This is a genomic window from Lactobacillus sp. M44 (genome assembly GCF_058130005.1).
In genome coordinates, this window is sequence record NZ_CM176707.1 from 403,701 (window position 1) to 519,043 (window position 115,343).

General features: G+C 32.6%; 102 protein-coding genes, 1 riboswitch and 1 other annotated feature (2 of these 104 cut by a window edge). Of the genes, 55 read left to right on the forward strand and 47 right to left on the reverse strand.

Going from position 1 to position 115,343, the window contains the following annotated elements:
• The 5 genes from gyrB to dnaA all read right to left on the reverse strand — a co-directional run.
• On the reverse strand, positions 1-1,898 hold the 5' portion of the coding sequence (gene gyrB, locus AC38BG_RS02045; RefSeq protein WP_489937508.1) for a DNA topoisomerase (ATP-hydrolyzing) subunit B. 61 nt of this gene lie to the left of the window's left edge; the window shows 1,898 of its 1,959 coding nt (coding positions 1-1,898); its start codon is at positions 1,896-1,898; its stop codon lies off the left edge, out of view.
• A complete protein-coding gene (recF, locus tag AC38BG_RS02050; RefSeq protein WP_489937509.1) occupies positions 1,891-3,024 on the reverse strand; it encodes a DNA replication/repair protein RecF in 1,134 nt (377 codons plus the stop codon). Before recF ends, gyrB begins: the two co-directional genes overlap by 8 nt.
• Before the next feature lie 2 nt (positions 3,025-3,026).
• On the reverse strand, positions 3,027-3,245 hold the full coding sequence (gene yaaA / locus AC38BG_RS02055; RefSeq protein WP_489937510.1) for a S4 domain-containing protein YaaA: 219 nt from the start codon (positions 3,243-3,245) through the stop codon (positions 3,027-3,029).
• Positions 3,246-3,456: 211 nt separating this feature from the next.
• A complete protein-coding gene (dnaN, locus tag AC38BG_RS02060; RefSeq protein ID WP_489937511.1) occupies positions 3,457-4,587 on the reverse strand; it encodes a DNA polymerase III subunit beta in 1,131 nt (376 codons plus the stop codon).
• 167 nt (positions 4,588-4,754) lie between these two features.
• Positions 4,755-6,113, reverse strand: a complete 1,359-nt coding sequence (dnaA, locus tag AC38BG_RS02065) for a chromosomal replication initiator protein DnaA (protein WP_489937512.1) — start codon at positions 6,111-6,113, stop codon at positions 4,755-4,757.
• A gap of 458 nt (positions 6,114-6,571) precedes the next feature.
• Here dnaA and rpmH point away from each other — a divergent pair, with 458 nt between their 5' ends.
• The 5 genes from rpmH to mnmG all read left to right on the forward strand — a co-directional run bounded on the left by rpmH (position 6,572) and on the right by mnmG (position 11,374).
• On the forward strand, positions 6,572-6,712 hold the full coding sequence (rpmH, locus tag AC38BG_RS02070; RefSeq protein ID WP_004039891.1) for a 50S ribosomal protein L34: 141 nt from the start codon (positions 6,572-6,574) through the stop codon (positions 6,710-6,712).
• A 51-nt stretch (positions 6,713-6,763) separates the two neighbouring features.
• Positions 6,764-7,126: a ribonuclease P protein component gene (gene rnpA / locus AC38BG_RS02075; RefSeq protein WP_489937513.1), complete on the forward strand. Its 363-nt coding sequence runs from the start codon at positions 6,764-6,766 to the stop codon at positions 7,124-7,126.
• Position 7,127: 1 nt separating this feature from the next.
• The gene (yidC, locus tag AC38BG_RS02080) at positions 7,128-7,985 is read left to right on the forward strand and encodes a membrane protein insertase YidC (RefSeq protein ID WP_489937514.1); all 858 of its coding nucleotides are present in this window, start codon (positions 7,128-7,130) and stop codon (positions 7,983-7,985) included.
• 94 nt (positions 7,986-8,079) lie between these two features.
• Positions 8,080-9,465, forward strand: a complete 1,386-nt coding sequence (gene mnmE, locus AC38BG_RS02085; RefSeq protein ID WP_489937515.1) for a tRNA uridine-5-carboxymethylaminomethyl(34) synthesis GTPase MnmE — start codon at positions 8,080-8,082, stop codon at positions 9,463-9,465.
• A 16-nt stretch (positions 9,466-9,481) separates the two neighbouring features.
• Entirely contained in the window at positions 9,482-11,374 is a 1,893-nt protein-coding gene (mnmG, locus tag AC38BG_RS02090; protein WP_489937516.1) for a tRNA uridine-5-carboxymethylaminomethyl(34) synthesis enzyme MnmG, read from the forward strand.
• A gap of 65 nt (positions 11,375-11,439) precedes the next feature.
• On the opposite strand, the gene AC38BG_RS02095 is transcribed toward mnmG, so the two are convergent.
• Complete coding sequence (locus AC38BG_RS02095; RefSeq protein ID WP_489937517.1) at positions 11,440-14,154, reverse strand: ABC transporter permease; 2,715 nt, start codon at positions 14,152-14,154, stop codon at positions 11,440-11,442.
• Between the two features lie 11 nt (positions 14,155-14,165).
• The gene (locus AC38BG_RS02100) at positions 14,166-14,870 is read right to left on the reverse strand and encodes an ABC transporter ATP-binding protein (RefSeq protein WP_489937518.1); all 705 of its coding nucleotides are present in this window, start codon (positions 14,868-14,870) and stop codon (positions 14,166-14,168) included.
• Between the two features lie 135 nt (positions 14,871-15,005).
• On the opposite strand from AC38BG_RS02100, the gene AC38BG_RS02105 reads away from it, so the two are divergent.
• Positions 15,006-15,626 (forward strand): TetR/AcrR family transcriptional regulator, encoded by a 621-nt coding sequence (locus AC38BG_RS02105; protein WP_489937519.1) that lies wholly within the window; start codon positions 15,006-15,008, stop codon positions 15,624-15,626.
• Between the two features lie 23 nt (positions 15,627-15,649).
• Here the strand turns inward: AC38BG_RS02105 and AC38BG_RS02110 are convergent, their stop codons facing one another.
• A complete protein-coding gene (locus AC38BG_RS02110) occupies positions 15,650-17,926 on the reverse strand; it encodes an ATP-binding cassette domain-containing protein (RefSeq protein WP_489937520.1) in 2,277 nt (758 codons plus the stop codon).
• 306 nt (positions 17,927-18,232) lie between these two features.
• Between AC38BG_RS02110 and spxB the strand changes: the two genes are divergently transcribed.
• The 4 genes from spxB (at position 18,233) to AC38BG_RS02130 (ending at position 23,479) form a co-directional block, all read left to right on the forward strand.
• On the forward strand, positions 18,233-20,038 hold the full coding sequence (spxB, locus tag AC38BG_RS02115) for a pyruvate oxidase (protein ID WP_489937521.1): 1,806 nt from the start codon (positions 18,233-18,235) through the stop codon (positions 20,036-20,038).
• A 95-nt stretch (positions 20,039-20,133) separates the two neighbouring features.
• Positions 20,134-21,522 (forward strand): NADP-dependent phosphogluconate dehydrogenase, encoded by a 1,389-nt coding sequence (gene gndA / locus AC38BG_RS02120; RefSeq protein WP_489937522.1) that lies wholly within the window; start codon positions 20,134-20,136, stop codon positions 21,520-21,522.
• Positions 21,523-21,607: 85 nt separating this feature from the next.
• Positions 21,608-23,134, forward strand: a complete 1,527-nt coding sequence (locus tag AC38BG_RS02125) for a ClC family H(+)/Cl(-) exchange transporter (protein WP_489937523.1) — start codon at positions 21,608-21,610, stop codon at positions 23,132-23,134.
• A gap of 204 nt (positions 23,135-23,338) precedes the next feature.
• Positions 23,339-23,479 carry an ATP-binding cassette domain-containing protein gene (locus tag AC38BG_RS02130; RefSeq protein ID WP_489937826.1) on the forward strand — a complete coding sequence of 47 codons (141 nt, stop codon included), beginning with the start codon at positions 23,339-23,341 and terminating at the stop codon, positions 23,477-23,479.
• Between the two features lie 200 nt (positions 23,480-23,679).
• Here the strand turns inward: AC38BG_RS02130 and AC38BG_RS02135 are convergent, their stop codons facing one another.
• Both AC38BG_RS02135 and AC38BG_RS02140 read right to left on the reverse strand, forming a co-directional pair.
• Positions 23,680-24,990 carry an NCS2 family permease gene (locus AC38BG_RS02135; protein WP_489937524.1) on the reverse strand — a complete coding sequence of 437 codons (1,311 nt, stop codon included), beginning with the start codon at positions 24,988-24,990 and terminating at the stop codon, positions 23,680-23,682.
• 106 nt (positions 24,991-25,096) lie between these two features.
• Positions 25,097-26,404 (reverse strand): NCS2 family permease, encoded by a 1,308-nt coding sequence (locus tag AC38BG_RS02140; RefSeq protein ID WP_489937525.1) that lies wholly within the window; start codon positions 26,402-26,404, stop codon positions 25,097-25,099.
• A gap of 205 nt (positions 26,405-26,609) precedes the next feature.
• Here AC38BG_RS02140 and AC38BG_RS02145 point away from each other — a divergent pair, with 205 nt between their 5' ends.
• On the forward strand, positions 26,610-27,851 hold the full coding sequence (locus AC38BG_RS02145) for a lactate oxidase (protein ID WP_489937526.1): 1,242 nt from the start codon (positions 26,610-26,612) through the stop codon (positions 27,849-27,851).
• A gap of 43 nt (positions 27,852-27,894) precedes the next feature.
• Here AC38BG_RS02145 and AC38BG_RS02150 read toward each other — a convergent pair whose 3' ends face one another.
• From AC38BG_RS02150 to AC38BG_RS02210, 13 genes are all read right to left on the reverse strand, one after another.
• Complete coding sequence (locus tag AC38BG_RS02150; protein ID WP_489937527.1) at positions 27,895-28,581, reverse strand: deoxynucleoside kinase; 687 nt, start codon at positions 28,579-28,581, stop codon at positions 27,895-27,897.
• Positions 28,582-28,733: 152 nt separating this feature from the next.
• Positions 28,734-29,444, reverse strand: a complete 711-nt coding sequence (gene nagB / locus AC38BG_RS02155; RefSeq protein WP_489937528.1) for a glucosamine-6-phosphate deaminase — start codon at positions 29,442-29,444, stop codon at positions 28,734-28,736.
• A gap of 66 nt (positions 29,445-29,510) precedes the next feature.
• Positions 29,511-30,467, reverse strand: coding sequence for an ABC transporter permease (locus tag AC38BG_RS02160; RefSeq protein WP_489937529.1), 957 nt, complete (start codon positions 30,465-30,467; stop codon positions 29,511-29,513).
• A gap of 2 nt (positions 30,468-30,469) precedes the next feature.
• Positions 30,470-31,603: an ABC transporter permease gene (locus AC38BG_RS02165; protein WP_489937530.1), complete on the reverse strand. Its 1,134-nt coding sequence runs from the start codon at positions 31,601-31,603 to the stop codon at positions 30,470-30,472.
• Positions 31,600-33,135 carry an ABC transporter ATP-binding protein gene (locus AC38BG_RS02170; RefSeq protein ID WP_489937531.1) on the reverse strand — a complete coding sequence of 512 codons (1,536 nt, stop codon included), beginning with the start codon at positions 33,133-33,135 and terminating at the stop codon, positions 31,600-31,602. The genes AC38BG_RS02165 and AC38BG_RS02170 overlap by 4 nt, the downstream gene beginning before the upstream one ends.
• Positions 33,136-33,202: 67 nt before the next feature.
• On the reverse strand, positions 33,203-34,285 hold the full coding sequence (locus tag AC38BG_RS02175; RefSeq protein ID WP_489937827.1) for a BMP family lipoprotein: 1,083 nt from the start codon (positions 34,283-34,285) through the stop codon (positions 33,203-33,205).
• A gap of 272 nt (positions 34,286-34,557) precedes the next feature.
• Positions 34,558-35,469: a prenyltransferase gene (locus AC38BG_RS02180; RefSeq protein WP_489937532.1), complete on the reverse strand. Its 912-nt coding sequence runs from the start codon at positions 35,467-35,469 to the stop codon at positions 34,558-34,560.
• Between the two features lie 3 nt (positions 35,470-35,472).
• Positions 35,473-37,215: a thiol reductant ABC exporter subunit CydC gene (gene cydC, locus AC38BG_RS02185; RefSeq protein ID WP_489937828.1), complete on the reverse strand. Its 1,743-nt coding sequence runs from the start codon at positions 37,213-37,215 to the stop codon at positions 35,473-35,475.
• Positions 37,212-38,945, reverse strand: coding sequence for a thiol reductant ABC exporter subunit CydD (gene cydD / locus AC38BG_RS02190; protein ID WP_489937533.1), 1,734 nt, complete (start codon positions 38,943-38,945; stop codon positions 37,212-37,214). Before cydD ends, cydC begins: the two co-directional genes overlap by 4 nt.
• Before the next feature lie 23 nt (positions 38,946-38,968).
• Positions 38,969-39,976: a cytochrome d ubiquinol oxidase subunit II gene (cydB, locus tag AC38BG_RS02195; RefSeq protein ID WP_489937534.1), complete on the reverse strand. Its 1,008-nt coding sequence runs from the start codon at positions 39,974-39,976 to the stop codon at positions 38,969-38,971.
• Entirely contained in the window at positions 39,976-41,367 is a 1,392-nt protein-coding gene (locus tag AC38BG_RS02200) for a cytochrome ubiquinol oxidase subunit I (protein ID WP_489937535.1), read from the reverse strand. The genes cydB and AC38BG_RS02200 overlap by 1 nt, the downstream gene beginning before the upstream one ends.
• Positions 41,368-41,585: 218 nt before the next feature.
• Positions 41,586-43,919: an ABC transporter ATP-binding protein/permease gene (locus AC38BG_RS02205; RefSeq protein WP_489937536.1), complete on the reverse strand. Its 2,334-nt coding sequence runs from the start codon at positions 43,917-43,919 to the stop codon at positions 41,586-41,588.
• A gap of 16 nt (positions 43,920-43,935) precedes the next feature.
• Complete coding sequence (locus AC38BG_RS02210; RefSeq protein WP_489937537.1) at positions 43,936-45,036, reverse strand: YdcF family protein; 1,101 nt, start codon at positions 45,034-45,036, stop codon at positions 43,936-43,938.
• Positions 45,037-45,138: 102 nt separating this feature from the next.
• Here AC38BG_RS02210 and AC38BG_RS02215 point away from each other — a divergent pair, with 102 nt between their 5' ends.
• The 3 genes from AC38BG_RS02215 to AC38BG_RS02225 all read left to right on the forward strand — a co-directional run bounded on the left by AC38BG_RS02215 (position 45,139) and on the right by AC38BG_RS02225 (position 47,996).
• On the forward strand, positions 45,139-45,789 hold the full coding sequence (locus AC38BG_RS02215) for a CPBP family intramembrane glutamic endopeptidase (RefSeq protein ID WP_489937538.1): 651 nt from the start codon (positions 45,139-45,141) through the stop codon (positions 45,787-45,789).
• A gap of 9 nt (positions 45,790-45,798) precedes the next feature.
• Positions 45,799-46,980 carry a bifunctional phosphopantothenoylcysteine decarboxylase/phosphopantothenate--cysteine ligase CoaBC gene (gene coaBC / locus AC38BG_RS02220; RefSeq protein WP_489937539.1) on the forward strand — a complete coding sequence of 394 codons (1,182 nt, stop codon included), beginning with the start codon at positions 45,799-45,801 and terminating at the stop codon, positions 46,978-46,980.
• An 86-nt stretch (positions 46,981-47,066) separates the two neighbouring features.
• Positions 47,067-47,996 carry a prenyltransferase gene (locus AC38BG_RS02225; protein ID WP_489937540.1) on the forward strand — a complete coding sequence of 310 codons (930 nt, stop codon included), beginning with the start codon at positions 47,067-47,069 and terminating at the stop codon, positions 47,994-47,996.
• A gap of 54 nt (positions 47,997-48,050) precedes the next feature.
• On the opposite strand, the gene AC38BG_RS02230 is transcribed toward AC38BG_RS02225, so the two are convergent.
• Positions 48,051-48,803: an amino acid ABC transporter ATP-binding protein gene (locus AC38BG_RS02230; RefSeq protein ID WP_489937541.1), complete on the reverse strand. Its 753-nt coding sequence runs from the start codon at positions 48,801-48,803 to the stop codon at positions 48,051-48,053.
• Positions 48,796-50,385 carry an ABC transporter substrate-binding protein/permease gene (locus AC38BG_RS02235; RefSeq protein WP_489937542.1) on the reverse strand — a complete coding sequence of 530 codons (1,590 nt, stop codon included), beginning with the start codon at positions 50,383-50,385 and terminating at the stop codon, positions 48,796-48,798. Before AC38BG_RS02235 ends, AC38BG_RS02230 begins: the two co-directional genes overlap by 8 nt.
• A 109-nt stretch (positions 50,386-50,494) precedes the next feature.
• Positions 50,495-50,672: riboswitch (Lysine riboswitch) on the reverse strand.
• A 196-nt stretch (positions 50,673-50,868) separates the two neighbouring features.
• Between AC38BG_RS02235 and sufC the strand changes: the two genes are divergently transcribed.
• The 5 genes from sufC to sufB are packed head-to-tail and all read left to right on the forward strand — an operon-like array spanning position 50,869 to position 55,950.
• Entirely contained in the window at positions 50,869-51,648 is a 780-nt protein-coding gene (gene sufC / locus AC38BG_RS02240; RefSeq protein WP_489937543.1) for a Fe-S cluster assembly ATPase SufC, read from the forward strand.
• A gap of 13 nt (positions 51,649-51,661) precedes the next feature.
• The gene (sufD, locus tag AC38BG_RS02245) at positions 51,662-52,903 is read left to right on the forward strand and encodes a Fe-S cluster assembly protein SufD (RefSeq protein ID WP_489937544.1); all 1,242 of its coding nucleotides are present in this window, start codon (positions 51,662-51,664) and stop codon (positions 52,901-52,903) included.
• Positions 52,904-54,115 (forward strand): cysteine desulfurase, encoded by a 1,212-nt coding sequence (locus AC38BG_RS02250; RefSeq protein WP_489937545.1) that lies wholly within the window; start codon positions 52,904-52,906, stop codon positions 54,113-54,115. It abuts the gene before it with no gap.
• Positions 54,093-54,545, forward strand: coding sequence for a Fe-S cluster assembly sulfur transfer protein SufU (gene sufU / locus AC38BG_RS02255; RefSeq protein WP_489937546.1), 453 nt, complete (start codon positions 54,093-54,095; stop codon positions 54,543-54,545). The genes AC38BG_RS02250 and sufU overlap by 23 nt, the downstream gene beginning before the upstream one ends.
• Positions 54,538-55,950 carry a Fe-S cluster assembly protein SufB gene (sufB, locus tag AC38BG_RS02260; protein WP_489937547.1) on the forward strand — a complete coding sequence of 471 codons (1,413 nt, stop codon included), beginning with the start codon at positions 54,538-54,540 and terminating at the stop codon, positions 55,948-55,950. Before sufU ends, sufB begins: the two co-directional genes overlap by 8 nt.
• 29 nt (positions 55,951-55,979) lie before the next feature.
• Here sufB and AC38BG_RS02265 read toward each other — a convergent pair whose 3' ends face one another.
• From AC38BG_RS02265 to AC38BG_RS02280, 4 genes are all read right to left on the reverse strand, one after another.
• Positions 55,980-56,267 (reverse strand): DUF3884 family protein, encoded by a 288-nt coding sequence (locus AC38BG_RS02265; RefSeq protein ID WP_489937548.1) that lies wholly within the window; start codon positions 56,265-56,267, stop codon positions 55,980-55,982.
• 428 nt (positions 56,268-56,695) lie between these two features.
• Positions 56,696-56,875 carry a hypothetical protein gene (locus tag AC38BG_RS02270; RefSeq protein WP_489937549.1) on the reverse strand — a complete coding sequence of 60 codons (180 nt, stop codon included), beginning with the start codon at positions 56,873-56,875 and terminating at the stop codon, positions 56,696-56,698.
• A gap of 14 nt (positions 56,876-56,889) precedes the next feature.
• Positions 56,890-57,237, reverse strand: a complete 348-nt coding sequence (locus AC38BG_RS02275) for a hypothetical protein (RefSeq protein WP_489937550.1) — start codon at positions 57,235-57,237, stop codon at positions 56,890-56,892.
• Between the two features lie 203 nt (positions 57,238-57,440).
• A complete protein-coding gene (locus tag AC38BG_RS02280; RefSeq protein WP_489937551.1) occupies positions 57,441-57,659 on the reverse strand; it encodes a hypothetical protein in 219 nt (72 codons plus the stop codon).
• A gap of 392 nt (positions 57,660-58,051) precedes the next feature.
• Here AC38BG_RS02280 and AC38BG_RS02285 point away from each other — a divergent pair, with 392 nt between their 5' ends.
• Positions 58,052-66,406 carry an MBG domain-containing protein gene (locus AC38BG_RS02285; protein ID WP_489937552.1) on the forward strand — a complete coding sequence of 2,785 codons (8,355 nt, stop codon included), beginning with the start codon at positions 58,052-58,054 and terminating at the stop codon, positions 66,404-66,406.
• 96 nt (positions 66,407-66,502) lie between these two features.
• Here the strand turns inward: AC38BG_RS02285 and AC38BG_RS02290 are convergent, their stop codons facing one another.
• Complete coding sequence (locus tag AC38BG_RS02290; RefSeq protein ID WP_489937553.1) at positions 66,503-67,609, reverse strand: SLC13 family permease; 1,107 nt, start codon at positions 67,607-67,609, stop codon at positions 66,503-66,505.
• A gap of 256 nt (positions 67,610-67,865) precedes the next feature.
• Here AC38BG_RS02290 and AC38BG_RS02295 point away from each other — a divergent pair, with 256 nt between their 5' ends.
• The 4 genes from AC38BG_RS02295 to AC38BG_RS02310 all read left to right on the forward strand — a co-directional run bounded on the left by AC38BG_RS02295 (position 67,866) and on the right by AC38BG_RS02310 (position 70,164).
• Complete coding sequence (locus AC38BG_RS02295) at positions 67,866-68,264, forward strand: iron-sulfur cluster biosynthesis family protein (protein ID WP_489937554.1); 399 nt, start codon at positions 67,866-67,868, stop codon at positions 68,262-68,264.
• A 95-nt stretch (positions 68,265-68,359) separates the two neighbouring features.
• A complete protein-coding gene (locus AC38BG_RS02300) occupies positions 68,360-68,494 on the forward strand; it encodes a hypothetical protein (RefSeq protein WP_489937555.1) in 135 nt (44 codons plus the stop codon).
• 117 nt (positions 68,495-68,611) lie between these two features.
• Positions 68,612-69,250, forward strand: coding sequence for a YfbR-like 5'-deoxynucleotidase (locus AC38BG_RS02305; RefSeq protein WP_489937556.1), 639 nt, complete (start codon positions 68,612-68,614; stop codon positions 69,248-69,250).
• Positions 69,250-70,164 (forward strand): HNH endonuclease, encoded by a 915-nt coding sequence (locus tag AC38BG_RS02310; RefSeq protein ID WP_489937557.1) that lies wholly within the window; start codon positions 69,250-69,252, stop codon positions 70,162-70,164. The genes AC38BG_RS02305 and AC38BG_RS02310 overlap by 1 nt, the downstream gene beginning before the upstream one ends.
• Positions 70,165-70,205: 41 nt before the next feature.
• Here the strand turns inward: AC38BG_RS02310 and AC38BG_RS02315 are convergent, their stop codons facing one another.
• Positions 70,206-71,354, reverse strand: coding sequence for a cation:proton antiporter (locus AC38BG_RS02315; RefSeq protein WP_489937558.1), 1,149 nt, complete (start codon positions 71,352-71,354; stop codon positions 70,206-70,208).
• A 43-nt stretch (positions 71,355-71,397) separates the two neighbouring features.
• Positions 71,398-71,446 (reverse strand) — a sequence feature (sodium ion sensor (DUF1646 type); this cis-regulatory element may regulate processes involved in with the transportation of sodium ions).
• Positions 71,447-71,505: 59 nt separating this feature from the next.
• Entirely contained in the window at positions 71,506-72,132 is a 627-nt protein-coding gene (locus AC38BG_RS02320) for a DNA-3-methyladenine glycosylase (RefSeq protein WP_489937559.1), read from the reverse strand.
• Positions 72,133-72,183: 51 nt separating this feature from the next.
• Here AC38BG_RS02320 and AC38BG_RS02325 point away from each other — a divergent pair, with 51 nt between their 5' ends.
• On the forward strand, positions 72,184-72,540 hold the full coding sequence (locus AC38BG_RS02325; protein WP_489937560.1) for a DUF488 domain-containing protein: 357 nt from the start codon (positions 72,184-72,186) through the stop codon (positions 72,538-72,540).
• On the opposite strand, the gene AC38BG_RS02330 is transcribed toward AC38BG_RS02325, so the two are convergent.
• Genes AC38BG_RS02330 through AC38BG_RS02340 form a run of 3 tightly spaced genes read right to left on the reverse strand, consistent with a single transcriptional unit; the run spans position 72,541 to position 74,564 of the window.
• Positions 72,541-73,302: a TerC family protein gene (locus AC38BG_RS02330; protein ID WP_489937561.1), complete on the reverse strand. Its 762-nt coding sequence runs from the start codon at positions 73,300-73,302 to the stop codon at positions 72,541-72,543.
• A complete protein-coding gene (locus AC38BG_RS02335) occupies positions 73,289-73,822 on the reverse strand; it encodes a methylated-DNA--[protein]-cysteine S-methyltransferase (protein ID WP_489937829.1) in 534 nt (177 codons plus the stop codon). The genes AC38BG_RS02330 and AC38BG_RS02335 overlap by 14 nt, the downstream gene beginning before the upstream one ends.
• Positions 73,823-73,859: 37 nt before the next feature.
• Entirely contained in the window at positions 73,860-74,564 is a 705-nt protein-coding gene (locus tag AC38BG_RS02340; protein ID WP_489937562.1) for an NAD-dependent protein deacylase, read from the reverse strand.
• A gap of 89 nt (positions 74,565-74,653) precedes the next feature.
• Between AC38BG_RS02340 and AC38BG_RS02345 the strand changes: the two genes are divergently transcribed.
• The 5 genes from AC38BG_RS02345 to AC38BG_RS02365 all read left to right on the forward strand — a co-directional run bounded on the left by AC38BG_RS02345 (position 74,654) and on the right by AC38BG_RS02365 (position 79,346).
• Positions 74,654-75,136, forward strand: a complete 483-nt coding sequence (locus tag AC38BG_RS02345; protein WP_489937563.1) for a hypothetical protein — start codon at positions 74,654-74,656, stop codon at positions 75,134-75,136.
• A gap of 127 nt (positions 75,137-75,263) precedes the next feature.
• Positions 75,264-75,992 carry a gamma-glutamyl-gamma-aminobutyrate hydrolase family protein gene (locus AC38BG_RS02350; RefSeq protein WP_489937564.1) on the forward strand — a complete coding sequence of 243 codons (729 nt, stop codon included), beginning with the start codon at positions 75,264-75,266 and terminating at the stop codon, positions 75,990-75,992.
• Positions 75,993-76,002: 10 nt separating this feature from the next.
• Positions 76,003-77,400, forward strand: coding sequence for an APC family permease (locus AC38BG_RS02355; RefSeq protein ID WP_489937565.1), 1,398 nt, complete (start codon positions 76,003-76,005; stop codon positions 77,398-77,400).
• An 81-nt stretch (positions 77,401-77,481) separates the two neighbouring features.
• Positions 77,482-78,348, forward strand: a complete 867-nt coding sequence (locus AC38BG_RS02360) for an NAD(P)-dependent oxidoreductase (protein WP_489937566.1) — start codon at positions 77,482-77,484, stop codon at positions 78,346-78,348.
• 89 nt (positions 78,349-78,437) lie between these two features.
• On the forward strand, positions 78,438-79,346 hold the full coding sequence (locus AC38BG_RS02365) for a DMT family transporter (RefSeq protein ID WP_489937567.1): 909 nt from the start codon (positions 78,438-78,440) through the stop codon (positions 79,344-79,346).
• Between the two features lie 26 nt (positions 79,347-79,372).
• Here AC38BG_RS02365 and AC38BG_RS02370 read toward each other — a convergent pair whose 3' ends face one another.
• The 3 genes from AC38BG_RS02370 to thiD all read right to left on the reverse strand — a co-directional run bounded on the left by AC38BG_RS02370 (position 79,373) and on the right by thiD (position 81,705).
• A complete protein-coding gene (locus tag AC38BG_RS02370) occupies positions 79,373-80,056 on the reverse strand; it encodes a type 1 glutamine amidotransferase (protein ID WP_489937568.1) in 684 nt (227 codons plus the stop codon).
• 195 nt (positions 80,057-80,251) lie between these two features.
• A complete protein-coding gene (pcp, locus tag AC38BG_RS02375; protein WP_489937569.1) occupies positions 80,252-80,896 on the reverse strand; it encodes a pyroglutamyl-peptidase I in 645 nt (214 codons plus the stop codon).
• Positions 80,896-81,705: a bifunctional hydroxymethylpyrimidine kinase/phosphomethylpyrimidine kinase gene (thiD, locus tag AC38BG_RS02380; protein ID WP_489937570.1), complete on the reverse strand. Its 810-nt coding sequence runs from the start codon at positions 81,703-81,705 to the stop codon at positions 80,896-80,898. The genes pcp and thiD overlap by 1 nt, the downstream gene beginning before the upstream one ends.
• 147 nt (positions 81,706-81,852) lie before the next feature.
• Between thiD and glpK the strand changes: the two genes are divergently transcribed.
• Entirely contained in the window at positions 81,853-83,361 is a 1,509-nt protein-coding gene (glpK, locus tag AC38BG_RS02385; protein WP_489937571.1) for a glycerol kinase GlpK, read from the forward strand.
• A 54-nt stretch (positions 83,362-83,415) separates the two neighbouring features.
• Here glpK and AC38BG_RS02390 read toward each other — a convergent pair whose 3' ends face one another.
• A complete protein-coding gene (locus tag AC38BG_RS02390) occupies positions 83,416-85,242 on the reverse strand; it encodes a heavy metal translocating P-type ATPase (RefSeq protein ID WP_489937572.1) in 1,827 nt (608 codons plus the stop codon).
• A 96-nt stretch (positions 85,243-85,338) separates the two neighbouring features.
• A complete protein-coding gene (cbpB, locus tag AC38BG_RS02395) occupies positions 85,339-85,812 on the reverse strand; it encodes a cyclic-di-AMP-binding protein CbpB (RefSeq protein WP_489937573.1) in 474 nt (157 codons plus the stop codon).
• Positions 85,813-86,303: 491 nt separating this feature from the next.
• Here cbpB and AC38BG_RS02400 point away from each other — a divergent pair, with 491 nt between their 5' ends.
• The 10 genes from AC38BG_RS02400 (at position 86,304) to AC38BG_RS02445 (ending at position 94,637) form a co-directional block, all read left to right on the forward strand.
• Positions 86,304-87,266 (forward strand): ABC transporter substrate-binding protein, encoded by a 963-nt coding sequence (locus AC38BG_RS02400; RefSeq protein WP_489937574.1) that lies wholly within the window; start codon positions 86,304-86,306, stop codon positions 87,264-87,266.
• Positions 87,266-88,009, forward strand: a complete 744-nt coding sequence (locus AC38BG_RS02405; protein ID WP_489937575.1) for an ABC transporter ATP-binding protein — start codon at positions 87,266-87,268, stop codon at positions 88,007-88,009. Before AC38BG_RS02400 ends, AC38BG_RS02405 begins: the two co-directional genes overlap by 1 nt.
• Positions 87,994-88,737 carry an ABC transporter permease gene (locus AC38BG_RS02410; protein ID WP_489937576.1) on the forward strand — a complete coding sequence of 248 codons (744 nt, stop codon included), beginning with the start codon at positions 87,994-87,996 and terminating at the stop codon, positions 88,735-88,737. The genes AC38BG_RS02405 and AC38BG_RS02410 overlap by 16 nt, the downstream gene beginning before the upstream one ends.
• Positions 88,738-88,863: 126 nt before the next feature.
• On the forward strand, positions 88,864-89,163 hold the full coding sequence (locus AC38BG_RS02415) for a hypothetical protein (protein ID WP_489937577.1): 300 nt from the start codon (positions 88,864-88,866) through the stop codon (positions 89,161-89,163).
• A gap of 71 nt (positions 89,164-89,234) precedes the next feature.
• Complete coding sequence (locus tag AC38BG_RS02420) at positions 89,235-89,393, forward strand: teichoic acid D-Ala incorporation-associated protein DltX (protein ID WP_489937578.1); 159 nt, start codon at positions 89,235-89,237, stop codon at positions 89,391-89,393.
• An 18-nt stretch (positions 89,394-89,411) separates the two neighbouring features.
• A complete protein-coding gene (dltA, locus tag AC38BG_RS02425; protein ID WP_489937579.1) occupies positions 89,412-90,926 on the forward strand; it encodes a D-alanine--poly(phosphoribitol) ligase subunit DltA in 1,515 nt (504 codons plus the stop codon).
• The gene (dltB, locus tag AC38BG_RS02430) at positions 90,923-92,143 is read left to right on the forward strand and encodes a D-alanyl-lipoteichoic acid biosynthesis protein DltB (protein WP_489937580.1); all 1,221 of its coding nucleotides are present in this window, start codon (positions 90,923-90,925) and stop codon (positions 92,141-92,143) included. Before dltA ends, dltB begins: the two co-directional genes overlap by 4 nt.
• A gap of 25 nt (positions 92,144-92,168) precedes the next feature.
• Positions 92,169-92,408 carry a D-alanine--poly(phosphoribitol) ligase subunit DltC gene (gene dltC, locus AC38BG_RS02435; RefSeq protein ID WP_489937581.1) on the forward strand — a complete coding sequence of 80 codons (240 nt, stop codon included), beginning with the start codon at positions 92,169-92,171 and terminating at the stop codon, positions 92,406-92,408.
• Positions 92,401-93,702, forward strand: a complete 1,302-nt coding sequence (dltD, locus tag AC38BG_RS02440) for a D-alanyl-lipoteichoic acid biosynthesis protein DltD (RefSeq protein WP_489937582.1) — start codon at positions 92,401-92,403, stop codon at positions 93,700-93,702. The genes dltC and dltD overlap by 8 nt, the downstream gene beginning before the upstream one ends.
• On the forward strand, positions 93,702-94,637 hold the full coding sequence (locus tag AC38BG_RS02445; RefSeq protein WP_489937583.1) for a serine hydrolase domain-containing protein: 936 nt from the start codon (positions 93,702-93,704) through the stop codon (positions 94,635-94,637). The genes dltD and AC38BG_RS02445 overlap by 1 nt, the downstream gene beginning before the upstream one ends.
• Positions 94,638-94,918: 281 nt before the next feature.
• Here AC38BG_RS02445 and AC38BG_RS02450 read toward each other — a convergent pair whose 3' ends face one another.
• From AC38BG_RS02450 to AC38BG_RS02460, 3 genes are all read right to left on the reverse strand, one after another.
• On the reverse strand, positions 94,919-96,106 hold the full coding sequence (locus AC38BG_RS02450) for an MDR family MFS transporter (protein WP_489937584.1): 1,188 nt from the start codon (positions 96,104-96,106) through the stop codon (positions 94,919-94,921).
• A 51-nt stretch (positions 96,107-96,157) separates the two neighbouring features.
• Positions 96,158-96,385, reverse strand: coding sequence for a hypothetical protein (locus AC38BG_RS02455; RefSeq protein ID WP_489937585.1), 228 nt, complete (start codon positions 96,383-96,385; stop codon positions 96,158-96,160).
• Between the two features lie 65 nt (positions 96,386-96,450).
• Positions 96,451-98,829, reverse strand: coding sequence for an ABC transporter permease (locus AC38BG_RS02460; RefSeq protein WP_489937586.1), 2,379 nt, complete (start codon positions 98,827-98,829; stop codon positions 96,451-96,453).
• Between the two features lie 174 nt (positions 98,830-99,003).
• Here AC38BG_RS02460 and AC38BG_RS02465 point away from each other — a divergent pair, with 174 nt between their 5' ends.
• From AC38BG_RS02465 to AC38BG_RS02475, 3 genes are all read left to right on the forward strand, one after another.
• Complete coding sequence (locus AC38BG_RS02465; RefSeq protein WP_489937587.1) at positions 99,004-100,308, forward strand: PTS sugar transporter subunit IIC; 1,305 nt, start codon at positions 99,004-99,006, stop codon at positions 100,306-100,308.
• Positions 100,295-101,155: an alpha/beta hydrolase gene (locus tag AC38BG_RS02470; RefSeq protein ID WP_489937588.1), complete on the forward strand. Its 861-nt coding sequence runs from the start codon at positions 100,295-100,297 to the stop codon at positions 101,153-101,155. Before AC38BG_RS02465 ends, AC38BG_RS02470 begins: the two co-directional genes overlap by 14 nt.
• 153 nt (positions 101,156-101,308) lie before the next feature.
• Positions 101,309-103,399 carry an ATP-dependent Clp protease ATP-binding subunit gene (locus tag AC38BG_RS02475; protein WP_489937589.1) on the forward strand — a complete coding sequence of 697 codons (2,091 nt, stop codon included), beginning with the start codon at positions 101,309-101,311 and terminating at the stop codon, positions 103,397-103,399.
• Positions 103,400-103,469: 70 nt separating this feature from the next.
• Here AC38BG_RS02475 and AC38BG_RS02480 read toward each other — a convergent pair whose 3' ends face one another.
• The 4 genes from AC38BG_RS02480 to AC38BG_RS02495 all read right to left on the reverse strand — a co-directional run bounded on the left by AC38BG_RS02480 (position 103,470) and on the right by AC38BG_RS02495 (position 106,494).
• On the reverse strand, positions 103,470-104,435 hold the full coding sequence (locus AC38BG_RS02480) for a Gfo/Idh/MocA family protein (RefSeq protein WP_489937590.1): 966 nt from the start codon (positions 104,433-104,435) through the stop codon (positions 103,470-103,472).
• Positions 104,436-104,445: 10 nt separating this feature from the next.
• Positions 104,446-104,865, reverse strand: coding sequence for a PAS domain-containing protein (locus tag AC38BG_RS02485; RefSeq protein ID WP_489937591.1), 420 nt, complete (start codon positions 104,863-104,865; stop codon positions 104,446-104,448).
• A gap of 70 nt (positions 104,866-104,935) precedes the next feature.
• Complete coding sequence (locus AC38BG_RS02490) at positions 104,936-105,754, reverse strand: hypothetical protein (protein WP_489937592.1); 819 nt, start codon at positions 105,752-105,754, stop codon at positions 104,936-104,938.
• Between the two features lie 140 nt (positions 105,755-105,894).
• Complete coding sequence (locus AC38BG_RS02495) at positions 105,895-106,494, reverse strand: hydrolase (protein ID WP_489937593.1); 600 nt, start codon at positions 106,492-106,494, stop codon at positions 105,895-105,897.
• Positions 106,495-106,729: 235 nt separating this feature from the next.
• Between AC38BG_RS02495 and AC38BG_RS02500 the strand changes: the two genes are divergently transcribed.
• The 11 genes from AC38BG_RS02500 to AC38BG_RS02550 all read left to right on the forward strand — a co-directional run.
• Positions 106,730-107,089, forward strand: a complete 360-nt coding sequence (locus AC38BG_RS02500; RefSeq protein WP_489937594.1) for a hypothetical protein — start codon at positions 106,730-106,732, stop codon at positions 107,087-107,089.
• A 15-nt stretch (positions 107,090-107,104) separates the two neighbouring features.
• Complete coding sequence (locus tag AC38BG_RS02505; RefSeq protein ID WP_489937595.1) at positions 107,105-108,649, forward strand: ABC-F family ATP-binding cassette domain-containing protein; 1,545 nt, start codon at positions 107,105-107,107, stop codon at positions 108,647-108,649.
• A gap of 11 nt (positions 108,650-108,660) precedes the next feature.
• Positions 108,661-109,431: a threonine/serine exporter family protein gene (locus AC38BG_RS02510; protein ID WP_489937596.1), complete on the forward strand. Its 771-nt coding sequence runs from the start codon at positions 108,661-108,663 to the stop codon at positions 109,429-109,431.
• Position 109,432: 1 nt separating this feature from the next.
• Complete coding sequence (locus AC38BG_RS02515; RefSeq protein ID WP_489937597.1) at positions 109,433-109,891, forward strand: threonine/serine exporter family protein; 459 nt, start codon at positions 109,433-109,435, stop codon at positions 109,889-109,891.
• A gap of 268 nt (positions 109,892-110,159) precedes the next feature.
• Complete coding sequence (locus AC38BG_RS02520; protein WP_489937598.1) at positions 110,160-110,852, forward strand: 2,3-diphosphoglycerate-dependent phosphoglycerate mutase; 693 nt, start codon at positions 110,160-110,162, stop codon at positions 110,850-110,852.
• A gap of 238 nt (positions 110,853-111,090) precedes the next feature.
• On the forward strand, positions 111,091-111,972 hold the full coding sequence (locus AC38BG_RS02525) for an aldose 1-epimerase family protein (RefSeq protein WP_489937599.1): 882 nt from the start codon (positions 111,091-111,093) through the stop codon (positions 111,970-111,972).
• A 169-nt stretch (positions 111,973-112,141) separates the two neighbouring features.
• Complete coding sequence (locus AC38BG_RS02530) at positions 112,142-112,924, forward strand: DeoR/GlpR family DNA-binding transcription regulator (RefSeq protein ID WP_489937600.1); 783 nt, start codon at positions 112,142-112,144, stop codon at positions 112,922-112,924.
• Positions 112,921-113,349, forward strand: coding sequence for a galactose-6-phosphate isomerase subunit LacA (gene lacA, locus AC38BG_RS02535; RefSeq protein WP_489937601.1), 429 nt, complete (start codon positions 112,921-112,923; stop codon positions 113,347-113,349). The genes AC38BG_RS02530 and lacA overlap by 4 nt, the downstream gene beginning before the upstream one ends.
• Positions 113,350-113,364: 15 nt before the next feature.
• Positions 113,365-113,940 carry a galactose-6-phosphate isomerase subunit LacB gene (lacB, locus tag AC38BG_RS02540; RefSeq protein WP_489937602.1) on the forward strand — a complete coding sequence of 192 codons (576 nt, stop codon included), beginning with the start codon at positions 113,365-113,367 and terminating at the stop codon, positions 113,938-113,940.
• A 2-nt stretch (positions 113,941-113,942) separates the two neighbouring features.
• Positions 113,943-114,611 carry a DUF4867 family protein gene (locus tag AC38BG_RS02545; protein WP_489937603.1) on the forward strand — a complete coding sequence of 223 codons (669 nt, stop codon included), beginning with the start codon at positions 113,943-113,945 and terminating at the stop codon, positions 114,609-114,611.
• Positions 114,612-114,699: 88 nt separating this feature from the next.
• A protein-coding gene (locus AC38BG_RS02550) for an LCP family glycopolymer transferase (RefSeq protein ID WP_489937604.1) crosses the window boundary here: on the forward strand, positions 114,700-115,343 show its 5' portion. The gene runs 484 nt beyond the window's last position; only the first 644 of its 1,128 coding nucleotides appear in the window; its start codon is at positions 114,700-114,702; its stop codon lies beyond the right edge, outside the window.

Below are 115,343 nucleotides of genomic sequence, written 5' to 3' on the forward strand. Positions count from 1 at the left end.
ACATCATTTCCCATTAAGACTTCAAATACTTTATCTGCATCCGCAGCATATTCAGGACTAACTCTATCTAAGCGCCGATTTTCTGGATTCATGGTAGTCTCCCATAATTGTTCAGCATCCATCTCACCTAATCCTTTGTATCGTTGAACGATAGGTTTGGGACTTGGTTGCAGTGAACCCAAATAATCATGCAATTCTTCATCACTATCTAGATATTTAACAATTTTTCCTTGGCGCACTTGATATAGGGGTGGACGCGCAATATAGACATAGCCTGATTTAAGCATAGGTCTCATATAACGATAAAATAGTGTCAATAACAAAATTCTAATATGTGCTCCATCAACATCAGCATCAGTCATAATTATCAACTTATGATATCTTGCTTTATTAACATCAAAATCAGCTCCAAAACCTGTTCCCAAAGCTGTAAACAAAGTTCTAATTTCTTGATTTGCCAAAATTCGATCCATTGAAGCTTTTTCAACATTCAATATTTTACCTCTAATAGGCAATATAGCTTGAGTTAAGCGAGAACGACCTTGTTTTGCAGAACCTCCAGCTGAATCTCCTTCGACGATGAATAATTCAGATATTTTTGGATCTTTGCTAGTATTATCAGCTAATTTGCCTGGTAAATTAGAAATTTCTAATCCTGACTTTTTTCTAGTAACTTCTCGTGCACGTTTTGCAGCAATTCTTGCACGTTCTGCTAATTGACCTTTTTCAACAATCTTTCTTGCGACTTTTGGATTTTCTAATAAAAACTTGCTAAATGCTTCTGAAAAAGCACGATCTACAGCAGCTCTTGCATCAGAGTTACCAAGTTTTGTCTTAGTCTGGCCTTCAAATTGTGGATCTGGGTGTTTGATTGAAATGACCGCAGTCATTCCTTCACGGATATCTTCCCCAGATAGATTGCTATCGCTGTCTTTTAAGATTCCAGCTTTTCTTGCATAATCATTAATCACACGCGTTAAAGCTATCTTAAACCCAGCTTCATGGGTTCCACCTTCATAAGTATGAATATTGTTAGCAAATGTCATCAAAGTTGTCTTATATCCAGTTGTATATTGCAATGCAACTTCGACATTTATACCATCATAGTCGCCTTCAACATATATTGGCTCTTTGAATAAAACGTCAGCTTTTTTATCTAAAAATGCCACATACTCTTTAATCCCACCATCATAGTGGTATACATCTTTTTCTGCACTATCTTTACGCTTATCTATAAATGTTAAAGTTAGACCTTTATTCAAAAATGCTAATTCACGAATCCGATTTTTTAGTACTTTATCATCAAATACTATTGTTTCAGTAAATATATCCGGATCTGGATAAAAGTGTACTATCGTTCCATGTTCAGTTAATGGTACGCTCCCAATGACTGTCATTTCTTGAGTTACACGTCCATGATCAAAAGCAATATGATATTTTTTACCATCTCTCATAACAGTAACATCTAATTTAGTAGATAAAGCATTAACTACAGATGCGCCAACACCATGTAATCCTCCAGATACCTTGTATCCGCCACCGCCAAATTTACCTCCAGCGTGCAAGACAGTATAAACTGTTTCTAGTGCTGGTCGACCAGTCTTTTTTTGGATATCAACAGGGATACCACGTCCATTATCTTGAACTGTAACACTGCCATCTTCATTAACAGTTACTTCGATTTTGTCAGCAAATCCTGCTAATCGTTCATCAATACTATTATCAATAACTTCCCAAACTAAATGATGTAATCCTTGAGAACTAGTAGATCCAATGTACATACCAGGTCTTTTCCTAACAGCCTCTAGTCCGCCTAGAACCTGAATTTGGCTAGCATTATATTTATCAGCTTCTTGTTCAAATTTCTTTGCTTGTTTAATTTCTCTTTCTTCAGCCATTTGTATTCTCTTTCTTGTCTACTTGTCCTGCATTAATTGTAAATATTTTAGGACTCGCTATTATTTCCTGGGAAATACCTTCTAAATTAGTTGTAGTAATAAAAGTTTGGGTCTTGTCCTTGATATATTCAAGTAACGCTTCTTGTCTTTTACTATCTAGTTCACTCATCACATCATCTAACAACAAGATTGGATATTCGTGAGTTAATTCATGTACTAAATCAACTTGTGCTAATTTAAGACTCAAAGCAATCGTTCGCTGCTGGCCTTGTGATGCATATATATGGGCATCTCTTTTGTTTAATAAAAATTGCACATCATCTCTATGAGGTCCAGCCAGTGTAACCTGCATTTTAATTTCTTTATTTATACCAGCTTGGTAATTAGCCAAAATCTTTTTATATAAGGTCTCAACATTATCTTGTTCTTCTAAATTAGCAATAGATGGAACATATTTAACTGTCAGTTTTTCTTGTCCATTGCTTAAAGCTCGATATGCACGCGTCGCATATGCACTCAATTTAGATAAATATTCAAATCTACGTTTGACTACTTCAGCAGCTATTCCAGCTAATTGATCAGATAAAACTTCTAAAAATACCTCATCAATAGTTTTTTTAGATGCGAGTTTTTTTAAATAATTATTTTTTTGTTGGAGTACTTGTCGATACTGGCTCGTAAAATATAAATACTCATAATTTATCTGCCCAAATTCTAAATCCATGAAGCGTCTTCTTTTGGTTGGTGAGCCTTTAATTAAAAATAAATCTTCAGGTGAAAACAAAATCGTATTTAATTTTCCAATATAATTTGATAGCTTTTTTTGCTCTAGATTATTGATCCAAACTTTTTTACCTTTAGGCGTTATTCGAACTTTTAAGTCAATCTCGACTTGGCTTTTTTGAATATGACCTGATAACTCAGCATATTTTTGCCTGAATTTAATTAATTCTTTGTCATTATTTGACCGATGTGATCTTGTTAAGCCCAAAAAATTGATTGCTTCTAATAAATTAGTTTTTCCTTGAGCATTCCTGCCCAAAAAAATATTAACTTCAGGAGAAAAATCAATTTTTAAATTTTTAAAATTACGAAAATTTTTAAGTTCTAAATGAGTTAAATCCATTATTACTGTTCAAACTTATAGGTATCTTCATCAATTACTAATTCATCTCCAGGATGTATCTTTTTACCTCGGCGATTTTCTAGTTCTCCATTTAACTTAGCTGGTGATTTTTGTAAATACCATTTTGCCTGACCTCCAGAAGAAATATAATTTTCTTCTTTTAAAAATTGTCCCAGACTGATATATTCACCCTTTATTTTAAAAGTCTTTATTTTAACCACCTCAATAATCCTTATAATACCTATAATTATAAGCTTTAGGTAACTTTATAGCAAATTTTGCGAGCTATAATAGCCGATTTTAGCGCTTTATTTTTTAACTCGAATTCCTGTACTAAAGCACTAGTAAAATTCCTTATTGGCCCTAATTTTTGCATTATATGAATTTTGGGTAAAAAAATAGACTATCTTTTCAGATAATCTAATTCAATTTCTAAAATGTTCTTACAGGGGTAATCAGTTGAACAAAATTAATATTTTCTTTACCTGGAGTTACTGTAAACGGGCGTAAACTTTCCGTAAATTTCATCAAAATTGTATCAGTGATTGAGGCTCTGAGTGCAGCTTGTAAATAATCAGGATTAAATGAAATTTCTAAATTCTTTCCTGTTAATTTTTGTGTAGCAGGTTTTTCTTCAACATTACCTATTTCTGGAGAGTTACCTCGTAAAATAGTTTCTCCTTTTTCAACATCTAAAGTTAATTTAACAACATTATTTCGACCTTCATGAGTTAATAAACTAACTCGATCTAATGCTTGAGATAAATCATTACGATCAAATTCTACTTCAGTTGTACTTGAAGTTGGCAATAAACGATCGGTATCTGGATAAGTTCCCTCTAATAGTCTTGAATAAAATGACATATTTCCAATAATAAATAGCACTTGGCTTTCACCTGGGTTTACACTAACTTTTGGATCACTATCACCAATTATTCGTGACAATTCAATCAAACTCTTACCAGGAATTATTAAATCTGCCTTATTTTTAGGTCCTTTATCTAAAGATATTACACGCTGTGATAGTCGATGACTGTCTGTTGCAACTGCCTTTATTTCATTTGAAGTAAAAATAAAGTGTACTCCAGTTAAAATTGGTCGAGATTCTTGATTAGCAACTGCAAAATTAGTTTCATTAATAAGTTCATGGAAAGTCTTACCAGCAATCTCAAATGCAGCTTCATTATTGACTTCGGGTAAATGAGGATAATTATTGGCATCTAATCCATTAATTGTAAATTCACTATTTTCAGATTTTATTTGAGTTTGAAAACTCTCCTTTACTTCAAATGAAAAATCTTTTCCAGGTAGCTTTTTTACTATTTCACTAAAAAATCTTGCGGGTAAAACAATAGATCCTGTTGATTCAACAACTAAATCTTCACTTACTGGAATTTTTATTTCAATAGAAATATCTGTATCAGATCCTGTAAGAATTAATTGAGTTTGCGTTAAATTAAGTTTTATTCCACTAAGTATAGGAATAGTTGCTCTAGAAGAAATTGCTCGCATGACGTTATTTAGATTTTCTAAAAAAAGATTTCTGTTTATTGTAAATTTCATTTTAACTTCTCCTATTTTTAGATCAGATTCTTTATTATTATATATTATTATCTTAGTTGTAGTAGTAGGGGCTGTGAATTGTGTTGAAAAGTGATTACATACCCGAGAATAACGGAATTCATTCGGTTAGTAACTTGTGGAAAACTGAGCTAATTTTCCACAAGTTATCAACGATCTAGCATCTGTTTTAAATCATAGACTGCAGATTTTATTTCTGCATCAGTTTTAAGATCACGTTTTATTTTTTGATATGCGTGCATTACAGTAGTATGATCCTTGCCACCAAATTCTTGTCCAATTTTAGGCAAACTAGCATTTGTTAAATCTCTTGCAAGATACATTGCTATTTGGCGTGGAACCACAATTTGCCTTACTCGTTTTTTTCCTTTTAGTTCGACAACTGAAGTTTGAAAGTAGTTTGCGACCACTTCCTGAATTTTAGATATCTGTAATCCTCGATTTTTTTGAACTAGCTTTAAATCAGATAAAGCTTCTCTTGCAAGATTAATATTAATATCTTCTTTTTCAATTGTTGCATGTGCTTGAACTTTGACTAAAGCACCCTCTAATTCTCTAATATTAGTATCAACTTGTGATGCAATGTAATCTAGAGTGTCATCATCAATCCTTAATCCTTCAGCTTCGGCTTTTTTGCGTAAAATAGCAATTCTTGTTTCTAAATCTGGAGGTGTGATTTCAACTTGCAGCCCCCAAGCAAATCTTGATACTAAGCGCTCAGATAAATCAGGAATTTCTGTTGGTAAGCGGTCGCTTGTCATAACGATTTGTTTTTGATCGTTATATAAAGTTTCAAAGGTATGGAAGAATTCTTCTTGAATTCCCTCTTTTTTTGCGAAAAATTGAATATCATCAACTAATAACAAATCAGCTTTGCGATATTTTTCGCGAAAAGCATCTTGAGTTTTATTTTTTATTGAGTTAATAAAGTCATTTACAAAAGTTTCGCTTTGAATATAAACTACTTTGGCATGTGGCTTTTCAGCTAACATTTGATGGCCAATTGCTTGCATCAAATGGGTTTTACCAAGTCCAACTCCACCAAAAATAAATAATGGGTTGTAAAAACTACCTGGGTTGTCGGCAACTGCTAAAGCAGCCCCCGCAGCTAGTTTATTTCCTTCACCTTGCACAAATGTATCGAAAGTATAATTTTCATTCAGTTGTAAATCTTTTGTAAAAGCATTGGTTGAGCGAACAGGAATAGGTTCTTTTTTTGGAATTTGAGGTTCTACAAAGCGTTCAGGACTTTGTGTACCTTCAATTTCAAAAGTAGGCATAATCTCCATACCAGAATAACCATAGGCAGATTGAATTAATTTAGATGTTAAATTCTGTTCCCAATATCCTTTAGCAATAGGAGTTTGAACAGCAATTAATAATTCACCAGTATTTTTGTTAAATGATATTGGATGAGTATTTTTGAACCATGCATTGTAGGCAACCTCGCTATATTGGGATTTCATTTCATTATTAAAATGATCCCAAAAAGTTTGTAAATCAAACAAGATAAATCCTCCAATAATAATTTTTGCAAGACTTATTTTAGCATGTATTAAAAAAGTTTTCCACAAGTGAATAAAAGCAATTAACAATCCACAGACTGTGGAAAAGTAAAATAAAAATATCCACATTTAATATAACATTATTGAATTTTTCTCTTATTTACAGATTTAGTTGTTGAAAAATAATGCTGATATTTCAATATTTATAAGAATAAGTGACATTATATCCACAGGGTGTGAATAAAAATATCAACACCTTGTTAGTTGTGGATAACATTGAGAATTATTATGTGCAGAACTCTAATTTTTAGATATGTAATTTGAAAACTTTATCCACAATTATTTTATTTAATAGCTTTTCTTACAAACTTTTTAAAACTTTTACTTGGATTTTTGTAATAAAGATGGTATTATTAATAAGAAATTGTGCAGTTAGCACTCAAAAAATGGAGGTGCAAATAATGTCCACTAAGAGAACTTATCAACCAAAGAAACGTCATCGTTCACGCGTACACGGTTTTATGAAACGAATGAGCACATCAAATGGCCGCAAGGTTTTAGCTAGACGCCGTGCTAAAGGTAGAAAAGTCTTATCTGCTTAAACCACTGAAATCCAGTGGTTTTTTTAATTTATTGAGTGGAATGGCAATACTTTGAAAAAATCATACCGTGTAAAATCTGAAAAAGATTTTCAAACTGTCTTTAAAACAGGAAAATCTGTTGCAAATCGTGCATTTGTAATTTATGTATTGAAACGTAATGAAAATAAACATTTTCGTGTAGGAATTTCTGTCGGGAAAAAAGTCGGTCATACTGCTGTTTTACGCAATCAATTAAAACGATACATTAGGGCAGTATTAATAGAAATAAAGCCGCAGATACAATCAGATGTTGACTTTATCATAATAACTCGACCTTATGCTCGTGATTTTGATATGAAGCAAATTAAGAAAAATTTACTTCATGCAATGACATTAGCAAATTTGATAGAAGCAAAGAGAACTGAGGAAATGTAGAGTGAAGGATTTTTTGACTAAAAAAAATGTCAAACGTATTTTGGCTTTTTTGGCCGTTCTAACCCTTGCTGTTGTTTTGACAGGTTGTAGTTATACAACTGCACCTGTAAGTCAAAATAGTGGTAATTGGTGGGATCGTTACATTATATATAATTTCTCGCAATTTTTGTTATGGTTAGCAAGATTGCTTGGAAATAATTACGGCTGGACTATTGTGATATTCACAATATTAGTTCGAATTATTTTATTGCCACTAATGGCGATGTCAATTAAAAGTACAACTAAGCAACAAAAATTGCAGCCAGAAATTGATGCTTTGCGCAAAAAGTATCCTGGTAAAGATACAGAATCTCGTCAAAAGCTTGCAGAAGAAACAAATAAGTTATATAAAGAAGCCGGTATTAATCCTTACATGGGATGCCTACCAGTTGCACTGCAAATGCCGTTTATGTTAGCTTTGTATCAGGCAATTGTTAGGACTCCCCAATTGCAAAATGGACATTTCCTTTGGATGGATTTAGGTCATGCTGATCCATACTATGTAATGCCAATTTTAGCAGCAGTCTTTACATTCATGTCCTCATATGTTGCTCAGATGTCTACTCCTAAGTCCGCTCAAACTGGACTTACTAAATCAATGACTTATATTGCACCGTTGATGGTAGCTATTCCTGCTATTAGTTTTGCTTCAGCTATTACTTTATACTGGGTTGTTTCAAGTTTGTTCTCAGTTATACAAACATTTATTTTACAAAACCCATTTAAGTATCAAAGAGAACTAGAAGCTGAGAAAAAAGCTGAACGTGAACGAAAACATAGAATTCGTCGCGCATATAAGAAAATAGGACGTAAAAAATAATATCTAAGTTAATTAGATAAAGTAGTCAAAGTGCTTTATCCATCATTTTTGTGATGGAATTGCGCTTTTTTTGTTGGAAAAAAGGATGAATATCATGGCACAGACTTTAACGGAGTTTGATACTATTGCAGCAATTTCAACACCAATTGGAGAGGGTGGTATATCAATTATCCGCTTATCTGGAGAAGATAGTATTAAAATTGCAAATAAAGTTTTTAGAGGTAGCAATTTAGAAAAAGTTGCTAGTCATACAATTAATTATGGACATATCATTGATCCCAAAAAAGAACAGGATATCGATGAAGTGATGGTTAGTGTTTTACGTGCACCAAAAACTTTTACTAAAGAAGATATGATTGAAATCAACTGTCATGGCGGAATTGTTGTAACCAATCATATATTGCAACTAGTTTTAGCAAATGGTGCTAGAATGGCTGAACCTGGTGAATTTACTAAAAGAGCATTTGTTCATGGTCGAATTGATTTGACTCAAGCTGAATCAGTTATGGATATTGTTCGTGCAAAAACAGATAAAGCTCGACAAGTTGCAGTAAATCAACTAGCTGGTAGTTTATTAACTAAAATTAGACAAATGCGTCAGGAAATTCTTGATACGTTAGCTAATGTAGAAGTAAATATTGATTATCCTGAATATGATGCAGATCAAATTACTGCAGAACAGATGACTAACACATCAAAATCAGTTATCAAAAAAATTGATGAATTATTGAAAACATCCCAAGAAGGCAAAATAATGCGTAATGGGTTGGCAACAGCAATTGTTGGACGACCTAATGTAGGCAAATCTTCATTACTTAATTATTTAACTAAAGAAGATAAGGCAATCGTAACTGATGTCGCAGGAACTACTCGAGATACTCTAGAAGAATATGTCTCTATTAATGGAGTGCCTTTGCAGTTGATAGATACCGCAGGGATTCACCACACTGAAGATAAAGTAGAAAAAATTGGTGTTGAACGCTCAAAAGCAGCGATTAATAAAGCTGATTTAATTTTATTATTATTGAATGTTAGTGAAGAATTAACACCTGAAGATAAAAAGCTACTTGAATATACTAAAAATAAAAAGCGAATTATCATTCTAAATAAAGTAGATTTAGGATCTAAAGTTACTATAAGTGAAATAAAAGACATGGCTGATAGCCCAATCATCACAACTTCAATTTTGAAAAATAAAAATTTAGATCAATTAGAACAATTAATTAATAAATTATTCTTTGCAGGAATTGAAAATTCAAATGATCAAGTATTAGTAACTAATCAAAGGCAAATGAGCTTGTTAGAAAAAGCTAAAGTGCAACTGCAAGATGTAATTAATGCAGTGGGTGATAGTGTACCATTAGATATTGCGCAAATAGATTTCACTGGAGCATGGGACACATTAGGTGAAATTACAGGAGAGAGTGCTCCTGATGAATTGATCACACAATTGTTTAGCCAATTTTGTTTAGGTAAGTAGAGGTAGAAGAGATTTAATGAAATTATATGATTCAAATAATTATGATGTAATTGTTGTTGGAGCAGGACATTCTGGATGTGAAGCCGCACTTGCAGCTTCACATATGGGACAAAAAACTTTATTGTTAACAATTGGGTTAGATATGGTTGCTTTTATGCCTTGTAACCCATCTGTTGGAGGTCCTGCAAAAGGAACTGTAGTAAGAGAAATCGATGCATTAGGTGGCCAAATGGGTAAGAATATTGATGCCACATATATTCAAATGCGTATGCTTAATACAGGAAAAGGACCTGCAGTTAGAGCATTGCGTGCTCAGGCAGATAAAAATGCATATCATGAACATATGAAAAAAGTTATTGAACAAACACCTAATTTGACACTGCGCCAAGCAATTGTTGATGAATTATTAGTAAATGATGGAAAATGTGAAGGTGTTATTACTAATACAGGTGCTAGGTATCATGCAAAAAGTGTAGTGCTTACTACAGGAACTGCTGCCAGAGGTCGAATTATTATTGGTGAATTAATGTATTCATCAGGCCCTAATAACACATTGCCTTCAGTTAAATTACCAGAAAATTTGGAAAAATTAGGTTTTAAATTGCGTAGATTTAAAACAGGTACTCCACCAAGAGTTAATGGAAATACAGTTAACTATGAAGAAACTGAAGAAGAACCTGGAGATTTAGAGCCGAGACATTTTTCATATGAAACTGATGATAAAGATTATCTAAAAGATCAAATTTCTTGTTGGATGACTTATACAAATGGTAAAACTCACCAAATTATTAGAGATAATTTGGATCGAGCTCCTATGTTTTCTGGAGTAATTAAGGGAGTTGGCCCTCGTTATTGTCCTTCAATTGAAGATAAAATTGTGAGATTTGCTGATAAAAATCGTCACCAAATATTTTTGGAGCCAGAAGGGCGCAATACTGATGAAGTATATGTTGGAGATTTATCTACTTCAATGCCAGAAGAAATCCAGCAACAAATGGTTCATTCTATTAAAGGATTAGAAAATGCGGAATTAATGCGTCCTGGTTATGCAATTGAATATGATGTAATTGAGCCTTGGCAATTAAAACATACACTAGAAACTAAAAAGATTAAAAATTTGTTTACTGCGGGACAAATGAATGGAACATCAGGATATGAAGAGGCTGCAGGACAAGGAATTGTCGCTGGAATTAATGCCGCATTGCGCGCTCAAAATAAGCCTGGCTTTACTTTGCAGCGAGATGAAGCTTATATTGGAGTTTTGATTGATGATTTAGTAACTAAAGGCACTAATGAACCATACCGCCTATTAACAAGTAGAGCAGAATATAGATTGTTATTAAGAAATGATAATGCCGATTTACGATTGACTGAATATGGTCATGAATTAGGCTTGATATCAGATGATCGCTATGCAAAGTTTGAACAAAAAAAGCAGGCTATTAGGGATGCAATTAGTAAATTAGAAACTATAACAATTCACCCAAGTCCGGAAGTTCAAACACTTTTAGCAAATATTGGTCAAGCTACTATGAATGCCGGTGTTAAAGCATCTGAATTTTTGAAGAGACCTAAAGTTACTGTTGAAGATATTGAAAAATTATCTGGCATCGATATATCAAATGATCGGTATGTTAAAGAACAAGTTGAAATCAGCTTAAAATATGCAGGATATATCAAGAAAGAAAAAATCAAGATCGATCGTTTGCATCGCTTAGAATCTAAGAAAATTCCTGATAATATTGATTATGAAATGATTGATGGACTTGCTACAGAAGCAAGACAAAAGTTTGAAAAAATCAGACCTGAATCGATTGCTCAAGCAGAAAGAATCTCTGGTGTAAATCCAGCAGATATAGCAATTTTGACTGTGTATATTCAGCAAGGTAAGTATTCTAAAGTTAAATAAAACACAAAAACACACTAACTAGTAAAGGCACTACTTAGTGTGTTTTTAGTATCTATTAATATTAATTAATCAACTGATTGCAGTGCTTCTAGCATGTTAACATCTTGAATCTTTTTATTCATCATTGCCATGACAATTAATAAAAAGATAATTGTTAATCCAACTGATATTCCCATGTTAGCCCAAGTAATTCCTGGTGCAACCATTGCAGTTGATGGTGGCAAAATATCCATAATATAGGCATGGAAGGCATACCCAACGCCAATACCTACAATAATACCTCCACCTGTAAGACTATTTACTTCACGGAAGATATACATAAGAACTTCATTAGGATAAAATCCTAATACTTTTAGAGTAGATAATTCCCTAATTCGTTCAGAAACATTAATATTAGTCAAAGTGTATAATACAACCAATGATAAAAGCGTTGCAGCAAGCACAATTACGATAATTAAGTTATTTAGATTACTTAAAATATTTGTAATTGTCTTTTTGTTTTCATTAGATTGTACAGTTTGCAAAGCTGCTTGCTTATGATTAAAGTTTTCAGCAAAATTATTACTTGATTTTCCTTTTTTCAAGGTTATCAGATATGCATTATCTACAGGCCTTTTATTATAAACTTTGTCATAATAATTTTTATTCATATAGATAAAGTGTCCTGCATACATAGTAGTAATTGCACTAACTTTAATTTTATGTTTAACGCCAACTGAATCTTCAATCTTGAAAGTATCACCAACTTTAACACCTTGAATTTTGGCAAGTTTTTGAGAAATAACAGCTCCATTATTACTTAAATTTATTTTTTTGCCAGTTTTAGCATTACTTAATTCAATAAATTGACTAAGTTTATTTGTTTTATTTGGAACTATAAGTGAAATATTTTCACGAGTATTTGAGTTGCTGGTTGTTGAATAAACATTATTGAAGTAAATAGGGGTTTGATGATTAATAGAGTTTGAATCTGTAACAAGGTTCTTTATTTTGTTTACTTGATTTTTAGGAGCATTAGAATTATAAATTGTGATTAAATCATATTTATCAATATGTCCAAATTGTCTCTGGACTATAGTATTAAGTGAATCTCTAATCCCAAATCCTGTAATCATTAATGCAGTAGCTCCAGCTACTCCGATAATAGTCATAATCATACGACCTTTATAACGGAACAAATTACGAGCAGTTACTTTATGTGAAAAGTTCATATGTTGCCAAATAGGTTTTATTCGTTCTAGTAAAATTTTTGAACCTTTTGTTGGAGGCTTTGGCAACATCAGTTCTGCAGGGACTGTCTTTAATTCGGATCTGACTGCTAGCCAAGATGCTAACACTGTTGAAAATAGAGCTAATAAAAATCCTATTATGATATATACAGGGTGCAAAGATAATAATATACTACCTAAATCAAAGTTAGCTGTATAAGCTCTAAAAATAATGCGAGGTAATACAATTAAACCTAAAAGACTACCAATAATAGTACCAATAACAGCTTCTGAAAAACTATAAAGTAAGAATTCACGCATAGCTTCAAATTTTGTATAACCTAAAGCACGCAAAGTACCTAATTCGATACGCTCTTCTTCAACCATTCTTTGCATAGTTGTGAAACTTACTAAAATAGCAATTAAGAAGAAAAATAATGGGAAAGAAGTACCAATTGCATCGATTCGTGAAGAATCTTCACCATAATTGTTATAGCCATCATTGTAATTATTACGGCTTTCAACAGTTAAGTCAGCAGCAGTACTTAATGATTTTAGACTTGATTTTGCATTAGTGATAATAGTTTTAATATCTGAAATTGCAGTTTGTTGTTTTGCTAAATCAGTTTTTTTAGTATTTAAAGCCTCTTGTTGTTGCTTGATTTGTGCAATAGCAGGTGCATTATTAGCAGCTTGTGCTTGTTTTAAAGCCATATCTAAATTGCTTTGTGCACTATCTAATTGTTTTGAAGCGTCATTTAAAGAATTAGTACCTGCATTAATTTCATTTTGTCCATTAGTAATTTTGTCATCAAGATTTTTGCGTAAACGGTTATAACGCTTAGTATTATATTTATTTAAAGTCTTTTGCCATTTATCAGTTTCAACTTTTGCATAGTGTTCATAATCTTTTGAATAAGCTTTACCTTTATTTTTGGCAAATGATATTTTTGCAATATTTGGTTGATTAGAAGTAAAGGCGGACTTAGTAACATATGCAAATCCATCTAGTTCACCATTGCCTAGACTAGTTGTTCCAATATTATCTTTTTTAATAAATTCAGTTGATGATGCAAAACCTACGACTTTATAACTATGCTTCATCAATCCAGTAGAAGTATCAGTTTTGTCGGTCACTAGTGTGATTTTGTCACCAATTTTATAATCTTTTTTTAGACTAGAGCTTAAGACTATCTGGCTATCATTTTTTGCTCGATGTCCTTTTGTAAGTGTCATTTTTGACAATACATGAGGATTACTTTGAACTCGAATAGCTTTCTTTCCTTTTTTAATTAAGACATCTGTAGTATGTCCAAACTCTACATCTTTAGTATTAGAAAGTGATTTAATTTTGTTTTGGTCAGTTTTATCAAAAGAAATAGGGGATGTTACTATTGCATCTGCTAAATGTTCTGTAGTATAAGCTTTTTGTGCAGTATCTCGCATATCAGGACCAGTTACATTTAAACCAATTAATACAAAAATTGCTAGTGTTAATAATGCAGAAATTGAAATGAATCTAGGTAATGATGACTTAAACTCGCGAATAATATTTTTATTCAATAATTTCATTTTTACACTTCTTACCATTCAAGCTCGGATACAGGTGTTGGATGTTCATTATGAACATCAGATTTTACTCGACCATCTGAAATTTCAATTACGTGGTCAGCCATTGATTTAATCAATGAATTGTGTGTAACGATGATTACATTCTTTTTTGCATTATGAGTGAAATCTTGGAAAAGCTGTAAAATCTTTTTACCTGTATGATAATCTAATGCCCCAGTTGGCTCATCTGCTAAAAGTAGTTCTGGTCTTTTAGCAATCGCACGTGCAATTGCGACACGTTGTTGTTCACCACCGGATAATTGAGCAGGGAAGTTTTGCATGCGGGCTTTTAAACCTACATCTGTTAATACTTCCTGAGGATTCATTGCATTGTCAGATAATTGAGAAGCTAATTCGACGTTTTCAAGAGCAGTTAGGTTAGGAATTAAGTTATAAAACTGAAATACAAAACCAATTTTCTTTCGTCTATATGTTGTAAGACCGCGGTCATCTAATCCTGCTAATTCTAATCCATTAACATCAACTGAACCGCTAGTTAAATGATCCATTCCTCCTAATACATTAAGTAAAGTGGATTTACCTGCACCAGATTCACCTAAGATAATGGTTAATTCACCTGGCGCAATTTCAAAATTAATTTTATTATTTGCGGTAACTTTGTTTTCACCAGTTCCATAAATCTTTGTTTCATCTTTTACTGAAATAAAATGTTTCATTGATTTTTCCTTTCTTATATTTAATAATAGACACTATGTTAATCAAATTTTATTTTATTAAAGCACAACTTTTGCTTACTTCTATGTACAACATCCAAAAATGTGTTCATCAAATTAAAATTATGAGGTAAAAAAATGACAACACAAGCTGAACGAGTTCAACAAACTAAAGATAATATTATTGAAGCATTAATTCATATTGGTAAGAAAAAACCAATAACACAGATTACAGTTAGTGATATTACCAGAGCTAGTAAGATTAGTAGGGGAACATTTTATTTACATTATTTAGATAAAGAAGATTTAATTGATCAGGTTGAAGCTGAAATTATTAATAAGTTTCATAAAATCATAAAAAATGATATTCAAGGAACAATGGATTATGACAAATTAGTAAAAGGCGAACCTTATGATTTTGTCATAAATATTGTTGCTGTTGCAGATAAAAATCGAGAGTTACTAAAACTACTTTTTGGTTCTAATGGAGATTCAACTTTTTATGCAAAAATCACAGATATATTAAAAGAAGCAATCTCTAAAGATCTTATTAGAGTAAAAGGTAACTCACATTTTTCATCTGAATTTCCTTTAGATTATGCATTACGCTTAATTGTTAATACTATAATGACCATTATTAATACATGGCTAGATAGTGATGATCATTTATCCCAAAAAGAAATTAGTAAACTAATCATGCGGGCATTATATTTATCACCTTATGAAATGTTAGATATTAAATCTAATCCTTCAAAATAATAAATGTTACATGTGAAACATTTCTATTTGTGTTCTTCAATATATTCTTTTAATGCAACACCTGTGCGTGAATTTGCACATTTCATACTATCTTTAGGAGTTCCAGTGAAGCAGACTTGACCACCATATTTACCAGCATCTGGTCCCATATCAATTAACCAATCTGCTTTACTAATCATCTGCAAATTATGCTCGATTAAAATTAAAGTATTGCCTTTGTTTACTAGATCTTCAAACAACTTAATCAAATGTTCAGTGTTTTTTAAATGCAATCCTGTAGTTGGCTCATCTAGGAAATAAATACTACCTGAATGATCTAATTCTAGTGCTAATTTAACTCGCTGCAGTTCACCACCAGATAGGGTAGTCATCGATTGATTCAAAGTTAAATAACCTAGTCCAACTTTTAATAAGGTAGATACTTTATTGTAAATTTCTGAAACATCTTTGAAAAATACAGCAATTTCACTAAGAGGCATGTCTAAAACTTCTGCGATATCTTTATCATGATATTTATATTGGAGAACTTCTGGATTATATCTCTTACCATGACACACCTCACAAGTTTGGACAACGGGATCCATAAATGCCATTTCAGTGATAACGACGCCTTTTCCTTTGCAGTTCGGGCAAGCTCCTTTACCGTTATAGCTGAATAACTGAGTAGATACTTTATTAGCTTTACCAAATAGACGACGAATTGTATTTAAGATGTTTAAATAAGTTGCAGGGGTTGAGCGGATATTAATTCCAACTCCATCTTGAGTCAAATCAATATAATCTTGGTCGCTAACTTTTTGCTTAATTGCTGAAACTAATGTGCTTTTACCAGAGCCTGCAGGCCCTGTAACAATGGTCATTACTTTAGTAGGGATTTTGACACTAACATCTTTTAAGTTGTGATTAGTCAAATGATTTAATTCTATCCAAGAGTCTGCTTTTCTAACAGGATCACGGAATTTTATTTCTTGTCGCATCATTTGCCCTGTAATGGTATTTGATTTGAGTAATTCAGGATAGCTACCAGTAAATGTGACTTGACCACCATTTTTACCAGCTTCAGGACCAATTTCTACTACATAATCTGCCATTTTGATAATACTTGGATTATGATCTACTAAGATTACAGTATTACCTTGCTCTTTTAAAGCGTTAAGGGATGCTACAATTTGCTTAATGTCATGTGGGTGCAACCCAACACTTGGTTCATCTAGAATATAAACTAAATCAGATAATGAACTATTTAAATATTTGGCAATTTTGATTCTTTGAGCTTCGCCACCAGATAGGGTTCCAGTACCGCGATTTAAAGATAAATAACCTAATCCAATATCAATTAAGGCTTTTACTCTGCTGCTTAAATCGCGAATTATTTCTTGAGCGATGGGTTCTTTAATTGTCTTTAAAAAACTTAATACAGAAACTAAATCCATCTCACCCAATTCAGCAATATTAGTTCCTTTGATTTTGACTGTTAAAGCTTCTGGTTTCAAGCGGCTACCTTGACATAATGGACATGTTTGACGATGCACTACTTCAGCAATAGCCGCTTTATGACGTCGACCTTCAGCGCTATGAACTATAGAACGCATAATTCGTGGAATTAATCCTTCATATTTGGCAGTTTTTGGCCAAGTAGCAGGTGGGTCAACTAGTTTTTGCTGAGGGGCATACATGAACATGTCATATTCTTTTTTAGAATAATCTTTAATAGGCTTATCTAAATCAAATAATCCAGTCATTGCATATTCATCCCAGCGCCAAGTCCCAGGTCCAAAGCTTACAAAAGTAATAGCACCCTCATTTAATGATTTATTTTTATCGATGATTTTATTTTCATCTATTACATCTATATAACCTAATCCTTGACAGCGTGGACACATTCCTTGAGGTAAGTTAAATGAGTAGTTTTCTGAATAACCAATCCAAGGCTTACCAATGCGTGAATACATTAGACGTAATAAAGAATAAATTCCTGTATAAGTAGCTAAAGTTGAACGATCATTTCTGCCAATGGGCTTTTGTTCAACGACAATTGCGACGGGAAGGTGTTTAATATCGCCAACTTTTGCTTGTCCATATTTAGGTAAGTATTGCTGAGTAAAACTTGGAAAAGTTTGATTTAATTCTCTTCTAGAAGTTGCGGCTAGGGTATCAAATACTAATGAAGATTTACCGCTTCCAGATAATCCAGCAAATACTGTAGTTTTGTACTTAGGAATTTTTAAAGTAACATGTTTTAAGTTGTTTTGAGTTGCATCATCAATTTCGATAAAACCCTTATCAAATATATTATCCATATTAAAAAATCTCCTTTGTTACTTAGCAAGTTTATTTTATAACTTTTGTAAGCGTTAATAAATTTTTGAATGTCAAACACCCAATACTAGAGCTAACTTTTTGACCAGTATGAGAAAATATCACAAGCAAAAACATATAAGTAGTAATAATTACTTATAAAAAATAGTCACACTTTGTGAAATTATTATTTATATGAAAATGCTTACAATGCATATTTATAGATAATTGCAAGCCCTTGCATTATTTTTAGTTTGTGTTTTAATCATAAGTGTAAGAAACAAAAACGATTTAAGGAGATGCGAAATATGGTAGAAAAAATTAGTGGCTCAGATGCTATGATGAAAGCTTTATATGACTGGCATATTGACCATATTTTTGGTTTACCCGGTGGTTCATTTGACTCAACAATGAACGCTATTTATAACTGGAAGAATAGAATTAGATATATTCAAGTTCGTCACGAAGAAGCAGGTGCATTAGCTGCTTCTGCTGAATACAAATTAACTGGAAAAATTGGTGTTTGTTTTGGTTCAGCAGGTCCTGGTGCAATTCACTTGATGAATGGTTTATACGATGCAAAATATGACCATACACCAATGCTTGCAATTGTTGCTAATGTTCCAACTTCACGTCAAAATATTGACTTCTTCCAAGCCTTTGATGAAGCACCTTGGTTCCGTGATGTTGCCGTTTGGGATCACCAAGCTGCAACTAAAGAAGCATTGCCTGCAATGATTGATGAAGCAATCAGACAAGCATATGCTAAAAAAGGTCCTGCAGTTGTTGTGGTACCAAAGGACTTTGGTTGGCAACAGATTAATGATACATTCCAAGTTAACTATCCAAACCATGTTAAACCATTGTATCCAATGCCTGATAAGAAATATGTTGATGAAGCGGTTAAATTAATTGCTGAAGCAAAATCACCAATGGTTTACTTTGGTATTGGTGCTAGAGATGCAGCTAAAGAATTAAAGGAATTTTCAGATAAATTCAAGATGCCATTAGCTTCATCAGTATTAGCTAAAGGTATTGTTGAAGATGACTTTCCTGCATATATGGGATCAATTGGTAGAGTTGCTCCAAAGACTGGTGTTGATTTAGGTTACAATACTGATTTAATCGTTTGGGTAGGTAACAATGTACCATTCTCAATCTTCTTATTTAACCCTAAAGCAAAAGTTATTCAAATTGATATTGATTCTGAAAAATTGGGTAAGAGACACCACATTGATGTGCCAATGCTTGCTGATGCAAAACAATCATTAAGAGCAATTATGGATGCAGGTGTTGATCGTGAACCTTCAGCATTTTACAAGGCTGCATTAGATGACAAAGAAAACTGGGAAGAGTGGCAAGATAGCTTTAAAGATTCAGATGAGATGCCTGTACGTCCAGAACCGATCTTTGATGCAATTAACAATGCCGCTTCAGACAACGCTGTATTTGCAGTTGATGTAGGTAATGTTAACATCAACTTCGCTCGTTTGATGAAATTACATGGTAACCAACGCTGGACTACTTCTGGATTATACGCAACCATGGGGTATGGTGTTCCTGCATCATTAGCTGCAGCTGCAGTATATCCAGATCGTGATATTTATTCATTAAGTGGTGATGGTGGATTTGCAATGATGTCAGAAGAAATTATGACTCAAGCTAAATTCAACATGCATGTAATTAATGTAGTATTTTCAAATGAAACATTAGGTTACATTGAGGCTGAACAAATTGATGACTCACACCAACCATTATCTGGTGTATCACTTCCAGACACTGACTGGGCAAAAGTTGGTGAAGGAATGGGTGCAAAAGGCTTCACTGTTCACACTAAAGCTGAAATGGAAGATGCTTTGGCACAAGCTAAGGCATACGAAGGTCCAAGTGTTATCGATGTTAAATTCACTCATGAAATGCCATTTACTACTGAACACATGGCATTAGATGATGCAGAATTCGTTGAAAAATACGATGCACAAGCATTGAAACCATTCAGTTACTTTTTAAAGAAGTATGGTGAAACAGTTAATGACAAACCAGCTGAAAAATTAGCAGAAGATGCTGTAAAAGCAGCTGATGAAGATGCAACAACTAGTGCTTCTCAACAATAAAAGTTAAAAATGAAATAAAGCGAAACCTTGGGTTTCGCTTTTTTGTTTACCAAAAAGTATAATGAAATAAGATGTTTTATGGAGGGAAAATTGTAATGCAACAATTCGGTGTAATCGGCTTAGCAGTTATGGGTAAAAATTTAGCCTTAAATATGCGTAGCCACAATATCTCTGTGTCAGGCTTTAGTATCGATAAAAAAGAAGTGGATGCTTTAGCAAAATATGAAGATAGTGAATTAAAGCCAACATATACTTGGGAAGAATTTGTTAATTCACTAGAAAAGCCACGTAAAATCTTAATTATGATCAGAGCTGGTAAGCCAGTAGATCAAACTTTAGAAAAATTATCTACATTATTAGATCCTGGCGATATCGTTATTGATGGAGGAAATTCAAACTTCCATGATACAGCAAGAAGATATAAAGAATTAGAAAAATCTGGAATTCACTTTATTGGTATGGGTGTTTCTGGAGGTGAAGAAGGAGCTTTACATGGTCCTGCTTTAATGCCAGGTGGTGATAAAGAAGCATATGATGAAGTATATCCATATTTGAAACAAATCGCTGCTAAGACTCCTGAAGGCAGACCTTGTGTTAGTTACATCGGCCCTGGTGCCAGTGGCCATTATGTAAAAATGGTTCACAATGGTATCGAATATGGAATGATGCAAATCATCAGTGAAGTATATGATATTATGCGCAAAGTGGGCAATTTATCAAATGATGAAATGTCTGAAATTTTTGCTAAATGGAATGAAGGCCAATTAAAAACATACTTAGTTGAAATTACTTCTGAAGTTTTAAAGCAAAAAGATAACTTAACTGACGACTATGTAATTGACCATATCTTGAATGTAGCTTCATACAAGGGTACTGGAAATTGGATGTTAGAAGATGCAATTAAGTTAGGAGCTCCAATTAGTGTTATTGCAGAAGCTGTATTAGCTAGATTTATGTCAAAAGCTACTACAAGAGAAGCAGTTATGCCAACTTGGGCACCAAAGTCAGTTCCAGATGATTTAATTAAGAATTTGGAAGGCGCACTATTTTTAGCTCAAAGTGTTTCATATGCTCAAGGATTCGAACAAATGACAATGGCTGGAAAGGCTTATGATTGGAAATTACGTTTTCCATCAATTGCTCAAAACTGGGAAGCTGGATGCATTATTAGATCAGCATCATTAAAAGATATTGAAGATGCTTATATTGAAGATAATGATCTAGCCAACTTATTTGAATCACCATATTTCAATAAAGTTATGGAAAAATATTTACCTGCATTAAGAGCAGTTTTGAAATTAGCTGCAGAAGCTGAGATCCCAACTCCTACACTTAGTGCTGCACGTAATTATTTGGAATCAATTTTTAATCCAAGCTTACCTGCAAACCTAATCCAAGGACAACGTGATTACTTTGGTGCACATACATACTTGCGCAATGATCGTGAAGGAGTATTCCACACTGAATGGTATGAGGAAAAATAAGAATTTTTCATAAAATGCCACTAGCATTTAGCTAATGGCATTTTTTTGCGCTAAAATAAAAAATGAAATTGATAAGGGGATGTCTATGGATAACAAATTTAATGATATAGCGCCTTTAAAAATGCTATGTAAAGCAATTATTGTTGGCTTATTAGCTGGGGCAGTTGTAGGAACATTTAGATTATTAATCGAAAAATCACAATTGTTTTGGCGGCAAATTTTTATTTTAAGCCATAATGATCCAAAGTATCTGCTTTTAATTATTGCTAGCTTTTTAGTAGTTGGCATAATTGCAGGATATTTAGTAAAGCAACAACCTCATGCAGGAGGGTCTGGTATTCCAGAAGTTGAGTTGCAACTGCAAGGAAAATTGCATTTAAATTGGTGGCCAATTTTATGGAGAAAATTTATTGGTGGAATTTTAGCAATTGGAACAGGTTTATTTTTGGGAAGAGAAGGACCATCCATTCAATTAGGATCTTCAATTGGCCAAGGTGTCGCAAATAAATTAAAAACTAGTCGAGGCGATGCTAGAGTGTTACTTGCTACAGGGGCTGCTAGTGGGTTAGCTGCAGCGTTTGATGCACCATTAGGTGGGACGATGTTTGTGTTGGAAGAAGTCTATCATAACTTTTCACCTCGTGTATGGATTAATTCACTAGCTGGGGCATTGGCTGCTAATTTTGTTACTAGTAATATTTTTGGTCAAAAACCAGTTCTAGCGATTAAGTATAATGTTGCATTTCCACTGCCTTTATATTGGCATTTGTTAGTATTAGGCATCATCTTAGGAGTGCTAGGTTGGGTATATCAAATAGGGTTACTCAATTTAACAAAAGTATATCTAAAAATAAAAGTTATTCCTCGCTGGCTACAAGGAATAATTCCTTTAATTTTGTTAATTCCAATTGCTTATTTTGTTCCTAATTCAATTGGTGGAGGAAATAATTTAATCTTAGCTTTAAAAAATAGAAATATAGTTTGGATATTAGCTGGGCTATTTGTATTAAGATTAATCTTTTCACTTATTTCATATGACTCTGGATTGCCAGGAGGCATTTTCTTGCCAATCCTTGCATTAGGAGCCTTAATTGGGGCAGTTTATGGCTTATTTATGTCAAATATAGGGCTATTGCCAAGGAAATTAGTTGTTGACTTAATTATTTTTTCAATGGCTGGATACTTCTCTGGAATTGTTAGGTCGCCCTTTACAGCGATTTTATTGATTACAGAAATGGTCGGATCATTAATGCATCTAATGCCCCTGGCAGTCTTAGGGTTAGTGGCATACATAGTTAATGATTATATGGGTGGAGAGCCTATATATGAAAGCTTAGCTGATCGTATGGAGCCAGAAGAGGTCAAAAACTATGCTGATAGAGAAGATCAATTATCAATTCCTATTTATGAAGGCAGTTTTTTAGATAATAAAACTGTTTCACAAATCAAGTGGCCTGATCATACATTATTGCAATTAATCCATCGTGGAGGTCATGATATTATTCCTAATGGTCAAACTGTTATTAGGGCAGGAGATTTGTTGATTTTAGAAATTGACCAAAATCGTCGTGCTGCAGTATTTGATCAAATGGAAAAAATGCAGAAGCAATAGATTGAAAAAGGTAAAACAAAAAGCGAGCAGGGATGCTCGTTTTAGTATATTCTGTAATCAAGCTATATAGATTTTAATGCTCTAACTGGAATAATATCCTTGCATATATATGAGTGGAGGATAATTGAAACCAATAATCTTTCTAAGGAATATAAGAAAAAATCTAAAGGTCTTTTCAAAAAAGAATATATCAAATCACTAGCTGTGAACAACGTATCTGTATCCATTAATGAAAATGAACATATTGGCTTGGTAGGATTAAATGATTCTGGGAAATCTACTTTAATCAAAATGATTTTAGGTATATTACAACCTTCTGGGGGCTCTGTGAAGACTTTTGTCTAAGTATCGTCAAAAAAATGCTATGCACATTGGCATTGTTTTCGGGCAAAGAAGCCAATTAAGATGGGATCTGCCATCAATTGATACATTAAAGTTGAACCAAGAAATCTATCAAATTCCTAATGATGTTTTTGAAAAACTATCAAAGTACAGGGAGTTAACTCCCTATTTTTTATGGAATTAATCACTAATGATAATATACTTTAAACATTTAAAATTATGAAAAATCCAATGAAAACAAAAAATAACACATACATCATTGGAGATACTTCTTTATAACGCTTTGAAGCAATCATAGTAATTGGATATGCAATCATTCCAAGAGCTAATCCATCTGAGATGTTGTAAGTCAAAGGCATCCCTACAACTACTAAAAATGCTGGAAATGCTAGTTCAAATTTGTTCCAGTTTATTTTAGCTAAATTTTGAGCCATTAACACACCAACAATAATTAATGCAGGAGCAGTAACAGTAGTAGGAATAACAGTCAATAGAGGACTAAATACCATACTAATCAAAAAGAAAAATCCAATAAAGATAGCTGTTAATCCGGTTTTTCCTCCCATTGCAATCCCCGCACTTGATTCAACTGAAGTTCCTAATGGTGCAGTTCCCAACACAGCACCTTCAATCATTGCAGTTGAATCTGCTAAAAATGCACGACCAATTCTAGGTATTTTACCATTTTTATCAACTAATCCAGCTTGTTGGGTCATTCCAATTAGTGTACCTGCAGTATCAAAAAATGTTACTAATAAAAATGTTAAAACTACTAATCCTAATTGAACCGTATTAATATCTTTTAAATGAAAAATAGCCTTACCAAAAGTGGGAGCTAAACTAGGAGCTGGTGCAATAAAACTATGAGGTAATGGAATTTGACCTATTGCAATGCCAAAAATTGCAGTAATGACCATGCCAATAAAAATAGATCCTGGAACATTCATTGACATCAAAACCACTGTTAAAACTAACCCAAATAATGCAATCCAAACACTAGGATCATTAAATGAACCTAAAGTTACTAAAGTTGAATCACTATTAACAATGATTTTGCCATTTTGCAATCCAATAAAGGCAATAAACAAGCCTATTCCTGCAGAAATTGCATATTTTAAGTCTGTAGGTATAGCATCGACTACTTTTTCTCTTAACTTCATCAAAGTAATTAAAACAAATAAAAATGATGCTACTAAAACCGCTGCTAGTGCAGTAGCCCAATTTATATGCATTCCCACACAGACGTTATATGCAAAAAATGCCCCACTTCCTAACGTTGGCGCTAGTGCAATTGGATAGTTTGCAACTAATCCCATAATAAAACATCCAATTGCTGTAGCTAATGCAGTGGCTGTAAATGCGGCTCCTTTATCAATTCCTCCAGCATGCAAGATATTTGGATTAACAAATAAAATGTAAGAAAGACTGACAAAAGTAGTTAATGCTGCAACAAATTCACGTCTAATAGAAGTGTGTGCACCTTGTAAATCAAATAAATTATTTATACTTTTCATTGATATCCCCTAACTAACCGATTTTTATTAGTTTAGTCATTTTCTTAGTAACTAGTCAAGTTAGGGTACAAAAAAACTTTCATTTGCATGAAAGTTAGTAAAAGTATTACATATTTAAAATCCATAAAAATCCAATGAAGACAAAGAATAATGCATACATCATAGGGGATACTTCTTTGCCACGTTTTGCGGCAATCATAGTGATTGGATAGGTGATTAATCCTAATGCTAATCCATCAGAGATTGAATAAGTTAATGGCATTCCCAAAACGATCAAAAATGCAGGAATAGCAATTTCTAATTTCGTCCATTCAATATGAGCTAAATTTTGAGCCATTAACACACCAACAATAATTAATGCAGGAGCTGTAACTTGAGAAGTAATAACACTTAATAATGGACTAAAAATTAAACTGATTAAAAAGAATACTCCTACAAATACTGCAGTTAATCCACTACGACCACCAACTGCAATACCTGCACTTGATTCTACAAATGCACCAACAGGTGAAGTTCCTAAGATTGCTCCTACTGTCATTGCAGAAGAGTCTGCAGCTAGTGCTTTTCCTACACGTGGCATTTTATTATTTTTCATTAATCCTGCTTGTTGAGCTAGCCCAATTAGTGTACCTGCAGTATCAAAAAATGTTACTAACAAAAAAGTTAAAACAACTACAATCATTTGCAGTGAATTAATATCTTTGACGTGCAAGATTGCCTGTCCAAAAGTTGGAGCTAGACTAGGTGCTGCTGAGATGTAATGAGTTGGCAATGGAATTTGCCCAATTAAAATTCCAAAAATAGAAGTTAAAACCATGCCAATAAAAATAGCACCAGGAATGCGCATAATCATTAAAATAATTGTCACAATTAAGCCAAAAATTGCAATCCATACAGTAGCTGATTTTAAAGAACCTAAGCTAACTAAAGTATCTTTGTTAGCTCCAATAATGCCACCATTTTGTAAGCCTAAAAATGCAATGAATAATCCAATACCTGCAGAAATTGCTGATTTCAAATCTGCTGGAATAGAATCGATAATTTTTTCTCTTAATTTCAACAATGTAATTATTACGAAAATAATTGAAGCTACAAATACTGAAGCTAAGGCTGTTTGCCATGATACACGCATACCAATACATACTGAATAAGCAAAAAATGCGTTAATTCCTAAAGCAGGTGCTGTTGCAATTGGATAATTAGCAACAATTCCCATAATGAAACATCCTAATGCACTAGCTAGTGCGGTTGCTGTAAAAACAGCTCCCTTATTCATACCACCAGCACCTAATACATTAGGATTAACAAATAAAATATAAGACATACTAACAAAAGTAGTTAATCCAGCTAATAATTCCGTTTTAATATTAGTATGTAATTTATCTAGGTTAAAATATTTAGTAATAAATTGCATTCTTAGTCCTCCTCATATTGTTCGTATTTTAATAAATATAAGCAACGTAAATAACTCTACCACTAATAAAATTATAAGTAAACACGAATTATGAAAATGAGCTAATATGATATATATAGCGCTTATTATGGAAGCGCTTGAAAGAAGCTGTTACAATAGAATTGTAGTATATCAATAAGTGTTTTATATAGAGAGGCAAAAAATCATGACTTATTATTACAAAGGTTATCCTCAAAATGATGTTGAAAAACCAGTCAAAATGGTTAATGTTGAAGAACTAGAAAATAGAGCTAAATATGTAATACCCGAGCCTGCTTATTACTATATTGCTAGTGGCTCTGAAAATGAGTGGACTTGGCGCAATAATACAACTGCTTTTAACCACTATCAAATAGTGCCAAGAGCATTAACCAATACTTCTAATCCTGAAACTGATACTAAGTTTTTAGGGATGGATTTAAAGATGCCGCTGATGATTTCACCTATTGCAGCACATGGAATTGCCCATAAAGAGGCGGAATTAGATACTGCAAGAGGAGCTAAAATGGCAGGTGCACTATTTTCATCTAGTACTTATGCAAATATGAGTGTAGAAGATATTGCAAAAGCTGCAGGGGATGCACCAAGAGTCTTCCAGTTATATATGAGTCGCGATTGGGACTTTAATAAGATGGTGTTAACTGCAGTTAAAGAAAGTGGTTATAAAGCTATATTGTTAACTGTTGATGCATTAGTATCAGGTTATAGAGAAGCAAATATTAGAACACACTTTACATATCCAGTTCCAATGGCCTTTTTCACTAAATATTTGCAAGGCAAAGGAGAGGGTAAAGGTCAAAGTGTAGCTCAAATGTATAAGATGTCTGCACAAAAAATCGGACCTGATGATGTTGAAAAGATAAAAGAAATATCTGGCTTGCCTGTATTTGTTAAAGGTGTAATGTGTGCAGAAGATGCATTTAAAGCAATGGGAGCAGGAGCTGATGGAATTGTAGTATCAAACCATGGTGGTCGTGAAGTTGATGGAGCTCCAGCTACAATTGATGTATTACCAGAAATTGCAAAAGCTGTTAATAAGAGAATCCCTATTATCTTGGACTCAGGTGTTAGAAGAGGATCACATATCTTTAAAGCCCTTGCATTAGGAGCTGACTTAGTAGGTATTGGTCGTCCATTTCTATATGGCTTAGCATTAGGTGGTGCACAAGGTGTTGAGTCTGTATTAAATCAATTAACAAAAGAGTTAAAGATTGATATGGAACTAACTGGATGCAAGACAATTGAAGATATTAAACATGCTAAAATTGATCACTTCAGATTTACGGCTGATAATCAATTATCTTCAACAAGTCCACAAATTATCAAACCATATCCAGTAACTCCTGAAAATACCATGAAAGATGAGCAATTAAAAGCTGATGCTTCTACAGGAGCTTCTGAAGAATAAAATAGAGCACAATAAAAAACGGCTTTCGTTTAAAAGCCGTTTTTTAGTTGCCAAATTTTGCGTTTTGGCCTTCTTGCCAATCTTCAGGTAAGTTACCAATAGATTTTAGTTTATCATCAATTTGGTTCAAAATAATTTTACGATCAGTTGGATTTTCCATAAAATCTAATCGTTCACCATCAATAATCATTTTTGGTGAATAATCATAATCTGAATACCACTTCTTATAGTACTTTAGCAGTGTCTTGTAATAATCTTCAAGACCTGGATCATAATTTAATTGCTCATATTCTCTACCGCGCTTCTTAATTCGCTTAATCATTGTGTCATAGTCTACATGAATATGAACTAATAAATCAGGACGTTTTTTAGGCATTCCCTTTAATTCTTGCATCATATTAGCTAATAAATCATCATAGATCTTAACTTCTGTATCTGTAACACGTCCCATATCTGCATTCATGTGGAAGAATAATGAATCTTCATAAATTGAACGATCCAAAACATTATTATTTTCAGAAAATGCTGCTTTAATACTATGAAATCTAGTATTTAAAAAGTAAATTTGTAATAAAAAAGCATATTTTTTAGGATCTGCATAATATAGTGGCAAAACAGGGTTGTTATCAACACTTTCATAGAAGGCATTAGTTTTTAAATGATCTGCCATAATTCCAGTAAGACTTGATTTTCCGGCACCAATGGGCCCACTTAATACAATAACTGTCATCACGTTCTTTCTTTCTTATTACTAGATGTTGTTTGTGTATACAAGTTTATAGCAATATGTGGGGGTTATCAAGTAGATTTTACTAAAAAATAAAAATAAATAAGGCAACCACTTATGTAAGCGATTGCCTTATTTTCGATAGAACAATAAATTTATTTATTGCTTAATTTTGCAGCAGCAACTTCATCACAGATAACAATTGCATCAGGGTGCTTTTGTAAAATTGAAGCAGGAACTTGTTCAGTAACTGGGCCTTCAACTAACTTCTTTAAAGCATCTTGTTTTGCTTCGCCAAATGCTAACAATATAAGTTGTTTTGCACTCATAATAGATTTAATACCCATACAAATTGCTTCACGTGGAACATCTTCTTCGTTTTCAAAGAATCGACTATTTGCGTCAATTGTGCTTTGAGTTAATTTAACTTCACGAGTTTCAGTATCAAATGAAGAACCTGGTTCGTTAAATGCAATGTGACCATTGCGTCCAACACCTAATAATTGAATATCAATAGGATTGTCAGCAATTATCTTATTGTAGCGTTTAACTTCAGCACTGATATCTTTCGCCATACCATTTGGAATGTATGAATGTGCAAATGGCTTTTTGTCAAATAAATATTTTTTCATGAAGTAATGATAACTTTGAGGATTGTCAGGCTTTAAACCAACATATTCATCTAAGTTAACACTTGTTAATTTAGAAAAGTCTAGATCGCTATCAATCATTTCCTTGTATAAGCCAAGTGGTGAAGAACCTGTAGCAAGTCCTAACACTTTTGCTCCATTTTCAATACCTTGTTTAAAAATTTCAAAAGCTTTTTTACTTCCAGCATCTTTGTCTTTTGTAATAATAAGTTTCATAGTACTACCTCCATATCTATTGGTCTAGTCCATTGTATAATGGTCTAGACCAAAAGTCAATGAATTTTATTTGGTCTTTATATAATTTGTACCATCCGCTTTTGGTGCTATTGAACTGCCGAAGAATAAAACCAAAACAAGAATAGTAATCACATAAGGTGCAATTTGTAAATAAACCGGAGGTACTGCACTAATTCCTGGCAATTGACTACCAATAATACTCAAACTTTGGGCAAAACCAAAAAATAATGATGCAGCCATTGCACCTAGTGGATTCCATTTACCAAAAATCATTGCAGCTAGTGCCATAAAACCTTGACCTACAATAGTAGATACTGAAAAATTACCTGAAATTGATTGAGCAAATACTGCACCACCAATTCCACCTAATAATCCAGAAATTAACACACCGCTATATCTCATTGCATAAACATTAATCCCCAAAGTATCTGCTGCTTGAGGATTTTCACCACAAGAGCGCAAGCGCAAACCAAAGCGAGTTTTATACATAATAAACCAAGATATTACTGCTAATAAAATTGCACACCAAGCAGGGGCTGAGGTATTTTTAAAAAATATAGGTCCAATGAATGGAATTTGTGATAACCCAGGAAATGAAAAGTAACCAAAACTTGCTGAAATATTTTCAGTTTGTCCTTTATTGTAAATAGCTTTAATTAAAAATACTGCTAAAGGAGGAGCCATAATATCTAACACAGTACCGCTGATGATATGATCTGCATGAAAACTGACAGTAGCTACTGCATGAAGCAAAGAAAATAATAAGCCAACAATTCCTCCAACTAATAATCCAAGCCATGGGGTGAAAGCACCAAAGACTTTAGCAAAGGATAAGTTAAATACGACGCTAGAAAAAGCGCCCATTACCATGATTCCTTCTAATCCAACGTTAACAATTCCACCATTTTCACTATATGCACCTCCAAGTGCAGTAAAAATTAAGGGTGCAGAATAAACTAAAGTAGAGGATACAATTAATGCTAATATTGTAGTTAAATTCATGGTTATGCTTCCTCCTTATCAGCTTTTGTGAAGTCTTCATTTTCTTCAGAAGTTTCTGTTTTTTGACTATCTAATTTAATAGGGGATTTTGGTTTAAATAATAGTTTAATGACATAATTAATTGCTACAAAAAAGATGATAGCTGCAATTACGATGGACACTATTTCATAAGGAATTCCAGCCATTGTTTGCATGCCTAAACCACCAATTTTTAAAATAGAAAATAAAATCGCTGCTAACAATATTCCAACTGCACTAGCACCACCAAGTAATGCAACAGATAAGCCATCCCAGCCAATATCTAAACTAGTAGTTTGAGTAAAGTAATTTTGGTATGTTCCAAGACCTTGTACAACGCCACCTAATCCTGCAAAGGCGCCAGAATACAGCATTGATAAAATAATATTTTTCTTTGAAGACATTCCTGCATATCTGCTGGCAAATGGGTTAAGACCAACTGCTTTAATTTCAAATCCAGCAGTAGTTTTTTTCATTAAAAACCAATAAAAAATCAAAGCAATTAATGCTATAAAGATCCCCGCATTAATTCTTGCACCATTAAATAAATTAGTTAGCCATGATAATCGCAATGAACCATTAGGTGAAACGGTTTTAGTTGCATCAATAGTTAATCTTAATGTCTTTGGCATAACTTGCTGCATTAAGTATTGACACGCATATAAAACAATATAGTTCATCATAATGGTGACGATAACTTCATTAGTGCCAAAATATGCCCGTAACACTCCAGCGACTCCAGCAATTAAGGCTCCAACTATCGCACCAACTATTATTGCGTAAGGCAATAAAATTATTTTAGGCATATGAGGATTAGCTAGTGCAATCCAAATTGCTGCAAGCCAGCCGCCTTGAGCTTGTCCAGGCAATCCAATATTGAAAAATCCAGCACTACTTGCTATAGAAAATCCAATAGCAGTTAAAATTAATGGAGTTGCTTCTCTAATAGTTTCACCAATTCCGTTCATGTTGCCTAAAGCACTTTGCAGCATCGATGTATAAGCCAGGATTGGATTATAACTCCAAGCTAGCATAATTATAGCCCCAACTAAAAAACCTGCTAAAACGGAGATTATGGGCACTAAAATACGCTTAGTTTTTTCACTTGTTTTAATCAATTAATTGCACCATCTTTCTGTTTGATTCCAGTCATTAATAACCCCAATTGTTTTTCATTAGTATTTTCAGGTTTTACTTCATCAGATTTTTGCCCATCATGTAATACTAAAATTCGATCAGATAAATTCATTATTTCATCTAACTCATATGAAATTAATAAAATAGCTTTTCCTTGATTGCGTTGTTTTAATAATTGGCTATGAATATATTCAATAGCTCCAACATCCAATCCTCTAGTAGGCTGAAAAACAATAATTAAGTCACTATTGCGATCTAATTCTCGTGCAATGATAACTTTTTGCTGGTTACCGCCGGATAAATCAGCTGTTTTTAAATTTATGCCAGTGGTTCTAATATCGTATTTTTTTATTAGTTTTTTTGCATGGGAATCAATAGCTTGATTGTTAATAATGCCATGATTTGAAAATGGTTTTTGATAGTAAGTTTGCAAGACAATATTATCAGCCAATGATAGTTGCAAAATTAAACCGAATTTTTGTCTATCAGCTGGAACGTGTGACACACCAAGTTCAGTTATTTGGCGAACTTTTTTATTGGTCATGTCTTTATTTTTAATAATTACTTGTCCAGATTCAACATGTCTCAAACCAGTTAATGCTTCAACTAATTCATCTTGTCCATTGCCATCAATTCCAGCTATTCCTAAGATTTCCCCTTGATGAACATCAAAAGACAATCCTTTAATTGCTAAAACATTATTATTGCGCTTAACTTTTAGATCTTTAACAGCTAAGATTTTTTTGCCCTCAGAGATTTGTTTTTTAGTTAAACGAAAATTCACATGTCGTCCCACCATTAATTCAGCAAGCTGTTCATCGCTAGTTTCAGCTACTGGTTTTGTAGTAATACTTTTTCCGTGACGAATAATTGTAACGGTGTCTGCGCTACTGCGAATCTCTTTTAGTTTATGTGTTATTAAAATAATAGATTTACCTTCGTGAGCTAAATTTTTTAAGATTTTAATAAATTCAGTAATTTCTTGAGGGGTTAAAACTGCAGTTGGCTCATCAAAGATTAAAATATCAGCTCCTCGATATAAGACTTTAAGAATTTCAACTCGTTGCTGCTGGGCAACAGTGATATTTTTGATTTTAGCATCCGGGTTAATTGCTAGGCCGTATTTGTTTGATAATTCTAAGATTTTATTACGACCTTTTTTGAAGTCTAAGATAGGTCCAATAGTAGTTTCATGACCTAATAAGATATTTTCTAAAACTGTAAAAGAATCAGCTAACATAAAATGCTGGTGAACCATACCGATACCGAGTTTTTGAGCGATATTTGGACTTGAAATATTAACTTTTTTTCCTCGAATAATAATTTCTCCAGAAGTAGGTTCTAACAATCCAGATAAAATACTCATAAGTGTTGATTTACCAGCACCATTTTCACCTAATAAAGCTAGGATTTCGCCTTTGTGCAGAGTTAGATTGATATCATTATTTGCTTTGAAGCCACCAAAGCTTTTGACAATATGGCGCATTTGAATGATAGGGGTTGTAGTTTCCATATAATTGCCTTTCTGTAAAAAAACCACTTCACACTAATTGCGGAAGTGGTTGAGATTTTTATTAGTTTTAAGGTTTTGTAACTACTTTAATTTTGCCTGAGATGATATCTTGGCGAATCATTTGAACTTGCTTCCAAACCTTTTGACTCAATTGACCTTTGGTTAAAGCAACACCGTTATTTTCTAAACCAAATAATAAATGTTTGCCACCTGGGAATTTATTTGAATAAGCATCATTTGCTAAAGTTTTAGTTGCAACAGATACTCCAGTAATATCAGAAGTTAAAGTAAAGTTAGATTTTTGACCACCTTTAGCAGTGTATTCACCTTGAGCACTTTGATCCATATCTACACCAATAACCCATACTTTTTTATCAGCTGGACGTGCTTGGTTGATATCTTTAGCTTGTTGGAAAACTCCGTTTCCTGCAGCACCTGCTGCTTGATAGATAATATCTGCTTTTTTAGCATACATTGATTGAGCAATAGATTTTGCTTTATCAGTACTGGTGAAGTCACCAACATATTGATTTAAAATAGTAATCTTTTTGTTTAACTTTTTAGCTGTATCTTTAACACCTTGGGCAAACCCACCATCAAATAAATCAATTACTTGTCCATGAGTTCCGCCGATGAAACCAACTGTATTAGTTTTTGTTGTATAAGCTGCAGCAACACCAGCTAAGTATGAAGATTCATTACTCTTGAAGTTAACTGAAGCAACATTTTTTTGACCATTGATTAGTTCATCAACGATTACGAAATTCTTCTTAGGGTATTTCTTAGCTGCGGCAGATACTGCATCTTTTAGTGGATATCCAACACCAATAATGGTTTGATATCCAGCATTTGCCGCTTGTTCAAAGTTTGGTTCGTAATCAGAAGCACTATTGGATTGGAAATATTGGTAGCCACCTTTGCCTTGAGATAAGTTATGTTGTTTACCAAATGATTTAAGTCCAGTCCATGCGCTTTCATTAAATGAATGATCATCAATACCACCAGTATCAGTGATCAACGCAACAGAATGTTTATTATTTTTACTAGTACTTGAACCACCTTGTTTTTGTCCTGAACAAGCAGTTAGAGTTAAAGCAACTGCTCCAATAATCGCACTAAATGCGAATATTTTTTTAAATTTAGGACTAATTGTTAATTTAAATGCCATTATTAACTTCTCCTCAAAAAATAAAATTATCAGTATCAAAATAACAATATTTTGTATTGTTGTCAAAATAGTTAATATTGTAACAAAGCCCGTGGTTGAGGGAAACTAAAAAATATAATAACTTAAAAGCCCTTACTTAGACATGGGTTTTAGCACAATATGCAGATTTTTTATAAAAAAATAAGTTTAACCACAATATGTGGATAAACTTATTATATTTTGTGTATTTTTAACAATATATTGAAATAGAATAACTATAACTTGAAAATTATTCCAATCAAAAATCCAATTAATTCAGTATAGCATAATGCGTGAGTAATTTTTATTATTCGGGGAAAGGTAGTAGCCTTTGATTGAATATGCCAAGCATATTTCATATTTTTAATAATTAATGGAATAGTAATTATTATCAAAAGTGTAGAAATTGGCATTACACGAAGATAGACAGCATAAATAGTCGCAGCAAAGCCTAATATACAATAATTGAATGTTAATAAATATAAACTAGGCTTTACACCGATATATGAAACTAAAGTACGACGACCTTGAACTAAATCTTCATCTCGATCACATAAATTATTAGTAAGCATCAGATTAAAGTTGCAAACAAAACCAATTCCTGATGCGACAATGATTGGCCAAGTAAACCTCCAGTTAAATGCGACAAGTCCATGAACATTTATATAGACCATCACAAGAAAAATCCCAATTCCCATCGCAAATCCAGCTGCAAGTTCGCTAAAAGGAGAGCCACTCATTGGATGAGATCCTGTTGAATATGATATAGCAATCCAATAACAGATTATTCCGATTACCCAAACAATCCAATTTGTCTGAAAACCAATTAAAAACGCATTGATCATCGACAGTGCAAATAAAGAAATATCAACCCATTTTACAGATGATAAATTTAAATGATATTTACCAATGGGATTTTTTAGTACTTCTTTAGAATTTAATTTCTTAGCACGCTTATAATCCCAGTATCCGTCATTTATATTTAAGACTATTTGTAAAACTACAGTAGCGATAATCATCTCAATAGTTTCAAATAAATTAAAATGCTTAAAATTATACCAGGCGTACATAATACCTAAAAGCAGTGGCAAAATCGAATTGAATAATGTTCTTGGTTCAACTAGCTCATACCAGCCTTGTTTTTTCATTAATTAAAATCCTCGATCCATTAAATATAGTTCATGAAAGTGTTTATTGTGTTCATATAGATCTTTTGGTGATCCTTGCATTTCAATACTACCATCTTTTAGAAAAATTACTTGGTCAATTTGATTCATTGCTTGCAAGTTATGTGTAATCCAAATGATAGTTTTATTTTTTAAAACGTTAAAAACTAGATCTAGTAATGTTTTTTCAGTTAATGGATCTAATCCAGCTGTTGGCTCATCTAATAATACAATGGGTGCATTTTGCAATAAAACTCTAGCTAAGGCTAAGCGCTGTTTTTGACCACCTGAAAATCTAGCTCCAGCTTCTTGAACAGAAGTATTTAGTTTATCAGGTAATGAAGCAATTAAATCACTTAATTGAACTTCATCTAAGACTTTTAACATATCTTGTTCAGTGGATATTGGATTAGCCATTTTTAGATTTTCAAAAATTGTGGTGTTAAATAAAAATGGATTTTGATTTAATACTGAAAATAGTTTTGATCGTTGAGATTGTAATTTTTCAATATCAATGTTATTCAACTCAACTGAGCCATGATCGGGTATTAAATCACCTAAAACTAGCTGCAATATTGTTGTTTTGCCAGTACCAGATGGACCAATTAGAGCGGCTTTTTGCCCTAAATCTAAATTTAGAGAAAAGTCTTTAATAATTGGAATTGTTTCATCAGGGTAAGTAAAAGATAAATGATCAACAGTTAAATTTTTAAAATCATTTGGATCTAAATTTTCTTGGTGAGGTAAGGTGATTTTTTTATAGTGCATTTGGTTTAATCTTTTTACGGAATCACCATAAGTATTCCAATCTTCAATCCCTTGTGAAACAGGGACTATCCCATCAGTTAAAGGAAACCAAGCTAAAATAATTGCTCCAATAAAGTTAGCGGCATTTTGATTATAAGTTAGAGATTTATTGGTGAAATATAGCAAACACACAGCAACTAATCCAAAAATAAATTCCAATACAAAATCTCGTGCCCAATCAAAATGAGCAGATTTTTTTTGACTTAAAATATAATCTTTATGTACAGTTTTTGTACGGTTTTTAAAATCTTGAAAGCGACCTGAAATTTGCCAATCATTTTCACCTAATACTTGATCAGTGAGTTCAGTATATAACTTAGCTTTATCAGCTTTTTGTTTGGTTTTATGAATCCCTTCAACATTAAGTGAAATTAGGGGAACAATTACTAATTCAAATAAAATTAAAATAAAGAAAATTCCAGCTAATGGTAAACTAAACCCAGCTAAAACAAAAGTAATTATTATTCCTAATAAATCTCCTAGAATTGCTGGAAAAATAGTACGTAGATATAAGTTTTGTAGATGGCCGATATCCTCCGTTAATAAACTTAATAAAGTTCCTGTTTGATACTCTCCACCAACGGTAGAAGTGTTTGATTCAACTACATCATATAAACGCTTGCGCAAATCACTAGTCACTTTTAAGACCCAGTTATGTGATACTAAACGCTCTAAATATCTAAATAAAGGTCTTCCAATCCCAAATGCGCGCATTAAAACAATAGGCACATAAATCACCATGATGTTTGAAGGCATAGTAGCTGATTTATCAATTGTGTAGCCTGCTGTAAACATTAAAGCACTGGCACAAAAAAACATTAATAAGCCTAAAAAGATGGCTAATATAACGGAATATTTGTATTTTTTAAAGTATGGTTTGATCCATGTATCATGTTTAAATGAAAATTTGGATTCCATTATAAATCAATCTCCTTCAAAGGTGCAGTTAATTTTTGAAATTCTGTTCCTGATTTTTCTAAATCTGCAGGTGTACCTTGTTCAACAATTTTTCCATTTTTAATCACGATACAATAATCCATTTCTTTTAGCCAATGTAATCTATGCGTCGCAAATAAAACTAAATGATTGTCAAATAAAGGCAACATGGTTTTTTTCAGGTTGTATTCTGTTTCAATATCTAAATGAGCAGTTGGTTCATCTAAAAATAAAACTTTACGATCTGTAGCTAAAATCGCTCTAGCAAGTGCGATTCTTTGAGCTTGTCCACCAGAAATACCACGTCCATGCTCACCGATTTTTGTGTCTAAACCTAATTTTAAAGATGAAATGAAGTCGACAAGACCAGCTTGTTTTACGGCATCATTGATTTCTTGATTACTGGCTTCAGGTTTATAAAATTTAATATTATTTTTGATAGTATCAGCAAAAATATAAGGGTTTTGCGGAATATAAGAGAACTGGTTTTGCCAATTCTTTTGATTTAAATGAGGTAAGTTAATCCCATTTAAAATGAAATTGTCCTTTTTTAAAGTAGGTACTAAAAATCCTGAAATTAGTTGCAATAATGTAGTTTTACCAGCACCAGTAGGACCTATAATACCTACTTTTTGATAACCTTTGAGTTTTAAATTAATATTAATTAAATTATCAGCTGTTTCATCAGGATATTTAAAATTAAGATTATTTAAAACCAAAGTACTATTTTGATCCCATTTAAAATCAGACACTAGGTTTTCTTGTTTAACGGTTGGATATTGCAAAACATCAAACATTTGAGCTAAGGCATTTTTCCCATTTAAAGTTGCATGGAAGTCATTACCAAAATCTCGAACAGGTAAAAAAAATTCAGGTGATAAAACTAAGATTACTAGAGCAGGGAATAACTTAATAGATCCAGCAATTAATCCTAATCCCAAAAACATAGCAATCATGGCAATAGCTAATGTTGAGAAAAAGTCTAATGTAAATGTTGATAAAATTGCGATACGCAAGACACGCATTGTTTGTTTGCGAAAGCCTTCACTTTTATCATAAACTTCATTGCTGTATTTTTTTGAAAGGCCTAATACCTTTAATGTTGATAATCCACGCAAGGCATCAACAAAGTTGTTTTGCAAGACAATATATCCAGCATATTGCTTGTCAGCACGCTTTTGAGCAGTCAATCCTAAAATAATCAAAAACATGATAATTAAAGGAAACAATAGTAATAAAATCCAACCTGACAGCGTGTTTTGAGTAAAAATATAAATTAATATTACCCAGGGAATAATTGCCAAAGTCACTAATTTTGGAAAGATTAAAGTTAAATAATTATGTACTTCATCCATACCATCTAGCAGCATTGATACTAAATTTCCAGTACCAGTTTTAGAACTTAAAGCAATTCCCCCTTGATAAATCTTATCTAATAATTTGTCATGTAAATAAATTACGGCGCTGTTTGCAAAACGGTTCATGTACCAATTGCGAAACCATAATATTGCATGTCGCAAAACAAACATAATGAAAAATAGTGCTACATCACTAGCAATATTATTAAATGATTCACGATTCCAAGAGCCGACAATTGCACGCGCTAAATAAATAGCCTGCCCTAATATAGTAAAAGCTTGCAAGAAAGCTAATCCTGCAAGCATTACCATCATGATCGCGGCTTTTGGTATTTTAAAAAGTCTCTTATCGACCATTATTTATTCAATTCCTTTTTGTGTTAGGCCTTTATACGTTTTTTGAAAACAACATAAGACCAAATAATATAAATTAGGGCAATTGGCAATAAAATTAATGCCACAATTGTCATAATTACAAGTGTTAAGTGTGAGTTAGCAGCTTGTTTAATTAATATTGAATGAGCTGGATCTGTTGCAATTAATACTCTTGGGAATAAACCATTGAATAATAATGCAACAACACTAGCCAAAATCAATCCACTAGTAATAAAGCTCATTCCTTCTTTATCGTGTAAATTAGTTACGTGCGACCAAATTGTAAATAATACAACTAATAAAGTAATTACTAATGATGAAATTGGACGCTTTTTGAAAAAGTCAGTCTGGAAAAATAGTAATACTGCAAACACAACTTCTCCAGCATAAGCTAACCAATATAATTTACGATTAAGTTCTTTTGCCTTATCACGCAATGGGTCATCAACTTTTAAGCTAATAAAGTTAAGACCATGAATAAGACATAATAATACTCCAGCAACACCTGCAACTACAGATAATGGGTTAACTATATTATAAAAGCTTAAACTCATATTACCTTTGGCATCCATAGGAACACCTTGAATTAAGCTACCAAACATCATAGTTAAGAAAAATGGTGCTAGTAAACTTCCATAGAATAAGAAATTATCCCAAATTCTTAATTGACGTTCATTTTCGGCATTTGCAGCGAATTCAAATGAAACACCACGAATGATTAATGCAAATAAAGTCAAAAATAATAATATGTAATATCCACTAAATAAACTTGCATACCAAGCTGAAAATGATGCAAACATCGCACCACCAGCGGTAATTAACCAAACTTCATTACCATCCCAGTGTGGTCCAATAGTTCTAATTAACGCATTACGATCTGAATCGTTATGAGCTAAGAATTTAGTTGCCATACCTACACCATAGTCGAAGCCTTCAGTGAAGTAAAAAATCATGAATAATAATCCAATTAAGCAAAACCACAATAATTGGAGTGGCTCAATACCTGCAATCATCAGTATACACCTCCTGCAATAGCTTTATCGACACCTTTATTCAAAAGACGTTTGCAATAATAAATCATTACGCCACCTAAAGTAGCAAAGATCAAGAAGTATGCAATATTAGTAAACCATAATTCACCTGCAGTAGTAGATGGAGATACGGAATCAGCTATTGTAAACAGTCCATAAACAGTCCATGGGAATCGTCCTAGCTCTGTAATAAACCAACCACAAGTATTAGCTATAAATGGTAAAAATGTTGCAATTCCTAAGATATACAAAAGCCATCTTTGATTTTCGATAGTATTTTTCTTTGGTCTTGTAAAAATCAATCCCAAAATTGCTAATAATGCAAACAATGCACCAAATCCAGCCATTACTCTGAAACTATAGAATAGTGTTTTAACAGGAACATAATAATCCATTCCTTTTCCAAAGGTCTTATCATATTTTTGATGTAATTCTTTATTGATTTGATTCATTCCTTTAACAGAACCTGTTGTTGAATGATAAGTCAAAATAGTTAATACATAAGGAATAGATAATGCACCTTTATTTTTATGTTCTTTAGTATCTAAGTTGGCTACAATATCCCAAGGTGCATGCTTACCAGTAGTAGTATAAACACCTTCAGTTGCAGCAAACTTCATAGGTTGCTCTTTAACTTCAATTTGTGTTTGATAATCACCTGCACCAATTTCTGCAATTGACGCAAATAAAGCAACCCATAAAGCAATACGCATTGACTTTTTATGGAAAGCTACATCGCGCTTTTTCAAAAGTCCCCATGCAGCCATACCAATAACTGCAAATGAAGCTGTTACAATTGCCCCAATAATTACATGTGGAAATGATGCCCACAATTGTGGATTAGAGATAATTGCCCCAAAGCTAGCCATTTGTGCTTTACCATTGCGGATTACATATCCAACTGGATTTTGCATAAATGAGTTAGCTGCCAAAATCCAAACAGCACTTAGCGTAGAACCAATAGCAGTAATCCAAATTAAAGCTGCATGCAAGCCTGGTTTAAATTTATCCCAAGTAAACATCCACAATCCAATGAAAGTAGATTCCATAAAGAATGCCAATAAAGCTTCAACTGCTAGCGGAGCTCCGAAGATATCACCCATAAATCTTGAGTAATCAGACCAGTTCATCCCGAATTGGAACTCTTGGATAATACCAGTAACTACACCGACAGCAAAACTAAGCAAAAATACTTTTCCCCAGAATTGTGCCATTTTTTTGTAAATGTCTTGATGCTTTTTGACATATAATGTTTCCATGATTGCTACAACGAATCCCATTCCAATTGAGAAGGGAACGAAGAAGAAGTGGAAAACAGTGGTCATTGCAAATTGGAATCTTGCTAGATCTAACATGCTTACGCCCATTAACATTACATTCACCCTATTTCTAAAAAAATAAATAATAACAGTCGCTACATTATGATCATAGACCAATGTGTAACTGTTTTCAATACTATCCTATAATATATAAGTATGAATTTGGATTAATATAACAGTATTAATGAACATAGTTATAAAAAAAGTACTATTTTTATTGAAACAGTACTAAAAAATCATAAATTTAAATGTTATGCACAAAAAAATGTTTTTTATTCGCTTCTTAATGCAGTCGCAGCATCTTTTTTTGCTGCCATTCTAGCTGGGATATGACCACCAATCATCGTTAATATCGTGCTGATAATAATCAAAATAATTGCATGAATTGGATTAAGTTGTGCGACATTATGCAGGTTGGTTAATTTGAAAATGATGCTACTAATAGGGAAGGTTAGTATATAAGCAATTATGACACCTAAGATTCCTGAAAAAGCACCCAAGATGAAAGTCTCAGCATCAAATACACGAGTAATATCTTTTTTACGTGCACCTAAAGCTTTCAAAATACCAATTTCTTTTGTTCGCTCCAAAACAGAAGTATATGTCAAAATACCAATCATAATCATTGAAGTAATTAATGATATTGCAGCAAAAGCAACTAACACTATCGTAATGCCGCTAAGCAAACCGCCCGTTAATTCAGTTACAGTGCTCGACATGTCAGTATAGATAATCTTATTTTTATTTGATTTGCCTTTATTATATGCATCTAGATAATTTAAAACTTTATCTTTATTTTCAAAATTAGTTGGATAAATTAAAATTCCAATAGGCAGGTTAGATCCACCTAAAACTTGCAATAATTGTTGTTTTTGGCTATTAGAAATCTTTTGTCCAGTTAAGACATTTACAGAACTATTTTCTTGGGCCTTAACAATAGCTGAATTTTGATTAGCAGCGATAATTTGCTCAGGTAATTTTTCACTATAAGCAATTCCTGTACTGAGCAAAGCTTGAGCATCTTCATTTTTCGCTCTAATTACAGCAACTAAATTCAAATTGGTTTTGGCATTGTTATACATGCTTTGTGTTATAGGCTTTAAAACAAAAGTCCCATTAGGCATTTGTAAATAATAATTATTGTTGTTAACAACTTTATATTGCTTACCAATTAAGGATTTTAAGTTAACATGTTTACCATCTGTGACATTTAGGCCTAAGTTTTTTAAAGCATTGATATTAACTGTATTTTTATTATCAATTACTAAAACTAGATCAGTTGCCTTATTAGGCCAACTACCTGCAAGTAATTGGTAATTTTCTTTTAAAAATGAGCCTTTATTTTTATCTAATGCTTCTGGGAAAACACTAGAACCTATACCAATAGAACTTGCAGCTGCATTTTGCATAGAAGAAACTGAATTGTCACTAGCTACATTAGAAAACTGGATTCGTTGAACTTTACCATTAACTTCACCCAGTAAGTTCAAATTTAATGAACGTTGAAGTGAAATATTATTTGCATAGGCTGGATTTATCTTTTTTACATAATCAACATAGTTTTGTGTAATGTGATTAGTGTGGGTTGCCTTTTCTCTAGGATCAATCTGAGCCGTCAAAAAGCCTTTATTTTTAACATTTTTAGTATCATTTTGTTTTTGACGAGCTTGATTGATATTGGTGGCTGTTTGAGTAATAGCAATAGGATATTTTGCTAGAGCTTTGCCCATAGTGGTGTTGATTTGTTTTTGGAAGCCATTTGAAATAGACAAAACAATAGCAATACTGATAATACCAATACTTGAAGCAAATGCAGTCAAAATAGTACGACCTTTTTTAGTCATAATATTAGTGAAACTAAGCTTGATAGCGTTCCAATATGACATTTTAGTGCGTTTTAATTTGAAGGTATTGCTTTTTTCATCTTGATTATCAGGATTTGAATCGCTTAAAATCTTGCCATCTTGAAAATGAACAATTCGATTAGCGTATTTTTCTGCAAGTTCTGGATTGTGAGTGACCATAATAACTAAGCGATCTTTACTTAATTCTTTGATCAATTGCATAATCTGCTCACTAGTTGCGGTGTCTAAAGCCCCAGTTGGCTCATCACATAATAAAATATCTGGATCATTAGCAATCGCTCTTGCAATTGCCACTCTTTGCATTTGACCACCTGATAATTGATTTGGGTTTTTATGAATTTGATCTTTTAATCCAACTTTTGTTAAGGCGGCAATTGCTTTTTCATGACGAGTTTTACTGTTAACACCAGATAAATCCATTCCAAGTTCTACATTTGCCATGATTGAAAGGTGATAGATCAAATTATAACTTTGGAAAACAAATCCAACTGAATTGTTTCGATATGCATCCCAATCAGTTTCTTTAAAGTCCTTAGTTGATTGACCATTAATAATCAAATCACCACTATCATAACGGTCAAGTCCGCCAATAACGTTCAGTAAAGTAGTTTTTCCAGAACCACTTGGTCCTAAAATTGCTACAAATTCTTTTTTTCTAAAAGTAATTGATACATCATCCAAAGCGTGAGTTTTGGTGTTACCAACTACATAAGTTTTACGTAAATGTTCTAGTTTTAACATAAATTTTTAATCCTTACTATTTCAATATTCCAAATAATACTAAGAAACCTATTGATAAAAATAGGGCTATAAGTGCGCCAATAATGAAAAAATGACGTTTTTTGTTCATAACAAATATTGCCGCAAATTCACGCATTAAGGCATTAGGTAAATAATAAAATCTGGTTTTGGAACCAATACCATTTGCATTTAGCTTAACTTTTTTGGCTAATAATCCTGCTCTGAAGATGTGATAGTTACTGCTGAAGAATTTCACTTTAAAATTATCTTTTCCAAAATCAGCAATTGCAACCCTTTTAGAATAAAGCATATTTTGATAAGTATTAACTGACTTATTTTCTAAAATAATTGAATCTTCAGGAATCCCTTTTTCAATTGCATGATTTGCCATTGCACGAGCTTCTGATAACTGTTCATCACTTCCCTTTCCACCAGACATGATGAATTTTGGAAAATGCTTTGTTAGTTTATATTGCTTATTAGCAAACTTGATTGCACGATTAATTCTTGATGCAAGTAATGGAGTAACTTGTTTGCCATCTTTTAGTCCAGCGCCTAATACGATTAGATAGTCTTGATCATATTTATAAGGAATAAATTGGTATAATAATGAATTAATTAAATAGTTATACATTAAAGTTCCTAAATAAATAGTGATGAAAGGAATACTTGTTAACATTATTTGTAACCATTCAGGCGCACGGTGCAAGGGATCCATTAAATTCAATACCCAAATAAGCCCTAAGACTAATCCTGAAATCAAAGTCAACATATTAGGTAAGGTGTGGCTTTCATATTTCCAAGCAAAATATGCATTCCATAATAAAAAGATCCAAGAAAAGGTAACAAGCAGCAATATTATTAATACAATAGCTATAATTATAAATATAAAGATATTGCGCAATAATAAATTATGGTGTGCATCAATGAATGTAGTAATCCATATAAAAGCTAACAATAAAAATATGGTAAATAAACAACCATTGATTAATCTTCTTGGCTCTATTAACCAAGATGCCAAAAAAATAAAAAATGAAAAGATTACGACAATAGATAATACTGCAAATTTATCATGAATAGCAGGATTAGTTATAAATGTTTGAATCGTATTTAACATAATATTTTCCTTTGGTAAAAAATTGTTATCTTAATTATAATAGAAATACTACTTTTAATTCGAAAACAATGACTTAAATTTAAACATATGGAGAAAAGCTTTATGAAAATTTGGGATTATGTAAAAAATATTGCAGAAGTAATAGGTGCTTTTGCTGCATATTCAATTTTACAAATAACATATATTAGACCTAAAGAATATGTATTTAGTGCTAAGGCTTCAATATTATTGACAATATTTACAGTTTTTGTGTTTTGGATTTTGTTTATCACTTATAAATCTCAACTGGCTAAAAAAAATGAGTGGGACTTTAATGAAGAACCTCACTGGGGCGGCCGCAGAATTGGGGTGGCAATTTTGGCAGCCGTTGTTATGATAGTGGGACAGATATTGATTATGCATCTGATAGGTGGTGGAACTTCTCAGAATCAACAAGAACTAAATACTACACAAAGCCAAAGTAATCCAGTCTTTTTAGTAATGATCACTGTAGTTGCTCCATTTTGTGAAGAAGTGATTTTCCGTGGGATGTTTTTCAATATTTTCTTTACTAAAGACTCTATCTGGAACAAATGGGTTGGCATCATTTTTTGTGGCTTTTTGTTTGGGATAGTACATACCATGGGATTTACAAAATTCTTAGTAATTTATTGGTTTATGGGATGTATTTTAGCGTGGGTATATTTAACAACTAAAGACTTAAGATATTCAATGATTACTCATGCTTTAAACAATATAATAGGATTAATTTAAGAGGAAAAAATGCAAATAGCAGTTTATGTAACAGGGGGAATTGCTGCATATAAGGCAATTCAAGTAGTAAGAAACTTACAAAGGTCGGGTCATATAGTTAGAGTTGGGATGACAAAAAATGCTGAGAAATTTATTGGCTCGCAAACTTTTGCAGCACTAACTAAATATCCTGTATTAGATGACTTATGGAATCATGAAAATGAGGCAAAAATTAGTCATATTGAATTAGCTAAATGGACTCAAGCTGCCATAGTAGTGCCAGCAAGTGCCGACATGATAGCTAAATTAGCAAATGGAATTGCAGATGATAGTGTGACAACTGCGCTATTAGCTACAGCTGCGCCTAAGTTTATTGTGCCTGCAATGAATGATAATATGTGGAATGCTTTGGCAACTGTTCGTAATATAAAGACTCTAAAACAAGATGGTTATCATATCTTAGAACCAGCAGAAGGGTATTTAGCAGAAGGATATAAGGCAAAAGGCCGAATGCCTGAGCCAGATGAAATCAGTCAATGGATAGAAAATTATTTCAATAAAAATCTGAAATTAAAAGGCAAGAAAATAATTATTACTGCAGGAGCAACTATAGAGCCAATAGATCCTGTGAGATATATTAGCAATTATTCTAGTGGCAAGATGGGAGTTGCATTAGCTGAAGCTGCAAGCTTATATGGAGCACAAGTGACGCTAATTTATGGAAAAGTAAGTGTCAATTTGCCAAATGATCCTAAGATCAAGTTAGTTTCTATCAAGACAAGTCAAGAGTTATTAGAAACAGTACAAGATAATTTTAAAATGGCAGATATTTTAATTATGGCAGCAGCAGTAGCAGACTATAAAGTAGTAAATCAAGCAAAGCAAAAAATTAAAAAGCATGGTCAAAATTTGGTTTTAGAATTAACTCCTAATCCCGATATCTTAAAAACAGTTGCAACAAATAAAAAGCAAAACCAAATGGTTATTGGCTTTGCTGCAGAAACTGAAAACTTGATTGAAAATGCACAAGTAAAATTAGCTTCAAAAAATGCTGACTGGATTATTGCTAATGATGTGTCAAAAAATGTTTTTGGTTCAGACAATGATACTGTTACAATTTTACGTAAAAATAAAGTAAGTTTGCCTTTGCCGACTATGTCAAAAAAGCAAGTAGCAGAAAAAGTCATGGAATTGCTTGCTGAAAAAAGTTAAAAATAGTTGTACTAGTTTAACTCATTAATAGTCTATAATGATATACTTTTAGTTAATCATATAGCAGAGTAAAAAAGGAGTTAAAGATGAATACCAATGTATCGAAATTCACACAAGCTAATGAGTTAATGCAAACAAAAACGGCTGTTGTTTCTGTGTTGCCACTATTAATTGGTGCTGCATTTGAATATTATTATTATCATCAATTTAATTTAGGTTTGACGACAATTTTATTAATTAGTGCGGTGATGTTTCATTTTGCAATTAATTCTTATAATCAATTAACTGATTATGAAAGGTTTGAGCAATCACATAACACAGGAGTTAGTGTTAATAATATTATTCGCAACTTTCATATTCCAGTAATTGTTGCACGTGAAACAATTATTGGATTAACAATTATTTCTGCAAGCTTAGGACTTTATATAACTTTTAAGACAAATTGGTTTGTGTTAATAGTTGGATTAATTAGCTATGCGATTGGATTTTTTTATTCAGGAGGGCCATATCCAATCTTAAAAACACCATTTAGTGAGCCAATAGCTGGACTTGCAATGGGTTATAATATTACTTTACTAGCAGTTTATGTAAATATTTATGGGATGGCTAATTTTGATAGATGGTTTTGGCTGAAGACCTTGATAGTTTCGCTGCCAATTGTTTTAGTTTTAAGTAATTTGATGCTAGCTAATAATACTGCTGACTATAAAGAAGATATTGAAACTGGAAGACATACCTTAGTCTTTTATATTGGAGTTAAAAGAGCGCTGCAAATTTGGCCAGTAATTTATGCACTAGCATATATCTTCATAGTTGTAAGTGTAGTGATGAAGCTATTGCCTTGGACTGCTTTATTGACACTAGTTACAATACCTATTGTCTATAAAAATTCTATGAAGTTCATTAGACATCCTAAAAAAGAAACTACATTTTTAAATGCAATCTTTAATATTCAGATTATTTTAGTTTGTGAATTAGCTTCAATTATTTTGGGGATCATTATGAAAGTTAGATAAACAAAAACTGATGTGACAATTTGTGACACATCAGTTTTTTTGTTTGCTTTTATATTAAATCATTGGCTTGGTAAAGTTGCGTAAGAACTTTTGAGTTTTAGGATTTTCAGGATGATCGAAGATTTCATCAGGAGAGCCCTTTTCAGTGACATAACCATCTGACATAAAGACTACTTGATTAGAAATACTCTTAGCAAAAGCCATCTCATGAGTAACAATCACCATTGTTAGTCCAGTAGTGGCTAAATCTTTCATTACATCAAGTACTTCTCCAACCATTTCTGGATCAAGAGCACTAGTTGGCTCATCAAATAATAATATTTCTGGGTTCATAGAGATCGCTCTGGCAATTGCGACACGCTGTTTTTGCCCACCTGATAATTGCTTTGGCTTTGCATCTAAATATGGATCCATCCCAACTTTTTTCAAGTTATCTACTGCAATCTTATGTGCTTCTTCGCGGCTGCGGTGCAAGACAAGTTGCTGACCGATCATTACATTTGCTAACACATCTTTATTTTCAAATAAATCAAATTGTTGGAAAACCATGCCAACTTTTGAACGATATTTATTACGATTAAATCCTGGCTTCAAAATATTATTATTGTGAAATAATATTTTGCCTCCAGTTGGCTCTTCTAATAAGTTAATTGATCTTAACATAGTAGATTTACCACCACCAGAAGGTCCAATAATAGTTAGGATTTCGCCTTTATATACGTCAAAGCTAATATCACGCAACACCTTGTGGTCACCATATGATTTTTGCAAGTGATCTAGTTTTAATATTGGTTCTGAATTACTCATCTAATCCCTCCTCAGGTGTGTCTACTTGCAGCTGGTTTGCCATTAAATTATAGTTCTTAGGCCCTTCTAAGTGTCTTTCAATAACTCTGAAGATTCTGGTAATTGAGAATGTCAAAATTAGGTAAATTGCTGAAATTACTAAGTAAGTTTGGAAGAATTGGAAGGTTTGACTAGCAATAGTTGTACCTACAAAGAATAACTCTGATACAGAAATAATACTCAATACTGAAGTATCCTTAATATTTACGATAAATTCATTAGTAATTGAAGGAAGTGAATTTCTAATGGCTTGTGGCAAAATTATATGTAGCATTCTTTGAAAATGAGTCATTCCTAACGCACTTGCTGCTTCAAATTGTCCTTCAGGAGTAGAAATAATCCCCCCTCTGATAACTTCTGCTAGATACGCTCCAGTATTAATTGAAACAATGACCAATGCAGCTAGTGTTCTATTCAAATTTAAATGCCAGAATTGTGCAATACCATAGTAAATAACTGCTGCTTGAACCATCATAGGAGTTCCACGAAAGACTTCAATATATACAGATAAAATGAAGTTAATAACTTTCATAAACCATCTTTTACCAGTGGTAGTTGGAGTTGGAATAGTTCTGACAATTCCAACTAATAATCCAATGATAAATCCAATAATGGTACCAATTAAAGCTAAGAACAAGGTCATACCAACACCACTTAAAATCATGCCACCATAATTTTTCATTAATGAAGTAAACCAGTTTTGCTTTTTAGTTTGAATTTTTGGCTGTTCTTTAACAGCTTCATCCATGAACTTTTTACGTTCAGAATTAGAAATTCCTGCTAAGACTTTGTTAACTTGTCCCAATAATGGATTACCTTTTTTGATACCTACAGCAGTATCTGCGTCATCTGGATTAACATAAAATCCAGGCATTTTACTTAAATCGATTGCCTTAATATTAGGGTTAACTAATTTAAATGATTGGCCTTCTACATCTTCTGCAACATAACCATCAATTGTCCCAGCTTGCAATGATTCTCTCATAGCAGCGAAGTCTCTCATGGCAGGTTCTCTGGTAGAGCCTTTTAATTGCTTAATCAAATCATAATGAAGTGTTCCTTGTTGAGCAGTTAATTTTGCATTTTTAAAATCATCTAGTGTCTTGGCATTTGCATAACGACTATTTTTATTAACAATTACGATAAATGTTCCTTTATGGTAAGGAGTCGAAAAATCAATAGTTTTTTTACGCTCTGCAGTAGGAGACATACCAGCAATGATCATATCAATCTTGCCTGATGTTAATGCAGGCAATAATCCATCCCATTGAGTTTTAACTGCAACTACTTTACGGTGCAATTTTTGACCAATAACTTTGGCAATTTTAACATCATAACCATTTGCATATTGATGAGTACCATCAATTGGAATAGCTCCATTTGCATCAGTTGTTTGTGTCCAGTTGTATGGCGGGTAATTAGCCTCCATACCAACTTTTAATACGCCTTTGTCTGCAGCATATACATGATTAGTATGACTTGCTAGACCCAAGAACATAAATACAGCTAGTAATGCTAGCCACCAATGATTTTTTGACTTCATTTTGAAACCTCCAGTATATTTTCAAATAAAGCCAATACAATAATTGAGCAAAATAAAAGCCTCATTACATACGCAATAAGGCTAGCTTGACTTTCTTTTGGAAAAGACCAAATCATATAGCGCTCCCCAGAAAAAATCTGAGACAGTCCGCAAGATTTTTTCTTGCAGCCCAACAAAATGATGATCACGAATTCAACATTTGTTTCGGCGACAATCCTTACGGCTACATTCATAACGTTCGTGGCGCTCTGTAGCTGTCGTGAGTTGTCGCAACCTCTATTGCATTGGATATTATTAACATGGTTTATACGATAATGCAGATAGGAGTTAATGTCAAGAAATAATTATGGAGTAAGCTAAGATTTATTGTTAGAATCCATCCTGTTTTTCTTTACAAATTTTTCCAATCGTGCTTCATTGCATGAAAATTTTATTCGGACTAAAGTAGCTGGTGACAAAAGAAATTGTGAGGGACAAAATATCATGTCAAAATTAGAAGTAAAAGATCTGCATGTTGAAATTGATCATAAAGAAATTTTAAAGGGGGTTAATCTTACTTTAAAAACAGGTGAAATTCACGCAATTATGGGACCTAATGGAACAGGAAAGTCAACTCTATCTGAATCAATTATGGGTAATCCTGCATATAAAGTCACCAAAGGGCAAGTATTACTTGATGGAGTTAATATCTTAGATAAAACAGTTGATGAAAGAGCTAGAATGGGATTGTTTTTAGCAATGCAATATCCTGCGGAAATCCCAGGGATCACTAACGCAGAATTTATTAGAGGAGCATTAAATGCTAGAAGAGCAGAGAATGATCCAATCTCAATTCGCAAATTCTGGCCAAAACTAGAAGAAATGATGGATTATTTAGACATGAAAGAAGATATGGCTGATCGTTATTTGAATGAGGGCTTTTCTGGTGGTGAAAAAAAGCGAAATGAAATTTTGCAGCTGTTAATGATTGAACCTAAATTTGCAATCCTAGATGAAATTGACTCAGGGCTTGATATTGATGCGCTAAAGGTCGTTTCTAAAGGAGTTAATAGAATGCGTAGTCAAAATTTTGGTGCATTAATCATCACTCACTACCAAAGATTGCTTAATTATATTGTCCCAGATGTAGTGCATGTCATGATGGGTGGTAAAGTTGTGACTCAAGGAGGACCTGACTTAGCAAAAAGGCTAGAAGATGAAGGATATGCTGGCTTGCGTGATGAATTGGGATTAGATATTGAACTAACTGATGAAGATGCATAACGAGGATAATTTCATGAATAAAACTGAAGACATTAAGCAATATGCTGAAACAATAGGTGAACCTTCATGGTTTACTAATATGCGAATAAACGCCTATCAACAATTAGCTAATTTAAAAATGCCTGTCTTTCAAAAAATTAACTATAGTTCATGGTCAATTCATCCTACAAAACCATTCGCAGCTAGCTCAGTAAACAATTACCAAAATGATCCAAGCTATGACATTATTCAAGTTAATTCAGAAATCAAAAAAATTGAAGTTCCTAAAAATTTGCAAGATCAAGGTGTAATTGTCTGCACACTGCAGCAAGCTATCAAGCAATACCCTGAATTAATCAAGCAATACTTGATGAAACTAGCAATTAAAGCTGATGAAAATTATTTAACTGCAGAACATTTAGTAAATTTAAATAGTGGTTTAGTAATTTATGTCCCCAAAAATATCAAAATTAAAAAAGCAATATCTGTTTTATTTGAACAAACTCAGCCAGATTATGTACATCATTTATTGCTGGTGGCAGATAAAAATAGTGAGGTAAATTATTTAGAAAGTATTATTAGTAATGATAATGGACAAGTCGCTAATATTATTTCCGAGGTAATAGCACTAGAAAATAGTCGTGTGAAATATTCAAGCATTGACCAATTAAGTAAAACTACTACTGCATATTTGAATAGAAGAGGATATTTAGCAAAAGATGCCAGGATTGATTGGTCATTGGGGATGATGAGTGATGGCAATATTGTAGGTGATTTTGATTCTGAATTAGTTGGTGCAGGATCACATGCAGAATTAAAGGTCATCGCAATATCTAGTGGCAAACAAATGCAAGGAATAGACACTAGAGTGACTAACTATGGGATTGGTTCAATTGGACATATTTTACAACATGGGGTAATCTTGCAAGAATCTAGTCTGATCTTCAATGGAATTGGACATATTATGAAAGGTGCCAAAAGAAGTGATGCTCAACAAGAAAGTAGAGTGTTGATGTTATCAAGCAAAGCTCGAGGAGATGCTAATCCAATTTTATTAATTGATGATAATGATGTTAATGCAGGACATGCTGCAAGTGTAGGTAGAATTGATCAAGAACAATTGTATTATCTAATGAGTCGAGGAATCCCTGAAATAATCGCCAAAAGATTAGTTATTAGAGGATTTTTAGGACCTGTATTAACTGCAATTCCAGAAAAAAAGCTAAGGCAAAAACTAGTTCAAGTTATTGAAGATAAGTTAATTGAGGCACAATAAATGTATCGTGATGATTTTCCTTTATTACAAATTAAAGAAAATGGTGAGCCAATTGTATATTTAGATAATGCTGCAACTAGCCAAAAGCCGTATCAAGTAATCAACACTATTAGTGACTATTATAGATTAGACAATGCTAATATCCACCGTGGGGTTTATGAATTATCTGAAAGAGCAACTGAAAAATATGAACAAGTAAGAAATAAAGTAGCTAAATTAATTAATGTTAAAGCTTGCGAAATAGTTTTCACTCGCAGCACTACAGAAAGTATTAATTGGATTGCTAGAAGTTATGGACAGCATTTAAAGCCAGGTGATGAAATTGTAATCTCATATGCAGAACACCATAGTAATTTAGTGCCTTGGCAAAATCTAGCACAATTAACTGGAGCTAAATTAAAATACATTAAGTTAAATGATGCAGGACAAGTTGATCTGTCTGATGCCAAAAAAGTAATCGCAGATCAAACAAAAATTGTTTCAATTGCACATGTCACTAATGTTTTAGGTAGTATTAATCCAATAAAATCTTTAGCGCAACTCGCGCATAAACACCATAGCGTTATAGCAATCGATGGTGCACAAGCAGTAGGTCATATGCCAGTAGATATTCAAGATTTAGATGTTGATTATTATGCATTTTCTGCGCATAAGATGTTAGGACCAACAGGAGTTGGAGTGTTATGGAGTCGTTATAAGTTATTAGAAAAAATGCCACCAATTCAATTTGGAGGTGAGATGATTGAAGAAGTATCTCTGCAATCATCAACTTATAAAATGCCTCCATTAAAATTTGAAGCAGGCACACAAAACATAGCTGGAGTAATTGGCTTTGGCAGTGCAATTGATTATTTAAATAAAGTGGGGTTATCTAATATTGCTGCAATTGAACATGAATTGATTTCTTATCTAATTAATGAACTACAAAAACTGCCCTATGTAACAATTTATGGCACTAAACATGAAACTGGGATAGTGTCTTTCAATTTAAAAAACATTCATCCACATGACGTTGCTACGGCTCTTGATATGCAAGGGGTATGCGTTAGAGCAGGACATCATTGCGCGCAAGTGATGATGTCACAATTAAAAGTTAGTGCAACGCTAAGAGTGAGTGTGTATTTTTATAATACTAAACAAGATATTGATCGCTTAATTAATGCGATCAAAGCAACTGAGGAGTACTTTAATGGGACTTGCAAAATTAGATAATTTATATAGACAAATTATTTTAGAATATGCACAAATGCCACATCATTATGGACAATTATCAAAAGCCACTGCTGCAGTTGAATTACATAATCCAACTTGTGGGGACGTGTTAATAGTCCAAGCAAATATAAAAAACAATGAAATTGTAGATGTCGCATTTACAGGTCATGGTTGCACAATATCTAAGGCTTCTGCTTCGATGATGACAGATTTAGTTATTGGCAAAAATATCCAAGAGGTTTCAGATGATGTTTTATTATTTTCTGATATGGTTATGGGAAAAATAAATGCAGATAGTGATTTAGAAAAAAAGCTAGGTGATGCAACAGTGTTTTCAAATCTAAAAAAATTCCCTGCAAGAATAAAATGCGCAACTCTAGCTTGGAAAGCAATCTATCAGTTAATTGAAAGAAGTGAAAATAATGACTAGTAAAATACCTACTATAGGTGAATATCAATATGGTTTTAAAGATGATATCACGCCAGTGTTGACAACTGGTGAGGGATTAAATGAGGATGTTATTAGGCAAATATCTAAAGCTAAAAATGAGCCAAAATGGATGCTTGATTTTCGACTAAAGGCTTATAAAACTTACTTAAAAGCTCCAATGCCTAATTTTGGACCTGATTTAAACAAGATTGATTTTAAGCATATTAATTATTTCAGACGTGACACTGACTTTGTGGCGCGTGATTGGAGTGAAGTGCCAGATAAGATTAAAGAAACCTTTGATAGATTAGGTGTGCCTCAAGCAGAGCGTAAATATCTAGCAGGATCATCTGCACAATATGAATCAGAAGTTGTCTATCATAATATGAGGAAGAATTTTGAAAAGATGGGTATTATCTTTATGTCAACAGACCAAGCATTGCAAGAATACCCAGATTTAGTAAAGAAGTATTTTGGTAAATTAATTCCACCAGAGGATAATAAAATGGCTGCTCTTAATTCTGCTGTATGGTCTGGTGGAACCTTTATTTATGTGCCAAAGGGTGTAAAAGTTGATACTCCAATCCAAAGTTATTTCAGAATAAATGCAGGAAATTCTGGGCAGTTTGAAAGGACATTGATTATTGCAGATGAAGGTTCAAGTGTTAATTATGTGGAGGGATGTACTGCACCTAATTATTCAAGAGATAGTGTTCATGCTGCAGTAGTTGAAGTGAATGTCTTAAAAGATGCATATTGTCGCTATACCACAATTCAAAACTGGTCAGATAATGTATATAGCTTAGAAACTAAGCGCGCCCAAGCTTTGGAAAATGCAACTATGGAGTGGGTTGATGGTAATTTAGGATCAAAAGTTACTATGAAATACCCTAGTGTTTATCTAAATGGTGAACATGCTAAAGGAACTATGCTGTCAATTGCCTTTGCTGGAGCTACTTCAACAGGTGAAGGTGTTGATTCAGATACTGGTGCTAGAATGATCCATAATGCAAAAAACACCTCTTCAACAATTGTATCTAAGTCAATTTGCAAAGATGGAGGGAGAGTAGATTATAGAGGACATGTACGTTTTGGTCGCCATAGTGATGGATCAAAAGCTCATGTGGAATGTGACACAATTATTATTGATGAAAAGTCATCAAGTGACACTATCCCTTATAATGAAATCTTGAATGGTAATGTATCAATGGAGCATGAAGCTAGAGTATCTAAGATATCAGAAGATCAACTATATTATTTGATGAGTCGTGGGATATCTTATCAAAAGGCAACTGAGATGATAATTATGGGTTTTGTGGATCCATTTACTAAAGAACTACCTATGGAATATGCAGTGGAACTGAATAGGTTGATTAATTATCAGATGGAAGGCTCTATTGGGTAAAATTGGCTACTATATGATAAAAATCAAAATTACAACTTTCCAAATGGTAAATAGTCTTTCTTGATTTCAATTTTTGCACTATCATCATTTGATAAGCTCATAATATGTATAAACTTTTCTTTGAACTCACCTTCACTAATATTAGTTTTGCATACCCATTTAGATCCATCTTTAATGATCCATGTTCCTAAATCATTTAACTTATTTGTAAATTCAAGATCATTTGATATATGTTTCATATTTACTACATATGCTTGAGGATAAATACTTTTTAAAGTTGGAACGCCTTCAATACTTTTCTTAATTTTTGATGACATAATATAAATACCTATTTGACAGTTTTTGAAATGAAAAAGTCCTACTATCATATGCTATATCAACGATAATAGGACTTTTATTTTGCTTAAAAAACTTGGTATATAGCCTTCTCCCTTAATTTCAGCCACATTCATATTTCGCAAGGTTTCTTGTAATTGCTTATTAGTTGTATGTATGGGTAATTTACTTTTTAGCAGTCGCCAAATTAATAAAGCTATAAAGCAAGTTAGAAAATGTGCTTTAATACGATCTTCTCTTTGTAAGTAAACTGGTCGAGCTTTGAAGTCTGTTTTTAATGTTCTAAAACATCCTATCTTTGTTTATTGATCGCAATTAGTTCTTCAGCAGTTGCCTCTAAATTAGTACATACTCCATAAAATCCATCATATTTTTGTTCTTCTTTAATAACTGATTGATCAATTATGTATTATGTTTTAGTTGCTTTTTCACCTTCAATAGTAAAATGTTTTTCTTTGATAAATCTTACTGGATCATTTGGCTTTTTATGTTTCAAACTACTAGTGTGATCTAGCTTTTCAAAGGCATGTTCAATTTGACCTTTTCTAATATGCCGTTGATAACGTAAATGTTTAGGCGAAAATGTCACAAATAGATATTGTTCTAAATCATTTTCATGAATTGGAATTTTTTATAATAAATATGATTATTAGTTTTTAAATTAATTTGGTTCAAAGAATAAATTCTTGAGCTACCAGTTCTTCTCCAACCAGCCCAAGCTTTTTGATTAGCAGATAGTTTCTTAATTGACTGAGTAGTCACAAAATGACGACCAAATCTATCATTAAATTTGCGGTTACTATTAGAAGAAAGCCCTGCGTCAGTACAAACAACAACTTCAGATAGTTTAAAGTCTTTTAAAATCTTTTTCTCTAGTGGGTTTAAACTAGGTTGTTCATTTTTATTTTCATCAAACAATGAAAAAGCTAAGGGAATTCCAGATCCATCCATGAATAAGCCCATTTGAATAATTGGATTAGGACGATGTTCTTTAGAGACCCCCTAGCGTTTTATACCGTCTTCTTGTTCAATAATTTCAAAGCATATTTCATTTAATTTCAACTCATAGTAAATATGTTGTAGAAACAAATAACCAATGTTTAGTTGATTTGGTTTATTTCGTTCAATCAATTTATTGGTGTTATATTGTTTAATTACCAATACATTTCCATTTTTTCTTTTTGTGTTAAAATTTCAGCTTGTTTTTTAGCCCAAACTAAAGGATCTGAGAATTCAGGATGCGCTTTGGCAATATCCTCACGATTTCCTAAAGCTTTAACAATTTTAGTAGTTCTTTTTCCAGCTTTAGTTTTGAAATCTTTGATAATTGAATAAGAGACAGAATTTTTGCTTTTAGACGCTTTAACTCGCATAACCATGCACCTCCAGGTAGAATATCATTTATTTATATTTTACCCGAAGATAAAAATAGTACGCAAAAATAAGCCAAAATTTGACAAGGAAAGTCAGTAGTGGCAATGGATAGAGAGATTTAAAAGGCTAAAAACTGTCAAACTCCCGAAAAGAACAAGAGCTATGGAATAAGGTTAGATCATTTAATCAGTTGGGTAATAGCCTGTGGGGAGCAAGGATATGAATATAATTATTTAGACAGATTTTATATGTCTTTTTTTATATACTTGATAAAATTTTCACAAAAAGTTGAACCGCTTTTATAAATATGTGTTATGATTTAAATATAACAATAAATATAATTAATAAATATATTTTATCCGATAATATAGGTTTATAGAGGGTGTTCTTTATGATATTTAATAACAAATATACTGATAGCAAGCAGCGTTTTGGAATAAGAAAATTAAGCGTAGGTGTATGCTCTGTACTTTTATCTACGTTATTTTTTATAAGTGGTAATCAAGTTAAGGCAGATACTACTTCACAACCTATTGTTGTTGATAGTAGTGCAAATCAGGTTAACACTAGTTCAAGTAATGCCCTAAATAACAATGAAAAAAATAAGCAAAATTCAGATATTGTGAAGCCTGATGATAATGCAACAGCAGATAAGCAAGCAGACAACACTATTAGCATACCTAAAGCTGATGAACAAAAGACAGCAGTAGACACAACAAACGCTACTAAACCTACAAGTACTCCTAAGCAAAACACATCTTCTACTAATCAAACAAAGCCAGCAGCTACCACATTAACAGCTACTGATAAACCTGCGGCAAAACAAGCCGCTGTTAATGAACAATTAAACTTTACTATCAATTTTTGGGATGATACTGATAATAAACTTCTGTATGCTGATCACTTAGTTAATCCTGGTAACGGAGGATACGATCCTATTAATTTCCCAGTGGGAACCTTCCCAAATGGAGTTGGAGTTAATGATTATCAATCGGTTTCAGTAACTGGTGTACCTCAAGGAGTAACTATTGCAGGCTCTTATTGGGTTTTACTTACTGATCCTAATTCTAATTGGTGGATTCCTAATTTTAAATGGACAGATGATCCACAAGTTATTGCTGCGCTGAATAATGCGGTTATCACCGTTCATGTGATTCATAAAACTCAAGAATCTACTGAAAACGCAACTAGAACATTAACAGTTAAACATATCAATGCTAATACTGGTCAAGCAATGGGGACACAGGCTCCTGATTCAGTTTTGAATGCATTTTATACTCGCACTAAAACTGTTGACTTAGTGACTAATACAACTACTTATAGTGCATGGCAATTAGACACTAGCAAAGGAACTAATGGTTATCAAATTGCTTCTGGTAATTGGAATTTGCAAGATTCAAATGTAATTAGTGCTGATAATCCAACTGTGAATAACTACACAATATTTGATCAAGGTGATTGGGAAATAGGATCAGATGGCAGCGTTTCTAATACACCGGCAAATGAGTTTACTACGACCTATAATCCAGATGCAACAAACTATGAATCACAATCAGTTCATACAGTTTATTATGCTCAACTTGAACAAGACCCTAGAACAGTAACTGCTAATTTTAAGATAGCTGGTGGTCCAAGAGACGGACAAGATTATGCACCTGCAGCACAAGTTATAATTTATTATAGTAAAACTCCGACTGCTTTTAAGACCAATGGCAGCACAGATTCAAGTAAATGGACAATTTCATACACTGGTTGGTCATGGGATAAATCCTTAGGTGACCCAGCTACACCGGGATTTCATGTGATATCTGGATCTTGGTATTTAGCTAATAGCACTAATATGACTTGGGGACCTAATACACCTGCAGGATCAGATCAGTATACTGAAGAAATTTTAAAATATGATGGTGGAAATACTTCAAATATATTTGGTGCACCAGCAGAATCGATGGCCTTTACTAGTAATACAGGTACTTGGTATTACCGTAATGAATTAACAACCTACTATGTTGATAATACAGAATTAAATAAAAATATTACTAGAACAATTAATATTACAAAACCTGGTGAATCCACTACAACAGAAACTCAAACAGGACAGATCAAGAGAACTGCGGCAATCAATGCCGATGACACAGGCGTTGTTTATAGTAGTTGGAACACTAGTAATTGGAATTCATATCAAATACCACAAATTGAGGGTTATACCCGAATAGTTACTCAAACTGTAAAAGGCGTAACGACCACTATTACTGACATCCCTGCTCAAACAGTTGATTTCAATACACCAGATGTAGTAATCGACATCAGATATACAGCTACAGCAACTGCGACTCTAACAGGAGCTGGAGTTAACACATATACAGGCAGAGCACTTACTCCAGATAATTTAGGTCAATTAAAAGTTAGTGTGACAGGTCCTACTGCAAATATTGACCCATTAACTCTAGTTCAAGGGGATGTTGAATTTTCAACTGATGGTATTACTTGGACAACTAGCCCGATTAATGCAGGTAAATACCAAGTTAGATTAACTACTCAAGGAATAAATGCTATCAAACAACACTATGGCAATAACAGTGTTGTTTGGGATCAAGATGGTCAATCAACTATTACCAGCAATGCTGCCTTTACGATTAATCCTTCAGCTAATGTCATAAGTGTATCTGGCACGCAAACAGCAACTTATTCTAATAATCCGGTTAGTGTAGTGTATGGCACAAAAGGCATCACTATTTCAATTAATCGAACACAAGATAATCCTAATGGTGCAGTTGCGGATATTACTAAGATTCATTTAGATTCAAATGATTTTCAAATTGATGCTCCAGATGGTCAAGCTATTAATGCAGGAAACTATAAAGTTACTTTAACTGATGCAGGATTGCGTCGTATTCAACAAGCTCTAGGTTCAAACTATACAATTACTGCTGATACTTCTACTGGTATCTTAGTAATTGAAAAAGCTAAAGCTGAAGTAACACTTGGTGGTAGCGATTCAATGACTTATACTGGCCAACCTGTAAATATCAATAATATTTATACTGATGGCAAGATTAAAGTAACCATCACTAATAATAATGATATTAGTAATTTTCCTACTACTTTAAATTTAAGAAACCATCCTGACTATCTTGACTGGTACACCCAAGCTGGTACTAAATTAGCTAGTGCTCCAACAGATGCTGGAACTTATATTGTTAAGTTATCTCAAAAAGCTATTAGTGCAATTGAAAATATGATTACTAATCCTGATTTAGTTGATGCTGATCTTAACAGTATTGATATAACTTATGCCAATACTGCTACCTTGACTATTAACCAAGATTCTATTACTACTACTATAAGTGGTCAGGAAGGTATGACATATACTGGCCAACCCGCACAATTTGACCCAGCTACAATTGAAAATTTAACTTTAACATCACAAGATAATAACTTAAATCCTATTGATTTAACTGTGCCAACTTGGACTAGTGCTGATTTTGATTGGTACGACGCAAGTGATAACTTGATTTCTGCTCCAACTAAAGTTGGTACCTATTACTTAAGACTAAATACCAAGGGACAACAAGCTTTAGCTGATGCAAATCCGAATTATTCATTTGTTAATGAAAATAATGCAAGTACAATTAATGGACAAATTGATTATTCAATAAATATGGCTGTAGCTAATGCTCAGCTTGTTGGCACTGCTACTAAAGATTATGATGGACAAGCATTCACTTTAACTGAATTAAATAATGACAATATTGGAGTTAAATTAACTTTCCCAGGTAGCACAGATACTAATGATACCTATAAATTAAAAGATGGAGATTTCACGTGGAACACTGTAGATGGTAAAGCTCCTGTTAATATAGGAAACTACACTATTACATTAACTCAAGCAGGTCTTACTAACTTGCAAAACTACATTAATTCAATTGTAGGAGCTGGTAATGTAATATTATCTACAGCTATTCCAAATACTACGCAAATTATCATTAACCCACAAGCAGTCGCAAACATTGTAATTAGTGGCAATCAAAATAAGACCTTTAATGGTCAAACTAGTGAATTAGATGTCAACAAATTAATAATTGATGGTGATGGAACAGTTGCTAATACTCCATTATCACTTACTGGGTTAACTGCAGCTGACTTTGATTGGTATGATGGAAAACAAAAGCTAGATACTGCACCGATTAATGCTGGAAACTATACTTTAAAATTAAATGCTATGGGTCTACAAGCTTTGCTTGCTGCAAATCCAAACTATAGTTTTGACACTAATGCAATAAACTATGAAATTAATTATGCAATTAAACAAGCTGAAGCCAATGCTCAACTTAGTGGCACTAATTCAATGGCCTATAATGGCAATTCTGTGACAATTAGTGACATTAACAGCAATGGTTCAACTATCATAGTCACAATTACTGGGATCAACATACCTGGCTTGCCAACTAACTTTAAGTTAACTGATAGTAGTTATTATCAATGGCAAGATTCAACTGGTAATCCAATTTCAGAACCAACTAATGTTGGAAAATACACTATTACATTGACTCAATCGGGAATAAATGCACTTGTTGCAGAAATTGATAAAGCAGAAGGTAAAGGCAATGTTGTAATTAATATCACTGGTCACGCTAGTTTTGAAATTAAACAAGAAATTGCTTCTGATGTTCAATTACAAGGCCAAATTACTACTATATATAATGGTTCCCCAGTTACTTTTAATCCAATAACTTCTGCTGCAGACTTCGGCTTTAATAATGTTACTGGGTTAACTATTCCAAATTGGACTAATGATGACTTTGAATTTGTTGATTCTAATGGTCAAGTAATTTCAGCACCAACTAATGCAGGGGTTTACTATATTCAATTAAGCAATCAAGGCAAACAAGCTTTAGCTGCCGCAAATCCAAATTATTCATTTGTTGATGTAGATGGTAATAGCACTATCAGTGGCAAGATCACTTACACAATTGATCCAGCTGAATTAGTAATTAATGTATCAAGTTCAGCTTCTAAAGTTTATGATGGAAAAAATGCTCAAATTACTCAAGATGAAATTGATAATGGAGAAGTTGCATTAACTTGGAATGGCAAAACTAATGAACCAATAGGGCTAGGACAAATCACATTGACTCCAGATGATTTTGAAGTAGTTGATGCAAATGGCAATTTGGTCAAACAAGCTAACGCTTCAATGCAAGGTGACACGCTAGTTGAAGGTAAAAAATACACTGTCAAATTAACCGCTGCAGGGCTTGCTAAGATTAATGCCTTAACTGGTGCAAATAACTATAAGATTAATGTAACTGAATCTGGTAAATATCTAATTTATGCTGTAGCTGCGCAATTGACTGTAAGTGGTATGCAAGAGACAGCATATGGAACAGTCTTACCATTTGATGTTAACCAATACACTGTAACTTTAAGTAACTGGAAAGATACTACTAAGCCTGCTCCAAAAATTACTTTGCAAGATGGTGATTTATATATTGAAAACTATGCTGGCACTTTACCAACTAATGTTGGTTCATATAAAGTTTTAGTAACAGATCAATTATTGGATAGATTACAAAAAGATTATCCAGACTATGATTTTAGTGGCTTGAAAGACTTGGTATTGAGTTTATATGCTGCAGGAAATGGTGATAGTACTAGTTCTGATCCATTGCATACACCTGCTGTTTATGAAATCGTCCCAGCTGTTGCTACTGTGACAATTAACGGAGTAGAGCATATCAAATATGGTGAAACACCAACAATCAATTATGGCAGCGATAATGGCTACACTATTTCAATTACCGCACCTATGAAAAATGCCACTGAAAGCAATCCAGCTGCTCCAATTTACACTAATGTTACCTTAACTGATGGTGATTTGGAATTTGTAACTGATCCAACTAATATAGGTTATTATAGTGTTAAGTTGTCTAATCAAGGATTAGCTAAGCTGCAAAGTTTAATCGGAAGTACTAACTATAATTGGGATCAAGCTGAATTAGCAAAGGCGACATTTGTTGTTGATCAAATGCCAGTTGATATTTCAATTAGTGGTAATCAGTCAGTAACTTATGGCACAAGTCAATGGTTAAATACAATTAAGAATAATCCTAATGGTTATACTATTTCAGTAACTACTAAGGATGGAACTGAATTAACTTACCAGGCGAAACAAGGTGACTTAGTCTTTAGTCAAACTCCAGGGGATGTTGGAACTTACCAAGTTAAATTATCTAGTCAAGGTTTGCAAAATATTGAGCAAGCTTTAGGCAGTAACTACAATTATCCTCAATCAGCTAATGCAGTATCAGCTAGCACATTTACTGTAAATCAAGGCCAAATAACTGTTATATTGAATGGTAGCGATCAAAAGACATTTGATGATAAACAAACTAAACCTAGTGATTTAGATGCAAGTAAATACAACTTAACTTACTCAGTCACAATTTATGCACTAGATGGCACTAGCAAGACTTTAACTTTAACTGGTGAAGATTTGCAATTTGTTAACGCAGACCCAATGAATGTTGGCACTTATCAAGTTGAACTATCGCAAATAGGTAAAGCTAAATTGCAAGCTTTAGATGGCAATAATGGTGCAAATTATAATTGGACATTTACTAGTGCTGCAAGCTATGACATTTTAGAAGCTACTAACGCACAAGCTACACTAAGTGGATCTAATCAAATGATTTATACAGGTAAAATTGCAACACTGGGTGATCTAAATAATGGTGGCACAATTGAAGTTACATTAACTTTCCCAGGTAGCATAGATACTAATGATACATATAAATTGCTAGATGGTGATTTCACGTGGAACACTAAAGATAATTTAGCTCCTACAAATGTTGGTGATTATACAATTACATTGACTAATGCTGGTCTTACACATTTGCAAAATGTAATAAATCAAGCAGTAGGTGTTGGTAATGTCAAATTATCAGCTGATCAATTAACAGGTTCTGCAAGCTTTAAGATTATTGCTGCAAAAGCTACTGCAACATTTAGTGGTAGTGACAGTAAAGTCTATAATGGGCAAGCAACTAGTGTTAGTGATGTATTAAATAAAATCACTTGGACTGCACCTAATTTAACAATTCCTACACTTACTAGTGACGATTTTAAATGGATAAATGGATCTGATCCAATCAACGCTGGAACTCATCACTTACAATTAACTGCTAGTGGAATTAATAAGATTAAAGCTGCAAATCCAAATTACAGCTTTGCCCCAGATGCAATTAGTGGTGACTTTACTTATACAATTAATGCAGCACATGGTGCAGCTGTTCTTAGTGGATCAAATTCAAAGACTTATGATGGGGAGGCAGTTAGTGTATCAGAAATTGATAGTAAATCAGGCAACATTATTGTTCATCTGAACTTCCTAGGTGGTACAGATGATACATTTAAATTACAATCAGGTGACTACACTTGGAATACTAAAGATGGGGTGGCTCCTGTAGATGTTGGCAATTACACCATTACTTTGACTGATGCAGGAATAGCACGTCTCCAAGAGATAATTAATCAATCTGCAGGTGCTGGAAATGTCTTATTAAGTGGAAATACTGGCAATGCAAGTTTTGAAATTAAACAAAAAGATTTAAGTGTTACTCTGGGTCAAAAACCAAACTCCAATATTGGTAAATCTTATGATGGTAATCCTGCAAGCTTTGATCTAAGCACTGGGCAGTTAACTGCAACAGGTCTAGTTGCTGGTCAAAGTCTAAATACAGCTAACTTAACTGCTGATGATTATTCGTTTGTAGATAATAAAGGCAATATTTTGCCAAGTGCACCAGTAGATGCTGGAAATTATGGCATTAAGTTAAATCAAAAGGGATTAACTCAACTTCAAAAAGATAATCCAAACTATAACATTACTGAAAGTGGAATAATTAACTATACAATTACTCCTGCTGAATTAGCTGTAACAATTGAAGGCAGTCAAGAAAACACTGTAGTAGAAATTAATAATGGCAATTTCGCGATTAATAGTTCACTTAAGCTTAATATCCCAGATGGATTAACATATGAGTTAGTTGGGGTTCCTAATAAGTCAGGAAGTTATTCAGTTGTTTTAACTGATGATAGTCTTAAGAAATTAGAAGACGCAAATCCAGATTATGATTTTAAGATAACTTCAAATGCAATCTTTTATTTAGATGCAACTGTGACAATTATTTTTGAAGATAATAATAATGCACAAGTTGGTAAAACAATAACTGAATATGGTGTAGCTGGTGATACGATCCATTTGAATTTAACTATTCCAGAAGGTTATCAATTAGCAGATGGGTCAATTCTTCCAACTAGTTATGTAGTTGGTCAAGATTTACACCAAAGCTTAATTATTAAATTAGTTCCAATAACTGCAGGTACTACACCACCATCAGAAAAACCTGGAGAATCAAATAAACCAGGTGAATCTGGTAAGCCATCAAATCCAACTACACCACCAACTAATACTGGTGAACCAAATAATGGAACTTCTAATGCTGATCATTCAATGCAAGATAGTAAACATAATTCAACTAGTGTAATTCCGCACGGTGTTAGTTATATAGAAAATAATGTTGAAAATAAGCAGATGAATAATAATAGAGTTAGAACTAAGCAAAACAAATTACCACAAACAGGTAATGCTGCTAATGAATCATTAGGATTGATTGGAGCTTTGCTTTCAGGGCTAGGTATATTTAGTTTGTTGGGTGTAAAAAAACGCAGAAAAGATAAGTAACAAAAGATAATAAAAGCTCTCGAATTGATTTCGGGAGCTTTTTAGTGCAAAAATAAAAACCATATTTTGAAATATGATTTGATTTTATGTTAATTTTTATAACTTCAATTCAATAATTATCCATCCTAAAATAGTTAAGATAATTAACCCAATAAATTGCATGCAAATCCATTCTTTGAAAAATCTGCTGTTTTTGACAGTTGCATTTTCATTAAAGGTCTTAAGCACTAGCATATTAGCCATTGATCCTACAGGCGACCCAAAGCCACCAATATTTGATCCTAATAACAAAGCTTTAGAATAAGTTGTAAACTTACCTACTAAGATAGTAGAAGGTACATTACTCATGAATTGGGAGGAAACAATTGAAGTTAAATATGCAGCAACTTCTGAGTAGACAGTACTATGAATTAAATTAGTGATAAATGGAATCTGTCTAATATCACTAACAAAAATAAAGAATCCTGTGAATGTCAATAAAAGTGAATAATCAAATTTCAACATAATTTTGGGATTTATAAATAATGCTAGTGCAATTGCCACAATTGCTGGCCAATATCCTGGAATTACTTGGAAAATACCAAAGAAGAAAAAGATAAATGCCAAAATCGCCATAATAGTTGGTGGCCAGCTTAGTTTAACTGTTTGAGTGGCAGCAGTGGGGATGTCTTCTTTTTTTACCAAGAAAAAAATCCCACATAATAACAATAAAGCTCCAATTAAGTAAGGAGTTGACCACTTAAAAAATGTTAATGGTTGCACATTATAATGACTGACAATAAAAATATTATGCGGATTCCCCCATGGAGTGAATGCTGCACCAATATTTGCTCCCATACCTATTAGTGTGACTGGAACTATTTGTGGCAGCTTATATTTCTTTGCAATATTTAAATATAGAGGAACCAATGTTAAAACTGTAATATCATTAGTCAAAAACATTGCTGATATTACCGCCAAAATAGTAAACATAAAGGTCAATTTGCGAGTGTTATCTGCAATGCTAGTCAATTTATAGGCGAGAATATCTAAGACATGCAGATATGCAAAAATCTGAATTAATGTGAGCATGGCCGTAATTGAATATAAAGTATGGAAATTTATATCTTGAATGTGCGGTCTTGCAAAAAATAAACTAATAATTGTAATAATGATCGTTATTTGTAGGATACGATCTTTAATGATATTTTTTAAGACGGTCATAAAAATCCCCCTATATATATAATCGCCTTTAATCATTTTGAGCTTTTTTGCGTTAGTAATCAAACCTTTTTTGTGATAAATATAGTTAGAATTCAAAATTTAATAAAATAGTTACAATTTATAAGTAAAACTGCCAAATTTTCAAGAAGTGTCTATTATTATACTTAACTTATACAAGCATTTTTATTGACTAAAAGTAAGTATGCTTTTAAGATATAAATTAATTAAAGACGTTATTTATTAGGAGGATAATAATATGACTGATCCAATTAAAATGAACATAAAACCAGAAGCACAAGAATTATTGAAAAAGCATGTTAAACCAGGACAAATAGTACTTCTAGCCTTAGATGATGGGTCAAATAAATATTCTAATTTGGGTGGTACCTGTAAGATAGGTGCTGATTTTCAATTTGTTATCTTAAATCAAAAAGATCCTAAATTTGATATCAAAGTTGAAAACAATGCAGGATTAGATATGTACACATCTAAAGATGAATTAACATTCTTAACAGGTACCTTAGTTGTTAAGGCAAGAAATGCTGTATTATCATTATCTGATGATTCAGGCTTAATTGATGGTGCTTGCGGTATTAATGAATTTAAATTAGAAAAACTTACCAAGCAAGAAATGATTTCTGGAAAAACTTGCTAAGATTTAACTTGAAAGTTTTCAAAGACTTGAAATTAATTGCATACTAGTGTTACAATTATACAAGATTTTCGAAAATTTGAGAGGAAGATATAGACATGTCAAGAAATATCCATACCGGTATTAATCCTCACCGTCGTCCTAAGAATAAAGTAAATATTAAGGCTGGCGTTAAGAGGATTGCTGAAGTTGTTGAATACTTAAACAAAGCAGCATTGGATGAAAACAAGTAATTCAGTGATATAGATAAGATGTTGATATTTTCAGCATCTTATTTTTTTGCAATAAGAAAACAAATTTGATATTATAGTAAAAATTTTGAGAAAAAATAAAAGAGAGGGGAAAATTTAATGGGATTACATGCATATATTCAAGGATTAACAAGCTTAGAGTCGATTGATCGAGCACCAGGGTATTTTAAATACCAACACCATTCAGTGGCAGATCACAGCTTTAGAACTGCAGAATTAGCTCAAATGATGGGAGATATTGAAGAAGTTAGTGGCAATAAAGTTAACTGGCGCGCCCTTTATGAAAAGAGTCTAAATCATGATTACACTGAACGATTTATTGGTGATATTAAAACCCCAGTTAAATATGCGACTCCTGCTTTGCGCAAGATGATTGGTGAAGTTGAAGAGAGTATGACTGAAGAGTTTATTCAAGAAGAAATTCCAAAAGAATTTCAAAAAATCTATCGTAAACGCCTAAGTGAAGGAAAAGATGATACTCTAGAAGGTAAAATCCTCTCAGTAGTAGATAAGTTAGATTTACTTTATGAAGCTTATGGTGAAATTGAATTAGGGAACCCAAACCCTGTTTTTATGCAAATGTTTAGAGAATCACTAGAAACAATCAAAAAGTTTGATGAATTAGCCTCAGTAAAATACTTTATTAAAAAGATTTTGCCAGATTTATTTAAGGGTGATTTTGCTGGAAAAGATAAAATGCAAAAAATTGCCTTTAGTATCTTAGTTGAGGAAAACTAATGAAATTCCAATGTGCTTCATGTGGATTGAGAATTGATTCGAGGCATTTTAAACAAAAAGGATTAATTAACCCCAAATTAACTAGCATATGTGATATATGTATTCAAAGACAGTTAAATCCTGAAGATTATCCAAATAATACTGTTCAGATTTTTGCTCAAACGCTGTTATATACATTCATCGGGCAAAATGCTAAAAAAGAAAATGATCATTATATAGTTAAAAGTGATAAGCGTAAGAATTATGAATCATTTATTCAAGACTATGATTTAAATGCAGTTGCTTTAAGCCAAATTGATCGACATGAATTTAATCAAAAAATAATTGATAGTGAAGATCAAAAAATAGATTTTGTACCTCAAAATAATTTGAATTTTGAGCAAAATCTAAAAGGATTAGGATTGCAGATAAATTTTCATTTAAATGAGGTTGACTATATTGATCGCGAACGTATCAGGGCAAAATATAAATACCGCTGCCAATATTGTGGGCGCAAAGGCACTAGTGTAGATCATAAAAATCCTGTGTCAATGTCTCATGATAATAGTTTAGATAATCTGACTTTATCATGTGCTGAATGCAATCGAATCAAGGGTGATATGCCTTATGAAGTTTTTGTAAATCTAAATAATCAGTTAGTTGAGATCAATAAAAAACTAGTCAAATATGAAAATACAATTGGCAGTTTGAAAGAACAATTTCAAGATAAAAGAAATATGTTAGCTGCTAAAGTACATCTAAAAGGAGTAGTTGATGACCCTGAATTGCAGAAGATTAGAAAAGAAAATAAAAAACTGCAAGATGCAATTGATAGTATTCAAAGTGATTATGATGATTTAAGAAAAACTAGAAAACAATATATTGAAACAGGCTGGAAACTAAAGCAAATCCAAGCAAAACCAGATATTATATAAAAATAAGCCTTCTCTTAGAAAATTAGGAGAGGGCTTGTTTTTTAGCTTTCTTTTTTAATAAAATAATTCAAAATAAATGGTGATAAAATTGTTACTACAATAATCACAACGATAATACTCGCATAAATATTTTGTGGAAATAAATGGTGAGATATTCCAATTTGGGCAATAATTAATGCCACTTCTCCTCGCGAGATCATCCCAGCCCCGACAATACTAGCTTCTATTTTATTAAAACCAAATGCCTTAGCACTAATTTGACCTGACCAATATTTTGATAATACAGCTAAAACAGTCAAAACTAAAATAAAACCAAGATTATTCCATAAATTTGCAAAAGTCATTGATAAGCCAATGTCTGCAAAAAAGACAGGGATAAAAACAGAATAGCCAATTATACTAACAGAACTATTAACTTCTTTAAATTGAGGAGTTTGTCTGATCGCTAATCCTCCAAAAAACGCTCCAACAACCCCACTTAAACCAATCAAGTCTGCAAGCCATGCTAGTGATAATGCTAAGGCAAATGAAGCAATAATTACTGAATAATTGACTGCTAATTTTTGGGCTAGGTTCATAAAAGCAGGAGCGATGTATTTATGTATTAGCCAAATAAAGGCAAAGAATATTAGTTGAATCAATAAATCTAAATAAAAATTACCTGTTAAACTGCGATTGCCTTCATGACTAAAAGTCGTAAATAAACTTAAAACTATGACTGCTAAAATATCATCCACTACTGCAGCTCCTAAAATTGCAACTCCGGCTCTGGATTGTAATTTATTGCTATCTTTTAATACCTCTACAGAAATTGAAACAGAAGTTGCCGCAAAAATGATCCCAATAAAGACAGCTTCCCAAAACTTAATTTGGAATAATAATAAAGCTCCACTAATAAAAATTACTGGCAACAAAACACCAATAGCAGCTATTGTAAAGCTTAGTTTAAAGTATTTTTTTAATAAATCTAGATCGCTTTCAAGCCCAGCTAAAAACATTAATAATACAACTCCTAATTCAGAAAAAATAGAAATTATATTGCTAGAGTGAACAATTGCTAAAATTGCAGGACCTAAAATGATCCCAGATAATAATTGCCCAATTACACTAGGCATATTAAATCTTGCAAATAACTGTCCTAATAAAGTTGTTGTAATTAAAATTATGATTAATTCACCAATAAAGTGCATTGCATCTTCCTTTCGTAAAAAAACAAAAAAACTTCCAAAATAGGCTGCTTGACCCAAAGCAGCGAATCTTGAAAGTTTCAAAAACTCCAACCACAAATTATTTATATAGTATTAGATTATCGAATTTATAAATAAAAAGCAAAATTTATACTTATTTCCAACCATTATTTTGACTATAGTTACGTTTTTTCATATCAGATACATATCGATTATTTGCAACATAAAAGCGTAATGGTTTTTTTGTCCAAACTTCATCTATTTTATTAACTCCAATTCTTGGAGCACTAATAATTTTTTTAGGTGATTTTTTATGAGTAATATCAATTGTAAAAGGCGAATCTGCTAGCTGATGTAAATCCCAATAACGGCTAGTTATCCCAAATGCTTGCATCATTTTTGCAGGTCCATTAGTTAATAAAACTCCATCTTTACCATAGCGATTTTTGACCATTGTTGGGATTCCTAATTTTGGCTCAATTGCTCTAATTAAGATCCCTTCTGGTTGATCTCGTTGCTGTGTTGCCACATCGAAGAAAAAGTATTGCCTTTGTGCATAGATATAAATTGTGCCAGCTTTTCCATATAAACCTTCATTTGCTTGAGACCGTCTGCCACCAAATGAATGTGCCGTACGGTCTTTTGTGCCTAAATATGCTTCGGTTTCAACTATTATTCCACCTAAAATTTCAGAACCAGTATTATAAGTAAGAGTTCTACCTAATAAGTCTTGGGAAATTTTTTCAGTAGAATCTTTAGAAAAGTATTCAAAGTAATTCATTTTAACCCCTTTCTTTGATGTAAAATAAAGAAAAACAGGAGGGCGATTTAAATGGGAAGTATTAAATTAGTTAGAATTTATGATCACGTTCAACCAGCAGGTTATCGCATTTTAGTTGATCGAGTTTGGCCAAGAGGAATTAGTAAAGTTAGAGCTAATCTAGATCTATGGGAAAAAGAAATAGCTCCAACTAATCAATTGCGCAAATGGTTCAATCATGAGGATGATAAATATCCACAATTTAAAGCAGACTATGATAAGCAACTTGACAATAATTTTGATACACCAGCATTTTTGAAAATAGTTAAGCAACAATTATCTAAGCAAGATGTTTTGTTTTTATATGGGACAAAAAATATCAAGCATAATCAAGCTGTGGTGTTAAAAACATATGTTGAAAATCATTAATTATTTTAGAATATGATGACCATGTTTTTTGACACGGATGAAGTGAAAGATAATTGTTAAAATTAAAATTCCAAATACAATTGTCGCAAAAATACCATTTGGTAGATCATAATTAATTGGAGGTAAGTTTAAAAATAGCTTTAAAGCAATAATGCCTATTAAAACATAGGCCATTGCTTGTAATTCTGGGATAATATCCATCAACTTAATTATTACTTCAGCAACTCCTCGCATTGCTAAAATTCCAATCATCCCACCAATTAAAACTACAACAGGGTTACTAGATACAGCAAGTGCAGCTAAAACAGAATCAATTGAAAAGACAATGTCCATTGATTCAATTGAGATAACTGTACGCCAAAATAACGACAAGATATGCTTGCCGCTTTTTTTATGTTTTTTATGATGGTGCTCTACTTTTTCAGGATGACGTTGATCATAAAAATATTTAAAAGCCAAATAAAATAAATAAATACTACCAGCTAATTTAATCTCCCATAAATGGATTAAATATGTACCAATTCCAATAACTATAAATCTAAATAAATATGCTCCCCATAATCCATATAATAGTGATTCTCGCTGCTGAGTTTTATTTGGTAAAACCTTGGTCTGGGCAGCTAAAACAACCGCATTATCTACAGATAATAAGCATTCCATCAAGACTAAAGTTAAAATAATCATCCAATCTTTACTGCTTGTTAATACATGTAGCCAATTAGATGCATCAAAAAAGGGCTGATAGAGTTTAATTATTGACATGCAATCTATCCTTTTCTAAGTAGTTTTTTTCCATTGTTAATAGACGATTTTTTTCTTTTGATGATAAACGATATCCACCAATTTTACCATTAGACAAAATCACTCTATGACATGGAATAAAGATTAAGGCGGGATTTAGCGCAACTGCGTGTGCAACTGCTCTAACTGAGCGGGCATTATCTAAAGAAGCTGCTAAATCACCATAAGATACAGTACTACCATATGGAATTTTTTTCACTAAATCTAATACATTTCGTTGAAATGCTGTCCCAAAATCGGTGATATCAATTGGAACAGTGAATTCTTTTCTAGTTCCAGCAAAATATTGCTCAAGTTGTTCAACATAAGGTGCTAGTTTTAAAGTATTGTGAACTAACATTTTATGTGGATAAAAACTATAAATTGGAACTTGTGCAGCATCACTTTGGGTTCCAACGTAAGACAAACCTTGATTTGTAGCTGTTAACATATAGGTGTAAGGACTAATATGAACATAGTCGTAATAATAGATATCTGTGATAATTACCCCTCCACTTCATGATTTATGTAATAGTATTTTATAGTTGGTTAAAAACATCTAAAGCATCTGCTTGAATTATATTAATATTCTGATCGGCAGTGATAGTTGTTTTATTGATAGCCCAAACTCTGTCTGTATTTTTATAGGCTAATAGCTGAGCAAAGGGGTACACTACAAAACTAGTGCCCACAATTATTATTAGGTCAGCATTTTGAATAGCCTTAATTGATTCATTGATTACTTGGGGATTAATTGGTTCTCCGTATAATACAATATCAGGTCTAATTATACCATTATCTTCATCGTGAATATAACTAATATAATATTGATTATAGTCAAATTTTTTATGACATTTACTACAATAAATTTTGTATAAATTACCATGAAATTCAATTACATGATTATTACCAGCTTTGGTGTCAAGAGTATCAACATTTTGAGTAATTAAAATTCCCTTTTTATTGCAAATTTCAGCAATTTTATAATGAATTAGATTTGGCTTAGCTTTGGGAAAATACATGTTATGAATGACAAAATCATGAAATACACTAGGATAGTGATATAAAGTATCATCGCTTAATATTTGTTCTGGACTAACTGTTATGTCATGATAAATTCCATTTTTTGATCGATAATCTGGGATATTTGAATGTGTCGATACACCAGCTCCAGTTAAAAATACAATATTTTTTGAGTTAAATATATCAGTTTTTAATGAGTTAATTAATTTAAGTTCTTCCATAATTGAACCTCGATTACACACTATCTACTATTATTATAAAACTTCATTTTGGTATAATAAAATTAGTAAATCGATAGGAACGTGATCACATGACAACGATGATATTTTATTTGATAGCGGGTATACCCATCTTGGCTTATATTGGATATAGCTGGTATTGGCAGGCGATTATTGAAATAAGGGGACGTTATCGTTACTCATCGATAATTTGGGCATTAATTTTTATTTGGATAGCATTTAATTGGAATTATTTTAATTCATCAGATGTTGGATTATCAATTTTTTTAGCTTTATTTATCGTGATGAGCATAATTGATGGATTTGCAGGACTTAGTGCTAAGCGAATAGTGCTAAGTGGATATTTAAAAAGGACTTTGAGTTATCGCGAAGTAGCACACGTTACATTAATAAATATTTCTGGACGCAGGCGTCCATTTGTAATGGCAATATTTAGAACGCACACACAGAGAGTATATTATTTGCCATTTTCGCGTCAGTTAGAAGAGATAATTCAAGTGCTGCACAAAAAAATAAGTAGTGATGTTGGGATCGAGATACAGAATATGATATAGAATAAAAATAGACCACCTAATATGATGGTCTATTTTTTTGACCAAATATATATAAAATAATTGTGTTATAAAAAATTATTAACTATAATGTTAGATAATCTAATTAAAAGTAAGTAGGAGGATTAAAATGTCAAAACCAATCATAGGAATATCAGGATCTGAAATTATTGATAATGGCGGAGATTTCCCAGGTTATCGACGCAGTTATGTCAATGAAGACTATGTAGATTCAGTTATTAAAAATGGAGGAGTTCCATATATTATTCCATTTAGTGAAGATGATGAAGTAGTCAAGATGCAATTAGATAATGTTCAAGGTCTGATATTATCTGGTGGTCATGATGTAGATCCTCACTTATATGGTGAACAACCTATGCAAAAAATAGGTACAACTTGGCCTGCAAGAGATCATTTTGATATGCTGTTATTGAAATTGGCTGAACAAAAGCAAATACCAGTATTAGGCATTTGTCGTGGTGCTCAAATTATTAATGTGGCACATGGTGGCAGTTTATATCAAGATTTAAGTTATCGAAAAGAATTAACCTTAAAACATGACCAAGGAAAAACTCCAGACTTACCAACTCATGGGATGAGTGTTGAGAAAAATAGTAAATTAGCCAAAATTTTAGGTAAGACAGACTTTTTAGTTAACTCATTTCACCATCAATTAATTAAAGACGTAGCACCTGATTTAAATGCAGTAGCCACTGCAACTGATGGGGTTGTTGAAGGATTAGAGTCGGATAATGGATTAGTAATAGCTGTTCAATGGCACCCTGAAATGCTTCATAATAATCCAAAAGTTGAATATATGAATAACTTATTCAAGTTTGTGGTAAATAACAAAGGATAAAGAAACAATAATGAATGAAAATAAAACATCCAAATTAGGTTTTTGGTCAATAGTGTTATTAGCAATTAATTCAATTATTGGATCAGGGATTTTTTTAACACCAGGTAGTGTAGTTCAAATTGCTGGTAGTAGAGCGTTAATTGTTTACTTTATTGCAGCAATATTTGCGTCAATTTTAGCAATTAGTTTTGCGGCTGCTGCTAAATATGTTATTAATTCTGGTGCTGCATATGCATATTCCAAGGCTGCTTTTGGCAATAAAGTAGGCTTTTATATAGGAGTTTTACGCTATTTTTCAGCAAGTGTAGCCTGGGGAGTTATGGGAGTGGGTGTAATTAAGTCAACTATTTCCATTTTTGGTGGAGATCCTAATAGTTTTACTAATGTAACCTTAGGTTTTTTGATTTTAATGGCAGTAATTTCACTAATTAATATTTTTGGTCAAAATGTTGTTAAATACATCATGAACTTAGCTACTATTGGTAAATTAGCTGCACTAGCTTTAATCATTGTAGCTGGTGTTGTTTTATTGTTATTATCTGGTGCAGCTAATCATTTATCTGATGTGAACAATATCATAGTTAATGGTCATACAATTGGATCTACATTAACTGCTTCTGGTTTTGTAATGGCAATAGTTTCAGCTTTTTATGCATTTACAGGTTTTGAATCAGTTGCTTCTGGATCAGAAGATATGCAAGACCCAGAAAAGAATTTACCCCGTGCAATTCCTTTAGCAATTTTTACTATCGCGGTCATTTATATTGGGGTTGTTGCAGTTGCGATGGTATTGAATCCTCAAGCATTAGTAAGTACTAAACAAGTTGTTGCAATCAGTGCAATATTTTCTAATCAAATATTGCGTGACATTATCTTAGTTGGTGCATTAGTGTCAATGTTTGGAATTAATGTAGCGGCAAGTTTTAATTCGCCAAGAATTTTGGAAGCAATGGCAAGGCAAAAACAAATGCCACAATGGATCGCTCAAAGAACTAAGAAAAACTTCCCTGCAAGATCATTTATTATCACAGTAGCGTTAGCAATCTTAATTCCAATGGCCTTTCAATATAATATGCTTAACTTAATTACATTAAGTGCGATGGTTAGATTTATGGGGTTCATCGTAGTGCCCTTAGGCGTTATAAGATTTTATATGGGCAGAAGCGCTCAACCAATTTTGCCAGCAAAGAAAAATGTTACTACTGATATAATCATCCCTGTTTTAGCTGTGGTTTTGACAATATTTTTGTTAATTAAATATGATTGGCAAGCACAATTTGGCATGATGGTTAATGGAAAAATGGTAGTTAACTGGTATGCAATTGCAGGCATTATATTTGGATTTATAATTTTACCAATTATTTTAGCTTTGCTTATGCAATGGGAGAAAAAGCATAGAGAAGAGTAAAATAAAAACCATATCAAAATGAATAGTTACTATACGCTATAGTACAATAAACTTAGATTATATAAAAAGAAGGCAAATATCATGAAAATTGGATTCATTGGTACTGGTGTTATGGGTACAGGAGTCATTGATAACTTATTAAAGCATGGTCAAGATCTAACAGTATTTAATCGGACAAAAGCTCATGCTCAACATGTTTTAGATAATGGTGCCAAATGGGCAGATAATCCCGCAGCATTAGTTAAGCAAGTTGATGTGTTGTTTACTATGGTTGGATTTCCAGCAGATGTTGAAAATATCTATTTTAACGAAGAAAATAATATTTTTTCTGTAGTAAAAAAAGGACAATATCTTGTTGATATGACTACTAGTAAACCAAGTCTTGCTGTAAAAATTGGTGAAGCTGGTGAAAGACTGGGAGTTCATGTATTAGACGCTCCTGTATCTGGTGGTGATATTGGTGCAAAATCTGGTAAGTTAACCGTTATGGTAGGTGGACATAAAGCTGATTATGATGCATTGAAAGATATTTTTGATGATTTTAGTGCGCAACTTAATTACTTTGGTTCATATGGTAGTGGTCAAAATACTAAAATGGCTAACCAAATTATGATTGCAGGTACAATGACTGGTATGGTAGAAATGTTTGTTTACGCAAAAGCTGCTGGACTTGATTTACAAAAGGTAACGCAGACATTGCAGGCAGGTTCTGCAGAAAACTTCAGCTTAGGTAGTTATGGACCAAGAATATTGAAAAAAGACTATACACCAGGATTTTTTGCTAAGCACTTTTTGAAAGATTTAAGAATTGCGCTAGATGAAGCAGATGAGATGCATATTGATTTACCTGCAACTAAAGTTGCCAAAAAGCTATATGAGCAATTAGTTGACGACAAAAAGTTAGGCAATGATGGAACTCAAGCTTTGATCAAGTTATGGTGGAATTAAATTATGATTTATTGAAGGCTATTTAGTTAGCCTTCTTTTTTTGATAAGATAAAGATCCAAACTATTTTTAGATTAGGAAAAATTATGTAATGACAAAAAATAAAAGCTTATGGATCTTTTTTGCAGCTCTTGCCTGCGTTTTTTGGGGAGTATCTGGATTATTTGCTAAATCACTATTTGATATTAGTTCTCAAATAACTCCTATTTGGCTATCACAAATTAGAATGATTGTAGGTGGTAGCTTTTTAATTTTATTAGGGCAAGTTACTGGTAAAAGATCTTTTGAAATTTGGAAAAATAAAAAACAGGCAAGAACCTTAATTTTATATGCATTATTAGGGTTAATACCTGTTCAGTTTTTTTATTTTATAGTTATTCAGCATTCTAATGCTTCAATTGCTACAATTTTGCAATTTATTGGTCCATTTTTTATCATGGCATATATGACCATAACACACCAGCAAGTACTGCGATTTATTGATGTGTTAGCAGCTATTATGGCATTTTGTGGGGTAGTGATTTTGGCAACACATGGAAATTTTTCACATTTATCACTAACTCCATATGTTTTGTTTTTCGGGTTACTTTCTGCAATAGGGGTTGCTACTAATACATTAATTCCTAGACACTTAATCAAAGAAGTCTCTAGTTTTACAATGACAGGTTGGGGATTATTGATAGCTGGGATTACTTTAACTGTAGTGCATCCTGTGTTTCCTAAAATGCCTAATACTTGGTTATTTTGGTCAGATCTAATAGGAGTTATTGTGGTAGGGACAATCATTCCATTTCAGTGGATGACTAGAGCATTGCGTTATGTAGAACCAGCTACTTTAAGTTTACTAGATGCATTTGAACCATTATCTGCAACGGTAGGTTCAGTAATTTGTTTTGGTTTGGCTATGACTCCACAAGATTGGTTTGGGTCAATTTTGATTATTATTTCAGTACTTGCGTTAAATATGAAACCAAAAGAAAATAAATTTATAAATAGGTAAATAAAAAAAGAGATGAAAATCTCTTTTTATTTTGCATTTTCTAATTGAGCAATTCTTTGTTTATGCCAAGCTAAGATCATCTTAACAATCGCATTTGCGACATTGACATTACGTAATAATGGCCCATGTGAATATGAGCCTATCATGTTGCGATAACGCAACCCTTCAACTTTATCTTGTGGGTTATTGCCGTAGCCTTCAATCATATTACCTAAGGGATGCAATTTATCTTTATCATCAAAATAAGTTTGTCCTGAATGGTTTTCAAAAGCCTTAACTTCGCCCCATTCAGTCATATATTTTGTATCACCAATCATACGCTTATCTGATTTGAAAACAGTATGCAAAGGTAAAATTCCTAATCCTGGGATTGTAACACCAGAATTAGTCTTATAATATTGTCCCATTAATTGATAACCACCACAAATACATAGCATAGGGTTGCCATCATTGATATATTTTTCAAGAGTATCTTTGTGTCTTGGCAAGTCTTTTGCGACAACAGTTTGTTCAAAATCTTGTCCACCACCAAAAAACACAAAGTCGTAATCAAAGGCATTAAACTTATCATCTAAAGAAATATTATCGACTTCAGTAGTGTAGCCTTGTTTTTGTAAAAGATATTTTAGGATTTTTACATCTCCAGAATCACCATAGGTATTCATCAAGTCTTCATACAAATATGCAATTTTAATTAGTTTTTCGTTCATTTATTCACCTTCAATTTTATTGACTCTAAAATTATAACTCAAAAACTGCAGCAATATTTACTTACAAGCTTGATTTATAAGTTTTTTGTAAACTATAATTTTCGTTTTTTACAAAATAAAGGCTGATATAAATAATACCAGGTAAAAGAAATACAATTGGAAATACGAAGTATCCATGATTGTTTTTCTCAAAATTTAATCATTATGTCTTGCGGCAATAATATCATCTAATCCATCACGTTCAACAATTGCACTAATTGCAGCGGTCAAGCCTTTAACAATATCTGCTAGATCCATTGATGGAGTATTAGGGCGATTGATTACTTGTTCTGGCAAAAATGGAATATGAATAAAACCAGCTTTAATATTAGAAAATTGCGTCGCTCTCATATATTGAACTTGATACATTATGTGATTACATACATAAGTTCCTGCAGTATTTGATACGGACGCTGGCAATCCTGCCTCTGTAATTGCTTTTGTTTCTGCTTTAATTGGAAGTTGTGTGAAATAAGCGGTAGCACCATCTTTATGAATTGGTTCACCTGATGGTTGATAACCATCATTATCTGGAATACGCCCATCATTAATGTTAATTGCGACACGCTCTGGGGTTAATCCAAAGCGCCCACCAGCTTGACCGACATTTAATACATAGTCTGGATTATTTTCCTGAATAGCTTTTTTAACAACTTCAGCTGACTTATTAAAAACAGTAGGAATTTCTAATTTGATAATTTTGGCATTTTTGATTTCATCAGGTAATAATTTCACTGCTTCAATAGCAGGATTAATTTTTTCACCACCAAATGGATCAAAGCCAGTTACTAAAATTTTCATTATCTTAACTTTTCTTGGGCTTTCATATGATTAATTGGACCATATTTTGATCCCACTGCGATTGGATGAGAAATTGCTTCATAAGTAAACTCTTTGGCAATCTTGACACTATCAATAATTGATTTTCCTTTAGCTAATTCTGCAGTAATTACGGCAGATAATGTATCACCAGTTCCATTAACACGATTAGTTTTATAATATGGTTTTGCAAAATGATGAATTTGCCCATCTTCAGTTAATAATAAATCTACAACTTGGTCAGGATTGTTATCATGACGGCCTTTCATTAAAACATTTTTAGCCCCCATATCTTGCAGCATATGAGCGCCTTTTTCTACTTCTTCGATAGTATTTAAGTCTAAACCTGTTAATTTTTTTTGTTCAAAAAAGTTAGGAGTAATTATTGTAGCAAGCGGCATTAATTCATCCAAAAAAGTTTGGTAACTTTCATCATCTAATAAAGTTGCTCCATGTTTTGTGATAATTACTGGGTCTAAGACAATTTTGCCCATATCGTACTGTTTTAAATTTCTGGCTACAACATTGATAACTGCGCTATTTGCAAGCATTCCAGTTTTTGATGCATTAATTTTAAAATCATCATTTAAGACATCAAATTGCTTTTGAATAAAGTCAATTGGCATAACTTCTTGTGCAAAAATCCCCTTAGTATTTCCAGCAACTGCAGCCGTTAACAAGCCCATTCCATAGACATGTCTTGCATAAAATGAAAGCAAATCAGCAGGCATTCCAGCACTACCATCACTATCATTTCCAGCAATAGTTACAGCAATAGGTTGATCATCCATAATAAAATCTCCTTAATAAATATACATTTGCCTTAATTATACTAGATTCAACGGTGTTTGTATTAACAATATGAAAAGGCTATCATAAGTTCTTGTATAATTACCAATAAAATATTAAAATCTTAGACATCAAAGGGAGTTTTTTATATGTCTAAAAAATATATTATGGCAATTGACGAAGGCACTACTTCAACTAGAGCAATTATTATTGATCATCAAGGTAAAAAGATTGCAATGGCACAAAAAGAATTTACGCAGATCTTTCCTCATCCAGGTTGGGTTGAACAGCGCGCTGGTGAAATTTGGCAGGCAGTTCAAACTACAATTGCAACTTGTTTTATCAAATCACAAATTCGTCCTGACCAAATTGCAAGCATCGGAATCACTAATCAAAGAGAAACAACAATTATTTGGGATAAGCAAACAGGAGAACCAATTTATAATGCTATAGTTTGGCAATCTCGACAGACTAATGAAATTGCAGAAAAATTAAAAAAAGCAGGATATAATGACTTGATTCGCCAAAAAACTGGATTATTAATTGATCCATATTTTAGTGCAACAAAAATTCGTTGGATTTTAGATCATGTAGAAAATAGCCAACAACGAGCTGAAAATGGGGAATTATTATTTGGCACAATAAATACTTGGCTATTATGGAAATTAACTAATGGAAAACGTCATTATACAGATCAAACTAATGCATCTAGGACAATGCTTTATAACATTCATAATTTAGAATGGGATAAAGAAATTTTGGATATTTTGAATATTCCCCAGGCAATTTTACCAGAAGTCAAAAGTAATTCTGAAATATATGGAACTACTGTACCATATCATTTCTTTGGTGGAAGTGTTCCAATTGCTTCAATGGTAGGCGATCAACAAGCTGCGTTATTTGGACAATTAGCATTAAAAAAAGGAATGGTCAAAAATACTTATGGTACAGGTTCATTTATTGTTATGAATACTGGAGTAAAGCCAACAAATTCTAATCATAATTTATTAACTACTATTGCATATGCAATTGATGGACAAGTCACTTATGCACTAGAAGGATCAGTATTTGTTGCAGGGAGTGCAATTCAATGGTTGAGAGATAGTGTTAAATTCATAAAAAATAGTTCTGAATCAGAAACTAGTGCTAAAAAATCAACTTCTGCTAATGAAGTTTATGTAGTTCCTGCATTCACAGGATTAGGCGCGCCATACTGGGATCCTAATGCTAGAGGAGCAATTTTTGGGATTACAAGAGGAACCACAGATCATGATATTGTGAAAGCTACATTGCAATCACTTGCATACCAAACTAAAGATGTTGTTGATACGATGCAAGAAGATTCTGGAATTAAAATTGATACTTTAAGAGTTGATGGTGGAGCTACGAATAATAACTATTTAATGCAATTTCAGTCAGATATTTTAGATACAAAAATAGAACGATCAAAGATTTTTGAAACAACAGGATTAGGAGCAGCATTTTTAGCGGGACTTGCTGTCAAATACTGGGAAGATACTGATGAATTACAGCATGTATTTAAAATTGGGCAAACCTTTACTCCTCAGATGAATCAAGCAGAAAGCCAAAAATTGTATTCTGGTTGGAAACAAGCAGTTAAAGCTACCAAAGTATTTGGATCGGGAATCAAAAAATGAGTATTAAAAAAAGAGCTTTTGTAGGGATACAAGCTCTTTTTGATTATCTAAAATTTATTTTTCTAATTCACCAGTTTGTTTTGGATTTTTAGGTTCAGTTTTTGCAAGCAATGCAAGTAAAATTGTAATTACATCAACAACTTCTTGCAAAATAGCCCCCCAAATTGGTGGAATAATACCAGTGAAGGCAATTAATTCGATGATGATAACTATTGATATGGCAGTTAACACATCGATATTTGCTACTTTCATAGTGTGTTTTGAAACAGCTACAGCGTCACTAACTTTGGACAAATCATTGACCATGATAACAGCATCAGCACTTTCACTTGCAGCAGTAGCACCTTTTGCACCCATTGCAATACCTACATCTGCAGCAGTTAAACTAGGAGCATCATTTACACCATCACCAACCATAACAACAGGACGCTGATCAGCTGGGACTTTTTTAATAGCTTGAATTTTTTGTGCTGGCAATAAATCATATCTGATATCGTCAACACCAGCTTTTTTACCAATTTTATCAGCTACATCCTTGTGATCTCCGGTTAACATCATAATATGTTCAGCACCTTGACGACGCAATCTAGCAAGTGTTGCTGGAGTTTCAGGTCTAATTGTGTCTTGGAAAGTGATATGTCCGACATATTTTCCATCAATTGAAACGAAAATTGCAGTACTTCCAACATTAACTTTTGGAGCACCTGGATCAACAAAACTCATTTTTCCAACTTTAACTAATTTGCCATCTAAAGTTGCACTAACACCTTGTGCAGTAGTTTCCTTTAAATCAGTTACATCATGTAATAGCTTCTTGTCAGTATCTTTAACTAATGAAGTTGCAATAATGTGGCTTGATTGTTGCTCAACACTAGCTGCAATTCCTTGCAATTGGTCTTTAGTTAATCCAGAATCTGCAGTTGGTAATACTTGATCAATTTGTAATTGATTTTCAGTTAAAGTACCAGTTTTATCAAAGGCAAAAGTTTTTGCACGAGATAATTTTTCTAAAGTAGTACCAGATTTAACAATAATGTGATGACGTGACATTGAACTCATGCCACTAACCATAGCAACTGGTGCAGCTAAGATCAATGGACATGGACTAGCTACAACCATAACTTGAGCAAATCTTACAGGGTCTTTACTTACAATCCAAGCAGTAATACCAATTACCAAAGAAATAATTGTAAATGGTACTGCATAACGATCAGCCATCTTAACAAATTTAGCAGGTTTTGCTTGTGAGCTTTTAACTAATTGAACAATTGTCTGGTATTCGGAATCTTTGGCGGGTTTTGTAACTTTCATTTCTACTGCTACATCACCATTAATTGAACCAGACATTAAATCATCGCCGACTTTTTTGTCAACAGGGACAGATTCACCAGTTAATGAAGATTGATCAAAACTTGATTCACCATCAACAATCACACCATCAACAGGAACTTGGTTGCCTGGCTTTACTATAACGTGATCGCCAATTTTTAAGTCATTTACATTAACATCTACTAGCTTTCCATTAACTAATTTATGAGCAATTTGTGGTGATCTTTCTAATAATGCTTTTAATTCTTTACCAGCTTGTGATGCTGCATAATCTTCTAGTGAGTCACCACCAGTTAGCATGACTAAGATCATCCATGAAGCCCAAGGCTGTCTAATTAACATAGTAGATACCACGGCAATAATTGCTAAGATATCTACACCCCACTTACCATGACGAATATCATCAATCATGCCCCAGGCCATGTTGATAGCCATCAGCGTACCTGCTATATAAATTAAATAAGCACCCCAATTTTGATGAAGTCCAAATTCACTAATAGCAGCAATAACCCCAACACCAAGGATTGTATAGAATTTCCATTGATTTTTCATAGGAATATTACCCCCAATATATTTTCTATATCAGATTTTTCGTATACTATATTATAACATAATATAAACTAACAAAAAGTAAGTCGTAAATCAAGACTACTGTTTTGTCGTGTTATTAACACTGCAATCATCTAATGAATGCGCAACATAATTGAATGCTTTAATCCATTCACGTCTGGTAATTAATCCTTGAAAAATTCCTTTATCATCTACAACAGGAATAAAGTTATTATCAATTAATAAATGTAACTGCTTTTCTAATTTAGTTTGTACAAAATTGATTTTGTCAAAATTGGTTTGCATTACATCACGAACCTTTAATGTAGATAAAGGTTCAACAACGATATCTGCTTCAGTCATCATTTTATCTGTAATCATCGCTAAACTAAGTAGACCAACTACACGATGATCTTTATCAAGTACTGGAATTTTTGAATACTTGACTTTCGTCAAAATTAAAAAGGCATGAAAAAGTGGATTATCATCTTGTACAAAAGCAATTCTGGAAGCTGGGATTAAAAACCCACCAGATTTTTCTTCAAGTAACTTTTTGACCTTGGGTGAAAACATAATTGTTCCTTTCAATGTTAATATCATAAAAAAAGGCTTGCAAAAAGTCTGCAAGCCTAACGAATTCATCTACTTTGGAGGAGTAAGAATGAAATAAAAAGTGGGAGTATAGCAAGTCTACCTGCTTGCTATACTTATATAATACAAGTTAATTATGAATAAATATAGTCTTATTTATTACAATTTGGTAAAGATAATGTTAATTATATGCAAAAAAAGACTCGCATGAAGAAGCGAGTCTTAAAGGATATCGTGTCAACAGGGGTAAATGTTGTTGACACGATTTTCATCTACTTTGGAGGAGTAAGAATGAAAAACAAAAAGTTTGGGTGTGTTAATGCATGAATGGCACCAAGGATTTCCTTGATGCTAATTAACATAATACAGACCAATTGTGAAAAAAGTGTGACGAAAGTTTTTTGAATTGGTAAATTTTGGTTATAATACAAGTAATCAATTATGCTTTAAATAATAAAGAAAGGATTTTTATCATGAAGTTAAAAAAAGTAATCATAACTATGCTTAGTTTAGCAACTGTTGGAATATTGATGACAGCATGTGCGCCAAAATCAAAGACAAATCAATCAACGCCTGCTAAAAATCAAAAGATGACCAACATTAATATTGGAACCATGCCAGCACCAGATAGTGCGCCAATTTATGTAGCACAAGAAAAAGGCTATTTTAAAGATGAAGGAATTAATGCCAAGATCACTTTATTCAAAGACCCTAACAAACGTGATGCTGCAGCAAGTGCAGGGCAGTTAAATGCTGCAGTTGTTGATTTTACATCATTCACCGCATATATGAGAAATCCACAATTAAAATGGAAGTTAATTACTCAATTGACAGGACGTTTTGGTGTGGCATTAGCTAAAGATTCCAAAATTAAAGATGTTAAAGAACTAAAAGGGCAAAAAGTGGCTAATATGCCTCATAACCCAACAGATTATTATATGTACAAAGTTTTAAAAGATAATGGTATGAAACCAAATGATGTACAAACAGTAATCGTTCCACAAATTCCACAAAGACTAGAAATGCTCAAAAATAATCAAGTTGCAGCAGCAGTACTGCCACAAACTTTCTTGACTATGGCTAGAGTTCAAGGGCTAAAAGTATTAACTCAAAGCGATTCAAACTTCCAAGTAACTGCGTTAGCCGCAAGTGGTTCATTATTAAAAGACAAGGAGTTAAGACAAAGATTTATTAAAGCATATAACAAAGCAGTTGATGATTTAAATAATAATCCAAGTGTCTTAAAACAAGTATTAATTAAAGATATTGGCTTACCAAAACCAGCAGCAGATGCTGCTCCTAAGCAATTTCCACATTATACTAAGGCAAAGACTGTTAATGGGAAAACTATGCAAGATGTTTTGAATTTTGCAAAACAACAAGGATTCTTTAATAAAAAAGTAAATCCAAATGATTATATTGTTCCTGTAAACTAATGTTAAGAATAGAAAATTTAAAAGTACAATATGGTACAAAAACTGTATTAAATAATATTAACTTTGATTTGCCAACTAATGAAGTTATGGCGGTTTTAGGACCATCAGGTTCTGGTAAAACTACATTAATTAATGCAATAACTGGCTTAATTAAACATCAAGGGAAAATTCTATTTAATGGAACTAATTTGACTGTGAAAAGCCAAACTATTGCATTAGTGCCACAAGATTATGGGTTATTACCTTGGAAAACAGCTAAGCAAAATATTGAATTAGGACTTAAAATTCGTACCCATCATGCATTAAATAATGAACAGATTCAAAGCATTTCTAAATTGACTGCAGAGCTTGGATTGACTAAAATCTTGAATCAATTTCCCAGTCAATTAAGCGGCGGACAAAAACAGCGTGTTGCAATTGCCAGAGCATTTTCAATGAAGCCTGATTTGTTAATTTTGGATGAACCATTTTCTGCATTAGATACAGTAGTTAAGGCAAAAGCGCAAAAAATGTTAATGAAAATTTTGACCCAAAGACCAACAACTACCTTATTTATTACACATAATTTACAAGAAGCATTGATCTTTAGTGAAAAAATGCTAATTTTGACTCAAAATACCGCTGAAATGAGTAATAACCCATTGCAAAAGCTAAAAATAAATGAGCGTGAAAATAATGCTGATTTTTATCCCACAGTAACCAAACTAAGAAAGGAAGTAAATGAAAAATGGCAAGAAAAATAAGAAATATTTTGCTTGCTGTTTTGATTATTCATCTTGTTTGGTGGGGATGTGCTAAATTAGTCAATAAAATCATTATTCCAAGTCCAATTAAAGTTTATGAAGTTATGCCTCAAATGTTCCAACAAGGTATGGGATTAGATATCTATGCATCACTATATCGAATATTTTGGGGTTTATTAATAGCAATATTTTTTGGAGTATTAATTGGTATTGCAATTGTTAGGTTCCCAAAATTTGGTAATATCGCCAATCCAATTTTGTATTTTTTGTATCCAATTCCTAAAATTGCATTATTACCAGTTTTAATGTTGTGTCTAGGAATAGGAGAAAGTTCTAAAATTGGAATGCTAATTTTAGCTAATGTCTTCCAAATAATCGTGTCTGTCCGCGACCAAGTAAAACAAGTTTCCCCAACTCTTTATCAAACATTAAAGGTGTTAGATGCAACTAGATTAGAAACATTCAGATATATTACATGGCCAGCTAGTATTGCAGGGACAATCTCTGCGATTAGAATAGCTTTATCAACTTCATTTGCAATTTTGTTTATTACAGAAGCCTATGGAACACAATTAGGACTAGGCTATTATATTATGGATGAATGGTCAAAAATGGAATATTTGCAGATGTATGGTGGAATTGTGATTATCAGTTTTCTGGCTTTTATTATGTTTATTTTGTTAGAAGTAATCGATAATTATACAAGTCGTTGGCGCAAAAAAGATTGAAGAAGTAATTAAGTCAAGCTATTAAAAAATAACTTGATTTTTTTATACAATTAACTTAAATGTGTGCAAAACTAGGTATAATTAGGTATTGTTAAGTAAAAGTATTTATAAATGATGGGATGAAATATGAAAGATAATTCTAAAAAAATAATTTTTTTGGTTAGACTGGCAGGTTGGCTATGTTTATTGCCAGCTGCAGCATCACTGATAATTTATAGATATAGTGGTCAAAATCGATTCTTATTTGAATTAGTTACTTCAATATTATTTGGAGTATTTACATTAACTACTGCAAATTCAAAAAAGTGGCAGAATCCTAGTTATGTAATGACTTGGGCATGTGTTAGTACTGTAGTAGTCGCATTATTGCCCGCAATTCCTTTGTTTGTTGCTTTTAGGAAAGCTTCAAAAATTAATAAAAAGTAAAATCCTGCGATAATATTGCGAGGATTTGTAACATTGTTGTAATATAAAGAAAGCAGACTTGAGGTGACAGCATGGAAAAAACAAAGAAAATTGAAACACATTCAAGAGCCAAATCGATAGGTTTATTTGTGTTAAAAACTTTATTTTATTTCGTAATTTTGATGGCTCTAGTATATTTATATGAATATAGTGGCATTGGTTCAGTTCACTTTATTTATAATGAATTTTAATCGTGTAGGTAGTGTATAATGATTGAAAATATAATTAAAAAAATTGACCAAATAGCGCAAGAAGATCCGAATTTATTGGCATATGATTATTTAGGTACTACTAATACATATGGTGATTTGAAAAAGCGCTCTGATGCATGGGCAAATGCAATTATGCAAATGAATTTGCCACAAGGCGCTCCAATTATGATCTGGGGTGGGCAGACTTTTGAAATGGTTGCTAGTTTTTTGGGGGCAGTTAAGACAGGACATGCTTATATTCCAATAGCTAGTTATTCTAATATTGAACGTTTAACAATGATTCAAGAAGTATCCGAATCACCTATGGTAATTGCAATTGACAAGTTGCCAGAAGTTGAATTGGCTAATACCAAAGTATTAACTCCTGATCAAGTTAAAGATGAGAGTGTTCCAATTGATGAAAGTAATTTTGTTAAAGGTGATGAAAATTACTATATTATCTTTACTTCAGGAACTACTGGTAAGCCAAAGGGTGTGCAAATTTCTCATGATAATTTATTGAGTTTTGTAAATTGGGAATTAGCTGATTTTAATTTACCAAAACATCCTAGCTTTTTAGCACAAGCTCCATATTCATTTGACTTGTCAGTTATGAGTTTATATCCTGCATTAACTACAGGTGGAAAGCTAGTTGTATTACCACATGATACTGCGGAAAACATTGGACAATTATTTACTGTATTGCCTAAATTAAACTTCAATGTTTGGGTATCAACGCCATCATTTGTGCAAATGTGTTTTTTGGATCCAACTTTTGATGCAACACATCATGATCAACTAACCCACTTTTTATTCTGTGGCGAAGAATTGACACATGGTGCAGCTCAAATGCTTAAAAAGAAGTTTCCGAATAGTCACATTTTCAACACGTACGGCCCTACGGAAACTACTGTTGCTGTAACTCAAGTAGAAATTACTGATGAAGTATTAGCAAAATATGACCGTTTACCAATTGGTCGTGTCAAAGCTGATACTAGAATTACAATTGACACTACAAAAGGTGATAAGCCAGGACAAGGTGAAATTGTCATTGAAGGGCCAAGTGTATCAAAAGGATATATGAATAATCCTGAAAAAACTGAAAAAGCCTTCTTTAAAAAAGATGGCGATCAATATTTAAGTTATAGATCAGGTGATGCAGGATTTTTTGATGGCGATATGCTGTTTTACCGTGGTCGAATTGATTTTCAGATTAAGTTTAATGGTTATCGAATCGAGCTTGAAGAAATTAACTTTTATTTAAGTAAAAACTCCTTAGTTCGCTATGGTGTGGCTGCTCCAAAGTATGGTAAAGATCATAAAGTAAAGCAAATTGTTGCAGAAATTGAATTAAATGAAGGCGTTAAGGATAAATATGAAGCTAATGAATTAACTAAGATTATTCGCCAAGACTTAGCTGAAAATATTATGCCTTATATGATTCCACAGAGATTTATATACCGCGATGACATGCCAATTTCTCAAAATGGTAAGGTTGATATTAAAGCGGTTATTAAGGAGGTTAACGCGTGATTAACTTACAACCATATAGTAATCCGCATTACTTCATTATCTTATTGATACCATTAATTCCTTTAATTATTGGTTTATATTATGGACATCGGTTTAAGTGGTATGAAGCTATTTATTCTGTCTTTTTCTTAGTATTAACTTTTGGTGGAGGGTTATGGCAAGAAGGAGTGCAGTTAATTGGCTATATTATTTACCAATTCATTGTAACTTTTGCTTATCAGCAATACCGTCAAAAAACTAAAAAAGATAATAAGACTTGGGTATTTTGTTTATTCGTAATTTTGGCAATTATACCTTTAACGATGGTGAAATTAGCACCAGTATTGCCTTCAAATGAACGAATAACTATTGGATTTTTAGGTATTTCATATCTTACTTTTAAGACTGTTCAAGTTATTATGGAATTGCGTGATGGAACTATTAAAAAAGTTGATCCAATCATGTATGCAAGATTCTTATTATTCTTCCCAGTAATTTCATCTGGTCCTATTGATAGATATAGAAGATTTGCAAAAGACTATAATACAGCTCCTGATCGCGAGCAATACATAACTAATTTACAATATGCGGTTCGCTATTTATTCCAAGGATTTTTGTATAAGTTTATTTTAGGATGGTACTTTGGGACTTATTTATTGCCACAAATTTCACGTGCAGCAATTTTGAGCAGCAAAATAACTGGTTCACCAATTTCATGGCCTTTGATTGGATACATGTATTGTTACAGCATGTATTTGTTCTTTGACTTTGCAGGATACTCGTTATTTGCGGTATCAACATCATATTTCATGGGAATTCGTACCCCAATGAACTTTAATATGCCATTTATTTCTCACAACATAAAAGATTTCTGGAATCGCTGGCATATGACTTTATCATTCTGGTTCCGTGATTTTATCTTTATGCGATTTACATTTTTTGCAATGAAGCATAAATTATTTAAAAATAGAATCAGATTATCACAAGCTGCCTATTTGCTTAATTTCCTAATCATGGGATTTTGGCATGGGGTTACGTGGTATTATATTGTATATGGCTTGTTCCATGCAGCTGCTATAATTATTAATGATTACTGGTTGCGGTTTAAGCGTAAGCATAAGGATAAAATACCACATAATAAATTTACTGAAGCATTTGCGATATTCTTAACATTTAATGTGGTTTGTTTCAGTTTCTTGATTTTCTCAGGATTTTTGAATACATTATGGTTTAAATAAAAGAATAATATGAGAGGTTTTAATTATGGATACAAAGCAAGATGTAGTAGATATTATTGAAGATTTAACTGGTGAAGACTTAAGCAACAATATGGATGAAAACTTATTTGATTCTGGTTTATTAGATTCACTTGCAACAGTTCAAATGCTTTTAAACTTGCAAGAAAAATTTGGAATTCAAGTACCTGTTTCTGAATTTAATCGTGATGAATGGAATACCCCAAATAAAATTGTTGAAAAGGTAGAAAGTCTCGAAAATGAGTAATAAACGCCGATTATGGCAAATCTTTGGTCCTGCTATATGTGCAGCCATTTTATTAGTTGGAGTATTTTTAATCCCATGGGATCGCACATATAATAAGACCAAAGTTTTTGAAGCAGCCACTTCACAAACAAATAATATATTTAAAGGGCAGGAGATGAAGCAGGTAGCTTTGAGTCAAGATTATGTTCCTTTCTTTGGCTCAAGTGAATTGTCAAGATTAGATCCACTTCATCCAACTGTATTAGCTTATAAATATAATAGAGCATATAGACCATTTTTATTGGGCGGACCTGGTAGTCAATCACTAGCTCATTTTTATGGAATGCAGGGGATAAAACCACAATTAGCTAATAAAAAGGCTGTTGTTATAGTATCTCCTCAATGGTTTACAAAAAAAGGTCAAAATCCTGATGCTTTTAGTTTATATTATTCGCCTTTGCAAGCAATTAATTTTATATTAGATGCTCACAATTCAGTAGCTACAAGATATGCCGCAAATAGACTGTTAGATATGCCTTCTGGAAAATCTAATCAAATTATAAAGTCGGCTCTAATCACTGTAGCTGCTGGCCGAACATTATCTAGTGATCAATTGAATTTATTAAAAATCGAACGAAGAATACTAGTAAATCAAGATATATTCTTTAGTACTTTCCAAGTTAATAACAGATTATCTTTGATTAATATGCAAGCTAAAAAACTCCCTAGTGACTATAGTGTTAATGGTTTGACACAAGTTGCAAATAAAGAAGGGCAAAAAAATACAAATAGTAATCAATTTAGAATTAATAATAGATTTTTCAAAAAAGAGTTAGGTAAAAAAGAATTAACCAAATTGAAGGGTAGTCAAGTTAACTTTGATTACACAAAATCAATTGAATATTCTGATTTTGAATTAATGCTTGACCAATTTGCTAGAACACATACTAATGTATTATTTGTAATTTCACCAATTAATGGTAGATGGGCTAAATATACAGGCCTATCTAATTCTATGTATCAAGAATCTGTATCAAAGATCAAATATCAATTAATAAAACAGGGCTTTTATAATATTGCTGATTTATCAAAAGATGGTAATAAAAAGTTCTTTATGGAAGATACGATTCACTTAGGTTGGAACGGATGGATTGCAGTTGATAAATATGTCAAACCATTCATGGCTAAGCCAAACATTCCAATGAATTATAATATTGATGATTATTTCTTTACTAATACTTGGGACAATAGAACGGGTGTCAAAAATATTAGTATACCAACTGTTAAAAGCGTAAAGAGTTTAAAAGGAAAGTAGTGCGCCAGTCGATTGCCACTTTAGGATTAAAGGGATCCGTTTTAGTGGTTAAAAATAATAAAGTCGCAATGAGTTATGCAACAGTAAATAAGCCTGACACTAGTTATCTGATAAACTCAGTTCAAAAGTTTATGACTGCAACAATGCTGATGAGAGCAGTTGAAAATGGAAAATTGAAGCTTAGTGATAAGCTAGCAAAATTTTATCCTGAAGTTCCAGGTGGTAAGCAAGTCTCAATCAATGATTTATTGCAAATGCAATCAGGTCTTGATTTAAAAAGAGGTGTTCAATTAGGACAGAAACCTTTTGTTAGCGATCATAAGAATATGATATATGCTGCCAAAAACACAGTTTTTAATCCCAAGCTACTGCATAAGAGGTATTATTCATCTTTGAATTATGTTTATTTAAGTGGAATTGTTAGTTTGGTATATCATAAATCTTATGAACAAGTAGTAAGAGATACTTATATAAAGCCTTTGCACTTAAAAGACACTGCTTTTGTCTGGAATTCACCCGCGACATTGAAAAAAATAGGTTTTGTATCAGGCAATTATTATGATCCTAAAAATGGACATGTATCACCTGTAAAATTAGATCTACCTGAAATTCATGGAGAATTAGGTGCTGGGTCATTAGTGATGTCAAACAGAGATTTATATAAGGCTTTGCAAGCTACTTTAGATGGCACACTATTAACTTTAAATAGTCGCAAGATATTATTTACAGGGCAAGCTCCTGTTTATTATAATGGTGGCTTATATAATAATCCTGGATTTAAATTAGCTAATGGCGCAGGAAATGGATATTATAATTTTGTAAGGGTTACCCCTGATGGCAAGAATGCTTTGATCATTCAGACCAATATGGCCGGTGGTAATTTTATGAATATTAGAAGTAAAATTAGCCAAATATTTACGCAAATAATTGGTTAAATAATTAGAATTTAATCTTTCTAATTTATTGTTAATAGGTTAGATATATGCTATTATTTGTTATGGTATCGCTATTAGTAGTTGTCATTTTCTCCGGTAGCGAAAATGTAATCTTCTATATGTGGTCAAAATAGCGGTACAACACTGTGTGAGTCTAGTTCCTATTTCGGTGGAATTAGGCTTTTTTTATGCAAAAAAATGAAATATTAGGTACGCAAAAAGCCCAAGTTTTGTTGTGCGAAACTTGGGCTTTTTAGAATAGATCAGAGTGAGAGCCTGTATTAGTTAACCTTTTTACTAACTGAGTTAACTAACAAAAATCCTAGCTCTGACATCAAAATAATCACAATACAGAAAACAAATAATACAAAATATGATGCATGATCAATGATTAACGCTCCAGTTAACGGACCTAGCGCGCGTCCCGCAGAAGTTACTGATTGCACAATTCCTTGGAATCTTCCTTTTAAAACTTCTGGAGCACGATCATTCACAAAAGTTGATACTGCAGGTAGTGACAAGATTTCACCAATAGTTAAAGTTGCCATAGATGCTGCAAATGTGAACCAATTTTTGGCCGCTAATAATAATGTAAATGATATCGCAAATAAAATAAAACCAATATATAAGCGTCCATGTAAATGTTTAGTCAAAAAGTTATCAAAAAATGTTAACAAAGGCTGGAATAATACAATAATAATCGCATTTAGTGTCCATAAAATACTATATGATTGAATACTAAGATGCATACTTAACATGTATGTGGAAATATTTGATGCCCATTGTTGATACCCAATCCATACAGCAAACACACAAATCAAAATACTAATAATTTGTTTTAGGTTGCTTGTAGGAATTTTCATTTTGGCAATAGCTTTTTGAGTATGACGATTTTCATGTGCTGCGTTTAAGCCTTTGAAAGTAGCTATTATCAGTAATTCAAATATGATAAACATGATAAAAGCGAGAGCAAACAAAAATGCAATTCCTAGTGGTAGTACAAATCCAACAATTAATGAACCGAAAACTAGTCCTAGATTCTGCATAAAATATAAAACATTGAACACATATGAAGGATTTTTGGATTTCATTAGAGTAGCTGTTGAGTTAAGACTGGTAACTATAATCCCATCACCAAATCCTAATGCCATTAACAAAATTGCATATGCTGGCCAACCATGCCAAACAATTAATAATCCCGTGGCTATAGTCGCAATTGTAACTCCAACTATTATTGTTTGATAGGGATGCCATCTATCAAATAACCACCCGCCAATACTATTTCCTAATAAAGAAAAAGTTAAGTTAAAAAATAATACTAGGCCAGCTACTGTTAAACTCTCATGTAAATATTTTGTGACATAGATAGTTGTTAGTGGCCAAATAAAACTAATCCCAGTATTAATAATTAAACTTCCTAATAATAAACAAATTAATTTGACAGGGTCTTTTCTTACAGGTAAAGACATACATTCCTCCATTTCAAATAAAAAGTTGCTAGAAAACTCTAGCAACTTTTTTTATTCATCCATCCAATTTCCAAAACTGCCTTTGAAAATATCTTTAATATCATGGTCATCGACTTTTTTTCGCTGCAAAATATCATGAATTTGTTTAGAGCTAAATTTATTTACTAAATAATCTCGTAATGCTTTATTACTCAATTCATCAAAGGTTTCATCAGAAATTTCTAAATATCGATCGACTAACCGTTGAACATCATCTGTTAGCTGTATTTTTCTAGACATAGTTTTGCTCCTCTTTGAATCTGTTAAATCTATTATAACAAATGGATATTGGATTTAAACGTCTTTTAATCAACTGATTTCAGTGCATCTAACATATTGATTTTTTTGATCTTGTGATGAATGACAAATGCCATCATTAATGTCACAAAAAGTGGAATTAATGCAGACATGATGAAGTTGTTAAGAGTCATTGTCGGATCAAACATTGCGTCATTTGGTGCTAAGTTAGTAATAATGAAGTGATGCAATTGCCACCCTAAAAAGCCACCTAGTATGATACCTAATATAGACAAAATTATCGTTTCACGATAAATATACAGAGTTACTTCATTATCATAAAATCCTAGTACTTTAATTGTAGAAAGCTCTCTAACTCTTTCTGCAACATTTATATTAGTTAAATTGTAGATAACAACAATTGCCAAAATTGAAGCTATTAAAATTAAAATTGCGATGACTTCAGTTAAACTGCTAGTTAAATTGTTTAATACATCTTTGTTTGCCTGGTTTGAAATAATGGTTTGTATGCCAGGTTTTTTTAGTAATGAAGCAGCACTAGAATTGAAGTTATTATTTTTAATTTTTAATAGATGAGCATTAACTTGATAAGGTAGCTTGAATATATGTTGGTAAACATCAGGTGACATAAAAATATAATGTCCTACATACATTTCAGTAATTCCATTAATTTTAAAAGTATAAGCTATATCATTGTCATTCATTAAAGTGATTTTATCACCGATATTTTTATGTAAAAGCGTGGCTAGTTTTTCGCTAATTATGATGCCTGAAGAAGTTAGAGAGATAGATTTTTTTGAAGATCCGTTTTTTAAATTAAAGTAATTTTTGAATTGAATAGTATTTTCAGGCGTAATTGCGATGATATTTTGGGTAGTACCATTTTGATAAATATGTTTATGCAATTGCATGAAGTTGATAGGGGCATTTTTGATATTGAGAGATTTTAATGCAGTCTTTTGTAAATTATCATTTTGACTTGGAGTATTAACTTCAATTGCAGAGAATTTTTGAATATCTTGATATTGTTTATTAGCTAAATTACTCAATGAATCTCTAATCCCAAATCCCATGACTAATAACGCAGTGCATCCTGCAATCCCCAAAATAGTCATCAGCATTCTACCTTTATACCTAAATAAATTACGAGCTGCTACTTTTGAAGTGAAGTTTAACTTATTCCAAATAAATGGAATATATTCTAAAAAAATTCGTGAACCTTTTTTTGGTGGCTTTGGCAATAATAATGCTGCTGGCCTTTCTTTAAAAATACTATGTAAAGTAAGTGTTGCAATTAAAGTTGTCGAAGCTAAAGCAATAATTATTGCGATAAATAATGGTGCCCATGCAAAATGCAGTGGCATATTTTCCATAGTGTTATTGGCAGTGTAAGCTTTAATAATCATATTAGGTAAATAAGTATAACCTAATAAAGCCCCTATAATTATGCCCAACAAAGCTGCAGATGTACTATACAATAAAAACTTGATTGAAATTTCAAAATTGTTGTAACCAATTGCCTTATAAGTTCCTATAACAATTCTTTCTTCATCAACAAATCTTGCCATCGTAGTTAGACTAACTAAAGCAGCTACCGCAAACAAAAATACAGGGAAAATTGCTGCTAACACTTCAACTTTTTCACAATTAGAGCGGAATGCACTATAACCATAGTTTTCTTCTCTAGTTGTGACTACAAGATAGTTATTAGAATTATTATTTAGCTTTTTTTGTAGTTGAGTTTTATCATCATAGACACGATTGCGGTATTTCAAGCTAAATGGGCTCAAATTTTGAGTATTTTTATAAATAATGCGTGCAATCTGATAATTAGGACTAATAAAATTGCTGGGTAAAACTACAGCGTAACCATTTAATTGTCCATTGCCTATATTAGTAGTTCCGTATTGTTTTTTATCAAGAAATTCACTTGATTTTACAAATCCTACAATAGTATAAGTTTTATTTTTTAAGGACTTTGAGTCATTAATACTTATTTTTTGTTTCACGTGGAACTTATTTTGCAATAAATAATTTAGAACAATTTGATTTTGCTTTGTAGGATAGTGTCCAGACATTAATTGATAAGTAGAGATTTTTCGAGGTCTTGAAAAAACACGCAAGTTAAGATTATTTTGCTTTAAATTAACATCTTGGAAATAGCCATATTCAATATTTTTGATTGCATGATCTTGATTTAATAAATTTTGATCATATTTATTTAAGCCAAAATTAGAAAGAATATTGCTGTCAGCTAATTTATGAAACTCAAAAAAGTCGGTTGCACCTTGTCGCATATCAGGTCCAGTCATTTTTAATCCGACATAAGTAAAAGTCCCAAGCATAATTAATAATATAATTGCTAGATATCGACTAAAGGTGTGACTAATAGCTCCAAAGGCATCTTTCCAAAAAACTTTTTTCATAATAGTCACCACCATTTATATCCATTACATCATATTCATTTTTTTTAGTATTATTTCGAACTTTATGTGCCATTTCATTCACGCTCTCAATACATTTAAATATTGTTATAATTGACTTATCTACTTATATTAAACACGATATTTACTTTAATAGGTAAAAAGAGGCGTTGGATAATGATAAATAAATTTACAGATATTTTTTTATGGCTACGTAGTAGATCATTTTTCAGAATTATTGGGCAAACTTTAGTGATGTTAACTCCAGTAGCTATAATTGGTGCTATATTTCAAATGTTTAGTGATTCATTTTTTCAGCCAGATAGCTTATTTTATAATGTATTAAATTTACAAGCATGGCTGCCATCAAAAATATTAACGGCTGCTTCATATACATCTATTGGTTTAACAAAAGTAACATTTGGAGTATTTGGAATTTATTGTGCATATTTTGCAGCAAATTTTACTGCACGAATGTATCATAAAGATGCAAGCATTGCAGGTGTTACAGCAATAATTGTCTTATTGTTTATTAGCTATAGATATAAACCAGGTGAAGGTAATGATTTCAATTTAGCGATGCTTGATTTTAGTGCTACATTATTTTCAATTATTATTGGCTATGTAGTGGGGCAAATTTTTCACTGGTTAGGACCAAGGTATAGATATAAGCGACATGAACATTCACGAGATATTAGGAAGAGAATTTTCAAAGTAGTACTGCCAATCTTTGTTTCAATTACTATTGGAGTGATTATTGGGATTAGTTTTTATTTATTGCGAATTAAATTATCACAATCATCTAGCTGGACTACATTATTAGTTAATACGTTAAATACTAATAATGTAACGGTTTCTATTCCTTTAACAATGTTTTGCATGTTGCTTGCGTGGGGAGGGTTCAGTATACCTTTGAACTCATTGCTTGCAGCAAGTGGTACTGCAAATGGTAGTGTAAATTTAAATTATGCTTTAGAGCACAACTCAAGCTGGAATGTACCTAATAAATATTTAGGGGATGCATTGATTAAGTCATATGGAACTATGGGCAGCTCAGGTTTAGCATTAGCTATTATTTTGATAATATTCATGTACAACCATAATGAAGAAATCGTTACACTGGCTAGATCAACTTTTATACCAGTAATTTTTAATTCTAGCAATGCGTTATTTGTAGGGATTCCAGTATTGTTTAATCCAGTATATTTGATTCCTTGGGTAATAATTCCAGGGATTAATATGTTGTTTGCAGGGGCTGCAATTTTTCTTCATTTAATCCCAGCAAGTGTATATCCTGTCTTATCAGGGACGCCAGGTCCATTAATAGCATTTGTTGCAACAAATGGGGCATATCAAACAGTAATTTTTTCTATTTTTTTAATGATTCTTGATATTGCAATATTTATGCCCTTTATCATTATTCATGAAAAAGTAGAAACTCGTGTACGTCAAAGAGAGATGATTATGGATGAAGTGGCATAAAAATTGGTCATGGATAGTATTTACTGCCGCAATATTGATAATTTTGGCGATCCCAACAGGATTCTGGATGCAAAAAACTAACCGATTAATGGCTCAAAGACGTAAATCTTTAATGTCGCCTGTAATCATGGTGCCAGGATCTAGTGCAACGATAGATAGATTTAATGAATTAGTTGATTTGTTAAATAAGGGTACTCAGAAAAAACATAGTTTACTAAAAGTAAAAGTATCAAATGCAGGAGCTTTATCTTATTCTGGGACAATTAGAAAAGATGATAATGAACCCTTTATTGTTGTAGGATTTGAAAATAATAAAGATGGTTATAACAATATCAAAATCCAAACCAAGTTGTTTAATAAAGCATTTAAGCAAATAGAGCAGCAATATAAATTTAATAATTTCAAAGCTTTTGGTCATTCGAATGGGGGATTAATCTGGACAGATTGGCTGGAAAACTATTATTCAGATTATTCTAGTGAAATAACTATCAGAAAATTAATGACATTAGGTACTCCTTTTAATTTTAATGAAAATAATATTGAACATAAGACACAGATGTTATCTGATTTTATTGCAAATAGAGAAAAAATACCTAAAACTTTAACAGTTATATCTGTTTCTGGTGGTGAAAATTATGAATCTGATGGACGAGTCCCAGAAAACAGTGTGGAAGCGGGAAAATATATTTATCAAGAACAAGTTGCACACTATACCACTATGACAGTTACAGGAAGTAGCGCCCAACATTCATCACTTCCTCAAAATCAACAAGTAGTCGAGATCATAAAACAATATCTGCTAAGCCCTACTAGAAACAATAGAAGAAGAAATAGAATAGGGCGCTAATTTTCATAAAATTTTAGTAGTAAAACCCTTGCACTAAATTTTAGACCTGCTATAATGAGTGTGATTAGAGTCTGGCACTCCGATATAGAGAGTGCTAATTTGATATGGAATAATAAATATTAATTTATTTCACTTTTAAAGGAGTGTTGAAATATGGCTGAATTTGATGATGATTTTGATGACTTATTCAAACAATTAAATAGTTCTTTCTTTAATAATAGAAATAATCTAAATAATGGATCTATTCCTATCCAATTTTCAAGTAGTTCCAATAGACCTCAAATGGGACAAGCAAATAACAATAATGCAGAAACCCAAAAGCCTATTGGGGTTGACTTAGTTGAACAAGCAAAGAAAAATAAATATGACCCAGTTATTGGCCGTGATCAAGAAATTGATACTGTAATTGAAATATTGTCACGTCGTAAGAAAAATAATCCTGTTTTAGTGGGACCTGCTGGTGTTGGTAAAACTTCAATTGTTGAAGGTCTTGCTGAAAGAATCGCTGAAGGCAAAGTTCCAGCTAAGATGAAGGATATGCATATCATTGCAATTAATATTAATGATATGGTTGCTGGATCTAGTTTACGTGGTTCATTTGAAGAAAAATTGAAGGGTGTAATCGATCAAGCTAAGAAGAATCCTAATATTATTTTGTTCATTGACGAATTGCATAACATTGTAGGTGCTGGTAGTACAGATTCTGAAAATAATAATGGGGATGCTGCTAATATTTTGAAACCTGCATTAGCTAGTGGTGAAATCAAGTTGATTGGTGCAACTACTACTAGTGAATACAAGAGAATTGAACATGACCCTGCACTAGAGCGTAGATTCCAACCAGTACAAGTTGAAGAACCTACTGCAGCTGTCGCAATTAAGATTTTGAATGGCTTAAAAGAAAAATATGAAAAATTCCACCATGTAAAATATGATGAAGATGCTATTAAATTAGCTGTTGAATTATCACAAAGATACATTCAAGGTAGATATTTACCAGATAAAGCTATTGACTTAATTGATGAAGCTGGTGCCAAAAAGTCACTAAGTGCTCAACCAAAAGATGAGACTGCTTTGAAAAATAAGATTCATGCTTTGCAAGCTAAAAAAGCCGAAGCTGCAAAAGATGAAGATTATAAACAAGCCGGCGAATACAAAAAGCAAATTGATGCTTTGCAAGCTGATTTAAAGAAAGTTAATAAGACTAATACACCTGTAGTAACTGGCAAGGATATCTATGCTTTAATTGAGCAAAAGACTAAGATTCCAATGAGTGAATTACATGCCGATGAAGCTCAAAAAGACAAGGATCTTGCTAAGAAATTAAAGGAAGTCGTAATTGACCAAGACAATGCAATTGATATTATTACTGATGCAATTGCACGTAAACAAGTCTTTAAAGATTCTGACCGTCCTACTGGATCATTTTTGTTAACTGGTCCTACTGGTGTTGGTAAGACTGAACTTGCAAAACAATTGGCTATTCAATTATTTGGTTCAAAAGATCACTTGATCAGATTAGACATGTCTGAGTATCAAGATGAAATGGCTGTTAATAAATTAATTGGTTCAGCTCCAGGTTATGTAGGTTATGGTGAAGGTGGTCAATTAACTGAAAAAGTTCGCCACGAACCATACAGCTTGATTCTGTTTGATGAAATTGAAAAAGCTAACCCACAAGTCTTTAATGCATTATTGCAAATAATGGATGATGGTAGATTAACTGATGCACAAGGTCGTACAGTATCATTTAAAGATACAATTTTGATTATGACTTCTAATGCAGGATTTTCAGATAACTTGTTGAAGAATGGTAAGTATGATCATGCAGCATTAATTAAAGCATTAGAGCATTACTTCAGACCTGAATTTTTGAACAGATTAGATGCAATTGTTCCATTTAACCCATTAACTCAAGAAGATATGTTGAAGATTATTGATCTTTACTTGAAAAAGATGGAATCATCACTTGCAAAACGTGATATTAAAATGACTGTTGACTTGAAAGCTAAGAAATATTTGGCTAAGAAAGGTTATGACAAAGAATTCGGTGCTCGTCCATTAAGAAGAGTAGTTGAACATGATTTGGAAACTCCAGCAGCTAAATTGATTATGGCTTATCCAAAGACTACAGAAGTCAAATTCACAGCAGATGATAAACATCTATACTTAAATGGTGAAATCATTGCAGATATTGCACCAGAAATCAAATCTGATGAAGATAAAAAAGAAGTTAAAAAGTAAAATTAACTAAATTAAAAGGCGATGCGTAATTTCAAAGCGCATTGCCTTTTTGTTTTGGTTCTATACTTTTTTACATATAACTGCTGCGAGCTTGTTCTAAAATGCTGCAGACATCTTCTGATTCTTGAAGAGCTTGCTTACTAGCTTCTATGTTGTGAGTGTCAACCATATCTTCAAAAGCTAGGAACTCATCAACCATATCGTCATGTTCATTAAAGTTAAAATTTTCTTCATCTTGGCCTTTAACAGCTACTGTAAAGTCAGGAAGTTCATTAATATGACCATTGATATAAATAGAACCATTTTCTCCTTCAATAAAGCTTCTAGCTGGTGCAGAAGAATCTTTTGCTGCAATTAGACTTGCTTGTTTGCTATCATGATAGCTAGCTATTAAAATACCTGATGTATCAATTCTGCGTTGGACATTTGGATAATATTTAACAGCATGGGCTTTACCAAATAATGCAGTTAATAAATGAATGTTGTAAATGCCAATGTCCATCAAAGCTCCACCATCTTTTGTTGGATCAAATGCAGGTGCTATTTTACCGTCTAAAAAAGCATCATAGCGGCTAGAATATTGCGTATAATTTAAGTTGATTATGTGAATTTTGCCTATTCTAGCAAGGTTTTCTTTGATTGCATTGAAGTTTGGTAAATAGATATTTTTAATTGCTTCGACAAAAATCACATCTTGTTTTTCAGCTAATAAACGCAGCTCCTGTAGTTGCGCAAGTTTTGTGACAAATGGTTTTTCACAGATTACATTTTTATTTGCAAGGATAGCTTTTTTTGAGTATTCATAATGTAAAGAATTTGGCACACAAATATAAATGGTGTCGACATCGGAACTATCAAGCATTTCATCATAATTAGTATAAGTTTTGGCAATAGTATATTTTTTAGCTAATTCTTTGCCTACTTGTTCACTATGTTTAGTTGTTGTAATAGCAGCTAGTTGCAATCCTGGAATTTGTTTTGCGATTGGTAAAAACATATGAACAATCATTCCTGAACCTACAATACCTAATTTCATTTAGATTACCTCATTTTTTAAAAATCATATTTTTGATATTACGAATAAAACTGCCCTTAACTTGAAATTCGCTAATTGGCTGCACTACTTCAATACAGCCAATATAGTTAAGATCGTCATATAACGCATAAAAGCTAATATTGATTGGTGTGTCACCTTTTTTAACATTAATGCTTATGTGACTTCTGTCACCACTTTTCATTTGTTTTAAAACGGCTTTAACCTTATCTTGTGAATGTCCTGGATGCACCTCATAAACTGTTTTTCCAATATCTTTTTCAGTTCTGGGAAATAAACGATGCTTGTTCATTGATGACCAAACTACAACATCATTTTCATCTAATACATCAAATTCTTGCGGAATAGTTTCAAAAATTGCATTTAATTGCTTAATTGATAATGCTCCACCAACTAACTTTATTTTTTCCATAATCGCACCTCATAAAAAAGACTGTCATGTATGATTAGTTTAACACATATGACAGCGCTTTTTGTTTTTATTAATTTTTAGGTTGACTAGCCGTTAATTCTTTAATATCTTTGGCATTTTGCAATACATTATTTGGAATAACTAAATTATCTTGAGTGCCAAGTTTAGTAAATGATTGTTGAACAGTCATTTTTTGAGTACCACCAACAGACAAATCAACTGAATAATATAAGCTAGTTAGTTTGTTGTCTTTTTTGTTAATGACAGCTTGAATTTCATAGTCTTTAAATTGACCTTTTGATAATGCATCACTAAAAGTTTTACCCATGGTTTTGTCTTGAGATGAAGTGATGACATTTTCAACAATTTGCTTTCCTAAAGTGCTATCTGATGATTTTATTTTATAGCTAAGAGTATACGAAGTGATATTGTCTTTTACTTTCATCTTGTTAAGTACAGATTTTGGAAAATCAAGTCCAGATTGATTAGCTAATAATTGACTATAATAAGTTTGATAATCAGTACCAAGTAATGGCTTGATAGGAGATTTGTACCAAGATTTTTGGACATTAACAAAAACATTTTGGTTATTAATCCATTCAGATATTTCTTTAGTTTTATTATTTTGACTCATATATGTAGCTACTTGCATTACAGAAGGGTTGCCTCCCCAACTAGCTTGAGTTTTCATAGCAGTAAGATTAGAGCCTTCTTGAATTTTTAAGATTTGTTGCATATTACCACTAGTCAATTCTTGATTTTGCATTTTAGAAATCAAACTACTTGCACTAGGGGTATTTGTATTACTCTGTTTTTTGTTTTTTGAACATGCGGTAAGTGTTAATATCGCACAAATTGCAATTAAAAATAATGTTAATTTACGCTTCATGATTTTACCTCTAAAAATTATATCTATAGGTAATTTTGCAAGACTTAGCTAATTAAAGCAAGGGTAAATTATTTATTTTATATGAAAAAAAGACAGACACCCTAATAAAATAGATATCTGTCTTTTAATAATATTCAGTTTTAACCAATAACTTCAACAGTTGCAGATAAAATACCTGCTGCTGGAACTTGACTATTTGGCATAGCAACGTCTAATTGACGTGGGTTTGATGCAGCAAATGTACCTGTGTCATTAACTACACGAATCCATACAGTACCATCTGGTAAAGTAATCTTTAATTTAGTACCTTTAGGAAATACTGATAAGTTGGCAGCAACACCGCCGTAACCCATATTTGAACCTAAAACTGCTGGATCATAAAAACTTAACTTGAAAGTTCCTTTATTTACACCACTTGGTGCATTATTAGTTGCAGTAGCTGGTGCTTGGCTAACAGCTTGGCTTGCTTGTTGTTTTTGTTCTTGCTGTTTTTGTGCAGCTTCAACTTTAGCTTTTTGTGCAAGTTCAGCTTGTCTTTGAGCCTCTGCTACTTGATCCATTCTTTCTTGTTCAGCTTTAGAGTTTTTGATTAAAACATCCATAGCTTGTTTTTGTTTATTTTCTTGGAATTGTTCGTCCATCAATTTAGGTAGCATTGTGTGTCTAACTAATGATGAAGATACTTTAACTGTATTATCTGTATTATCTGATGCAGCAAATGCTGTATTGAATGATGTCATGTTAACTGCTAATAATAAACCAGCTGCTATGACAGCTGCGATTTTTGCAGCGAATTTCTTAGTTAATAAAATAAGAATCTACTCCTTTTTTCTTCTTTTCTAAGTTGACAAAAGTTATTATAATAGGTAAATATTTCAGATAATTAATAGCAAAGTTACAGTTTATATGCTAACTGTCATTATTATTTCAAATGTGTTACATTTTGAAATGGTTTTGTAACAAAGAGGGGCAAATATGACTAAATTTAAATATTTTCCAGTAATTTATGGCGTAATATCTGCTTTGATTGCATACATTGCAACATTTTTTGTATGCTTTAGAAGTTTTCATTTGAATATGAGCTTAAGTATGGGGATAGCGTCCATTGGAGCAGTTATCTTTTTTGTAATATCTTATTTTAGAGCTCATGCTTCTAGTGAAATCAAAAGAATTACAGCAAAATATCATTTGACTGATTCGGATTTAGCAAAAATTACAGGGATGAAAAAAAGTGATTTTCCAATTTATAATAATCAATTGCAGCTAATCTTGCCTAAGCATTATTGGCCTAAGGTGTTAGATGCATTGCAAAGATATGAAAAAAGTCATGAATAATAGAAAGTTGAGTTTATGAGTTTATTAACAGTTAAAGATTTAAGCCAAAGTTTTATTGATAAAACACTATATGAAAAGGCAAATTTTGTCTTGAATAAAGAAGATCATATGGGAGTTACTGGGCAAAATGGTGTTGGTAAATCAACATTAATTAAAATTTTGACAGGGGAAATTGTTCCAGATGAGGGAATAGTTAAGTGGCAAAATAAAATTAGTGTAGGGTATTTAGATCAATATGCTAAGTTAGCTCCTGGTGTAACCATCAGACAATTTTTGCGAACTGCATTTCAAAATTTATATGATGATGAAGCAAAATTAAATAAACTGTATGAAGAATATGGCGAAACTGGAGAAGATGAATTATTAGAAAAAGCAGGCAAAATTCAAACTCATCTAGAAGAAAATAATTTTTATAATTTGGATACTGATATTGAACAAGTTGCTTCAGGGCTCGGACTAGCAGAATTAGGATATGATCATGATGTAGCTAAGCTATCTGGCGGTCAGCGTTCAAAAATAATTTTGGCAAAATTGTTATTGCAAAAACCAGACGTCTTAGTCTTAGATGAACCGACGAACTATTTAGATGTTAATCATATTGATTGGCTGATTAATTATTTGAATAATTTTGAAGGGGCATATTTAGTTGTTAGTCATGATTATGATTTTTTGGGTAAGATTACTAATGCAATTATTGATATTGATTTTGGAACGATTACACGCTATACAGGAGATTTAAAACATGCCCTGCGCCAAAAGCAGGCAGATCGTGAAACTTATTTAAAAGCCTATGCCAATCAGCAACGCAAAATTGCAAAAACTGAAGCATATATTCGCAAAAATAAAGCTGGCACTCGTGCAAAAAGTGCTAAGTCTCGTGAAAAACAACTTGCTAGAATGGATATCTTAACTCCACCTAAAAATAATTTGCAGGCAAAATTTGAATTTCCTAATGTAGCAACTGCATCTAATTTATTATTACAAACTCAAGATTTAGTTATTGGTTATGATCATGCATTAGTCAAACAAGCATTTAATTTTTCTGTAGGTAATGGAGAAAAAGTCGCAATCACTGGATTTAATGGGATTGGTAAGACAACTTTATTAAAGACTTTGTTAAAACAATTAAAGCCAATTTATGGTAATTTTGAATTATCTGCCACTGCAAAAATTGCTTATTTTAAACAAGACTTAACTTGGCCAAACAATAATATGACTCCTTTGCAATATATGCAGGAAATTTATCCTAAATTAAAACCTAAGCAGTTGCGACAAGCATTAGCTAGACTTGGATTAAATGCTCAATTAGTAATGAGTCCACTAAAAGAATTATCTGGTGGCGAACAAGAAAAAGTGAAATTAGCTAAAATGCAGTTTGAACCAGCAAATTTACTATTTTTAGATGAGCCAACAAATCATTTGGATAACAACACAAAAGATGCATTGCGTAAAGCAATCATGCATTTTCCAGGTGGTGTGATTATAGTAAGTCATGAAAGAGACTTTTTCAGAGGAGATTGGGTTGATAAAACAATCGATATTGAAAAGATGAATAATTAAAGGAAAGAAAAATGGCATATTATACAGATGAATTTTATCAGGAAGTTCAAAAAGTATGTTTAGTTGCAGGTCGTCTGATGATTGAAGGCGGCAGTGAAATGTATCGAGTAGAAGATACAATGAAGCGAATTGCGGTTAATGCAGGATTGCATGATCCAAGAGTTTTTGCGACTCCAACTGGAGTGTTTTTAGCGTTGGATAGTGGACATTTGACCCAAATAACTCAAATTAAAGAGCGCAATATTAACTTAGAATTAGTTGATCGAGTAAATAATTTATCTAGAGAATTTGCAGATAAAAAAACCACTTTGCAACAACTTGAGCGAAAATTAGAACAAGTAGAGCATTATACCCCAACTTTTCCTTTATGGTTGCAAGTTTTAGGAGCAGCAATTTTGAGTGCAACATTAATGGTCTTATTTATGGATAATTATGATTGGATTGATTTTCCAGCTGCAGCTATTGTGGGAGCAGAAGGCTTTTTACTTTATTATTATTTCAAAAAGTTTACTAAGATACGTTTTTTGTCTGAATTATTAGCAGCAATTGGCATGGGGACTTTAACTTATATAATTCATCTAATATTTCCAATAACTAATATCGATAATATCTTAATTGGAGCTTTAATGACTTTAGTGCCTGGCCTAGCATTAACTAATGCATTTAGAGATTTATTTACAGGAGATTTATTATCTGGAATTGCAAGGTGTGTTGAAGCGCTACTTACAGCGTTAGCTTTAGGTGGCGGCGTCGGTATTGTGATTAAATTTTTAGGAGCATAATATGCCTTTTTGGATTGAATTAATTATTAATATTGTTTTTTCATGGCTAGCTTCTGCTGGATTTGCTTTAACAATCAATGTTCCAAGAAGAGCATTGTTTTTGAGTGGAGTTAGTGGAGTAGTTGGTTGGATTGCATATTTTTTAACTTTTAGATTAGGTGTTGGCAGAATGGTATCTAATTTAATTGGAGCTTTTTTAATTGGAATTTTAGGATTATTTTTTGCCAGACTAAAAAAATGTCCCGTTACTGTTTTTAATATTCCAGCGATTGTGCCATTAGTCCCAGGAGTTCCTGCATATCAAGCAGTGCGTGCAATGGCAACAGGCAATAATGGATTAGCAGAAGATTTAATTTTAAGAGTAGGAATAATTACTGTTGCAATTGCTCTAGGATTTTTGTTATCAACATTATTTGTTGAAATTTTTTATAAAATCAGAAAAGTTTACAAAGAAAGATAATGTGATAAACTAAATACTACGAGCCGATGAAACGCGAGATGCGTATTTCAAAGGATGGGACATTTGCTTTTAATAGCAAGCACGGGAAGTGCTGATGTTGAGTGACCTATTGTGAACGTGGAAGCTCACTTTTAATTAAATAAGAGCCCATTGAAGGAGTCGATCTGAATCAGATTGGCTCTTTTTTTGCATAAATGCTTTGAAAAGTTGCCTTTAGGTTGTAAAATGGTTAAGTAAAATATGAATTTCTTAAAGGAGACTATTATTCATGTCAAAATTAGTACTAATTCGTCATGGACAAAGTGAATGGAATTTATCTAACCTATTCACAGGTTGGGTAGATGTTGATTTGTCTGAAAAAGGTGTTGAAGAAGCTAAAGAAGCTGGCCGTCGTATTAAGCGCGCTAACTTGGAATTTGATCAAGCTTATACTTCAGTATTGACTCGTGCAATTAAGACTTTGCACTATGCTTTGGAAGAAAGCGACCAATTATGGATTCCTGAACTTAAATCTTGGAGATTAAATGAACGTCACTATGGCGCATTACAAGGTTTAAACAAAAAAGATACTGCAGAAAAATATGGTGATGAACAAGTTCATATTTGGCGTCGTTCATACGATGTATTACCTCCAGCAATTGAAGATGATTCTGAGTTTAGTCAAGCACATGACCGTCGTTACGCAGATCTAGATCCACATATTATCCCACGTGCAGAAAACTTAAAGGTTACTTTAGATCGTGTAATGCCATTTTGGGAAGATCATATTGCACCTGACTTACTAGAAGGTAAGAATGTTATTGTTGCAGCTCATGGTAACTCATTACGTGCTTTATCTAAATATATTGAACAAATTTCTGATGAAGACATTATGAACTTAGAAATGGTTACTGGTGAACCTGTTGTTTACACATTTGATGACAAGTTGAATGTTGTTGACAAGACTAAGTTACAAAAATAATTTATAAATTAAACAGCCAAGAGGCTGTTTTTTTTATAAAAAATTTGGCATGAATGGATAATATCCCGTAAAATATGAATGTGTGGTAAAACAGAAGTTCACAAAAAAATTCAGCTGAGATGTTGAATCTTTGAAAATGCTTACATATAATATTGATGATGGACTCATTATAAAAAGAATATTTATAAGGATATTAAGAATAGAGAAGTAAGTTAATAAATGAAAAGAGGGATAACAAATGTTAACAATTAAAAATTCACAACTACAAGTTGATGTTGATGAAAATGGAGCGCAATTAACTCATATTATTGACCAAAATGGTAAGTTTGATTACTTATGGAATGGAACCGAATGGAAACGTCATGCACCAATTTTATTTCCAGCGATTGGTCGCTCAAATGAAGATCATTATATTTTAGATGGACGCAAATTTGAAATGCCACAACATGGTTTTGCTCGTGACTATCCTTGGACTGTCGTAGATAAAGGCGATGATCGTGTAACTTTAACTTTAATGGAAAATGAAGAAACAATTCAAAAATTTCCATTTAAGTTCGAATTGAGTGTTTCATATGTGCTGCAAGAGAGTAATTTGTTAGTCAAATTTAGTGTTAAAAATAATTCTTTGAATGAGATGCCTTTTGCATTAGGATTTCATCCAGGATTCAACGTGCCAATTGATGGGGATGAATTGAGTTTTAGTGATTATCAATTAGTTTTTGATCCTAAACAATCAGAATTAAAACAATTTGAAATTAACCCTGTACCATTCAGAGATGGTAAACAAATTCCAGTACAAGGTGCTAAAGATGGAATTTTGCCTTTAAATCATCGCAATTTTGATGATGGTTTAATTATTATTTCAAATCAAGGTATTCGAAGTGTTAAATTAGAAAGTTCAAAGTCAGAACACTCAGTTGATCTTCAATTAGATGATTTTCCATATGTGACTTTATGGACAATGGAAAATACTGATGCTAAATTTTTATGTATTGAGCCGTTTGCAGGATTACCGGATATTAAGTTCGATCATCCAACAGACTGGAAAGAAAAAGAAGCTAACAATCATTTAGCTGCTGGCGATAAAAAAGAGTTCAATGTTGCATTGAAATTTAAATAAAATGAAATAATTTGTTTATTTTGATGAAATAGCTTTATTTGCTTGTAATAAAAGAATTAAGGCTATTTTTTTATGCAAATTTTAGTTAAGTTATTGCAAAAAATGTTTGATAATGTTATATTTTACTTGCGACAAACAAATAATAACAAGCAGATAATGAGGTGAGGAAATGTTAAAAAGAGAGCGATTGCAGAAAATTATGGCAATGGTAGCAGACCAAAGCATTGTTACAGTATCCAATCTAGCAAAAGAAATTGGTGTGTCTGAGATGACAATTCGTCGTGATTTAGACGAATTAGATGCAACAGGAAAATTGATGCGTGTTCATGGTGGAGCTCAAGCAATTTCTCAGCATGAAGCTGCAGAAATGAACTTTCATCAAAAAAGAGAAATTCATATTGTTGAAAAGCAAGAAGTTGCCACATACGCTGCAAGTTTAGTACATGATGGTGAAACAATTTATGTAGGACCAGGTACTACGCTCGAATTTATGGTGGCTAAATTACATAGAGAGAATTTAAGAATAGTAACTAATTCTTTGCCAGTTTTTGATGCAGCAAGAGAAAATCCTCGAAATTATGAATTAATCTTAATTGGTGGCAATTATCGTAGACGCAGTGGCGCATTTATCGGGTCATTAGCTAATTCAATGCTAGAGTCAATGAAATATGATAGAGGGTTTGTTGGTGTCAATGGTATCTCAAATGCAGCGATGATGACTTCCAATATGGAAGAAGGACGAACACAAGGAATTGCTTTAAATCGTTCAATGAAAAAATATGTTGTAGCGGATTTGAATAAGCTGGGACGTAATGATTTTTATGAGTTTTATAACTTGTATGACGTTGATGAATTAATTACTAATCATGATATAGCTTCTGATATGTTGAGTCATTATAGTCAAATAACGAAGATACGTCGCAATAGTTTACGTGAAAGGAAAGAAAAATGAAAGTAGTTATTGGTAGCGATAAAGATGGATTTGGATTAAAAGAAACCATCAAAGAATATTTGTTAAATAATGGTTATGAAGTATTAGATGTAACTGAAGAACCTGCAGCAGACTTTATTGAATCAAGTCTAGCAGTAACCCATGAAGTATTGGAAAATGGAATTAAAAAGGCCATCATGATTGATGAATATGGTGTAGGTAGTGCTATGGCTTCAAATAAAGTTAAGGGCATGGTTACAGCTAATGTTAATGAAGAAAGAACTGCTCATATGACCGCTATGCATAATGGTGCAAAAGCAATTGCATTAGGTAGTGGCATTGTTGGTGAAAAATTAGCACTTTCAATTGTGCAACACTATTTAGATACTGAATATGCTGCAGGACGTCACCAAGTTCGTCTTGATATGTTAGAGAAAATGATTTAAGGAGGAATTTGAAAAATGTTTGATAATGATCGTCCACAACCTGAATATGTTGATCCAAAAATTGATAAGCATACTGTAATTGCTCTTGGTAATGACCATATTGTTACTGATGTTAAAATGAAAATCTCAGATTATTTGAAAGCTAATGGCTATCAAGTAATTGATGAAGGAACACATGACTTTACTAGAACTCACTACCCAATGTATGGTAAACGTGTAGCAGAAGATGTTGCAGATGGGCGTGCCGACTACGGAGTTGTATTATGTGGTACTGGTATTGGTATTTCAACTGCCGCAGATAAAAATACTGGCGTTCGTGCAGCTATGGTTGGTGATGCAACCCAAGCTGCATATGCAAGAAAAGAATTAAACGCAAATATCTTAGGTTTTGGTGGAATTGTTTTAGGACGTGATTTTATTTTCGATATTATCGATACTTTCTTAAATACTAAATATGAACCAACTGATGAAAATAAGAAATTAATCGATATGATTGATCATATTGCTAAACCAAATCCAGACCAAAAAGATAATGAACATTTCTTTGATGAAGAAAATAAAAAGTGGGCTCAAGGAGTATATCACGATTAATTATGTCGAATATTAAAGACTTTCAAAAAATTAATCCCAACTATAAAATCATTCCCGTCACAGATCCAAGCTTTGCCCAATATGGCGTGATATATTCAAATTATGATTTGGATTCCATTAGCAAAATAATGGCTAAACATGCTAATCCAGCAGGTACAAGATATATTGAAAACATCCCAGAACTTACAAAAGATCCAACAATTCAAAGTATTGCTAGAGATTTGTTTGCAGGGATGCCAGTATCTGTTGGCGCAACGATAGGGCATAGCGTAGAATTTACTGCATTTGAATATCATCAATCTTCAGAAGTTAATATTATGGTAGATGATGTCATTATGGTTTTGGCTAAAAGACAAAGATTGGAGCAATTTGGAACGATTGATCCTAATGTTGATGCCAAAATGTTTTATGTGCCGAAAAATACTGTAATTGAACTTTATAACGATACGCTTCACTACACCCCTCTTGAAGTATATAAATCAGGTTATAAAGTTATTGTCATGGTAGTTAGTGGCACAAATGATAAATTGCCAGAGGGATTTCATACTAATAATCCTCGAGTGGTGAAAAAGGGCAAATTCCAAGTTGTTCATCCAGTAAGAAAGGATAAGATAGATTTGGGTTATCAAGTTGCACTAGAAGGTAAAGTAATTAAGGTTAATCCTTTATAAAGTAATAAATAACTATTCATATTGGTTGATGTGAATGGTTATTTTTTTGCTATAATGAATCAGGATATGTATGAATAAGGATTAAGAAATGAATAATAAACACCCAGAAAAAAGTCGTGTTGAAGAACATGAATCTGAATATGGAAAATCAACTTCAACTGGAAGAACTATTTTGCGCTGGATTGTATCAATTATTGGTGTAGTAGTTTTGGTAGGTGCGTGCTATGCAGGATATGTATATTTCAGAACTCGTAGTGCAATTAATAAAACTTATGACCCAAATAATGCAGTTCAAGTAGGCAATGGCGAATTTAATGGAAAAAATAGATTCGGAGTATTGCTGATGGGGACAGATACTGGAGCATTAGATCGTCATGAAGTTCGTGGAAATACTGATACTATGATTTTAGCTATAGTAAATCCCAGTGAGAAAAAATACACTCTGATGTCAATTCCACGTGATACAATGGCTCAAATCATGGGAACTAAAGAATTCAAAGTTGCTAAAATAAATTCTGCATATCCTATTGGTGGCGCTAAAACTGCAATGAATACAGTGTCTAATTTGTTAAATGTACCAATCAAATATTATGCAGTGATCAATATGGGTGGTTTGACTCGAATGGTTAATGGAGTTGGTGGGGTTGAAGTGAAGCCAACATTATCATTTACTTTTGAAGGATATAAATTTACTAAAGGTAAAAAAACTCATCTAAATGGTGAAAAGGCATT

What these genes read in the sequence shown, in the direction of transcription:
- recF (WP_489937509.1), bottom strand. Translation starts at nt 3,024, where the DNA reads ATGGATTTAACTCATTTAGAACTTAAAAATTTTCGTAATTTTAAAAAT.
- dnaN (WP_489937511.1), bottom strand. Translation starts at nt 4,587, where the DNA reads ATGAAATTTACAATAAACAGAAATCTTTTTTTAGAAAATCTAAATAAC.
- rpmH (WP_004039891.1), top strand. Translation starts at nt 6,572, where the DNA reads ATGTCCACTAAGAGAACTTATCAACCAAAGAAACGTCATCGTTCACGC.
- mnmE (WP_489937515.1), top strand. Translation starts at nt 8,080, where the DNA reads ATGGCACAGACTTTAACGGAGTTTGATACTATTGCAGCAATTTCAACA.
- mnmG (WP_489937516.1), top strand. Translation starts at nt 9,482, where the DNA reads ATGAAATTATATGATTCAAATAATTATGATGTAATTGTTGTTGGAGCA.
- AC38BG_RS02095 (WP_489937517.1), bottom strand. Translation starts at nt 14,154, where the DNA reads ATGAAATTATTGAATAAAAATATTATTCGCGAGTTTAAGTCATCATTA.
- AC38BG_RS02100 (WP_489937518.1), bottom strand. Translation starts at nt 14,870, where the DNA reads ATGAAACATTTTATTTCAGTAAAAGATGAAACAAAGATTTATGGAACT.
- AC38BG_RS02105 (WP_489937519.1), top strand. Translation starts at nt 15,006, where the DNA reads ATGACAACACAAGCTGAACGAGTTCAACAAACTAAAGATAATATTATT.
- AC38BG_RS02110 (WP_489937520.1), bottom strand. Translation starts at nt 17,926, where the DNA reads ATGGATAATATATTTGATAAGGGTTTTATCGAAATTGATGATGCAACT.
- spxB (WP_489937521.1), top strand. Translation starts at nt 18,233, where the DNA reads ATGGTAGAAAAAATTAGTGGCTCAGATGCTATGATGAAAGCTTTATAT.
- gndA (WP_489937522.1), top strand. Translation starts at nt 20,134, where the DNA reads ATGCAACAATTCGGTGTAATCGGCTTAGCAGTTATGGGTAAAAATTTA.
- AC38BG_RS02125 (WP_489937523.1), top strand. Translation starts at nt 21,608, where the DNA reads ATGGATAACAAATTTAATGATATAGCGCCTTTAAAAATGCTATGTAAA.
- AC38BG_RS02135 (WP_489937524.1), bottom strand. Translation starts at nt 24,990, where the DNA reads ATGAAAAGTATAAATAATTTATTTGATTTACAAGGTGCACACACTTCT.
- AC38BG_RS02140 (WP_489937525.1), bottom strand. Translation starts at nt 26,404, where the DNA reads ATGCAATTTATTACTAAATATTTTAACCTAGATAAATTACATACTAAT.
- AC38BG_RS02145 (WP_489937526.1), top strand. Translation starts at nt 26,610, where the DNA reads ATGACTTATTATTACAAAGGTTATCCTCAAAATGATGTTGAAAAACCA.
- AC38BG_RS02150 (WP_489937527.1), bottom strand. Translation starts at nt 28,581, where the DNA reads ATGACAGTTATTGTATTAAGTGGGCCCATTGGTGCCGGAAAATCAAGT.
- nagB (WP_489937528.1), bottom strand. Translation starts at nt 29,444, where the DNA reads ATGAAACTTATTATTACAAAAGACAAAGATGCTGGAAGTAAAAAAGCT.
- AC38BG_RS02160 (WP_489937529.1), bottom strand. Translation starts at nt 30,467, where the DNA reads ATGAATTTAACTACAATATTAGCATTAATTGTATCCTCTACTTTAGTT.
- AC38BG_RS02170 (WP_489937531.1), bottom strand. Translation starts at nt 33,135, where the DNA reads ATGGAAACTACAACCCCTATCATTCAAATGCGCCATATTGTCAAAAGC.
- AC38BG_RS02180 (WP_489937532.1), bottom strand. Translation starts at nt 35,469, where the DNA reads ATGAAAAAACAAGGCTGGTATGAGCTAGTTGAACCAAGAACATTATTC.
- cydD (WP_489937533.1), bottom strand. Translation starts at nt 38,945, where the DNA reads ATGGTCGATAAGAGACTTTTTAAAATACCAAAAGCCGCGATCATGATG.
- cydB (WP_489937534.1), bottom strand. Translation starts at nt 39,976, where the DNA reads ATGATTGCAGGTATTGAGCCACTCCAATTATTGTGGTTTTGCTTAATT.
- AC38BG_RS02200 (WP_489937535.1), bottom strand. Translation starts at nt 41,367, where the DNA reads ATGTTAATGGGCGTAAGCATGTTAGATCTAGCAAGATTCCAATTTGCA.
- AC38BG_RS02205 (WP_489937536.1), bottom strand. Translation starts at nt 43,919, where the DNA reads ATGTTAAAACTAGAACATTTACGTAAAACTTATGTAGTTGGTAACACC.
- AC38BG_RS02210 (WP_489937537.1), bottom strand. Translation starts at nt 45,036, where the DNA reads ATGTTAAATACGATTCAAACATTTATAACTAATCCTGCTATTCATGAT.
- AC38BG_RS02215 (WP_489937538.1), top strand. Translation starts at nt 45,139, where the DNA reads ATGAAAATTTGGGATTATGTAAAAAATATTGCAGAAGTAATAGGTGCT.
- coaBC (WP_489937539.1), top strand. Translation starts at nt 45,799, where the DNA reads ATGCAAATAGCAGTTTATGTAACAGGGGGAATTGCTGCATATAAGGCA.
- AC38BG_RS02225 (WP_489937540.1), top strand. Translation starts at nt 47,067, where the DNA reads ATGAATACCAATGTATCGAAATTCACACAAGCTAATGAGTTAATGCAA.
- AC38BG_RS02230 (WP_489937541.1), bottom strand. Translation starts at nt 48,803, where the DNA reads ATGAGTAATTCAGAACCAATATTAAAACTAGATCACTTGCAAAAATCA.
- AC38BG_RS02235 (WP_489937542.1), bottom strand. Translation starts at nt 50,385, where the DNA reads ATGAAGTCAAAAAATCATTGGTGGCTAGCATTACTAGCTGTATTTATG.
- sufC (WP_489937543.1), top strand. Translation starts at nt 50,869, where the DNA reads ATGTCAAAATTAGAAGTAAAAGATCTGCATGTTGAAATTGATCATAAA.
- sufD (WP_489937544.1), top strand. Translation starts at nt 51,662, where the DNA reads ATGAATAAAACTGAAGACATTAAGCAATATGCTGAAACAATAGGTGAA.
- AC38BG_RS02250 (WP_489937545.1), top strand. Translation starts at nt 52,904, where the DNA reads ATGTATCGTGATGATTTTCCTTTATTACAAATTAAAGAAAATGGTGAG.
- sufU (WP_489937546.1), top strand. Translation starts at nt 54,093, where the DNA reads ATGGGACTTGCAAAATTAGATAATTTATATAGACAAATTATTTTAGAA.
- sufB (WP_489937547.1), top strand. Translation starts at nt 54,538, where the DNA reads ATGACTAGTAAAATACCTACTATAGGTGAATATCAATATGGTTTTAAA.
- AC38BG_RS02265 (WP_489937548.1), bottom strand. Translation starts at nt 56,267, where the DNA reads ATGTCATCAAAAATTAAGAAAAGTATTGAAGGCGTTCCAACTTTAAAA.
- AC38BG_RS02275 (WP_489937550.1), bottom strand. Translation starts at nt 57,237, where the DNA reads ATGGATGGATCTGGAATTCCCTTAGCTTTTTCATTGTTTGATGAAAAT.
- AC38BG_RS02280 (WP_489937551.1), bottom strand. Translation starts at nt 57,659, where the DNA reads ATGCGAGTTAAAGCGTCTAAAAGCAAAAATTCTGTCTCTTATTCAATT.
- AC38BG_RS02285 (WP_489937552.1), top strand. Translation starts at nt 58,052, where the DNA reads ATGATATTTAATAACAAATATACTGATAGCAAGCAGCGTTTTGGAATA.
- AC38BG_RS02290 (WP_489937553.1), bottom strand. Translation starts at nt 67,609, where the DNA reads ATGACCGTCTTAAAAAATATCATTAAAGATCGTATCCTACAAATAACG.
- AC38BG_RS02295 (WP_489937554.1), top strand. Translation starts at nt 67,866, where the DNA reads ATGACTGATCCAATTAAAATGAACATAAAACCAGAAGCACAAGAATTA.
- AC38BG_RS02300 (WP_489937555.1), top strand. Translation starts at nt 68,360, where the DNA reads ATGTCAAGAAATATCCATACCGGTATTAATCCTCACCGTCGTCCTAAG.
- AC38BG_RS02305 (WP_489937556.1), top strand. Translation starts at nt 68,612, where the DNA reads ATGGGATTACATGCATATATTCAAGGATTAACAAGCTTAGAGTCGATT.
- AC38BG_RS02310 (WP_489937557.1), top strand. Translation starts at nt 69,250, where the DNA reads ATGAAATTCCAATGTGCTTCATGTGGATTGAGAATTGATTCGAGGCAT.
- AC38BG_RS02315 (WP_489937558.1), bottom strand. Translation starts at nt 71,354, where the DNA reads ATGCACTTTATTGGTGAATTAATCATAATTTTAATTACAACAACTTTA.
- AC38BG_RS02320 (WP_489937559.1), bottom strand. Translation starts at nt 72,132, where the DNA reads ATGAATTACTTTGAATACTTTTCTAAAGATTCTACTGAAAAAATTTCC.
- AC38BG_RS02325 (WP_489937560.1), top strand. Translation starts at nt 72,184, where the DNA reads ATGGGAAGTATTAAATTAGTTAGAATTTATGATCACGTTCAACCAGCA.
- AC38BG_RS02330 (WP_489937561.1), bottom strand. Translation starts at nt 73,302, where the DNA reads ATGTCAATAATTAAACTCTATCAGCCCTTTTTTGATGCATCTAATTGG.
- AC38BG_RS02340 (WP_489937562.1), bottom strand. Translation starts at nt 74,564, where the DNA reads ATGGAAGAACTTAAATTAATTAACTCATTAAAAACTGATATATTTAAC.
- AC38BG_RS02345 (WP_489937563.1), top strand. Translation starts at nt 74,654, where the DNA reads ATGACAACGATGATATTTTATTTGATAGCGGGTATACCCATCTTGGCT.
- AC38BG_RS02350 (WP_489937564.1), top strand. Translation starts at nt 75,264, where the DNA reads ATGTCAAAACCAATCATAGGAATATCAGGATCTGAAATTATTGATAAT.
- AC38BG_RS02355 (WP_489937565.1), top strand. Translation starts at nt 76,003, where the DNA reads ATGAATGAAAATAAAACATCCAAATTAGGTTTTTGGTCAATAGTGTTA.
- AC38BG_RS02360 (WP_489937566.1), top strand. Translation starts at nt 77,482, where the DNA reads ATGAAAATTGGATTCATTGGTACTGGTGTTATGGGTACAGGAGTCATT.
- AC38BG_RS02365 (WP_489937567.1), top strand. Translation starts at nt 78,438, where the DNA reads ATGACAAAAAATAAAAGCTTATGGATCTTTTTTGCAGCTCTTGCCTGC.
- AC38BG_RS02370 (WP_489937568.1), bottom strand. Translation starts at nt 80,056, where the DNA reads ATGAACGAAAAACTAATTAAAATTGCATATTTGTATGAAGACTTGATG.
- pcp (WP_489937569.1), bottom strand. Translation starts at nt 80,896, where the DNA reads ATGAAAATTTTAGTAACTGGCTTTGATCCATTTGGTGGTGAAAAAATT.
- thiD (WP_489937570.1), bottom strand. Translation starts at nt 81,705, where the DNA reads ATGGATGATCAACCTATTGCTGTAACTATTGCTGGAAATGATAGTGAT.
- glpK (WP_489937571.1), top strand. Translation starts at nt 81,853, where the DNA reads ATGTCTAAAAAATATATTATGGCAATTGACGAAGGCACTACTTCAACT.
- AC38BG_RS02390 (WP_489937572.1), bottom strand. Translation starts at nt 85,242, where the DNA reads ATGAAAAATCAATGGAAATTCTATACAATCCTTGGTGTTGGGGTTATT.
- cbpB (WP_489937573.1), bottom strand. Translation starts at nt 85,812, where the DNA reads ATGTTTTCACCCAAGGTCAAAAAGTTACTTGAAGAAAAATCTGGTGGG.
- AC38BG_RS02400 (WP_489937574.1), top strand. Translation starts at nt 86,304, where the DNA reads ATGAAGTTAAAAAAAGTAATCATAACTATGCTTAGTTTAGCAACTGTT.
- AC38BG_RS02405 (WP_489937575.1), top strand. Translation starts at nt 87,266, where the DNA reads ATGTTAAGAATAGAAAATTTAAAAGTACAATATGGTACAAAAACTGTA.
- AC38BG_RS02410 (WP_489937576.1), top strand. Translation starts at nt 87,994, where the DNA reads ATGGCAAGAAAAATAAGAAATATTTTGCTTGCTGTTTTGATTATTCAT.
- AC38BG_RS02415 (WP_489937577.1), top strand. Translation starts at nt 88,864, where the DNA reads ATGAAAGATAATTCTAAAAAAATAATTTTTTTGGTTAGACTGGCAGGT.
- AC38BG_RS02420 (WP_489937578.1), top strand. Translation starts at nt 89,235, where the DNA reads ATGGAAAAAACAAAGAAAATTGAAACACATTCAAGAGCCAAATCGATA.
- dltA (WP_489937579.1), top strand. Translation starts at nt 89,412, where the DNA reads ATGATTGAAAATATAATTAAAAAAATTGACCAAATAGCGCAAGAAGAT.
- dltC (WP_489937581.1), top strand. Translation starts at nt 92,169, where the DNA reads ATGGATACAAAGCAAGATGTAGTAGATATTATTGAAGATTTAACTGGT.
- dltD (WP_489937582.1), top strand. Translation starts at nt 92,401, where the DNA reads ATGAGTAATAAACGCCGATTATGGCAAATCTTTGGTCCTGCTATATGT.
- AC38BG_RS02450 (WP_489937584.1), bottom strand. Translation starts at nt 96,106, where the DNA reads ATGTCTTTACCTGTAAGAAAAGACCCTGTCAAATTAATTTGTTTATTA.
- AC38BG_RS02455 (WP_489937585.1), bottom strand. Translation starts at nt 96,385, where the DNA reads ATGTCTAGAAAAATACAGCTAACAGATGATGTTCAACGGTTAGTCGAT.
- AC38BG_RS02460 (WP_489937586.1), bottom strand. Translation starts at nt 98,829, where the DNA reads ATGAAAAAAGTTTTTTGGAAAGATGCCTTTGGAGCTATTAGTCACACC.
- AC38BG_RS02465 (WP_489937587.1), top strand. Translation starts at nt 99,004, where the DNA reads ATGATAAATAAATTTACAGATATTTTTTTATGGCTACGTAGTAGATCA.
- AC38BG_RS02470 (WP_489937588.1), top strand. Translation starts at nt 100,295, where the DNA reads ATGAAGTGGCATAAAAATTGGTCATGGATAGTATTTACTGCCGCAATA.
- AC38BG_RS02475 (WP_489937589.1), top strand. Translation starts at nt 101,309, where the DNA reads ATGGCTGAATTTGATGATGATTTTGATGACTTATTCAAACAATTAAAT.
- AC38BG_RS02480 (WP_489937590.1), bottom strand. Translation starts at nt 104,435, where the DNA reads ATGAAATTAGGTATTGTAGGTTCAGGAATGATTGTTCATATGTTTTTA.
- AC38BG_RS02485 (WP_489937591.1), bottom strand. Translation starts at nt 104,865, where the DNA reads ATGGAAAAAATAAAGTTAGTTGGTGGAGCATTATCAATTAAGCAATTA.
- AC38BG_RS02490 (WP_489937592.1), bottom strand. Translation starts at nt 105,754, where the DNA reads ATGAAGCGTAAATTAACATTATTTTTAATTGCAATTTGTGCGATATTA.
- AC38BG_RS02495 (WP_489937593.1), bottom strand. Translation starts at nt 106,494, where the DNA reads ATGACATCATTCAATACAGCATTTGCTGCATCAGATAATACAGATAAT.
- AC38BG_RS02500 (WP_489937594.1), top strand. Translation starts at nt 106,730, where the DNA reads ATGACTAAATTTAAATATTTTCCAGTAATTTATGGCGTAATATCTGCT.
- AC38BG_RS02505 (WP_489937595.1), top strand. Translation starts at nt 107,105, where the DNA reads ATGAGTTTATTAACAGTTAAAGATTTAAGCCAAAGTTTTATTGATAAA.
- AC38BG_RS02510 (WP_489937596.1), top strand. Translation starts at nt 108,661, where the DNA reads ATGGCATATTATACAGATGAATTTTATCAGGAAGTTCAAAAAGTATGT.
- AC38BG_RS02515 (WP_489937597.1), top strand. Translation starts at nt 109,433, where the DNA reads ATGCCTTTTTGGATTGAATTAATTATTAATATTGTTTTTTCATGGCTA.
- AC38BG_RS02520 (WP_489937598.1), top strand. Translation starts at nt 110,160, where the DNA reads ATGTCAAAATTAGTACTAATTCGTCATGGACAAAGTGAATGGAATTTA.
- AC38BG_RS02525 (WP_489937599.1), top strand. Translation starts at nt 111,091, where the DNA reads ATGTTAACAATTAAAAATTCACAACTACAAGTTGATGTTGATGAAAAT.
- AC38BG_RS02530 (WP_489937600.1), top strand. Translation starts at nt 112,142, where the DNA reads ATGTTAAAAAGAGAGCGATTGCAGAAAATTATGGCAATGGTAGCAGAC.
- lacA (WP_489937601.1), top strand. Translation starts at nt 112,921, where the DNA reads ATGAAAGTAGTTATTGGTAGCGATAAAGATGGATTTGGATTAAAAGAA.
- lacB (WP_489937602.1), top strand. Translation starts at nt 113,365, where the DNA reads ATGTTTGATAATGATCGTCCACAACCTGAATATGTTGATCCAAAAATT.
- AC38BG_RS02545 (WP_489937603.1), top strand. Translation starts at nt 113,943, where the DNA reads ATGTCGAATATTAAAGACTTTCAAAAAATTAATCCCAACTATAAAATC.